The organism is Streptococcus infantis, assembly GCF_047464415.1.
Lineage (GTDB): Bacteria > Bacillota > Bacilli > Lactobacillales > Streptococcaceae > Streptococcus > Streptococcus infantis_AE.
In genome coordinates this window covers 1-114,911 of record NZ_JASHBX010000002.1, presented here as the reverse complement: position 1 = coordinate 114,911, position 114,911 = coordinate 1, and the positions used below count along the sequence as shown (strand labels likewise).

Below are 114,911 nucleotides of genomic sequence, written 5' to 3'. Positions count from 1 at the left end.
GACACCCCTAATAGCCAAACTCCAAAAGCTTGGCCGCCAATCGCAGAGATGTAGTTAATAAACTGAGAAAAGGAATAGGCCTCCATCAGATCTGACTCTGCTACCTTTTCTTTAACGAGAGGCATTCGCAAGCCACCAGCAAAATCACTGGCTACATCACTAAGGACATTGATGAGGCAAAGGGTCGAAAAGGCAAAAAAACTAGCTTGCTGAACAACTAGGGCTGCTAGAAAAAATAAAACCGCCTGAAATAAACCGACATAGGTCATCCATTTGACCTTGTCCTTGGTATAATCTGCCCGAATTCCCACAAAAACTGTAAAAAGAGTTGGAAGCATCATCACAACATTCGCCATGGCAACGGCAACAGAAGCCTCTGGCAAAGTCGAGGCATATACCACAAATGCTAAATTAAAAATGGAAGCACCAAAAGCATTGAAAAATCGTGATAAGCTCAAAACTCTGTATGCTTGATTTCTTAGTAATAGTTTCATATAGATTCCTCTCTTTCTCACATACTACTTTTATTGTAGCTCTAGTATAGCATCAAGAATCTTACGAGAAGACATTTTTGAATATATGCAACAGACTAAACTGATAACGAAAACGATAGAATTTGTCTAATGCTAATAAGGATCTTCATAGTCCTATCGTTTCAAGTTATTTTATCTAGTTGCAGATATTCAACACTCCATGGCACTTCTATAATAGTCAGCAGATCTGCTACAACCAATCATCTCAAAAATACGAATAGCGTCCTCCATCTTTCTCTGCCCTTCCTCTGCTCTTCCTTGCTTACTATCAAGCAAACCTTCTGCCCATAGGTAGACTATTCGAAAATAGGTTTCATTTTCTTCAAAGAAGTTCTTTTCAATTTGTTTTTTAAAATAGAGGGCATTGGTAAAATCATCAATTTCAATACAGGCCATAAAAGCATTGAGGAGCAAGGTATGCATCATATTTCGATTTTTCCCAACTCCTTGCAAGAAATCTGACTTCCGCAACATTTCTCGAGTGTACTTTGTAAAAAGCTGGATCGACAAAAGAGGAGAGCAAGAAGAAAAAAACAACAGTTCATAGTGCCCCCAAATTTCAACAGAAAATAGATAATCATGTAGGGCTCTTTCTTCCTCAGAGGTCAATGTAACCGTCTCATCAATAGCTTTCATATAGGATTTTATCAAAATAGCATTGAGAATGTATTGCTGTTTATCCTTTGAAAAAGGAAGTTGTTGGTATTCTCTCTGGTAGAGAGTGCGCAAGGATGTTAAATCTTGAGGGTCGATAGCCTCGACTATTCTGTTTCTAAATTCAGAATAGGCATCCTGATGAAAACCTCTCGCCAAAAATAACAATTCTTCCATACTCGCATGAATATTTTCCAAAGCTGTGATTAACTTTGGAGCAGATATTTCACTTTGACCATTTTCAAAACGTGATAATAAGGATACTGAAAAGCGTCCCCCTGTTGCTTTTCTCAAGGAAATTTTTCTGGACTCTCTTAACTCTTTAAAAACTTTTCCTAAATTCTTCATACTCTTACCACTCGTCTTTTATTTTTTCCTATTTTACCACATTTCCTAATAAATACTAGTTCCAAGCTAGCATTTACAATCTGAGCTAGGCATGATACAATGAATAGCATCAGATATACGAAGGAGAACTCATGAAAAAGAATATCTTGACAACCCTTGTAGCTGCTCTTGTCTACTTTCTCTGTATCGGAGCGGGGGTTCTACTAGGGAACCTTGTCGACCACACTGGAAATATGTTTTACGCCCCTGCCTTTTCTGCTCTTGTGGGTGGTAGCGTCTATATGATCCTTTTAGCAAAGGTGCCTCGTTTTGGAGCGATTACAACGATTGGGCTTGTGATTTCTCTCTTTTTCCTCGGGAGCAAGCATGGTGCTGGTGCCTTTCTTCCAGGAATCATCTGCGGTCTTGCAGCAGATGGCATTGCTCATCTTGGCCACTACAAAGATAAGATCAAAAACCTTCTTTCCTTCCTAGTTTTTGCTTTTGGTACTACTGGTCCCATCCTACTCATGTGGATAACTCCTCAAGCCTATATCGCAACTCTCGTAGCTCGCGGAAAATCCCAGGACTATATCGATCGCATCATGGTTGCACCAAATCTCACTACCATCCTTCTCTTTGTAGCAAGCGTCCTTATCGGTGCTCTACTTGGTGCCCTTATTGGACAAGCGCTGAGTAAGAAGTTTGCAAATAAAATATGATAGAAAAAAGCCAGCCATCTCTCAGAACGCAGACAAACTCTATCTGTAATTAAAAAATTGCCCCTATAAAGGTTTGGCTATCATATAATGAAAACTCTTAGAAATGCTGAAACATGCCATTTTTAAGAGTTTTTTATTTTCTCTAGTAAAAGAAAAAGATTGAAGAAAATTGTCCAAAATTGACTTTTTCTTCAATCTGAGAGCTGGCTCTTTTTTTATTTATGACTTAATTTCTTGGTCAAGAAGTCTCCCAAGAATTGAATTGTAAAGATAATCAGGATAATGATGAGAGTCGCAAGGACTGTCACATCATGATTGAAACGGTTAAATCCATAAGCGATAGCTACGTTACCGATACCACCTGCTCCGACCGCTCCCGCCATAGCTGTTTCACCGACAAGGGAAATCAAGGTTACAGTTGTCACACGGATCAAGTCTGGTAGACCTTCTGATAGGTAAACACCCACGATGTCCCAGAAAGTAGCTCCACTGGCTTGAGCTGCCTCGATGACACCACCATCTAGCTCAGCCAATACCACCTGTACTTGACGAGCAAAGAAGGCAAAGACTGCAAAAGATAGGGGTACAATAGCCGCATTTGGTCCGATACTTGTCCCTACGATTAGATGAGAGAAGGGTGACAAGACAGCCAAGAGAATGATAAATGGCACCGCACGGAAGATAGAGGTAATCTTGTCTAAAATCCAGAAAACAACTTTATTTTCCAAGACACCACCTGGAGCTGTCAAGACAAGGAAAAGCCCTGCAACCAGCCCTAGGAAACCTCCGATGATGAAGGAAAGAACCGTCATATAAAGTGTCAAGTAGATTGCTGTTCCCCAGCCAGCTTGACCAGACCAACCCATCTTATAGACGTTTGGTAAGTATGCTTTAATCAATTCTGCCATCTTACTGTCCTCCCTTCAATACTTTTAGTTGCACACCAGCCTGACGGATAGCATCTTGAGCACTTGCCAAGGCTTCTTTTTCCCCTGACAAGACAACCACAAGTTCACCCACAGGAGTACCATCCAAAATTTCAATGTTCCCATAGAGAATATTGGCTGTTACTTGGTAGTGCTTGTACAATTCATTCAGAAGTGGTTCATCTGTAGAAGCGCCTGCATACTTGAGTTGTACCAAAATGCTATTTTCAGATAAGTGCTCTACGATTTCTTGTTTCTCAATCTTGACCATTGCTTCATCAATACCTGTCGCAGTTGAGATAAAGTCCTGAGTCAATGGTTGCTTAGGATCAGAGAAGATTTCAAGAACGCTACCTTCTTCAATCAAGCGGCCATCCTGCATCACTGCCACACGGTTAGCAATGTCTTTGACAATCTGCATCTCGTGTGTAATCAAGACAATGGTCAAACCTAGTTTACGGTTCAATTCTTGCAAGAGTGACAAGATTTGTTTCGTTGTCTTTGGATCAAGAGCTGAAGTTGACTCGTCTGAAATCAAGATTTTTGGATCATTGGCCAAGGCACGCGCAATAGCCACACGTTGTTTTTGACCACCAGATAATTGTGAAGGATAGTTTTCGGCACGATCTGCAAGACCAACTAAGTCCAACAACTTAGCTACTTTAGCCTTCTTTTCTTCCTTGCTGAGCCCAGAGTGTTTGAGAGCAAAGGCTACATTTTCCTCTGCTGTTTTCTGGCTCATCAGGTTAAAGTGTTGGAAAATCATCCCAATATCTTGACGTTTATGACGTAATTGCTCCGCAGTTAAGGTAACCTTGCCATCAAAAATTACATCATTATCTACAGTAATTCGACCTGCAGATGGTTTTTGCAAGAGGTTAATCACACGAACTAGGGTTGATTTCCCTGCTCCAGAATATCCAACGATTCCGTAGATATCCCCTTCTTGGATATGAATAGTCACATCCTTGACCGCTGTGATGGTTCTTTTCTTTTGGTGAAAAGTCACATCGATCTGATCTAACTTGATAATATCTCTACTCATAGCTTCTAATCAGCTCCTCTACTAATTCAATATGGGTGTAATAATCGGCGATTCGTACATTCTCGTCTCCACCATGGTCTCGGCTATTAGCATTTCCTAGACCAAAGGCAACCATAGGTACTTCTAAGGCATCAAAGACCGTATGCATAGGACCTGTCCCTGCAGTTGTTGGTAAGACTGAAACGCCCTGTGGATAGAATTTCTTGGCCAACTCAATAACATTGAGAATAGATGGTGCACTCATATCGCTTCGATAACTCATCTCACCCAAGGTATAGTATAATTCTACCTTATCAAAGCCGTTTTTGTCTAGTTGTTTCCGGATTTTATCCAAAACATCATGTGGGTCCAAGCCAGGAACCAAACGAACTTCTAGCTTGGCACTAGCCTCTGCTGGTAGAATCGTTTTAACTCCTTGCCCCTGATAACCAGACTGAATCCCTTCGATATTGAGTGCTGGTTCAAAGAAGAAACGTTTGAGAAAGGCTGTACGTTCCTCTTGTAAAAGTGGCAATTCCAAGCCATAAATCTGGCTGATTTCCTCTGGATTGCGTTGAGCATAGGTTTCAACCAAGGCTAACTCTCGTTCATTAGGCTCTTGAACCTCATCGTACAAGCCCTCAACTAAAATACGTCCATCTGCAGCTCGCAAACTAGTCAAGGCTTGAATCAGATACCAAGGCGCTGACTCTACAATACCGCCATAGCTAGAGTGGATATCCACATCGGCACTCTTGACCTTGGCATCAAAAGTCACAATTCCTTTGTTCCCACCAGAGATTTCTAGCTGTTCCAAGGCATTTTTGGTTCCTTGTTCCCAGACCAATAAATCTGCACCACGAAGCTTGTCCGCATGTTTTTCTAGATATTTGTCCAAGTCCATAGAGGCAGACTCTTCAGCTCCTTCCATGATGAAACTGATATTGACTGGTAGATCATCGTGATGCTGCATGTATTTTCTAAGAGCACTCAAGCGGGCAGTGATATGTCCCTTGTCATCATCAACCCCGCGTCCATACATAATGCCATCACGCACAGAAAGCGTAAATGGATCCTCTGTCCAGACTTGGTCGCCATCCGCAGGTACTGTGTCATAGTGGTTGTAGAAAATGATAGTCTTGGCATTTGGTCGTGAACTTTTAAAATGCGCCATGACAAAGGGTGCCGTATAACTCTCATCAATCTCGACTTCTGCACCTACACGCTTGAAGATCTCGCCTAGATAACGAGCCACCTCTTTAAGGCCGACTTGTTGGGCAAAGACTGATTTTTTAGAAATCAAGGTCCGCAAAACTTCAAAGTAATGTTGCGCTACATGATCCTTTTCAAACTTTTCAATTTGTTCTTCTTGGCTAGGGAAAACCATTTTCTCTCTACCTTTCTACTAGGACTTGTACCTTTGGAATCAATACAAGTGGATGTTCCTTTTCTTTAGTCTCTATATAAAAGCAAGAGGTGGAAAAAATCTCTCCCACCTCCCTGTGTTTATTACCAAACTGGTTGATCCAAGCCGTCTGAAGTTTCTTCGATGACTTTTTTCACTTCGTCAGTGTGGTAAGCTGCGATAATTTTCTTGATTGCATCAGCTTTAGGTGATGATTCCCAATCTTTTTTCGCAACGATGATGTTGTACCATTGTTTTGAGTTTTCGTCAGCTTGCTCTTTAAAGAGTGCTTTCTTGTAGTCCAATTTTGCTTCTGTAACAAAAGTGTTGTTTACAACTGCTGCATCAACTGAAGTCAATGAACGAGCTGTTTGGCTAGCATCCAACTCAGTGATTTTCAAGTTCTTTGGATTTTCTTTGATGTTTGCGATTGTAGCAAGTTCAGTTCCTGAAACATCCAATTTAATCAAACCTGCTGATTGAAGAAGGTAAAGGGCACGGCTTTCGTTAGTAGCATCGTTTGGAATTGCGATTTCACCGTTATTTGGGATTTCTTCCACTTTAGTGTACTTGTTTTCTTCCCCGTTTTTACCTGAGTAAAGGCGGATTGGTGAGATATAAGTATCTGCAATCGCTACAAGGTCTTTACCGTTTTCTTTGTTCCAGTTGTTCAAGAAGTTGTAGTGTTGGAAAGCGTTCAAGTCTACTTCACCATCAGCAGTTGCTTTGTTTGGTTGTGAGTAGTCTGTAAACTCTGTGAATTCCAATTTAATTCCGTCTTTTTCAACCAATTCTTGGACTTTATCCCAGCGTGCTTCTTCTGAACCGCTACGGTTAACAGTTGCGATTTTAACTGTAGTTGTGTTGTCTGCTTTCTTGTCTGAATTTCCGCAAGCTGCAAGTGCAAGGCCTGCTACTGTAGCGATAGCTGCTACGCCTAACCATTTTTTAATTTTCATGATTCGTTCTCCTTTAAAAATAATACTGTAATAGTATCTCACACTTTATTTGATTTCGCAAATTGTTATTAGATAGGCAGACATATAGTTTGAAACTATATGCCTAAAAGTTACAAAATCATCCACCTACGAGAGAATGGATGATTTACAAACTTATTTGATGTCAGCTTCTGCTGGGAGGTAAGAACCACCAAAGAACTGTTGAGATAATTTTTCAAGAGTTCCGTCTTTGTATAGTTCTTGGATGCGTTTGTCAACAAATGATTTCAATTCATCTTGACCTTTTGCAAGAAGTGGGTAAACGTAAGGTTGTTGGTCACTTGGAAGTTCGATGACTTTCAAGTTATCCAAACCTTGGTTTTTGATAACTGTTTCTACACCGATTTTATCAAAAATCTTGTAGTCAAATTGTCCATCGCTCAAACGTCCCATGATTTGTTGGAAGTCAGCTTTTGTGTAGTTAAGAACAGTTGGGTTATCTGCGTGTTGTTTGTTGTATTCTTCCAATTGTTTAGCTGATGTTGTTCCTTGAACGACTTCAGTAGATTTTCCACCGATATCATCAAGCGATTTGATGCTGTTATCATCTTTCTTAACTACGAGAACGTTAGGGTTTTTAGCAGTTGGTGCTGCGTAAAGATATTTTTCTGCACGTTCTTTAGTGTAGCTGATGTTGTTAACCGCCATTTGGTAACGATCTGCGTCAAGGCCTGCAAAGATTCCTGACCATTCTGTCTTTTCAAACTTGACATCATACTTGTCAGAGTCTTTAAAGATAGCGCGAACAACCTCAATCTCAAAACCAGTCAACTCACCGTTTTCTTCATAGTTAAATGGTTTTGGTGACGCGTTGGTTGCTACAACGATTTCTTTTTTACCAGATGTTACTTCACCAGATGCAGCATCTTTCTTTTCACCACCTGAGCAAGCTGCCAATACACCTGCGGCTACAAGCCCTAGGGCAGCAAGTGATGAATATTTAACGATTTTTTTCATGATATTTCCTCCAAAATAGAATACAATCTTATCTTAACAGAAAAAAAGGAATTACGCTATTATATGATTTCTATATTTGTGATAGGTTTTCTTTATGACTGATTAAAAGACCAAACGTAGGACTGCTATCAAGACTACTCCAAAGAGAACAGTCCCAACCAGATTACGGTAACGAAAGGCTACAAAAGCCGTTGGAAAGACTGCTAAAAAGTCTAACCACTTTATCTGCGGAAGGCTTCCAACTTTTCCTGTCACCACACTTGAAAGAATCAAGGCAAAGATAATAGAAACTGGTAGAAATTTCAAAAAGCGCTCTACGATAGGCGGCAAACCCTTGTACTTGGCTAGGATAAAAGGAATCATTCTTGGAATCCAAGTCACCAAGCCAGAAAAAACAATTGCTAATAAAATATACTTACTGACCATCCAAGACCACCCCCATGGTACAACCTAGCAAGGTCGCAAACAGAACAGCTAATGACTGAGACACCACCGTCAAGAGCAAAAAGAAAGATACAGCTACAACTGCTAAAATTATGAAGAGATTGCGCAAAGGAATCCGTTTTTGCATAATCTGAAATTGGGAAGTAAAAATCCCAATAAACATCCCCACTAGGGCAAAATCTAAGCCAAAAATTTCTGGATTTGGTAGAAGTCCACCTAGAGCAGTTCCGACAACAGTTCCGACAAACCAAGCTACATAGCTGTTAAGGTTGTTCCCGTGCATCCACATAGGATTGACCTTATCCGTATGCACCAACTCGCCCATCAAAACGCCATAGGTCTCATCGGTCAAGAGGCTAGACATACCGATGTTTTGCCAAAGACTGGTATGGCGAAAATAGGTCGATGCATGCAAACTGAGCAAGAAGAGACGCAGATTAATCAAAAAGACCGTCATGGCAATGGCTGCCACAGGCGCTTGAACTGCTATCAAGGCTATCATGGCAAACTGAGCACTCCCAGCATAGACAAAGAGACTCATCAAACCCATTTCTACTGGTGTCACATAGGGCGAACCGATAATGCCACAGGCAAGACCGATGCTAACATAGCCCAGAGCCGTCGGTACCGCAGCCTGCACACCCTCCCAAAATCCTTTTTCTTTCATAGACTTCCTCACTAATCATTCCTTCAGTAACTACTTTCCAAACAGTCACAGCAAACATTATTATAACATATTCGTAAAATAGAAAAAAGTCTGCTGATTGACAAGAACAGAAAAAGACTGGGAGGCCAGTCTCATGATGCAACTTATAAACTATTTTAGATTTAATACCCAAATACCAATAAACTAACAACGATTAAAAATGTATTCCACACGATATGAAGAGCCATTGGCCAATAAACTGAACGAGTATAACGAAATAGCATACCGAACAAGAGACCTGCTCCTGCATAAACTATGAAATCTGTTAACACCCAGCCATACTGTAAAACATGGATAAGACTAAAGAGTGTGGAGGAAACGACGACATCAACATAATACTTTTTAAATTTGGACAATGCCGTCATCAGAAGCCCACGAAAAACCAACTCTTCAACGATAGGAGCAATGAGACTGCCATAGAGAATGCGCATAATAAAGTAACTAATTCCTGTCAAATTAGCAGCTTCTTTCATCATTTCGCTCCCATTTTGCGTGCTAGGAAAAATCAGAGTCGTTAAATTTACCCACACAAACATCAGTATAAAGAAAAGAAAGAAGACACCCAGATAAGCCCAACGGAACTGGAAGCGACCGCATTCTTTCCAACCTTGACTCTTTACAAGAACCACTGTAGCAGCAATCCCCTCAAGAGCTATCAATAAAATTTGTAAGCCATAAAATCCAAAATCTGATAATTGGTCAACAAATTCTAACCTTGCTACACAATTAAAAATTAAGTAATAGGTGACTATTATCAAAACAGTTGACAAGTAGAATTTCTTATCTTTCTTTTTCATCGTTGATCCTTTTAAGTTTTAGTTACACCATCTTCCAGCTAAACTTACCTAAATCCCTTTTATCCAATCAGAAGCACCACGATGAGGACTCATCCCTTGATTTAAGATTCTTAAAATCCACTAAAATAACAAGGGTAGAATTTGAGCAATGGCATTATTAACTATATGCAGTCCAATAGGCCAATAAATAGACTTTGTCACTCTAAAAAAGACTGCCATTATTAGACCACTACCCATATATACGAAAAAGTCTGTCAAGACCCAACCATGACTACTGATATGCAGAATTCCAAATAAAGTAGCCGAACCGAGCACATCCAGTCCCCATTTCTTCCCTTTTTCCAAAGTGGTCATCACCAATCCACGATAGATCATCTCTTCAAAAATGGGACCTGCAATCACTGGATAGAAAAAATACATCAAAAATGCAGTAGGACCTGTAAAAGTAGGAAGATCCAGTTGATAAGAAATTGCATTTTGGGTAGGTGGGAAAAGAATAGCTTTAACGAAATTCCAAACAAAAAAAGCTAGAAGAGCTAAAAAAGAATAGAAAAGATAGGACCCTTTAAATTTTCTGCTATTGATTTGTTGCCATTTCCCTGACCAAATTATGGCAAGAAGCGCAAGCAAAACTACAAGAAAATTCAACATCATATCCGAAAAGTAATAGCTAAAATCAGATAGACCAACAGCAAAGTCGTTGTGTAAAACCAGACCACTGAAGTACTGGTAAGCAATGACAAGTAGAATAGCCACAAAAAAGTAGTAGCGTGAGATTATCTTTTTCATATATCACCCTTCTAAAATCCAAACACTAATAAACTAACAATTAATAAGAAGGTGTTCCATGAAGCATGTAAAGCTATGGTCCAATAAATAGAACGTGTATAGCGAAACATCATGCAAAATATCAAGCCCATTCCAAAGTAGAGTATGAAATCTGTCGTTATCCAACCATGCTGTAAAACATGCATAGCACCAAATATGGCAGCTGAAACCAAAACATCAATATAGTAGTTTTTAAATTTAGACAAGCTTGTCATCAAAAAGCCACGACACATGATTTCTTCTGTTATAGGTGCGATAAGGCTACCGTAAAGTACACGCGTAATAAAATAGCTAATTCCTGTCAAACTAGTGGCTACTTCCACTACCGTACTTCCATTTTGCGTACGAGGAAAGATACGAGTTGCTAGATTTGCCCACACAAATAATAAGAAAAAAGAAAGAAAGAAAGAAAACACCTAGGTAAGACCAACGAAACTGGAATCGACCACATTCTTTCCAATGTTTACTTTTGACAAGAATAATAGTTGCTACAGTTCCCAGAATAAATACCAATAAAACCTGGAATATATAGTAGATCTCATCAGACAAAGTACCAGTAAAATCTAAGTCTGGTATGACATTAAAAATGAGGTAATTAGTCAAAATCAACAACCCGGTTACTAGATGAAATTTCATTTCTTTCATTTTCTTCATTAAATTACTTCCTATACTATTTTATCGACGACGTCTTAACCACTCACCTGTTGGATCTACAGCCCAATCAAAAGCACCACGATGAGGACTCATAACTTGATTTATGATTCTCAAAATCCTCTAAAATAACAAAGGAAGTATATGCACGATACCGTTATAGACTATATGCAGTCCAATAGGCCAATAAATAGACTTTGTCACTCTAAACAAGACCGCAAATATAATACCGCCGCCCATATATACGAAAAAGTCTGTCAAGACCCAACCATAATTACTAATGTGCAAGATTCCAAACAAAGCAGCAGAACCAAGCACATCCAGTCCCCATTTCTTCCCTTTTTCCAAAGCGGTCATCACCAATCCACGATAGATCATCTCTTCAAAAATAGGGCCTGCAATCACAGGATAGAAAAAATACATCAAAAACGCCGTAGCGCCTGTAAAAGTCGGAGCAGCGAGTTGGTAAGCAAGTCCATTTTGGGTAGGTGGGAATAGGAAAAATTTGATAAAATTCCAAATAAATAAAGCAAGAAAAGCTAAAAAAGAATAGAAAAGATAGGATCCTTTAAATTTTCTACTGTTGATTTGTTGCCATTTTCCTGACCAAATCATGGCAACAAGAGCAAGCAAAACCACAAAAAAGTTCAACATCATATCCGAAAAGTAATAGCTAAAATCAGATAGAGAAACAGCAAAGTCGCTGTGTAAAACTAGACCACTAAAATACTGGTAAACAATGACAAGTAGAATGGCTACAAAAAAGTAGTAGCGTGAGATGATCTTTTTCATTCTATTTTCTCCTATACTATGGAATGAAGACAGTATAACACGAAAAATTCCATATTTTAAAAAATCGCATATTTGACATTTTTTCTGGTAGGAATTTCACATTTGTGATTTCTAACTAATCGATAAGTGCTTTGTATTGCTGTAAGCGTAGTTCAAAAAGAGCTGTTAATTGTGGGTTTTCTAATATTTGTAGAGATTGGATAAAGTGTTCAATCTCTTTTTGATTGCTTCCCTTGGTCTGAAGGAAAATACTCATTTTCTTTAAAAACTGCCACAGTAATTTCTCAAAAACATCGTACGGGCGAAGTATGCTCTCCAACTCGGCTTCAAAGATTGGGATGTAAGAGAAAAGTTTGCGCTCCATGAACTCTGAGATGATATTGAGATACCCACTCTTCATATACAGTCGATTGTGTACTAACTCTTTAAATTCCTTGGATTTTTCAAGTAAGGAGGTTGATAAAAAGATCAGATCTTGATTGCTCAAAAAAGGCATGGTATTGCAAAAGATATAGAGTTCAAACCAGGTCCAAGACTCAATAGCGTAGAGATAGGTGGTCAAAAACTCGCTATCCTCCTCTGCTAGTGGGTAGCTTTTATCTAGTGAATGGATAGCATCTTTAATCACAATAGAGTTCAAACGACGATAGGTCTGCGCCATCTGTTCTTGCTCGACTTCCTCCAAGAGTTGCTCTAAACCAGCTATATCTTGATGGGCAAAGCGATCCACAATCCTTCTACCAATTCGCATATGTGGAGATTCTTGGTAGTTGTTGAGTTTGTGTCCAAACTCATCAAAGGTCATATTGATTCCTTGGATAGCTAGAATTAACTTATCCGCAGACAGCATAGACTGCCCTAGTTCAAACTTGGATAGCTGAGATGCCGTTAGTCCAGCACAAGCCACATCTGACTGCTTGAGCTTTCTTGCCAGGCGCAATTCCTTATAAAATTCTCCTAATTCCTGTTTTTCAATCATGGTCAAACTCCCTTTTAAATATTCCCTTTACTATTCTATTCGTAAAAACTTTTACTTTTTTAATATATTATAAAATATTTAAGCAAAAAAGCCAGCTTAAAGCTGACTTTCTATTCCATAGTATCAAAAGCGAGACTTGGTTTTGCATTTAGCTCCAAGCTTGCAAAGTTTTCTTTGTTCCACTCGCTAACGCTGGCATAGGCAATCATACCTGCATTATCTCCGCAGAGGCGCAGAGGTGGGATGATGACCTTGACATCTGTGATTTCGGCTGCTAGGCGTTCTCTGAGAGCTTTATTAGCTGCTACACCACCAGCCACAACTAGGGTTTTAACAGGATATTTCTCCAAGGCCTTCTTGGTTTTAGCCATGAGAATATCCAGGACAGCTGCTTGGAAGGACGCACACAAGTCCTCTGTAGACAGGCTTTCTCCCTTTTGCTCGGCATTGTGATGAAGATTGATAAAGGCAGATTTCAAACCTGAGAATGAAAACTCCAGATTATCTTCCTTAATCATGGCACGAGGAAAATCATAAATATCCTGCCCCTGATGAGCTAGCTCGTCAATCTCGCGACCGGCTGGATAGGTCAAGCCCATGACACGGCCGACCTTATCATAGGCCTCGCCAACCGCATCATCTCGCGTTTCCCCAACAATCTTGTAATCACCAGCCTCAGAAACATAGACCAACTCTGTGTGCCCACCACTTACTAAAAGTGCTAGCAAGGGGAACTCCAAAGATTCGACACTTTGAGCCGCCATGAGGTGACCAGCCATGTGGTTAACAGGAATTAGTGGAAGTCCATGCGCCCAAGCAAAGGCCTTGGCAGCTGACAGACCAACTAGCAAGGCTCCGACTAAGCCAGGCCCATAGGTAACCGCAACTGCTGTCACATCTTCTTCACTAATTCCTGCCTCTGCCAGCGCCTCCTCGATACAGGCTGTAATAACCTCGACATGGTGACGGCTAGCTACTTCAGGCACTACGCCACCAAAACGTTTATGACTCTCGATTTGACTAGCAATGACATTGGACAAGAGCTGGTCGTCGTTTTTTAAGACGGCGACACTAGTCTCATCACAGGATGTCTCAAATGCTAAAATATATCTATCCTTCATCTATTTCTCTCTTCATGATGATGGCGTCCTCAACTGGATCATGGTAGTAGGCCTTTCGCTCAGCGATGACCGCCATTTTTTCTTTCTTGTAAAATGCTTGCGCTCGGTGGTTTGACTTTCTAACTTCGAGGAAAATCTCCTTGTCTGTCGGCAATTGAGCAAACAAGGCTGACGCAATTCCCTGACCTTGATAGGCTCCTTTGACAGCGATTTGCAGGACTTCTGCTTCAAAGATATTTTCCTGAACGGCTAAAAACCCAATCACCTCTATCCCTTCGTAAGCCAATGCATACCAAGTCTGGTCTTGAGACATATCTGCTTGGATTTGTTCCAACGTCCAAGGACTGACTGGATAAACATCTGTCATGACAGCGTAGATTGCTTGAGCCAGATCAGGTTGCTGTTGGATTCGTTTGATTTCTATCATAGGCGTTTGATGTAAGATTCGCCAGACTCGGTGTGGTTCTTGAGCCAATTTTCCTCAGCTTCGACACGTTTGAGGTAATTCGGCACAAAATCGTGCAAGGAGTCTGCTTCCTTGTCCCAGGCCAAAAGAGCAAGATTAGCTGCATTTGGCAAGGTTTCTCGGTAGTTGGCTTGTGGCAAGTGTTCTTGGATTTGTTCAACAAAGGCTCCAACTTCACCGACAAAGGTCACCTGTTCAGCATCTTTGACTTGCTCCAAAACTTCTGCAAAGGATAGATGCGCTTCTGGAAAGACAGGTTGAGCATTGTCATAAAACCCTGCATAAACATTGTTACGACGCGCATCCATCAAAGGGACAAACAAGCCTTCTTGTTGGTATGGCACCAGAGCCAAGAGGCTAGACATGCCCACTAACTCGATATTTAGAGTGTGAGCCAAGGTCTTGGCAGTTGCTACCGCGATTCGCAAACCTGTGTAGCTACCTGGCCCCTCTGCTACAACGATTCGATCCAAATCTTTAGGCGTCAAATCTAGACTAGCCATCAAAAAATCGATGGCAGGCATAAGGGTAATACTGTGATTTTTCTTGATATTGATTGTCGTCTCGGCAAGAAGCTGCTTGTCCTCTAAAATAGCTAGAGAAAGAGTCTTGCTGGACGTATCAAAAGCTAATACTTTCATAACACATTCCTATCTTTTTGTCTGTTTACTATTATACTACAAAAGAAGGCGCATGGGAATTTTCTTTGTTTTGAAACAAAAATCATGGTGAAAAGAAATTATCAAAAACATTGCAACTTTTTACCTTCATTTCCGAATATAAAAGTGAACAAGAAAAAAGGAGGAAAGTTCAATGACAAATTTCGAAAATATTGACAATCAATTTGTATCGCTATCTGAAAATGAATTATCAGATATTGATGGTGGTCTCGCTCCCTTGGTTGTCTTTGGAGTAGCAGTATCTTGGAAAGCTATTGCTGGCGGAACAGCACTTGTAGGCTCTGGCTTGGCAGCTGGTTATTTTTTAGGAGGTTAGTATGATTAAAGGTTTAGACAAATATCGTGAAATTTCTAATAAAGAATTGCAAGAAATCAAGGGTGGTTTTGGTGCCGGTGTTGGTATAGCTTTATTTATGGCAGCTTACACCATTGGAAAAGATCTCCGTAAAAAGTTTGGATAAGTCATGCTAGATAAAAGACACATTTTTAGAAAGATAAATTTTATTTTCTTCATCTCTTACAGTTTGATCAGTATTCTCAATGATTTAAACATTACGACTATACCATTGCCAATTGATTTATCTGTTTGTATTGTTTTATTTTTATGCTTTAACTCTATTTTTGAACAGAACAAGCACTACTGTAAAAATAAGGATAAGGCCTGAAAATATGACCTTCGTTTGAGGGAAAATTGGACACCGAATTTGAAAAATCCACCCTATCTTAATAGTTGGGGTGGATTTTTTGTGTAGCTGAGTTCGCTATTTTTTTAAACCTATTTTAAAGATAGGCATTCGTTCAATCAGCAGATATAAATAAACAACTGAAGCTAAGCATTCAAACCAAAGTAAAATACAAGCCAGACCACATAGGTCACAAGAAGGAGGAAAATAGAATACAGTATTACAAAGAGAATTTTCCAGTGTATAGCTGTTTTTCTATGTTCCAACCGAACAAATAGTAGATTGCCACCGTAAACACAGGCAACAAAAACAGCAAATATCAAGAGACGAATCGCGATAGCTAGTTGAAACATAGAGAGCCTCCTTTCTCCAATTCTAAAGGCAAATATTTCAAAATCATCATCTAACGAAAAGGAGCAAATAGCCTCGAAAGGAGTCCAAGCAGTTGTAGCAATATGTAGAATTTCCATCCAAATAGGTGAAACACAAAATCAAACATAGCTAGTCCTCCTTAATCAAGAAAAACCTCTTTTCTAACTTTATTATAGCACTTGCATCGGATGTCTTCAAATACTTATACAAGGTAAAATGAAACCCATTTCAAGCTCCTTACTTTCATGTTTCCTGCTTTTACTAATTCCCCTTTTTATGTTATAATTGAGATAATTGTAACGAATCAAGGTCAATAAAGACAAAAGATGAACTGGAATCAAACCAGCTTCAAACTGAGCATTTTTGAATATAGCTGACCTGAAAGCAGAAAGGAAACATATGATTTACAAAGTTTTTTATCAAGAAACAAAAGACCGTAGCCCACGTCGTGAAACAACACGCTCACTATACTTAGACATCGATGCTAGTTCAGAACTTGAAGGACGTATCGCTGCCCGCCAACTTGTCGAAGAAAATCGTCCAGAATATAATATCGAGTATATCGAACTCTTGTCTGACAAATTGCTAGACTACGAAAAAGAAACTGGCGCATTCGAAATTACGGAGTTCTAATATGGCCTACACTCTTAAACCAGAAGAAGTCGGCGTTTTTGCCATTGGTGGTCTAGGAGAAATCGGAAAAAACACATATGGTATCGAATACCAAGACGAAATTATCATCGTTGATGCAGGGATTAAATTCCCTGAGGATGACCTACTTGGTATCGACTACGTTATCCCTGATTACTCTTATATTGTAGAAAATATCGACCGCGTCAAGGCTCTCTTGATTACACACGGACACGAGGACCATATCGGAGGGATTCCTTTCTTGCTCAAGCAAGCAAACATCCCTATCTATGCTGGTCCACTGGCCCTTGCCTTAATCCGTGGAAAACTCGAAGAGCATGGACTTTTGCGCAATGCTACACTTCACGAAATCAACCACAACACGGAGTTGACCTTTAAAAACCTTAAAGCAACTTTCTTTAAAACAACCCACTCGATTCCAGAGCCTTTGGGAATCGTCATCCATACACCTCAAGGGAAAATCGTTTGTACGGGAGACTTCAAGTTTGACTTTACACCAGTTGGTGAACCTGCAGACTTACACCGTATGGCAGCCCTAGGTGAAGACGGAGTGCTTTGCTTACTCTCTGACTCGACCAATGCTGAAGTGCCAACCTTTACAAACTCTGAAAAGGTTGTCGGCCAGTCGATCATGAAGATTATCCAAGGTATCGAAGGACGTATCATCTTTGCATCCTTTGCCTCAAATATCTTCCGTCTCCAGCAAGCAACGGAAGCTGCTGTTAAGACCGGGCGTAAGATCGCAGTCTTTGGGCGCTCTATGGAGAAAGCCATTGTCAACGGGATTGAACTTGGCTACATCAAGGCGCCTAAGGGAACCTTCATCGAGCCAAATGAAATCAAAGACTACCCTGCGGGTGAGATTCTTATCCTCTGTACAGGTAGTCAGGGCGAACCTATGGCAGCCCTCTCTCGTATCGCTAACGGAACCCACCGTCAAGTGCAACTCCAACCTGGTGATACCGTTATCTTCTCATCTAGCCCAATTCCAGGAAACACCACTAGCGTCAACAAATTGATTAACATCATTTCTGAAGCTGGTGTTGAAGTCATCCATGGTAAGATTAATAACATCCATACATCTGGACACGGTGGCCAGCAAGAGCAAAAACTCATGCTCCGCCTCATTAAACCAAAATACTTCATGCCTGTTCACGGTGAATATCGTATGCAAAAAGTCCACGCTGGACTAGCGGTGGATACTGGAGTTGAGAAGGACAATATCTTTATCATGAGCAATGGTGATGTGCTTGCCCTCACTGCAGATTCTGCTCGTATCGCAGGTCATTTCAACGCTCAGGATATCTACGTCGATGGAAATCGTATCGGCGAAATCGGTGCAGCTGTGCTTAAAGATCGTCGCGATCTATCTGAAGATGGTGTTGTCCTTGCTGTCGCAACCGTTGACTTCAAGTCTCAGATGATCCTATCTGGGCCAGATATTCTCAGCCGTGGATTCGTCTACATGAGAGAGTCTGGCGACTTGATTCGCCAAAGCCAACGTATCCTTTTCAATGCTATTCGTATCGCATTGAAAAACAAGGATGCCAGCGTCCAATCTGTCAATGGCGCTATCGTAAATGCCATTCGACCATTCCTTTACGAAAATACTGAACGTGAACCAATTATCATCCCGATGATTCTCACACCAGATGAAGAATAAGAAAAAATTCTCTGAAATCCTATGACTTCAGAGAATTTTTGTTATTTTACAACAAGTTCGTAACGAGTTTTGCTGGTGAAAGTTTCACCTGCTTTAAGAATGACTTGGTCTTTAAGGTCACTATGAATAGCATCTGGTAAAGCTTGTGCTTCAAGAGCAATTCCATTGTGCTGAATCATTGGCTGACCAGCGATGATGACACTCTCATCCACAAAGTTTGCTGTGTAGACCACAAAGCAAGGAGCCTCTGTCTTGAAGAGCAAGAAGCGACCTGAACCTTGGTCATAGAGGAAGCCAGCATTGTCATGTCCTGCAGGAAGAGCAAATGGATGGTCCAAACCAGATACGAGTTGGATTTGCTCATCTTCTTCTGCAAAGATATCTTTCAACAAAGCACCATTGTAGATATGTTTGACCACATCACGGTTAGCATCTGGAGTTTTAGCTGGAACACCGTCAGGAGCGATTGGATAGATACCCTCTGTGTTCAGTTGGAAAACATGGCGGTCAACTGTCTGAGTGAAATCACCTGACAAGTTAAAGTAGCTATGATTAGTTGGATTGACCAAGGTATCCTGGTCTGTCGTTACCTTGTAACTAACTTCGTAGGCACCACTTTCTTCCAAGTTGTAGCTAATCCAGATCTTAAGATTTCCAGGGAAACCTCCAGTCCCGTCTGCTCTTTCTGTGTAAAGAGTCAAACCATGATCATTCACTTCGACTAGCTCAAACAAGCTAGAATCCCAACCAGTTGAGCCACTGTGGTTACAGTTGCTAGCGTTGTTGACTTCTAGTTCATAGGTCTTCCCATTGAGTTCAAATGTTGCACCTGCAATACGACCTGCAACTGGACCTACACTTGCTCCATGTTTAGGGCTATTTCCCACATAGCTTTCGAAATCGTCAAAACCTAGAATAACATTGGCAAAATTGCCAGTCTTATCTGGAGTTACATAGCGTAAAATTGTTGCTCCATAGGTCATAATTTCCAGTTGGTAGCCTACCTCCGTTTCAAAACGGTAAGCGAGGACATCCTTGCCATCAACTTTCCCAAATACACGTTCTGTGTATGCTTTCATCCTTCTCTCCTTTTTCTATTTCAATTAAGTAAACAAACCATAGAAAGCGCATTCACGTTCTATGGTTTTATTGTATGATTTACAGATACCTTTGTCAAGAAACCATAGATATTTTATTAACAAAAGTCGTTTCTTCTATTTCTGATCTATGCTTCTACACGTTCAGTCCATGAAGTAGCTGTTGTTTGAAGTACTTTATTGAGTTCATCAATGTTTTCAAATCCAGTTGTACGAAGCCATTCGCGAGCTGCTGCTTCTCCATCTTTGATGTAAGCTTCAACAGATCCAGCCCATGTTGCACGTCCACAAAGAACACCATTGAAGTTTGCACCTGATTCGTGGGCAAAGACAAGTGTCTCTTGGAAGAGTTTAGCGGATACACCTGCACTCAAGTAGATGTATGGAAGGTTAGTCGCTTCATCTTGTGCTTTGAAGAAAGCAGCTGCTTCTTCACGTGTATGAACGATTTCGCCATCACCAAAACCTTCAACATATTTAACGTTAACTGGAACTTCAACTTTCAAGACATCGATGTTGAAACGTGGATCTGAGAAGACTTTCATAGCGCCGATAACCTTGTGTGGTTTTACTTTAGCGTATTCAGCAGAACCTGCGTCAGCAATTTTTTCATCATAGGCAAGAATTTCAAGGAAGAATGGAATATCTTCAGCTACACACTCAGAACCAATACGTTCAATGTAGGCTTGTTTTTGTTGGTTAAGTTCGTCAGAGCTATCTACGTCATAGTAAAGCAAGAACTTAACAGCATCTGCACCTTGTTCTTTGATACGTTTTGCAGACCAAACATCCAAGCAGTCTGGCAAACGTTTTGTACTTGTTGTGTCGTAACCTGTTTTTTCATAAGCAAGGAGAAGACCTGCTTTTTCATCAAGAGCTTTAGTCGCTGGAAGTCCATACTCAGGGTCAAGAAGCATAGATGAAGCGTATTTTGTCAATTCATCCGCTACCAAGACTTTAAGTTCTTCCATTTGAGCTACTGTTGGCTCTTCTGTTTGGTATTGAGCCATGAGGCGTTTCAAAGCACCACGTTGGTCAAAAGCAAGAGCTGAGATGATACCATTCTCATCAGAGAGTTTTTGCATGCAAGCAAGTTTATTTGGGCTTAATGTTAATTTACTCATAGATTCTTCCTTATTTTTCAAATTCGTGAATGATGACACCTTGAACGACACGGTTAACTGTACCTGTAGGTGATGGTGTATCTGGTCTGTTACCAACTTTAAGTGAAGTCAAGAGAGCAAATAACTGACCATAAACGATGTAAGGGAAGACACGGTAAACATCATTCAGAACCCCACCGCATCCAAGTGCTACTTCCTTAACATTTTCAAGGCCAAAAGTTTGATCACTCAAAAGCACTACGCGTCGAGCAATTTGGTCGCCTGCAACTTCACGAACCAAGTCCAAATCATACTTGCGAGTGTAGTCTGTGGTTGAACCAAATACCAAAACAACTGTATCTTCATTGATCAAAGATTTTGGACCATGACGGAAGCCAACTGGGCTTTCATACATAGTCGCTACTTGACCAGCAGTCAATTCCAAAATTTTAAGCTGTGCTTCATGAGACAGACCAAAGAATGGACCTGCACCTAGATAAATCACTCGGTTAAAGTCTAGGTCAACCAACTCTTTGACATCTGCCACATTGTCAAGAACTTTGCGAGCTAAACTAGATAGCACGTCGAAACGTTCAGCTTTAACAGCAAATTCTGTTGGATCAAATACCAAAAGTGCAGTCAACATCATTGAAGTGAAGCTTGAAGTCATGGCAAAGCCAGCATCGTTAGAAGCAGCTGGTTGCAAGAGCAAGAGGTTGCGGTCATCACCATGTGCTTGGAGAGCTAATTTCCCTTCAGCAGCACAAGTGATAGTCACTTGATAAAGCTCATCAACCAAAGCTTTAGCCAGGTCAACTGTTGCTACACTCTCAGGTGAGTTTCCACTACGTGCGAATGATACCAAAACAGTTGCAACATCTTTTTTCAAATAAGTTTGTGGGTTTGCTACGATATCAGTTGTCGCAATAGCGTTGAAATTCCATTTACGCTCGTCATAGACTTCCTTGAAGTAAGGAACCAAGGTATCACCTACATAAGCTGAAGTACCAGCACCAGTTAAGATAACTTTAATGTAGTCATGTTTATCTGCAATGCCTTGCAAGAAGGCTGCAATTTCATCACGTCGTTCTTGATAAGCTTCAAAAGCTTCTTTCCAAACATCTGGTTGTTGGTAGATTTCGCGTGTTGTGATTTCTGCTCCCAACTCAAGCAATTCTTCTTTTGTATAATCTAGCATTGAGTCCCTCTAATCTATTATTATATTGTTTTTTATTTAAAATATGGGAATGGGAGTAAGCCCCATTCCCATTTATATTCTATGAAATGTGTTCTAACAGTATTTCAGTTATTACACCTTATTCGTCTTCATCGTCGTCGAAGCTTGCCAATAAATCATTAACTTTCACAATGCTTTCTGAAGCACGACTCTTATAATCTGCATCAGCGCCAGTTAGACTCGCATTGATAAATTCAATCACCATTGGAAGATTCATTCCTGCATAAAGTTCGATGTCACGACCTTCCATAATCAAACGGCTCACCACGTTACATGGAGTTCCGCCAAGGAGGTCAGCAAAGACTAGGAAATCATCCAAACCTTCGACAACAGCTTCAAATTTCGCAGTGAAATCTTCTGGTCCATCTTCTGGAAGAAGAGCTACCGCATGAATGTTGTCTTGTGGACCCATAATCATTTCTGTGCTACCTTTAAGTTCTTCACAGAAACGACCGTGACTCACTAAAATCAATGATCTAGTCATAAATTATGCGCCCATTCCAAGTACAAATTTACCGATGAATGAAAGTCCAACTGCAAGAGCAATGATGATACCGATTGCTTTAGTTGAGTTCATACCTTTCTTACCAAGCAACCAGAAGATGAATGCTGTGAAGATTGCTGGAAGCAAGCGTGGGAAGATTGAGTTCAAGATATCTTGGAAGTCAATCATTTTCTCACCGATTGGCAATTTGTATGAAATTTCAAAGTTGATCATTGTTGCTACAAGAGCACCCATCATGAACACACCAAGTACAGATGCAGCTTCAATCAAAGCTGTCAAAGTGCTTTGCATGTTGTTGATAAGGTTAACCCCTTCTTTGTATGCAAATTCCAATTGTTTCCAACGGAAGATGTCATACGCTACTGCAACTGCGATCCAAAGGAAGATACCCCAAGGTTGACCAGCGATAGCCATTGTTGCAGCGATAGATCCCATGATAGCAGGTACAAGTGAACCAAAGATAGTATCTCCAAGAGGAGCGAATGGTCCCATCAAACCTGTCTTGATACCGTTAACCGCATCTTTTGAGTCAACGCCATCTTTTTCTTCCATGGCAAGGTCAAAACCAGCGATGATTGTGTGGAAGAATGGTGAAGTGTTGAAGAATTGAGTATGAACTTTCATCATTTCTTTCAACTCAGGAGTTCCATCTCCATACATTTTACGCAATTGTGGCAAGATCATGTAAAGGTAACCTGATGCTTGCATACGTTCGTAGTTCCATCCCAATTGGAAAGTGAACAAGCTACGTTTGTTAATTTGATTAAAATCTTCTTTTGTTAATTTGTAATTAGAATTCGTCATCTTCAATTTCCCCACTTTCTGATGGTGTAGAAGGTGCTGCTACAGCAACTTTTTGGCTGTTCTTGAAGTGAACAACTGCAAGGAAGATACCTACGATAGAGACACCAATCATAGACAAACCTTTGAAGTTGTTGGCAAAGCCAATTTTTTCAGCAACGTCAGCAGGAAGAGTGCCAATGAGACCAGCAACTGCTCCACCAAGACCTGTTACGTATGAGTAAAGTACAGTCAACATAGCTGTCAAACCGAATCCCATAGCAAGGTAGTGAAGGTTACGTTTAACTGGAAGGTAACGAAGCAAGATAGCGAATCCAAGACCTGGAAGCATACGACCTGCAAGAGTCAAACCGTCTGCAACCCATTGGAATTCTTTAACAAAGTTTACAACTGCTTGTACGAATTCTCCACCGAAAGCAAGGGCGAAGAATACTGGAAGGGCACGAGAAGCAGCCCAAGGAAGCGCACCAAGAAGGTAGTTACGTTCGATTCCTTTGTAGTCAAAGCGTTCGATCGCAGCATCAATACGGTGTGCGAAGAATGTAGTAGTCATACGACCAAGTACGTCGAAGTAAGTCAAAAGTGCCGCTACTGGTACAGCGATTGTAGTGATCGCAAGATCTGTTTCGATACCTTGTGAAACTGAGAAAGCTGTCGCAAGAACCGCACCAGAAGTTGCGTCGATACGAGAAGCACCACCGAAGGTACCTACCCCAAGGACAAACAACTGCAAGCTACCACCGATAAACAAACCAGTTGTCAAATCTCCCATGATCAAACCAGTAATGAAACCAGCGAATACAGGGGAACCTGCAGAAGAAACGATCGTCAACTCATCACAGATTTGATAAGCTGAGTACAGAGTGAGAAGTAAAATTTGCCACCATTGTATCATAACAATGACCTCCTAAAAATTTTTTCCTATTTTAATAAGCTCAAAAAGTCTGAAACTGGATCATTTGGAACCATTTGAGCAGTAAGTTTAACACCTTTTTCCGCCAATTTGTGGAAATCTTCTACGTCTTTATCTACAACGTTGATTGAACGTGTGATCGCACGTGTTTCTGGTGTTTGAGACATGTTGCCGACATTGACAGTTTCAAGTGGCACACCTGCTTCTACCAAACCGAGGAAACGGTCAGGTTTGCGTGCTACAATCAAAAGACGTTGGCTATCGTATTTTCCAGCAAGGATATTGGCTGCAGCTTTTTCAACTGGCAAAATGCTAAGTTTTACACCTGGTGGTGTTGCAAGTTTCAATCCGCTCTTTTCAACATCGTTGTTAACAACTTCATTGTCAACGACCATGATACGTGAAACATTAAGTTTAGCAGACCAAAGGTTTGCTACTTGTCCGTGGATCAAACGTCCATCGATACGGCATCCTACAATTGTCATAAATTTTCCCCCTTTATATGTTTTAGTGTAGGTTTACGAGTTAAATGTATGTGATCTTTATACTCCCCTTCAGTTTCAAAGATAATGATGCGGTTAGCACCTTCCTTGAGATAGCTGTGCGGAATATAAAGCGATAAGGTTGGACCAACATTCCAGAAACGACCTAGATGATGTCCATTGACATAGGCAATCCCTTTACCAAACTCAGATAAGTCTAAGTAGGTATCCTTTGGCACCTCAACTTCAAAGTCGTAGGCGTAAAAAGCAGGTTGTCCTTCTGTCCATCCTTTTGAGAAATCAATCTTTTCAGGATTATCTAGTGGAAGCGGATAGTGTTCCCAGTTCAGCATAAAGTGTAGGTCTTTGCAGACACCTGTACGAATCCCTTTTCGTTGTGTATCTGCTAGGAACTTATGCCCGTAATTGACACGCCCCATATTTTCAATAAGGATGTCAAATCTAGAGAGCGCTTTCTTTTTTCCTTGATAGAAGATATCTTCTCCAATTTCAGTCTGGTACTGAGTTGCGACCCATTTCCCATCTACGAATAGCTGAGCTCTATCTCGACCGTCAATGATACGGATGCGTTCTTCTTCTGCATCCCAACTAGCTTCTGTACGATAGAGTAGGTAGCCATAGCTTTGTCCCAACTCTTCCATTTTCTTAGGATAGAGACTCTCGATTGGACTTGTCAGGCTATCCAAGGTTTCAAAGAGAGAAACTTTCTCAACCAGTGGAATGTTTTCGACTTCCATGCTCTCTTTGTAAAGCGGCTCTAATTGTGGATAATCAGGATAGTAAGTCGCCATCATTTCTTTAACTGCCATGTATTTAGCAGTTGGATTGCCAGCTTCATTAAGGAGAGCGTCATAATCATAAGATGTTACTTGTGGTAAATCGATGGTTCCTCGAGCTGAACAACCATTCATAAAACCAAAGTTGGTTCCACCGTGGAACATGTAAAGGTTGATAGAGCCTTGCTCTAGTACCTCATGTACGGCTTCTGCTAACTCCTCTGGCTCACGCGTGATGACTGGTTCTTTCCATCGGTTAAACCATCCATCCCAGAATTCCATACACATGAGTGGCCATTTCTTGTCATGCTCATCAAAGAACTCTTGCATTTGCGAGAAGTTAAAGTTTGCTTTTGAACCAAAGTTCCCTGTCACAAAGAGATCATCTTTAATCAAGGTACCAGCTTTCAGAGTTGCTCGCCATGGACCATCAGATGTAAAGAGCGGACAAGTCACTGAACGTTCTTCCATCAATCGGCGAATCTCACGCAAGTAGGTCTTGTCCTCACCGTATGAACCGTACTCATTTTCAACCTGCATCATGAGGATGTTACCACCATTGTCCAACAATCTTGAAACAAGACGCGGAAGTAAATGATCGTAGTAACGTCCTACCATTTCAACAAAGGCTGGATCAGAGGAGCGGATTCGCATGTCTTTAGTTAAAAGCCATGCTGGTAAACCACCAAATTCCCACTCTGCACAGATAAAGGGAGATGGTCGAACAATAGCATACAAGCCTAAGTCCTGAGCTGTCTGAAGAAATTTTTCAATATTAAGATTGCCTTCAAAATTGAAGTTTCCTTCAGTTGGCTCATGCAAATTCCAAGCGACGTAAGTTTCAACAGTGTTGAAGCCTAAAGCCTTGAGATTGTACAATGAATGATACCAGTCTTCTTCAGGAATTCTAAAATAATGAATGGCACCAGATAAAATTTTGAATGGTTTCCCATCTAGGTAAAAATCATCCTCAATTTTAAACCTTGTCATTTTACCACCCCATACTTTTTTCGTTTGCGCTTTCATTTGTTGTTATATTAAATGATAAACTAATGAATCCATCTTGTCAATAGATTTTTCGAAAATTATTTAAAATTTTTCTTTTTTTTACTGAATTGTTTTCTAAAATTCTTGTAAAAAATTTTTTTCTTAAATATTTTCGATCTAGATAGCATAAATGTATGAGTTTTTAACCGTAAATAATATGTAAGTCAATCGCTTAGAATATTATTTTATTTTTTTACATTATTTACTATCATTTTCAAACTATTTATGGTAAAATCGAAGATGGAGAAGGAAAATATGAGGTGAAAATATGGCAATTCCAAAATATCAATATATCAAAGATGAATTGAAAAACAAAATCATTTCAGGTCAATTTGCAAGTGGCGACAAATTCTACACTGAAGCAGAATTGATTTCAATGTATGACGTAAGTTCAATCACTGTTGTTCGCGCCTTAAACGACCTTGCTAAAGACGGTTATATTGTCCGCCAACAAGGAAAAGGAACCTTTGTGGCTCGCGCTCGCAAGCACAAACTCGTAGAATTTTCTGATGTAGAAATTTTTGAAACCAAGGACGATAAAGTCACTGTTCTTTCTATTGAACGCGGTAACGATCTTAACTACTTAGAAAAATTGGGATTGCGTGGCGATCAATTTTATTACAAAATCGAACGTATCCGTGAATCTAACGGTGTTACTTATATCTACCACACATCTTATATCCCTGAACAATACATCAATGCAAACTATCCAAATCTTGAATACTATAGTTCTATCTATAATCGTTTCAAATTGGACTACCACATTCACATGAATGACGAGCATTTTGAAGAAATCAATGAAATTGTATTTCCAACTCCAGAACATGCTGCTTCTATCCTAGGAATCGACTCTCAGTTCCCAACTGTTCTCCAAACCAAGACAACTAAACTTGAGTCAACTGGCCAAGTATTGGAATACATTGAAACTTACAAACGTTCTGATTTCTATAAGATTAAATTTATCTCATGTGGTCGCGATCACTAAACATTAAAAAGTCTGAGACAATCGTTTCAGGCTTTTCTGTTTTTCATTATAGCACGCTAGCTTTTAGTAGGAAATATCAAATGACTTTAAACTATAATTTGGAGAAATTTTACTAAAAACAGAGTAAAAATTGAAAATTAGTTCAAATTAAATAACTTCTTATATTTTTTATAGGTATTTTATTAAAATACTTGACTTTACTAGTTTCAGATAATACAATGGAATCAGTTTGTGAAAACGCTACCAAAACAATAAATTAGGAGGTTATTTAATGAAACCAGAAAATAAACAGCGTTTCTCTATTCGTAAATACGCAATCGGAGCAGCTTCTGTCTTGATCGGCTTTGCCTTTCATGCGCAAGCTGTTGCCGCTGATGGAGTCGTACCTACTACAACAGAGAATCAACCTACTATCCAAGCTACAGGTGAATCGTCTCCACAGGCCAGCGAAGAAAAACTTGAAACTAGTCCTACACCAGAAGCCGTAGCTCCTGCAGCTCCAGCGACACCTGTAACAAACACTGAAGCACCAAAAGTTGAAGCTACTCCTGCACCTGTCGTAGAAGAACCTGTTACAAATCAAGTCGCTCCAGCTGAACCAGAAGTAGTTAAAGAAGTCGAGAAGGCTGAAAAAGAAGATAATAAAGAAATTGCTAAAGTTGAAGCTCCTACAGTCACCACAGAGAGAGCAGCTCAAGTCAATGAAAAACTGGCTAAAAAGAAAATCGTTTCTATTGATGCTGGACGTAAATACTTCTCTCCAGATCAACTAAAAGAAATTATCGACAAGGCAAAACACTATGGCTATACTGATCTTCATCTCCTAGTCGGAAATGATGGCTTGCGTTTTATGCTTGATGACATGTCTCTAACTGTAGGGGACAAAACTTATGCAAGCGATGATGTCAAACGTGCTGTTGAAAATGGAACCAATGCTTACTACAACGATCCAAACGGCAATCATCTAACTGAAAGCCAAATGACCGATTTGATTAACTATGCTAAGGATAAAGGTATTGGACTTATCCCATCTGTTAACAGTCCTGGCCACATGGACGCTATCCTTAATGCTATGAAAGAATTGGGTATTGAAAAGCCTAACTTTAACTATTTTGGTAAAGAATCAGCACGTACTGTTGACCTTGACAATGAAAAAGCTGTTGCCTTCACAAAAGCTTTGATTGATAAGTATGCAGGCTACTTTGCTGGTAAGTCTGAAATCTTCAACATCGGTTTGGATGAGTACGCTAATGATGCTACTGATGCCAAAGGATGGAGCGTTCTTCAAGCCTATAAATGGTATCCAGAAGATGGATTCCCAGACAAAGGCTACGACAAATTCATCGCCTATGCAAATGACCTAGCTCGTATCGTCAAATCTCACGGTCTAAAACCTATGGCCTTCAACGACGGTATCTACTATAATAGCGATACAAGTTTTGGTACCTTTGACAAGGACATCATCGTCTCTATGTGGACTGGTGGCTGGGGTGGTTACGATGTCGCTTCTTCTAAGTTACTAGCTGAAAAAGGACACGAAATCCTCAATACTAACGATGCTTGGTACTATGTTCTCGGCCGTAATGCTGACGGACAAGGTTGGTACAACCTTGATCAAGGATTGAACGGCATTAAGAGCACACCGATCACTTCTGTACCAAAAACAGAAGGAGCTGACGTTCCTATTATTGGTGGTATGGTAGCAGCTTGGGCTGATACTCCATCTGCTCGCTACTCTCCATCTCGTCTCTTCAAACTCATGCGTCAATTCGCAAACTCAAATGCTGAATATTTCGCTGCTGATTACGAGTCTGCTGAACAAGCTCTGAAAGAAGTTCCAACAGACCTTACTCGCTACACAGAAGAAAGTATTGCAGCCGTTAAAGAAGCTGAAAAAGCCATCCGCTCTCTTGATAGCAACCTCAGCCGTGCTGAACAAGATAGCATTGACCAAGCTATCGCAAAACTCCAAGAAGCTGTTGCTAACTTGACCTTCACTCCAGAAGCTCAAAAAGAAGAGGACGCTAAACGCGAAGTTGAAAAACTAGCTAAAAATAAGGTTATCTCTATTGATGCTGGTCGTAAATACTTCACGCTAGACCAACTTAAACGAATCGTTGACAAAGCCAGCGAACTTGGATACTCTGACCTTCATCTCCTCCTTGGAAATGATGGACTTCGCTTCTTACTTGATGATATGAGTATCTCAGCAAACGGCAAGACTTATGCAAGCGACGATGTAAAAAATGCCATCATAGAAGGAACAAAATCTTACTACGATGATCCTAATGGAACTACTTTGAACCAAGCCGAAATCACTGAGCTTATCCAGTATGCTAAAAACAAAGGTATTGGATTAATCCCAGCTATCAATAGCCCAGGTCACATGGATGCTATGCTTGTTGCTATGGAAAAATTAGGCATCGCAAACCCTCAAGCTAATTTTGACAAGGTTTCAAAAACAACTATGGACCTTGAGAACGAAGAAGCAATGAACTTTACAAAAGCCCTTATTAGCAAGTACATGGACTTCTTTGCAGGCAAGACTAAGATCTTTAACTATGGTACAGATGAGTATGCCAATGACGCTACCAACGCTCAAGGTTGGTACTACCTCAAATGGTATGGACTCTACGGTAAATTTGCTGAATACGCTAATAGCTTAGCTGCCATGGCTAAAGAAAAAGGTCTTCAACCAATGGCCTTTAACGACGGCTTCTACTATGAAGATAAAGATGATGTTGAGTTTGATAAAGACGTTATCATCTCTTACTGGTCTAAAGGATGGTGGGGTTACAACCTTGCATCTCCTCAATACCTAGCAAGTAAGGGGTACAAATTCCTTAACACGAATGGAGATTGGTACTACATTCTCGGTCAAAAACCAGAAGATGGTGGCGGCTTCCTCAAGAAAGCTATTGAAAATACTGAAAAAACTCCATTTAACCAACTAGCATCAACTAAATATCCTGAAGTTGACCTACCTACTGTTGGTAGTATGTTAGCTATCTGGGCTGATCGACCAAGCGCAGAATACAAGGAAGAAGAAATCTTTGAACTCATGACTGCCTTTGCAGACCACAACAAGGACTACTTCCGTGCTGACTACAAAGCGCTACGCGAAGAACTTGCTCAAATCCCTGAAAACTTAGAAGGATATAGCACAGAAAGTCTCGACGCTCTCAAGGTTGCTAAAGACGCTCTTAACTACAACCTCAATCGTAATAAACAAGCTGAGTTGGACACACTTGTAGCTAATCTTAAAGCTGCTAGACTTGGTCTTAAACCAGCTGCCACTCACTCAGGAAGCCTCGATGAGAGTGAAACTGCTGTTACAGTTGAAAACCGACCAGAGCTTCTTGTTAAGACAGAAGAAATTCCGTTTGAGATCGTTAAGAAAGAAAATCCTAACCTTCCAGCAGGACAAGAGAAAGTCATCACTGTTGGTGTCAAAGGAGAACGTACTAAGTATCTTTCAGTTGTGACTGAAAATGGCAAGCAGACAGAAACAGTTCTTGAAAATCAAGTAACGAAAGAAGCTGTCAATCAAGTTGTCGAAGTTGGAACATTAACAACACATGTAGGAGACGAAAAAGGTCAAGCTCCTGTTGCAGATACAAAACCACGTGTTGTGATCGAGGACGAAGAAATTCCATTTACAACGATCACTCGCGAGACTCCTTCGCTACCTAAGGGACAAACTCGTATAGTAACTGCAGGTGTCAACGGTCGTCGTAGCCATTTCTACTCTGTGACTACTGCTGCTGATGGATCTGAAGTTAAAACATTGGTTACTAGCGTTGTCGCTCAAGAACCAGTCGCTCAAGTGATTGAAGTTGGCAACCCTGTCACTCACCTTGGCGATGAACATGGTCAAGCTGCTATCGCTGAAGAAAAACCAGCACTAGAGATTCCAAATGAACCAGCTCCAGCAACTGCTTCTGCTGAGGAAAACAAAGCCCTTCCTCAAGGCCCAGCTCCTGTAGCAAAAGAAAATAAACTTCCTGAAACAGGAAGCCAAGGTTCAGAATGGTTAATTGCTACTGGTCTTATGACTGCTCTCACAGCTTACGGACTTAGCAAGAAAAAAGATTAAGCACAAATAAAAAGCGAGACAAAAATCTCGCTTTTTATTGTGACCATTAATCACCCAAACCGATGCGTTCGAAGATCTCATCCACACGTTTAGTATAGTAAGTTGGGTTAAAGATTTCGTCAATTTCTTCTTGAGTGAGGCGTGAAGTCACTTCTGGATCTGCTTCAAGAAGTGGTTTGAAGTCGACTTGGTTATCCCATGATTGGGCTGTCTTCGGTTGAACAAGGTCGTAAGCTTGTTCACGCGTCATACCTTTTTCAATCAAAGCCAACATAGCACGTTGACTGAATATCAAACCAAATGTAGAGTTCATGTTGCGAACCATGTTTTCAGGGAAAACTGTCAAGTTTTTAACGATATTTCCAAAACGGTTGAGCATGTAGTCGATCAGAATAGTCGTATCTGGTGTGATGATGCGCTCAGCTGATGAGTGAGAGATATCACGTTCGTGCCAGAGAGCAACATTCTCATAGGCCGTAATCATGTGACCACGGATAACACGCGCAAGACCTGTCATATTTTCAGAACCGATAGGGTTACGTTTGTGAGGCATCGCTGAAGAACCTTTTTGACCTTTAGCAAAGAACTCTTCCACTTCACGTTGTTCAGATTTTTGAAGACCACGGATCTCTGTTGCCATACGCTCGATCGAAGTTGCGATGCTAGCAAGAACTGCAAAGTACTCAGCGTGAAGGTCACGAGGAAGCACCTGTGTAGAGATTTCTTGAGCACGGATACCCAATTTGTCGCAGACGTATTTTTCAACGAATGGTGGGATGTTGGCAAAGTTACCCACCGCACCAGAAATCTTACCAGCTTCCACACCAGCAGCCGCATGCTCGAAACGCTCGATGTTGCGTTTCATTTCGCTATACCAAGTCGCCAATTTAAGACCAAAGGTTGTCGGCTCAGCGTGCACACCGTGGGTACGCCCCATCATAATGGTGAACTTGTGCTCCTTAGCCTTTTCAGCGATGATGTTGGTGAAATTTTCAAGGTCACGACGGATGATGTCGTTGGCTTGCTTGTAGAGGTAACCGTAGGCAGTATCGACTACGTCAGTAGAAGTCAAACCATAGTGGACCCACTTGCGCTCTTCACCAAGAGTCTCAGAAACCGCACGTGTGAAGGCAACCACATCGTGACGCGTTTGCTGCTCGATTTCCAAAATACGGTCGATGTCAAAGTCCGCTTTTTCACGAATCAAAGCTACATCTTCCTTAGGGATTTCCCCTAACTCAGCCCATGCTTCGTCAGCTAAGATTTCCACCTCAAGCCAAGCACGGTATTTATTTTCTTCAGTCCAAATGTTCGCCATCTCAGGGCGAGAGTAACGGTTGATCATGATGTTTCTCCTTAATTTTATCTACCTAATAGTAATGATGAAATAACTCCACCTAAAGTTCCTGATATTATATCTTTAATAAACTGTTGATTGAAAAATGATGCATTTTCTTTAACAATTACAGTAAATTCAGATTCACTATTTTTTTCAGTTGCAGCAAGTAAGTCCTTTAAAATTTCGACAGATTGCTCAGACAGAACAGAAGCATTGTTAACAATCTGTTGAAGCTGTTTAGAAAGTTCCGACCACGGAAACTCAACATTCATATTAGATTTTTCTAAAATGGAATCTGTAACAATATTTGAGTTAACATTGTTATCCCCATTAAGCGTGACATTATTACCTAAACCAAAATTATTTCCAACTACATTATCATTACCTGATACAGTTGTTTGAGACACTTCCTTTTCATAGATATTTTTACTATCATAATTCTCTATATTTTGATTTTTTATATCAATGTATATATTTTTGCTTTGTTACCAAAAGATTCCGTAATAACATTAAAAACAGCATCTCTAAATTTAGCATCTTCAAAATACAATAAATAGTTTTGACTTGACCCCAAATTAAATACTATATAATATTTTGACTTCAAATGATTTTGGTGTTTATTATAAACGTACCATGCATATAAACCAAATAATATAAATCCTAAAAATGGTGGGACTAATCCAATCATAAATAGAATTATCAGAATAAGTACATCTAGTAGTGTAACTGGTGATTTAAACTCATTTTTGCTTAACATAGATAAATTTGTTATTTGGATGCTATTATTTCTAGTGATAATTACATTATTTTTTATAGTTAAGCCATCAGTTTTAATCGTATATCCATTATCAAAGTTCTTTAATAACTCAGGTATCATTATATTCTCCTTTAAATTGAATCTAAATTTAGTGATTGTTCATTCTAACATTTTTCTCTACAGCACATTCCGCTACTTTCTCGCAAATCAAAGCCACATCTTCCTTAGGGATTTCTCCCAATTCAGCTCATGCTTCGTCAGCCAAGATTTCCACCTTAAGCCAAGCACGGTATTTATTTTCTTCAGTCCAAATGTTCGCCATCTCAGGGCGAGAATAACGGTTGATCATTATTTTCTTCTATATTAAATCATTTTTTTTAATATCAAACTACAAATGTCAATAAATTTAGTACTACATATCTCCCACCATTCACTATCTAGATTTTTATCACATTTTTCTTCTTCCCTGATAATTTTAGACCTAAAAATTTCATTATCCATTATCCTATTCTCGTATTCTTCACCACCGTAAAAAATACAGTCTCTTAGCTCTAAATATTGGACTTCCGGTGATGATTTAATCTTATTATATAAGTCTTTAGCTTTTGACTTCCCTAATTTAATTTTTGAAGTGATTATAATCGTTCCAAGAGAGTAAGCTGTAAGTAAAAGAAATCTTATAACTGAAAGCACGGAAGTTATGGAATGAATTTCAAAAGAAATAGACATCTCCCTAAATCTTTTTATTAATTCAATAGCATCAGGATTCTCTTTAAAAAATAAGATAACCTCTGTAGATAAATTTAACTTCATTAGCGTTTCAAGGGTAATTGGTTCATTTGAAATTTGTCCATTAATTTCATTTACTATATAATATTGGAAAAAATATTCAAGAAGGAGGGGAACAAGTAAAGTAGTCAACACTCCAAATAACCATGTCATATTTGTTATTTTTCTTAAAGAATGCAATGGCAATAATATTGCAAAAACACTATATGCTATAAAAACCAAAATTATGTAAACTACAATAGATTTTATATCTGAAAATGATTTTACATAATCTAAAGTGAATAAAAGCATTACTAAAGGAATAAGATAATAATATAATCCCGTTAAATAATTTTTAGCTGCAATAATTATGCCAAATAATGCTATAATCATTGCTCCGATTGCTACTTTAGCAAGTAATTCTTTAAATACTGCTAGATTAAGTAAATTCAATACAGAAATAACTACAAGAACTACCATAAAACCTATATTTGTTAAATAATAAACTGCAGTACCTAATTCCCGTCTTTTCTTTAAATCAGTTTTATATCCTTTTTCAGTAATAAAAAAATATTTTCTTCTACGAATTTCCTTTAATAAACTCCATTTTAATTGCACCCAGTTGACCATTTTCTTTTTCCAAAAAAATAGTAAGCCAATAAAAATACATATCGCTACTAATTTAACTAAGTACCCAGGATGTATAAATAGCGCAATCCCAAAATATCCCAACATGATAGATATGAGTTTTTGCAATTCTAGCTTTATTTTCATAATTCCTTCACAAATTCTTCTTTCCCGATCCACACAGATGGATAGTGATCGAGTGTATTCAAATCCGTATCTAACGGTAGATCATAGATAGCTAAGTAGTTTTCAGGATATTGAGCAAGCAACTCTTCATACTTAGCTTTCACTTTTTCGTGATTGCTACTAGCATACAAGACTTCGACGACTGCTCCAGTCTTCTCTTTTTCAACAAATGCGTTGACAATGAGTTGAATCATAGCAATCTCCCGAGCCCGTATTCAGTTTTAGTGAATACGGATGCCCTTTCTCCCCTTCTTTTATACATTACATAAGTTATATGGCATCTAGATTTAACTAAGATGAACAAAAAGCCCTATTCTTTCTAGTCTCAAAGTGTTTATTTAAGCTTGTATTGTAATAAAAATTTAAAATTCTTAAATTTTCATCAGGATTAAATTCAACAAATAATATTTTTAGAACTAATTTACACATAGTAATGAACTTACATTCTATATTTTTCTACAAAATCAACACAATCATGTGCTTCACTTAGTCGCAAATCCCAATATTTTTGCAGAAGTTGAATTATTAGTTCTTTATCTACATTTGCTTCTAGTAGCGCAATAGTAGCCTTTTCAATTCCAATAATGCGCTCTTGGAACGCTGCATCATCTAATCTACTTTGAACATCATCCCTAACACGACTTAAAATCTCTCTTCCAATGTTTTCAAACATTATTTTGTAACTCCTTTTATTATTCATTGCTTGTTTATTATCATGAGGGTAGAAATTTTCTTCATCCTAAATTCAGACGCTGAGACGTACGTCATCTTTTTATTTTTACACCTTTAGTTCAGTAAACCGAACATTTATTTTATTTGTTCAGCACGTATTTTTAAATAGCTATCCCACATTTTCATCAAAACAAAAGCAACTCCCCACACCTCATAACCAAATTTAAGATTAAAATCAACGTATTTTCCAACTAAGAGAAAGAATACTAGCCAACCATTTTCCGAAATAAAGTACCAATTCGATGAAATAACTTTATTTTTAAATGTTAAATAAACATAAGGTATGGCTAATAACACTGATATAACTATAGCTGATACAATATCCTCATTTGAAACCCTTAGATAATTAAGTAAACAAGAAGTAATACTAATGACTATAACAGGGTAGAAAATATTAAATACAATATATAAGAATGTTTTTATAGATTTCATAATTTCTCCTATCGTAACTCCTCAACCTTATCTGGTTCATCACTAAACAAAGTCACGTGTCCCATCTTGCGGTTGTGCTTCGCTTCTATTTTACCATACATGTGGAGGTGGGCGCTTGGATTTTCTGTCACATATGTTTCAGCGGCCTCGACATGTTGGCCGAGTACATTGAGCATGACAGCTGGTGCATGAAGGTGAATTGCTGGGAGTGGGACTCCGAGAACGCCCAATATATGGGTGTCAAACTGGGAGAAGTCACAGGCTTCAATTGAGTAGTGACCTGAATTGTGTGGGCGTGGCGCAATTTCGTTGACGATGATATCATCAGCTGTCGCAAACATTTCCACGCAGAGAGTTCCGGAAAGGTTCAGTTGTTCTGCGATTCGCACTGCCATCGCTTTGGCTTTTTCAGCTAGACTTTCTGAAATGCGAGCAGGCACAATGGTTTTTGAAAGAATGTTGTTACGATGGATATTCTCCTGAATAGGGAAGACTGTCACATCCTTGCCATTTCCTGACACGATGACAGAAATCTCAAGGTCAAAGTTGACAAATTCTTCCAAGACACAGTCTGCTGAATCAACTAGTGCATAGGCTTCTTCCAAGTCTGCTTCCGAACGAATGACCTTCTGACCATGGCCATCGTAACCACCGGTCGCCGTCTTAAGGACATAGTTTTTCGATAGGTCGATATCTGCCAAGTCTTTGCTAGAAGTTACGACCTTATATGGTGCCACAGTGACTTGTGCCTTGTTGGAAAGAAAGTCCTTCTCAAAAATTCGATTTTGAGAGATGCGGAGTAGGTCTGTCCCTTGTGGAAGCTGACCATCCTTAATAACAGCATCCAAACCGTCAGCATCGACATTTTCAAACTCATAGGTGAGGACATCGCAACGCTCCGCCAACTGACGAAGGGCGTCCACATCGTTATAAGGCGCCACGATAATTTCCGCCACGCGAGAGGCCGGACAATCCGCTGCAGGATCTAGCGCGATAACCTTGTGACCCGTATAGATAGCAGAAATGGCCATCATCTGACCAAGCTGACCGCCACCGATAATTCCGATTGTTTTAGATGAGCTCATTTGTAGACTCCTCTGCGATTTTTCCTTGCTCTTCTGCGAAATCTGCCAAAGCTGATGCGATAGCCTGATCCTCTACTGAGAGGAGACGGAGGGCAAAGAGAGCAGCGTTGGTTGCACCTGCTTCACCGATTGCCATAGTTGCAACAGGTACCCCACCTGGCATCTGGACGATGGAATAAAGTGAATCCACACCGCTAAGGGCACGTGATTTGACTGGTACGCCGATAACCGGAAGGGTTGTTTTGGCAGCTACCATTCCTGGCAAGTGAGCTGCGCCACCCGCACCTGCGATGATAACCTTGATGCCACGGCTACGTGCTTCCTCGGCATGTTTGAACATGAGGTCAGGCGTCCGGTGTGCGGAAACAACTTTCTTTTCGTAAGCGACGCCGAAGTTGTCGAGGACTTCAGCAGCTTTTTGCATGGTTGCCCAGTCGGATTTTGAGCCCATGATGATGGAAATTACTGGTTTCATTTATTCTCCTTTTTTGATAATCATCTATTGTAGTGCGGACGTAAGCGACCGCCTGTTGCGTTCCATTACTAAAACTGGAGCCTGAGTCTCCAGTTTTCCGCTCCTAGTAGCAAAGCTACTAGGAGTTCCACTACTGCAATGATTACCCTAAACTAGCTCGCTTTCGCTCGCCATTGTCAAATATAGTATCTGTTAATCTTTTAACGCTTTGCTTCCAATGTCGTTTCGGTAAAACAAGCCTTCTGTGTTTTGTGTGTCGAGTTGGTTGTAAATGATGTTTTGGCCGTCTTTGACGGTGTCTGCTGTTGTGACGAGCATGTAGACACGTCCGCCGTTTGAGAGGAGGTCTTGCCCATTTTCAGCGAATTTTGCACCGGCATAGTAAGTGATGATGTCATCCTCTGTCTTGGCTGGAAGCTTGACACCCTTCTCATAAGCGAGTGGGTAGCCGTTTGATGCGACAACCACGCCAAGTGTCACACCCTTGTCCGTCCAAGTAATGGCTGGCTCTTTGCCGTCCAAAATATCAGTAATATTTTGCGCAAAATCAGATGTCAAACGAGGCAAGATGATTTGCGTTTCAGGATCTCCAAAACGAGCGTTAAACTCGATCACCTTAGGTCCATCAGCTGTCAAGATAAGCCCCGCGTAAAGGACACCTGTGTAAGGACGTCCTTCTTTTATCATCCCTTCAAGGACTGGCTTGACAATAGTGTCAACCGCTGTGTCAACCACGCTCTGTGGCAAATGAGGAACTGGCGCATAGGCACCCATCCCACCAGTGTTAGGGCCCTTGTCGCCATCGTAGGCACGTTTGTGGTCCTGAGCTGTTGGCATGATGTAGAACTTGTCACCATTGACAAAGGCAAAGAGAGAAAACTCTTCCCCATCCAGGAATTCCTCGATGACCACACGCGCACCTGAGTCACCAAATTTATTGTCCAAAAGCATCTCGTGAGCAGCTTCGACTGCTTGCTCAACTGTTTCAGCAACGACGACACCTTTACCAAGAGCCAAGCCGTCTGCCTTGACAACGATTGGAGCGCCTTTTTCTTCGATGTAAGCCTTAGCTTCCTCGAAATCTGCAAAGGTCCCATAAGCTGCTGTCGGAACATTGTATTTGACCATAATTTCCTTAGCGAAATCCTTAGACCACTCCAGCTCCGCTGCAGCCTTGGTAGGACCAAATGCCCTGAGACCTGCCGCATTGAAATCATCTACGATCCCAGCCGCAAGGGCATCATCTGGACCGATAAAAGCCCAAGCAATGTCATTTGCTTTTGCGAAGTCAATCAGCTTAGAATGTTCGGAAATAGAGATATTTACCAAATCCAAACCATCTAAGGTCATCCCGTCATTCCCAGGAGCCACGAAAACTTTCTCAACGTCTTTAGACTCTAATAACTTCTTAGCAATCGCATGCTCACGACCACCTGAGCCAACAACTAACAGTTTCATCTCTCAACCTCTTTTGCGAATTATTTACTAATATTATATCACAAACGTTCGTTTTAATCTTGTTTCACTTAGCATTTTAAACCAAAAAAGGAAAGAAACTGTTTTCTTCCCTTTCGTTTTTTAATGTCTAAAATGTCTTACTCCTGTGAAGATCATTGTCAAGCCGTATTTATCAGCAGCCTCGATGGACTCTTGGTCACGGACTGATCCACCCGGTTGGATGATGGCCTTAATACCTGCTTTGGCGATTTCTTCCACGTTATCCGCAAATGGGAAGAAGGCATCTGAAGCAAGAACAGCACCGTCAAGACGGTCTTTAGCTTGGTCAATGGCGATACGGACTGAAGCAACACGGTTAGTTTGACCTGGGCCAACACCAAGTGTCATGTGGTCGTTGGTGATGATGATACCGTTGGATTTCACATACTTGATAGCCTTCCAAGCAAACTCAAGGGCAGTCGCTTCTGTCTCAGTTGGTTGGCGTTTCGTAACCACTTGCCAGTCAGCTGGACTTTCTTTGACCACGTCTTGGTTTTGAACGAGGAGTCCACCGACAACACCAGTGTATTCCGCTTCTGCTTCGCTAGCATCTTGAGCGTCAAATGGCAAGGCTAGGATACGCAAGTTTTTCTTCTTAGTTGTCAAGATTTCAAGCGCTTCGTCAGAATAGCTTGGTGCAATGATGATTTCAAGGAAGACACCATGCATTTTTTGAGCTGTCGCCTCGTCAACTTCACGGTTAAGAACGACGATACCACCAAAAATAGACACTGGGTCAGACTCATAAGCGTAGTCCCAAGCAGTTTCGATATCGTCAGCTTGACCAATCCCACATGGGTTCATGTGTTTGAGAGCCACAACGGTAGGACGGTCTTTGAAATCACGGATAATACGGATAGCGGCATCAGCATCACGGATATTGTTGAAGGACAATTCTTTACCATTTAGCTGTTTAGCGGATGCAATGGAGTATTCCGTAGGAAGAGCTTTTTGGTAGAAGTCTGCATCTTGTTGAGGGTTTTCACCGTAACGCATTGGTTGCTTAAGGTCGTAAGTCAAAGTAAGTTTTTCAGGTTTTGTTTCACCCACTTGAGCTGTGAAGTATTCTGCGATTAAAGCATCATAGGCTGCTGTGTGGCGGAATACTTTTGCTGCCAAACGTTGGCGAGTTTCGTAAGAGGTTTCACCGTTTGCTGCCAATTCGTCCAAAACTACAGCGTAGTCAGCAGGATCTACCACAACTGTGACGCTAGCGTGGTTCTTCGCTGCAGAACGAAGCATAGATGGACCACCGATATCGATGTTTTCAACGGCATCTGCGTATGTCACATCTGGCTTAAGAATGGTTTCCTTAAATGGGTAAAGATTTACCACCACAAGGTCAATGAGCTCAATCTTGTTGTCCTTAGCCGCTTCCAAGTGACTATCCAAGTCACGACGAGCAAGAAGTCCTCCGTGGATATTTGGGTGGAGAGTCTTCACACGACCGTCCATCATTTCTGGGAAGCCAGTCACATCGTCGATGGCAATGGTGTCCACCCCAGCATTATCAAGGGCAACTTTGGTACCACCTGTTGAGATGATGTCCCAACCAAGTTTTTTAAGTTCTTGGGCAAATTCAACGATGCCCGCTTTGTCTGAGACTGAAATAAGTGCTCGTTTAGTCATTTTTCTTCCTTTTCTAAAAGTGTATATTTTACAACAGATAGAACATCTGATAGGTAAACTTCTTTTGAAGCCTTTCCAAACGGAGGGTATTTAATAATATTTTTAATCGAATGATCTATGAATCTAATAAATAGTACTACTACAACTACAAAAATGATCAGCCATAAAAACGTATCGACCGAAATACCCGTTGTATCTGTTACAAATAATTTATTTAAAGATAAAGTAATAAATGCTGTTACTAAAATCATACCAATAGCCCCAATCGACTTTACTACATTTTCATATTTTTGTATTTGTTCATTGCGCTTATTATTCAAATCACTAACTAGCATTTCAGCTACCTTCTCTGCATCAACTCCATAAAGACGATTCAAGGTAGACTTTACTTCATTGCATAATTCAGTGAATTTACTAGGCGCTCCAACTGAGACACTGTCAAATTTTCGAGCATAAATAGCGAACAATACTAAAATAATCAGAGTAATTATAAGGCTAACCTTCCAACAAGATGAATCTGGGAAAAATCGAAGGAGAATTAAGTCTCCAAACATAAAAACAATCAACAAACAAAGGTAAAACAATAACGTTTTTCTCGCTTTTCTGATTTCAGGATAAAATTGTTTTTCGTATTCATTAAAGAATGTTTCAAATTCCTCTACATTTTTTAATAAATTATCAACTACTTTATTCATAATAATCCTCTTTTATTTCCTCTCCACTCCCAAACTATCCAAGACTTCTGGATAAAGTTTGTACTCTGTTTCGTGGATGCGAGTTTCGAAAATATCCAGGGTATCCCCTTCAAGGCGTGGCACACGGACTTGTTTGATGACCTTACCGGTATCAACACCAGAGTCCACCCAGTGAATAGTCACGCCAGACTGGTCAACGCCTGCATTCCAAGCATCCTCAATACCATGAGCGCCTGGAAATTCAGGGAGATAAGCTGGATGAATATTGATGATACGGCCTTCATAAGCTGCTAGCAAGGTTGGGCCGACGATTTTCATGTAGCCTGCAAGACAAACCAAGTCAATCTGGTGTTCATCCAAGAGTTCGACAATGGCTCCTTCATAGTCTACCTTGTTCTCAAACTCTTTAAGTTCAAAGGCATAAGATAAAACACCAAGCTTTTCGGCACGCTCTAAGACATGGGCATCCCTGTGATCTGAAAAAACAAATTCTACTGGAAATTGTTCCGCAATCACCTGAAAGTTTGAGCCGTTACCAGAGGCAAAAACAGCAATTTTCATATTCGATACAAAGGGACGTTTCGGCTAGCCGAACAGTTTCGTAGAAAAATAGGAAATCATTGCTGGGTGCTTGCACACAAAATGATTTCTCTTTTTTCCTAGAAAATGAGTCCCGTGTTCAGTTAGGCTTGCTAACTTAAACACTCCTTTCTACAATTTCTCCATACAAAATGGTGATATCACCATTATTTAATCACCACACTTGCATCTGTCTTCTTCACAATACGACCGATTTCATAAACTGGTTCGTCAAGAAGCTCTTTGACACGTTCCACATTCTCTGGTTTAACCGCAAGCATAAGACCGACACCCATGTTGAAGATTTCAAACATTTCTTCGTGTTTAATTTCACCATATTTTTCAAGGGCTTTGAAAATTGGAAGAACTGGAACCTTGCTTTCGTCAATTTCAGCAGCCAAGTCATCCGCGAACATACGTGGCACATTTTCGATAAAACCACCACCTGTGATGTGGGCAATACCGTTAACCAATTCTTCTTTGATGAGTGGCAAAGCTGCTTTGACGTAGATACGTGTTGGTTCCAAAAGAACGTCTTTAAGTTTCTTCCCTTCCAATTCTGGGAGAACTTCTTCACCTGTGTAATCAGCAAAGACACGACGCACGAGTGAATAACCATTTGAGTGGATACCGCTTGAAGCAAGTCCAAGAATCACATCACCCTCAGCTACTTTTGAACCGTCGATGATTTGAGATTTTTCTGCAACACCAACAGCAAAACCAGCCAAGTCATAGTCATCTTCACCGTACATACCAGGCATTTCAGCCGTTTCACCACCGATAAGGGCTGCACCAGCTTGCACACAACCTTCAGCCACACCAGCAACAACTTGTTCTAGTTTAGCTGGTTCATTTTTACCAGTTGCGATATAGTCAAGGAAGTAGAGAGGCTCTGCACCTGCAGCAATGATATCATTGACACACATAGCCACACAGTCTTGTCCAATGGTATCGTGCTTGTCGTACTTGATAGCCAGCATAAGCTTTGTTCCAACACCATCTGTTCCTGAGATCAAAACCGGTTCTTTAACACCTGTTTTTGAAAGGTCAAACATGCCACCAAAACCACCAAGAGCTCCCATGACACCTGCACGCTCCGTACGTGCCACGTGTTTTTTGATCCGTTCAACAACTTCATAACCCGCTTCAACGTCCACACCAGACTGCGCATAAGCATTTTTATTCGTCATTTTATTTATTCCTTTTCTTTTTTTGAGAAAGACTGCGACGTATTTTTAGATAAACAATTATTTTATCTAAAAATACTAGTCAGGTCTCTAGCTTTGGTCCCATAGGAGAAAGCGTCTACTGACAAATGCTTTAGCTTTTAGTCAGTAGTGAGACGTGGAGCGTATGCATTCTTATTTGTCATTTGTTTTTTCCTTTTCCTTTCCTTCAATGGGGAATTTTATTTGTAAAAACTCGTTTTTTCTTCTAAACTTCTACGATATTCTTCTTCATAATCATAGAGAGGAGTTGGATATTTCCCATCAAAGTAAGCCACACAGAGACCGCCATTTGGTGCATCTGTTTCAATCCCAATAGAGTCAATCAAGCCATCAATCGAAAGATAAGTCAAACTATCCGCACCAATGATTTGGCAAGTTTCCTCAACCGTATGATTGGCCGCAATCAGCTCCTGACGTGTCTGGATATCAATCCCGTAAAAACATGGATAGGCAAGAGCAGGACTCCCGATGGCAACGTGTACTTCTGACGCTCCCGCTTCTTTCAAGAGTTGAACAATCCGACGAGATGTTGTTCCTCGCACAATCGAGTCATCAATCATGACCACACGTTTTCCTTTAACAACACCAGATACGGCAGACAATTTCATTCGAACTCCTTGCTCGCGCAATTCTTGAGTCGGCTGGATAAAGGTTCGTTGTGTATATTGGTTCTTGATAAGACCCATTTCATTTGGTAGCCCAGACTCTTCAGCAAATCCCATAGCTGCACTGAGTGAGGAGTTTGGCACACCGACCACAATGTCGGCTTCATGCTTGAACTCTCGTGCCAACTGAGCTCCCATTCTCTTACGAGCTGTATGAACATTGACACCGTGGATGTTAGAGTCAGGACGGGCAAAGTAGATATACTCCATGGAACAGATTGCCAACTGAGTATCGTTTGTATAGCTGTCATACTGGATGCCATTGTCATCAATAATGACAATCTCGCCTGGTTTCACGTCGCTAATCCACTCAGCACCGATGACTTCAAAGGCACATGTTTCAGAGGAAACGACTACTGCTCCATTAGTCATTTTCCCGATTGACAGAGGACGAAAGCCGTTTGGATCAAGCGCTGCAATCAATTTATCTTCAAACATCAAGAGATAAGCAAAACCACCTTTAACCAGACTGAGGGCTTCCTTGATTTTCCCCATCAGGTTTGGATTGTGGCTACGACGAATAAGGTGAGCCAAGATTTCTGAATCAGAGGTTGAACTGAAGATTGCTCCTCTTTGTTCCAATTCTTTCTTGAGCGATTCTGCATTGGTCAGATTCCCATTGTGAGCCAAACCAAACTGCATATCGTGAAAGCGAAAGAGGAAAGGTTGGATATTGTCTACAGAAGCTTCTCCCGCAGTCGCATAACGCACGTGTCCAATCGCTCCAGTTCCTGTCAATTTATCCAAATTAGCAGGATTTTTGAAAACTTCTGATAAAAGCCCCATATCACGATGACGCTTCAATTGTCCATGGTCATTGGAGAGGATTCCTGCCCCCTCCTGACCACGGTGCTGAAGACTATGGAGTCCAAAATAGGTCATTTTGGCAGCATCTGGGTGGCCCCAGATGCCGAAAACACCACATTCTTCATTAAGAGATTTTACTTCGTATGTCATTTTATATACCTAATTTTTATTTCTGTATCATTCCTTAGCGATACTACAGCGGAATGATACGGTAGAAGCTCATTTCACTCGCAACAACAAATCATTTACAATTATCGCAAGTTACATCTACTTGATTTTACATTCACTGATGGTTATCTATTAGAAAATCTGCAAAGCCTATTTCCCAGTAAAGTATTTAACTGCTGACGCAAAGAGGTGTTGGTCTTTATTTCCTGGAATATTTTGGAAGAGACCGTCTTCGAAACGTTCTGAGTGACCCATCTTACCAATAATTTGACCGTTCTTACTTGTAATTCCTTCAATCGCATTGACAGAACCATTTGGATTGTATTTAGAATCCATGCTTGGCTTACCTTCGAAGTCAACATATTGGGTAAAGATTTGACCATTGTCACGAAGCTCTGCAAATTCTTCAGCTGTCACGACAAATTTACCTTCACCATGTGATACTGGGATGGCATGGATATCACCAACCTCAACTCCGGCAAGCCATGGTGAGTTCGTGTTGGCAATACGTGTTTCAACCATCTTCGCCACGTGCTGGTTGGCATCATTGTAGAAGAGGGTTGGACTCGTACTGCTTGCATCTTCAAAGTTACCATATGGAAGAAGACCTGATTTAACAAGGGCTTGGAATCCGTTACAGATACCAATGATTAAACCACCACGTTCGATGAAACTATCAATGGCTACACGTACTTTTTCATTGAGCAAGATGTTAACGATAAATTTAGCTGATCCATCTGGCTCATCCGCCGCTGAGAAGCCACCTGCAAAGAAGATAATGTTAGCTTTTTCGATATTGTCAACCATGGTGTCAACAGACTTGACAATCGCCTCTTCGTTCAATGTTACAAATGGTACCAAGTTGACTTTTGCACCTTCTTTTTCAAAGGCCTTAGCTGAATCGTACTCAGAGTTCGTACCTGGGAATACTGGGATGTAAACCACTGGTGTCTCAACTGTTTCTTTAGCTTTGATCACAGCATCTGATGCCACAGCAGGTACTTCTTCCAACTCAGTTGCTTGTGCAAATTCCGTTGGGTAAACCTCTTCCAATTTACCTTGGAAGGCACTGTCAAGTTTGTGTCCATCAAGCGTTACACCATTGACAGTAAGTGTAAAGTCAGCTGCTGTTTGTCCGATCTTAGCAACACCTGAAATTTCTTCCGGAGATGTGAAGACGAATCCACCTAATTGAGCTGTCAAGCTAGTGTCAAGGTCAGCTAATTCGACGTTGGCACCGATATGGTTACCAAATGTTGCAAGGGCAAGAGCTTCAAGGACACCACCATATTTGACAGCTGATGCTGCTGTCACTTTATGGTCAGCTTGAATGGCTTCAAATTGAGTAAATTTAGATTTAATAAGATCGAAGTCAATTTCTTGTGCCAAAGCTTGACCAGGAATGTAGTAAATGTTTTCACCAGCAGCTTTGAATTCTGGAGAAAGGACCTTACGGCTATCTGCGGTTGTCACACCAAAAGCAACCAAGGTTGGTGGCACTGTCAACTCTTCAAAGGTACCAGACATAGAGTCTTTACCACCGATAGATGGCAAACCAAGTTGAATCTGAGCTTCGATTGATCCAAGGAGAGCAGCTACTGGTTGACCAAAACGCTCTGCTTGTTTATCCATACGCTCGAAGTATTCTTGATAAGAGAAACGAGCCTTAGACCAGTTGGCACCAGCAGCAACCAAACGAGCGCTTGCTTCGATAACCGCATAAGCAGCACCATGGTATGGAGACCATTCTGCTACATAAGGATTGAATCCTTGCGCCATAACAGAAGCAGTTGTAGTCACGCCATGTTGAACTGGCAATTTCTGTACAGAAGCTTCAGTTGGTGTGATTTGATAGCGACCACCGAGTGGATGATTAACTGTTGAACGACCAACTGAGCTATCAAAGATGGTTTGTAAACCTTTTTGACTGGCATGGTTAAGGTCAGCCAAGACTTCAAGAGTATCAGCTTCAAGGGTTTCAGCAGATGTTTGACGTTCTTCTGGAAGCTTGACATCCTTGTCAACCACCTTAGCATCTACAACCACACGTACACCGTTTGTATCAAGGAAACGACGTTCCAAATCAACGATTGTTTCACCATTCCAGTGCATGACAAGATTTGGTTTTTCAGTCACTGTCGCAACGACAACAGCATTAATATTTTCTTTGTTACATGCAGCAATGAAGGCATCTACATCTTCTGGACGAACCACTACAGCCATCCGTTCTTGAGATTCAGAGATGGCAATTTCTGTGCCGTTCAAACCTTGGTATTTCAATGGCACTTTGTCTAGATCAATTTCAAGACCATCTGCCAATTCACCGATAGCCACACAGACACCACCAGCACCAAAGTCATTTGATTTCTTGATCAGACGTGTTACTTCCCCATTACGGAAAAGACGTTGAATCTTGCGTTCTTCGATGGCATTCCCTTTTTGAACTTCAGCACCAGCTGTTTCAACAGATTCAACCGTTTGAACTTTAGAAGAACCTGTCGCACCACCGACACCGTCACGTCCAGTCTTACCACCGAGCAAGATAATCACATCGCCAGCTTCAGGCTTTTCACGGACAACATTTTCCTTAGGAGCTGCACCGACAACGGCACCTAGCTCCATACGCTTAGCAACGAAACCTGGGTGGAAGTATTCACGAACATAGGTTGTTGCCAAACCAATCTGGTTACCGTATGAAGAATAACCGTGAGCCGCTGTTTTAGAAATCACCTGTTGTGGCAATTTACCAGCGCGAGTTTCTGAAATTGGAGTTGTAATATCACCAGCACCTGAAATACGCATGGCTTGGTAAACGTATGAACGACCTGACAATGGGTCACGAATAGCACCACCGATACAAGTAGCCGCTCCACCAAATGGTTCAATTTCAGTTGGGTGGTTATGAGTTTCGTTTTTGAACATGAGGAGCCATGGTTCTTTGACACCATTAACATCCACTTCAATTTCAACTGAGCAGGCATTGATTTCATCAGACACTTCCATGTCATCCAAACGACCATTGGCACGCTCATAACGACCAAAGATAGTCGCCATATCCATCAAGGTTTGAGGTTTTTCTGTACGTCCCAACTCATCACGCATGGCAATATACTTGTCATAAGTCGCTTGCAATTGTTTTTCAAATTTAGAAGCTGAGAAGTCGATGTTTTTCAACTCAGTCTCGAAAGTTGTGTGACGGCAGTGGTCAGACCAATAAGTATCCAAAACCTTCAACTCAGTCTCAGTTGGCACACGTCCAATGGATTTGAAGTAATCTTGAATGAAGAGAAGGTCATCCACTTCCATGGCCAAGCCTTGCTCAGCCTTATACTGTGCAAAATCTTCTGCCGTATAAGTTTCAAAGAAATCCAAGTTTGGAATGGTCTTGTCAGACTCAGAGAAATCCTGTTTAGCAATGCCAACAGTGATATCTTTGAAACGAGAATCCACTGGGTTCAAGAGGTAGTTTTTGACAGCTTCCAACTCATTTGTATCAATATCCTTGTTAACCAAGTACAGTTGTGCTGTGTTCACTATTACATCATTTGAACTACCAAGCAAAAGCAAAGCTTCTTGCGAAGATGCTGCACGTTGGTCAAATTGACCAGGCAAACTTTCGATAGCAAAGAAAGCATAATTTTCAAGATCAGCCTGAACCGCAGCCTCGTCCAAAACAGTATCAGTCACTTGCTCAGAGAAGATATGTTTTTCCGCACGCGCAAACAAGTCCTCTGCCAAACCAAAAACATCGTAAACTTGAACAATCCGAAGATCCTTCAAAGTTTTCAACTGAAGATTATGCTGTAATTCTTTTACTAAAGAGTGAGATTTCACACGAAAATCAGCTTTTTTCTCAACGAAAATACGTTTATCCATTTTATTTCCTTTATTTCTATTCAAATAGGTTATCGAAGACGAAGGTTTTCCGTTTCAATCGAGTTACTTCAAGCCCTGCAATTTCTCCAACACAACCTGATATACATCCGTTAAACTGCCCAAATCTCTACGGAAAACATCCTTGTCCATATGGTGCCCTTCCGCATCCCAAAGACGGCAGTTATCTGGTGAAAATTCGTCTGCCAAGATAATCTTGCCATCCTTATCAAAACCAAATTCCAATTTGAAGTCAATCAAGCGAAGACCAATTTGTGCAAACCAATCTTTCAGCAATTCATTGATACGACGCGTTTCTTCCTTGATATAAGCAATTTGCTCATCATTGGCAATATCCAAGAACTTGACATGCTCATCATTGATGAATGGATCATCCAACTCATCGTTCTTGTAGTAAAATTCAACGATTGGAGTCTCCAAGTCCAAACCTTCTTCAACGCCAAAACGTTTAGAAAAAGAACCTGCAGTCACGTTACGAAGGACAACCTCCAAAGGAATGATTTTTACTTTTTTATTCAATTGTTCTGTGTCAGAAATACGTTCGATAAAGTGTGTCGCCACACCAGCCGCATTCAATTTTTCAAAAATAAGAGACGAAATCTGATTATTCAGCACACCTTTACCCTCAATGGTCTCTTTACGAGCTCCATTCAGCATAGTGGCCTGGTCCTTGTAGACCGACTTAATCACATTTGCGTCTTCTGTAGTATAGATATCTTTAGCTTTTCCCGTATAAATAAGTTCACTGGACATTTTCTTGTTCGCCTTTCGTATTACTTTACATCATTCTAACACAACAGACACTAAAAATCAAATATTTCACGAACTATATTTGATATCATATCTGAAAAAGTACAGAAAAATCGCAAACGAATTTTCATTTGCGATTTTCTAAGATTGATTTGAGTTAAAATGAGAACTTTATTCTTGTTTCAAAAAACGATCAAGATAGTAGCGTAAAAAACTCTTCCTACCTGTAATCATAGTCAAACGACCTTCAAGTCCATAACGAAGTTTTTCTGCTTGTTCAGCATTCAAATCCGTCTCTGCCTCTAATTTAAAGAAATTGCCCTTTTCTGTCTGAGTCGCACTGGTATCGATATTCGTAATCTTGGAGGTCAACACTAGCTGCTTATTCGCATCCGTTACCGTTGTAAATCGTACCTCATTTCCATGCTTGAGACCAGCCACTTCCTTAGAACTAATATAGGCTGTTAGTTTTGCCTTCCTCTCTCTAGCCAACTGCGGAAAAAGATGAGCGAGAATAGTTCCTTCTGGAATGATGGTAGATCGACTATGCTCAGGATTCAAATGTAGAACACCATCTTCTGTTGCTGTAATTTTCCCCTTGTCTAAAAGATTTCCTTGAATCTTTTTACCTGACTCCGCTTCAAGAATTTTCTGTTCCAAGAGTGTTAATTCCTGACCTACCTTGGCTAGTTGCTGAGATTTTAATGACTCTAACTGACTTCCTAATCCAGATGCATAAGCTTGCTGGACTCCTGAACCTGCATACTGTACTCGATAACCTGCAAGAGTTGACTCCAACTGAGTGATTTGAGCATCTAGCTGAGATAAGGCCTGCTGTTTGGCTTCCGATCCTTGCTCTTTTGTTGACTGATAAATAGCATAAGCTGGATGATCACTCTCTAAGTGTCCATCACCCTGAATAGCAGACTTGGCTTGCTGATATTCTTTAATTTTGGACTGGGTTTCTCCGATGAGATTGCCTAATTCTGCCTGACTACCACTGGCTGCTGCATTTTGAGATGATATACTAGCATTTTGTTGCTCAACCTGACTTCGCAGACTAGCAGCTTGATTTAGATAATCTAAAAAACTATGCTGATAGCCAAATTTATCTGCTTCAGGAAATTGATCACTTCCTGCTTGAAGGCTTGCTTTTAAATACTCCAGTTGAACCTTCTGATCCTTGAGCATTTCCAACTGACTAGCATAATTCTCAGCCTGAACTGCTTCTGCTCCCTCTTGGTATTGAACGAGAAGATCCCCTTGCTTGACAAACTTATTTTCAGCCAAATGATTCGCCACAATCTTACTATTACTACTAGACTGAATGGTAGCAATAATACGAGCAGGTTCTACCGTAGCTCCAGCTGTCAAGCTTATCTCCTTTTGGGCAAAGATTGAAAAGACTAGCAGGAACAAAAACAAGATAAAGCTTGGAAAAATCACATAACTAGAAAAATTATGGTAACGACGATTGTAAAACTCAGCACTTTCTAAAAATTCTGATTGCATCTTTTCTCCTCTCTAACTATTCACCAGATGGGCGTAAAAGCCACCCTGAGCCAACAAATCTGCATGTGTTCCCTCTTCGACAACCTTGCCCTGATCCAAAACGACAACCTTCTCTGTCCGCTCAGCAATAGTCAAGCGGTGGGCGATGAAAATCAAGGTCTTATCCAAAGCCATCAGATTATCGACAATTCGCTTCTCGGTCAAAATATCCAGACTGCTGGTCGCCTCATCCAAGATCAAGACAGGTGCATCGGTCAAGAGAGCACGCGCCAGTGCGATCCTCTGACGTTGCCCACCTGAAATCCCTGCCCCATCCGAAGTCAATTCTGTCTGGTAATTCAGTGGCATCCGCTCAATATCCTCCCGAATCTCTGCCAACTCCACTGCTCTCAAGATATCCTCCTGGGTCGTCCCCTCCTTAGCTCCGAGGAGAAGATTCTCCAAAATCGTTCCATTAAAAACGTAGGGTTGCTGAGGCAGGTAGTTGATATACTGGCGTAGAGCCTTTTTATCTATCTGATTGAGATTGACGCCACCCAGACTAATCTCCCCCTGACTTGGATCGTAAAAATTAACCATCATCTTAGCCAAGGTCGTCTTACCCGATCCTGAAATTCCCACAAAAGCCACTTTAGAGCCTTGTGGAATAGTCAGATTGATGTCCGACAAGACATCTCGACCATAACCATATTTGTAGTGAACCTGCTTGAAAGTCATATCTCCTCCTAGCAAGCTCAAATCTGAGACTGTTTTCTTTTCCTCAAACTCAGATGCAACCAGATAAACTTCATTCAGACGGTTATTGGCTACCTGCGCTGTCTGAAGTTTGGTTTGCAGATTGATGATATTCTCCAAAGGATTTGTAAAGTAAACAAGCAAGGTATTATAGGTAATCAACTGCCCCAAACTCATCTTATTGTCCATAACTAGGAGAGCCCCCATCCAGAGAATGCCAACATTGAGCAAGAGCTGGGCAAGCTTTTTCAGAGCCTTTTGCTGACTTTCTGCCCGACTATAGGTAAAAGATTTTTTCAGATAATCCACAAATTCCTTGTCAATCTTTTGATAACGGGAGCTTTCACTAGTCAAGGATTTAATCGTCTCAATGCCATTAATGTCCTCAATGATCGAAGAAGACAGAATCGCATTGGCTTCCATGGTATCCCGATTCATCTTTTCAAAGGGCTTCATAAAAGCAAAGATAATCACTGTGTAGATAGGAAGAGCTAGTAAACTCATGAAAAAAAGATTGCTATTCTGCGAAAATAGAACTACTGAAATAATCAAGACAGTAGATACATCCAAAAAGATTGACAGAATAGTCGAGGCCAGCGCATCAATGATACTATTTGCATCCGTGAAACGAGACACGATTTCTCCTGTCCGTCGTGTCGCAAAAAAGGACATGGGCAAATGAAAAACATGCTTGATATAAGACAAAATCACATCAATAGACAAGCGTTGCCCCAAAACAAGTAAAAGATATTCCTGAGCATAAGATAAGATTTGCTGAAGGACATAAACGATGACTAGCCCTATTGAGATAATGCCCAAGGTTGAACGCATCTGATCTGGTACATATGTGTCGATGATAGACTGAATGTAATAAGAACCCACAATGTTAATCAAGGTCACCAATAGGGTCGCCAAAACAATATTAACAATCAAACCTCGCTGTCTCACCAGTATAGGGATAAAGGAGAGCAGACCATTTTTTTGTTCCTTATGAGGCTTATAAGTCGGAGATGGTGCCATAAAAATAGTGATTCCTGTCCACTCCTTAGCAAAACGCTCACGAGAAATCTTGGTCAGCTTAACACTAGGATCTGGATCTGCAATATGAATGTTGTTCTTGTCTTGCCCAGTCACCACATAATAATGGAGCAATTTCCCTTCCTTAAGCACATGAGCCACAAAAGGAAAGGTTACATCCGGCAAATCAAACAAGCTCATGTCCGCCTTTATTGCTCGCGTCTCAAAACCAATTTCCTCTGCAACCTTGACTAAGCCTAAAGCCGTAGTCCCATCCATGGTCGTCTTGGCCAACTCGCGCAAGTGAGCCAGAGAATAATAACTACCGTAATAACCAAAGACCATGGCTAATGAAGCCACACCGCAGTCCATCTGATCTACCTGAGGACGATAATGCCGTTTACTAAATTTCATATTCTACTCCTTTTCCTAACAATCTCCAAAGAAAACTTTGTAAGATTATTTTATCCAAACAAAGAAGCAAAAAGAAAATTATTTCTAAAAAAACAATAACTGCACCTGAACAGCACTTTTTCCTAAATAAAAATAGGTAGAACAAACGTCCTACCTAGAAAATATAATGATTAATATTTCTTACCTTTTTCAATTTTTTTACGATTTGCCACAAATTTTTAAATTAACGTCTACTTCCCAGATAACGTCCAAACATATAAGAAGTTCCTCCTAAAACTCCCCAAGCTACTGCTGTAGAAGTAGTAACAATGAAACCTCCCTTAGTTACAGCCAAGTCTTCCTCTGTCATAATAGCAAATTTTTTATTCAGTTTTTTCATATTCCATCTACTCCTTTTTAAATAATACTAGCTAATCCAATAGCTACTCCAACCAAAAGTCCTACTATTCCTGAGGCTGATATAATGATAGTCGCAAATTCTTCTGAGATATTCATTTATTTCTCCATTCTTTTTAGTTCTTATTTTATTGATAACAACTAAATGATGATTATTCAATAGCATTTGCCATATACTAATAATAGTTCTCTTTAAACTTTGTCTTTACCTGAATCTAAATAACGCATCATCAAAATAAACATCAGAACAAATAACTCTGTTTGGAAATATTTTTCAACATTAAAGGTAATTACATTTAAATCTCCTAATATGCAAAGCACTCCAAAAATAATTAAAAAGGCTCCCATTACATTTTTTAGATTTTTCATACAAGTTCACTTTTATTCCTTTTTAGTTCAACTTAATGATTAGTTTATAATTGATCATTTTTTATTTTCTGAACTACACTTATACCCTACATAAAACAGACCAAGCAGAATTGGATAGGTTTCTAGATAAAACAAGGTATTGATCGGTTTTTTCAAAATCAAATACGTTACAATATAGATAATGACTGACACGATAAAATATCCCTCAGCAAATCCCAATAAAAATTTTTTCATAGCAGACTCCTATTTATCTGACAAGAATGGCAGAGTTTTTTCGCCATTCACACGCACAAAATCCTTTTCATTCAGATTCATCATTTATAGTTTGGATTATCTTTTGACAAATCCTTGCAAAAAATCCCAAAATATCCTGAGGCAATCAATCCAACTAAATACCATTTCCAATCAAAGGATAATAAAGAACCTGTACGAATTACATGAAGCACGAGATTGAGACCTATTGCCACCAAAGGAACTATGGTAACAATGTATTGAGATCAGTGTTGCGATTGTTCATTATCTAACGCCCACGACGAGCAAAATCTGAACCAAATTTGTAACCAGCATTAAAAATTTGTACAGCAGCATTCAGTACTCCTGCAATCCCAACTGCTTCCGCAAGACCAAAACCACCTTTTGTTCCCACTAATTCATCGTCAGATAATTGATAAAATTGTTCTAAGTTCATGTTCATCATTACTCCTTTGTATTATATTTTATTGCTATATAAATGATTAAAATGAGTATTGGATAGGTAAATACTTCTGAAATATCCATAAAATTTACACTATACTGTCCAGGTAATATTTTATAGTCAATTAAAATTTGAACAATAGTAAAAATAATACGTAGCGATAACAATACCCCTAATAATATCACTTCTTTTTTTAAAAACATAGAAATGCCTCTCTGACTACAATCAGATTATGGTCTATTTGCATAATACCCCAAAGCTGCTCCTCCAGCAAAAAGCGCTGTTGCTCCACCTGCTACTGCCGCACCTACCTTCCAAATAGATACTCCAGCGAGTACAAGAGGCAGTGCTCCCCCATCCACTTCCATCAGCTCTTCTTCCGTAAGAGCTACAAAGTTCTGTTCCATTTTATCAAAGTTTGTCATTTGTTTTCTCCTTTTTTATAGTTTTTTGTTTGTGATTTTTAACCTTTAAACCATTTTAAAAACCAAATTGGATAAATAACTGAAATAATCATTTCTAATCTCCTTCCCTTTCTTCTCACTTATCTATTCGAAAAATCATTTTAAAATGAATGAATAAATTTAATTTATTTAAAATACAATTTGATAAACCATGGAAGTAAAATTGGTAAATACATTAATCAAACTCCTTTCCTTTTCTTCTTACTTATCTATTCGATAAAATAATTTTAAAATAAACAGCTAAGTCAAATTTATTTTAAAAACCACTTGATCAACCACGGATAAAGACCTGTCACATACATCAGTAATCCTCCTTTTTTGTTCTCATCTTTTTATTCGTAAACTCGACTATAAAACTTCAAAATCTTATCTTTTTTCGAGAAATAAAAAAACAACATGACTTGCATGTTGCTTTATGTTAGATTTTATCTTTAATGGCTTTTAATACATCTGCCACACTTTGAAGATGGTCGATTTCTTCATCACTGATTTCGATTCCAAATTCATCCTCAACGGTTAGAACAAATTCCATCAAATCTACCGAATCAGCATCCAAATCATCCTTCAAACTCAAGGCCTCTGTGACTACAAAGTCATCCCCTTGACGTTCTTGGATAATGGTCACGACACGGTCAAAAATTTCTTTTTCTGTCATATATATTATTCTCCTGAAAATTCACGCGCAGTTTGAGCAACTACGTCTGTTTCTAGCATGGTACGAATCTGACGAATCGTACTGTACACAGCCTTGGCATCACTTGATCCATGAGTCTTTACAACCGGCGCCTTGACACCAAACAAGACTGCACCTCCAACGTCAGAATAGTTGAGCTGCTTTTTCAAACCTCTAAGACTATCCTTAAGAAGAAGAGCACCTAATTTAGCTCGCAAACCGCCACCTGTAATAGCATTTTTTAGCAAGCCCATGATCCCCATGGCTGTACCTTCGATGGATTTTAGCACAGCGTTTCCCGTGAAACCGTCTGCCACGACAACATCTGCAACACCCTCCATCAAATCACGCGCTTCCACATTACCGACAAAGTTCAAACTCTCATCAGCTGCTAGCATGTCATAAGTTTCCTTGCGGAGTGGATCTCCCTTACTACTCTCTGTCCCGTTATTAAGCAAACCAACTCGTGGTTTTGCAATTCCACGAACATTTTTAGCATAGAAAGAACCTAAGATGGCGTATTGATGCAGGTGATGGGCTGTGTTTTCTGCATTGGCACCGAGGTCTAGCATGTCAAAACCTTTCCCATCAACTGTTGGTAAGGTTGACATAAGCCCTGGACGATCGATATTCTTGATGCGACCTACGATGAAAAATCCTGCCGCAAGCAAAGCACCTGTATTCCCTGCTGATAGCACGGCATCAGCCTCACCATCTTTGACAGCCTTAGCTGCCAAAACCATACTGGCATTTTTCTTTTTACGGATGGCTTTTGTTGGTTCATCATCCGAATCAATTTTTTCATCTGTATGGATAATGCTGACGCGTTCTGTAGCTGTTAGATATTGCTTGATTTTGCTTTCATCTCCGTAAAGTTGAATTTCAATATCTGAAAAGTCAGCAAGGGCTTGATTGACACCCTCAACGATGGCTTGGGGTGCGTAATCGCCACCCATTGCATCTACTGCGATTTTTTTCATTTGTCTTCCTCTTTTAGTAATTGTCCCCAATCGGCTAGGGAATCAATAAATTTCTTTGATTTTAGGTGAATTCCGACGTACTCTTCATAAATTTGATCCATGAACTGACGCAATTCTTGCTTGATTTCAGACTTGAGAGAAATAGTCTCTAAAGTCTCAAAGTTGATAGCTTGAAATTGATTGAGCAGATAGGGAATGTTTGGATTCAGATGACAACGTTTCTCGTCCTCATGGTAATGATCAGGACATAAGCAAGCACCATATTTGAAAGAAAAATCAAAGGCCTGACCCACCCGATGGCAAAAAACACACTCATTAAAATTAAGACTAATTCCAAAACGGGTCAAGATCTGAATTTCAAAAATATTGGTCAAAACTTGATAATCTAGCCCCTCTTCCATCAACTCTAAAGTCTTTTGTAAAAAAGCAAACAAGGGAGCATCTTGGTGATTGTCCTGCAAACTAGCATCTGCCAAAGCTGCCACATAGGTCGCATAGGCCATGACAAAGAGATCACTATTGATTTTTGGAAAGGTCATCACCTCATGATAGTCTTCAATATAACTAAGTCCATCATCATTGATTCGCAAAAGAAAACGAGCCAGCACCAAAGGTTGAATAACTGGAGCCAGTTTTGACTGACCGGCATGTTTGACAAAAAACATCCGCTTGCCGACCTGCTCTGTAAAAATCTTGACTAGCTTGTCATCCTCACGAAAATTACGATTGTAGAGCACCAACCCCTGACTCGTAATAGACTGAATCATGCTTCTCTCATGTACTCCTCAAGACGTTTCATAGCTTCTCTGATGGTTTCCATGCTAGCTGCATAAGACAAGCGCACATAACCTTCTCCATATTGACCAAAAGCTGCACCAGGGATAAAGGCAACAGCCTTCTTGTGAGCAAAATCCTTCAGAAAAGCAAACGAATCTTGATTGTAGCCTGCTGGAATCTTAGCAAAGATATAAAAGGCACCGTCAGGTTTGATAATCTCAAAACCAAGATTAGTCATTTTCTCGATAATGTAGTCCCGACGTTGGATATACTCTTTCTTCATCGGCTCTGCATCATCTTTACCAGCTGTTAAGGCTTCTACTGCAGCATGTTGCGCCATAGTATTCGCAGCAGTTACCAAGTACTGGTGACTCTTGATGAGTTGGGCTGTGAAATTTGCTGGTGCGAAGATAAAGCCTAAACGCCAACCTGTCATAGCATGTGATTTGGATAGACCGTTAATGATAATGGCCTGATCTCTCAGCATTGTTCCCAAAGAGACATGATTTTCCCCTGTATAAGTCAACTCTGAGTAAACCTCATCACAGACTACGAAAATCTCATACTTGCGTAAAACGTCAGCCAAGGCTTCCAACTGTTCGCGACTATAAGTAATTCCAGTAGGGTTGGCTGGATAGTTGAGAATGACTGCCTTGAGCTTGTCACCCTGCTCCAGAATTGCCTTCTCCAGCATTTCAGGAGTCAAGACAAAACCATTTTCAGTCGTATCAATCTCGACAATCTCTGCGCCAACTAGATTAACAATTGGTTCATAACCAGGATAGGCAGGAGCTGGCAAGAGAACCTTGTCTCCCTCTTCTAAAATAGCTGTCAAAGTAGCTGATAGAGCCTCTGTCGCACCAATTGTGACCAAGATTTCATTCTCTGGATTATAGTCGAGCTGGTATTTTTCTCTTACAAAATCACTAGCTGCCTGACGCAATGTCAACAAACCACTCATCCCTGTATAGTAGGATTGATTTTGGTCAATGGCGCGCTTAGCTACCTCCTTGATATGGTCTGGAGTTGTGAAGTCAGGCTCTCCCAATGTCAGACGTAGAACCCCAGGAATCTCTGAAATAGCCTGGTCAAACTGACGAATCAAGGAAACTTGAATCTTATCTAATTGTTTATTAAATCGCTTGGTTAAGTCCATAGATACCCTCCTTGCTTAAAGAACATATGTCTATTATACTACAAAAGCTCTCTGACCGCAAAATCACACTAGCATAAGCAACTGATGTATGTTCATTTAAATTCATTACAACACTATGTTTTTAGAATACTCAATGAAAATCTCATGAAACTAGGAATCGAGGTGAAAGCATAACTAAAGTTAGGTAAGCCGAAGATAACAAGGTATTAGGAGATTTTCGACGAGTATTGAGAAGTTACGTAAGGAAATAAATCGGATAGGGGTCAATATAAATCAGATCACAAAAAAGTAAACGAAGATAATCAGGCTAGTTTAAATGAATTTAGTCAGATTCTTGAATTGCAGAAACATTTGAAAGATACAGTCAGACAATTTATTCAAAAACAAGAAAATCAAACAAAGGTAGAGGACAGATGGTTGTAATAAGAATTATTGTTGACATTCTCTCTTATTTGTCCTAAACGATAACTAAGGATAGGATGATGTCGGATGACTGGTAACAGTTTTCTCAAAGGTTGCTGATGATTCAGCTTCAGGTTTGGCACTACCTTCAGCTTTAGGCTGTAAAGAACCCGCTCCACCACTGGTTCTATTCGTTTCACTCTTGGATTATATTCAAGAGTTTTTTTCTTGCAAAAAAAGTTCAAAAAACATATACTGGATATACACGATATAGAACGGAGATATACCATGACTACATCACTTGTTAAGCAATATAATTTTAAAATCAATGAGTTAGCAATGGAACAAGCTAGAGCCATTATCAAGGAAAAAGGAATGACCATGACGGATGCTATCACTCTTTTTATAGAGCAGATTGTCCTCGAACAGGACTTGCCAATCAAGACTGCAGAAGATTTACACCGTGAACAATTGATTGAGGAATTACAAGCTCAATCCGAACGAGCCTTAAGAGAATATGAAGCAGGAAAAGGGACTTCCCTAGACAGTATGAGGGCACGCTATGGCTTATAAAGTAATTATTTCTGATGAAGTGAGCCAAGCTATTGACAGTATTCATGATTACATCACTACTGTTCTTTTATCACCTCAGTCTGCTAAAAATACTGTGAGTAAAATTTTAGATGGCTTAAAAAGTTTAGAAGTCTTTCCTGAGGCTGGTTTTGACGCCGATGAAAAAATTGGTATAAAGATTAATAGTAAGTACCCTACACGAGGAAAAATTATCGGTCAGTATGTCTTACTCTACTTCATCGACCAAAAACGAAACACTGTTTTTTTATCTCACCTATTCCACACAAAAAGCGACTATGTCACTTTGCTACAAAATGGTACTTAAAAAAGCTCAACTGATTGAGACATCTTTCTTTATTTTATAAGCTCCAAAACCTTAATTTTTGGTACCGTCTTGGTTTAACAGTACGCTGTATATAATATTTTACAGCTACTTTTCCTTTAGAAACGTTGATTTAATAAGGATTTAAATATTACAGAGTATACCTTTGTAAAATACGGTTTTGCTAATCTTCGTTACAACTATTCTAGCACCATTATTGATTACTAGATCGGTAATGTCATTTCTGAGTGGGTAGTCAGAAAGTGGCTAGACAAGCGCGACAAAAAAATATAACCTGAGTTTAGTTTTAATATGACTAGACAAACAGAAATACCAGAGCTTCACCTCTGGTATTTCTGTTTTTGCCAAGACTTCGTTACAGTTCTAATCACATAATGAGAGAAACTTGTCAAATAATTATTAAACTTTACTTTTCTTCGAGATAAGATTATAATAAGGAGTATTTATTTTCGGAGGTTTTTATGTCATTTCTATCAAAAAATTGGGCAGGACTGTTAGCCTGTCTGATCATTTCTATCATCTCTTGGGTTCTAGGAGGCTTTCTGCCTGTTGTGGGAGCACCTGTTTTTGCCATCTTTATTGGCATGATTCTCCACCCATTTCTCACTTCCTATAAACAACTAGATGCTGGTTTGACATATAGCTCTAAAAAATTGCTTCAGTATGCTGTTATCTTGCTCGGGTTTGGACTCAATATCTCTCAAGTCTTCGCAGTAGGAAAATCTTCGCTCCCTGTCATTCTATCTACCATTTCTATAGCCTTGATTATAGCCTACCTTTTCCAGCGCTTTTTTGACCTAGATACAAAGCTAGCTACCTTGATCGGTGTTGGTTCCTCTATCTGTGGCGGTTCTGCCATTGCAGCGACTGCTCCTGTCATCCATGCCAAGGAAAAAGAAGTCGCACAAGCCATTTCTGTTATCTTTTTCTTCAATGTCTTGGCAGCTCTTATCTTCCCAACTCTAGGTTCTTGGCTCCATCTTTCCAACGAAGGTTTTGCTCTCTTTGCAGGAACTGCGGTCAATGATACTTCCTCTGTAACAGCCACTGCCAGCGCCTGGGATAGTCTTTACCAGTCCAATACTCTCGAAGCTGCCACCATTGTCAAATTGACCCGTACCCTAGCTATTATCCCTATCACTCTCTTCCTCTCTTACTGGCAAAGTCGTCAACAAGGCAACAACCAAGGAGTAAAACTAAAAAAAATCTTCCCTGTTTTCATTCTCTACTTCATCCTAGCTTCTCTGCTAACCACCGTCCTTACTTCCTTCGGTGTCAGCAATAGCTTCTTTTCACCTCTCAAACAACTCTCCAAATTCCTCATCATCATGGCTATGAGTGCTATTGGTCTCAAAACCAACCTCATTGCTATGATTAAGTCCAGCGGTAAATCCATTCTTCTTGGTGCCCTCTGCTGGATTGCCATCATCCTGACTAGTCTCGGTATGCAAACGCTCATCGGTATTTTCTAAGACAAAAGGTAGCCCACAAGCTACCTTTTTATTGTTCAAGAATTAAGCGTGTATGTTCTCTCTTAATACAACGATTCATCACGATATCATCGCAACCTCCAGCACGCAAGATTTCTTCCGCTTCTAGACTCTCAAGTCCTAGTTGCGCCCAGAAAATCTTAGCATCTGCCTTGAGAAAATCACGCGCCACATCAGGCAGAAACTCACTACGACGATAGACATTGACGATATCTACAGGGAAAGGAATCTCAGCTAGACTGGCATAAGCCTTTTCTCCCAAGATTTCCCCACCTGCAGCCTTAGGGTTTACTGGTATGATTTTATAGCCACGAGCCTGCATTTCCTTGGTCACTCGATTGCTCGTTGTTTCTTCACGATCAGACAAGCCTACTACTGCTAGAGTCTTACTGTTTGCCAGATACTGACGAATCACGCCATCACTTGGATTGATAAATTCTTGAGTCATAAAAATCCTCCTTTTTCATCAGTATAGCATATTTTGAAAGGGTTTGCAGAATTTTACTATAAAAACAAAAATCAAAAAATCCTCCCAAAATTAAACTATTTCATTTAATTTGAGGAGGATTCATAAAAATTTTATTTAAAGATTATTCTCTTGTTGGTTTATACTTAAGGCTTTCTCCATGTTGTTTGACAAAGTCACTCATCTCTGAGTCAGGAATTTGTCGAAGGTAGAGATTGGCACGAATCGTATCATCTTCTTCACGACAAGTAGAAAGAACAAGATATTTATCTTTAGCTGATACCTTAACATTTGGTTTCTTAACCTCTGCAGTATCATAAATAATATTTAGCTGTTTCTCAAAGTCCGCATCATCATCAAAAGAAGTACGGTAAAAAGCTGTTTCTTCTGGAACAATAATCATAGCAACAGCTTCATAATAATACTTTCTCTCTGGAGTTTCAATGACAACATAAGGATGTTCATCAAAATATTCTTGGCGACTGAAATAATTCACATCTTTAAACATACGGTGGTCAGGCACTTTACTACCACGAGCGTGACCAAATAACCAAGTCAATCGATCGCTAAAGTCCTTCTTGTTATCGGCGTCCATAAAGACTGCCCCCATTAAAGGCTCGTTAACGCCATCAAAGCGCTTATCTAAATAAGTCGCATTATCCGTTGTTTGAACGACTGGTTCATCCAACTGTGTACCAGGAATATATACATAACCAACCGTTTCAGAGTTGGTTGCAAGCAAACCTTTAAACTTATTAGCCAGATATTCCTTTTCTTCTGCGCTAGCAGTATAGGCTTGTTTTGGAGCTTCCTGAGTAACCTTCGCATCATTTAGCTTATCTCCACTTGGAGCTAGGAAGCTTTTATAGATAAAGAAGCCTCCCAAAGCAACGATAGCTACTGCAACGATAGAAGCAATTATTTTAGTAATTGGTGATTTCTTTGTCGTAGAACGTCTACTCATCTTTTCCTCCCTCATTTTTTACCAAAAAAATCACTGAAACCAAGTTTCAGTGATTGGCTACTTTTTAAATAAAATTATTTAGCAGCGTGTGTTTTTGGAAGGGCTTTTTGACCTGCTTTAGCATTTGCGCCTGCTTTTTTAGCAGCTGCATCTGCTTTTTTAGCTTGGTCTGTAGCACCTGGTTTACCATCTTCTGGTTTAGTTGCAGCTTGGTCAGCTGTTGCTTGTTCTTCTGTTACTACAGGACGACCAGTTTGGTTAGCTTGATCTTCAGCAATACGATCTGGATTACGTTCGTTGTCTGTAACACCAGTTGGGTCATTCCAGTAGTTACCTTGAGCTTTAGCTGCTTCACGGTATGTTTCTTGCAAGTATTGGATTGCACGGTTACGTTGTGAATTTGTTGCATCAGCCAAAACTTCATCAAGGTTAGCTTTAGCAGCTGCTACAGCTTTTTCATGAGTGTGACCAACGATTGCTTCAGCTTTAGCAAGTTCTGCACGAGCTGCAATCACTGAAGGTTCTTTTTCAACAGCTGCTGCAATATCTTCTGGGTGAGCTTCTACGTATGCATAAGCTTGATCTGCAATATCACGTTCAGAAACATATTTCTTTTGGATCAATTGGTTAGAAGAAGCTGGGTTTTCTCCTTGTGCAAAAACTGGAGCTGCTGCTGAGAATACTGCAAGAGCTGCTACTGATGCCAATAAAACTTTTTTCATTGTTTTATCTCCTCTTTAAGTTTAATTTTAATTATAAGGATAATCCTTATTACCTCAAATTATATCACATATATCTAGGTTGTCAAGCTTTTTCTTAAATTATTTTTAAAATTTCTGGTAAAAAACGAGTAAAATTTATTATATTCTTAAAAAACAAGCAATATTCTCGAAGAATTAAGGAAAAAAATGGACTAAAAAACGAACAATTAGTGAAATTTTCACATTTTCCTGATCTAATTAAGAAAACTCCCAACAAGGCCTATCACTTTGTTAGGAGTTTTGTCTGATCCAACGAATTCGTTAGATTTTTTTCTCAATACTAAATAATGGAGATAGAGGACGTTTTTCGTGGATACGGATGATAGCATCCGCCAAGAGATGTGCAATAGAGATTTGCTCGATCTTATCAATCAAACGCTCTTCTGGTAGGTAGATAGTGTCCAAAACAACCAATTTTTTAATAGCTGATTTTTGGATATTATCCATAGCAGGCCCTGAAAGAACTGGGTGCGTACAGCTTGCGTAAACTTCGACAGCTCCAGCTTCAGCAAGTGCATCTGCCGCATGACAAATAGTTCCAGCTGTATCAATCATATCATCAATCAAGATACAAGTCTTACCTTCCACCTTACCAATGATATTCATCACTTCACTGGTATTCATCTTGTCCACGCTACGACGTTTGTCAATAATAGCAATTGGAGTTTTCAAAAACTCTGCCAATTTACGTGCACGAGTCACCCCACCATGGTCTGGGCTGACAACCACATAGTCAGAACCAACCATGCCACGACGCTCAAAGTAGTCTGCAATCAAAGGAGCACCCATCAAGTGATCGACAGGAATATCAAAAAATCCCTGAATCTGTGCAGCATGCAAGTCAATCGTCAACAAACGATCCACTCCAGCCACTTCTAGCATATTTGCCACAAGTTTTGAAGTGATTGGCTCACGCGCTCTCGCCTTTCTATCCTGACGTGCATAGCCATAGTAAGGCATAACAACGTTGACAGATTCTGCACTGGCACGTTTCAAAGCATCTACCATAATCAAAATTTCTAGCAGATTGTCATTTACAGGTGAGCTAGTTGATTGTAAGATAAAGACGTGTTTTCCACGGATTGATTCTTCGATATTAACTTGAATTTCTCCATCTGAAAATTGACGTACGGTCGATTTTCCCAACTCTATTCCAATCTCTTGCGCCACACGCTCTGCCAATTCTCTATTTGAAGAAAGGGCAAACAGCTTTAAATCAGAAAAAGACATGATTTCCTCCAGTATTTATGTATCACTTGTGTTTTTTCACAACATTTTTCCAACTACCATTGTAGCGCTTTTTTCTTGATTTTTCAATAAAAAATAAGACAAGAATGGACATTTATCCCCTTGTCTTGTGCTCATTTATATTCCTTATATTCAAGCTGAAATGTGACAACTTAGACATTCTATCTCATAGGAAGATAGGAACTCACAAAGGAAAAGTTAGTATACCTCTCTCATACTGCCTGTATCTACATCATAAACAGCCCCTGAAATAACCACATCATCTGGAATCAATGGGCATTCTCGAAGTAACTGCATATCCTCACGAACACTCTCCTCAGCGTCTTGAAAAGGGAGAAAATCTTGACCCGAGACATCAACCCCTAATTCAGTTTTTAAATGTTCTTGAAACTCTTCGTTTTGAAATGTCTGAGCACCACAGTCTGTATGATGAAGAACCACAATCTCTCTTGTTCCCATTTGTTGCTGAGAAATCACGAGTGAGCGAATCATATCGTCTGTCACTCGACCGCCCGCATTCCGTAAAATGTGAGCATCTCCAAGTGCTAACCCCAAAGCTTGTGCAACGTGCAGACGTGAGTCCATACAAGTCACAATGGCTACTCTGGTTTTAGGCTTGATTGGCAGATTTAACTGCCCATGTAGGGCAACATAAGCCTGGTTGGCTTGCATAAACTGTTCAAAATACGACATGACAACACACTTTCTTACTTTTAAGATAATTTGAAAACCAAATTATTTATCTTCTATCTTACCATCTTTTCTTTGTCTTGTCAGTTTTCAACTTCCATATAAAAAAACTAGAACAGAGACTTCTAGCATCTAGCTTGGGTCCCTATCCTAGTTTTTATTGTTATGATTCTTTTTGGATATACTTGTTGAGAGAGCCTGCAAAGCTTTGAAGATTGAGACTTTGTACATAAACCTCACCAGTACCTCGGAAAGTATTCACCACTCCTTCGCCTGTACCAATAGATTGCCAGAAACCATTTTCTAAGTGGATATGATAGTCCAAAGATTGACTCCAAGCCACCACATGGGCATTGTCAATTGTCACTTCTTGGTTTTGAAGCTCAATTTTCTTAATAGATCCAAAAGCATTAGCCAAAAGAGTTCCCTGACCTTGGGTTGTCATCACAAAGAGACCGCCTTGCCCTCCGAACAGAGCCTTCCCAATAGACTGACGCTCCATTGTATAGAAAGCTGTACCATCAAGAGCTAGAAAGGCTCCATCATTCAATCGATATTGCTTTTCTCCTAGCTCGAGAGCAATCACTTGACCAGGAGTATCTGGTGCTAAAGCAAGGTTGCCGTTGTCAGACTCAGCAACAGCTTGCGTGATAAAGGTACTTTCGCCAGAAACCATAGAGCGTCCCACAGCTTTGACAAAACGTCCCAAACCAGAACCGCTGGCATTGAGCTGGGTATTGAGGCTTACGTTAGGCGTGTGGTAGACCATGCTACCGCGCTGGATATAGACGGTTTCTCCTTGATTGAGTGACAACTCTACCAAAGGAAATTGCATATGACTGTCCATAGAAAATTTCATCAGAAATTCCTCCTTGTTTTAATAAATGTTAGCAATAAAATAATTAGTAATCTAAACCTGAGTACAACTATTAGGAAAATACTTTCTTCAAGACTTCTCCGATAGTCGTCACTCCGATCACCTGAATTTCCTTGGGTGGCTTGATACCAGTTAAGGAATTTTTCGGTACATATATCTTTGTAAATCCAAGCTTAGCAGCTTCATTGATCCGTTGCTCGATTCGATTCACACGTCTGATCTCTCCCGTCAAACCAAGTTCTCCTACAAAACATTCCTGAGGATTGGTTGGCTTGTCCTTATAGCTCGAAGCTATAGCAATCGCAACTGCCAAGTCAATAGCAGGCTCATCCAATTTGACACCACCAGCTGATTTGAGATAAGCATCCTGATTTTGGAGAAGTAAACCTGCCCGTTTCTCCAAAACAGCCATAATCAGACTTGCACGATTGAAATCAAGGCCTGTTGTAGTCCGCTTGGCATTACCAAACATAGTCGGTGTTACCAAGGCCTGAACCTCCGCAAGAATAGGACGGGTTCCTTCCATAGTCACCACGATGTACGAACCAGTTGCTCCATCTAAACGTTCTTCTAGGAAAACTTGACTCGGATTGAGCACCTCAACCAATCCACCTGATTGCATCTCAAAAATCCCAATTTCGTTTGTCGAACCAAAACGGTTTTTGACCGCCCTCAAGATACGGAAGGTATGGTGGCGTTCCCCTTCAAAGTAAAGTACCGTATCCACCATATGCTCCAACATCCGAGGCCCAGCCAAGGTTCCTTCCTTGGTCACATGCCCGACAATAAAGATGGCAATGTTATTAGTCTTAGCCAACTGCATGAGTTCAGCCGTCACCTCACGCACCTGGGAAACAGATCCTTGCACTCCTGAAATCTCAGGAGACATGATGGTCTGGATAGAGTCGATGATGAGGAAGTCTGGTTGAATGCGCTCCACTTCTGCCCGCACGCTCTGCATATTGGTCTCAGCATAGAGATAAAACTCACTATCAATATCACCCAAGCGCTCTGCTCGTAGCTTGATTTGCTGAGCAGACTCCTCCCCACTGACATAGAGGACTGTCCCCACTTGAGACAGCTGGGTTGAGACTTGTAAGAGCAGAGTTGATTTCCCAATCCCAGGATCCCCACCGATAAGGACAAGACTTCCTGGTACGACTCCGCCTCCAAGTACACGGTTGAATTCCTCCATCTCCGTCTTGGTTCGATTGACATTGATGGAAGTTACTTCAGCCAGTTTCATGGGCTTGGTTTTCTCACCTGTCAAGGACACACGTGCATTCTTGACTTCTGCAACCTCGACCTCTTCTACAAAAGAAGACCAAGACCCACAGTTTGGACAACGTCCTAGATATTTAGGGGAATTATACCCACAATTTTGACATATAAATGTCGCTTTTTTCTTTGCGATGATAAACCTCTTTCTATTAAAAATAATCTATAAAAAATATTTCTTTCAACGATGTCCAAAATCTTTTTTGTTTTATCTCTCCTGTTTGGAAAGCATTATACTGAAAATTTATTAAAATATTATAAACAAATCTTCTATTATAAGTGAATAAATCTAATATGATATATATAACCAACAAGAATACAACAACTATAATCAAAATTGAAAATAGAACTTTTATCCATTCTATTATTATAGTTTCAATTGATAATTCTTTGAAATATTTTAATAGTTCTGTTTCTGAAATATTTTTCGTTAATAAATCAATTATTTTTGAAAATAATGTTGAAGCAATGGATAAAAAAGCAATTGTAATTGTTGCAAAAATTCCCATTCCCCATTTTATTAAATCTCTAGTAGAATTGACTGATTTTTTAATTTCTTTTAAAAGCTCATCAATATCTTCTAGAGTTAAAATGTTATTTTGCTTATATTGTATTGCAATGTTTATTACTTTATTTTTTCTAAATATTACGAAACTACGATAATTAAAAAATATATTAATATTTTTGAAAGATCTGTAATTGTAACATATGAATTAGAAGATACTAAATCCATAATAAAACTTATTAGTAATAAAAGTAGAACAACTTCAAAAAATTTGAACCCTATGTCTTCCCACCAGTTAAACTCTCGCCTTAACCTTGATCTCACTTCAAAATATAATCCAGACATACTTCTCCAACATTTTCTTTTCTATCAAAAGTCTCTCGACTCCCAAAGACTTCATCTTAGTGCCCAGTTGATCCAAATCCACCAGTCCGAACACCATCTGCCGCATCGCCATCAGCAATCAAAAATGGAGCAAAGACAGCCTGAACCACGCGTTCCCCAACTTCAAGAATCACTTCTTGATCAGTAATGTTCTTCATCTGTGCAAAGATATGTCCTTCATTTCCTGGGTTACCATAATAATCTCCATCAATGACACCTACAGAGTTAATCAAAACCAAGCCCTTCTTACGAGGGTTTGAAGAACGATCATAGAGATAAAGCACTTCCGTCGGTTGCATGTAAGCCTTAACCCCTGTTGGAACAAGGACAATCTCTCCTGGAGCAATGACCGTACGCACAGCAACCTTTAAGTCGTAACCAGCTGCATGTGCTGTCTCACGCTTCGGTAGCAAACTCTCATCTGTAAAACTAGAAACTAATTCAAAACCACGAATTTTCATATTTTCCCTCTTTTTAAATCTTATATTCTAGGCTATTTTATCTTATTTATTCGAAAAAAGCACGAAAAATCTTCTATATAAAATAAAGAAAAGTGTCCTATCAAAAAGCAAACAATAAAATCATACAAAAAATTTAAAGATATTTAAAATGTCACTTATTTTCCCTTTTATTAACAAACTCATTCCTTTTTAGCCATACTTAAACTATTTTCTTTAAAGCACAAAAAAAGAGCACACAACAGTTATAGGCGATACTATAATTTACACTGTTTCACAATACGTTGAAATTTAGAGCGTTAAAGCGAGGGTAAAGTTGATTTTCTACATCGTTTTACAGAGGTTTACGACATTTTTGCCCCTTTTTTGCCCCTTTTCAAAACAAAAAACACTAGTTGCCGCTAGTGTTTTCAGAAAGTGGTAAATATTAGATTATCTAACTATATTATACCACATTTTATTTCAGAGCAAACAAAAAAACCGCAAGCGTGAGCCTGCGGTTAGTGTACTATATTTTTGATTTTATACAGGTTTTTTAGTGAGTTCGTTAAGAAAGCAATTCATTAACTCGATTTTGAACAGCTTGTGCATCGTAACCAGCGTTTGTTAGATTGTCGAAACGTTCTTGCCCATTGCCCCAAAGGCCTTGAATGACCTCATTCGCTACGCTATCAAGATCTGAATTAGCGCTGTCACTTGTTGTTTCGCCGTTTAAAATGTTGTTGACTGTATCTTGAACTGCTTGCGCATTATATCCGGCATTTGTTAGATTATCGAAACGTTCTTGTCCGTTGCCCCAAAGGCCTTGAATGACTTCGTTTGCTACGGTATCAATGTCTGTACTAGTGTTTTTGCTGATCAAAATATCTTCTTCATCGTCATCTAGTAACACTATATTCTTGTCAAACGGATTGCTTGAGTATTGCCACCAGCGAATACCATCCATGGATGGGAAATATTCAAAGTCAGCGTTCCCATCGTTCAAGCCATAGCCGGCAATCCAAAGACTGTTTGGGAATTTCTCAAGAATCTGATCATAATAAATATTATTGAGTGTGAATGGCTTATAGCTGTAATAGATTGGCTCATAGCCATTTTCTTTGAGGATTTCCATAAAGCGAATACATGCATCTGTATTTGCCTGTTTATCTCCGCTAGCGTGATCTTCGTAATCAAGACACAAGTATTTTACTTTTTGAGGTACATTATCAAGGAAGTAGCGTGCCTCTCGTTCAGCTTCTTCGATGTCACCTCCAAACCATGCGAAATGATAAAATCCAACAGGGGTTGATTGCTCAACTTGAGCGGACAGGCAAGGGTTGATATAGCTTGTACTTTCAGAAATTTTGATAATGGTATTCTGTGTACCCATATCCTCCAAAATACCTGTAATATCGTATCCATTGTGGCTAGATACGTCGATGAATAAGTCGTTTTTCTTCATTGTTTTCTCCTAGTCTTCGCTTGGTTCATAGTATTCGAGTGCACGTTTGCTATCCGAAATCCCTGCTGTGGTTGGGTCATTCACGACACCAATCAATACCAGGATGTAAACGAATGTGTTCACACCGTCTTGGATATTTTTGGGAATTTCAAGGCCGAATTGTTGAACCATCAAGAAGATTGCCCCCAAAAGAGCAATAAGTGTTGCTTTATTTTGCAAACGCAATTTCCAGTTAATCATGTGTTATTCTCCTTTTACTGTTGTTTGTTTTGAATCAAATTTTTAAGCTCTCTCACATCCTCACCAAGTGATTTCACTTGTTCAGCTAGTACTAAGATAGCTTTGTTCTGTTCATCGTGGTTATCGAGCCGCTTGTTGGCTGATGTCTTGAATTCGTTCAGATTTTCGATATCTTTCTCTAAAATCGTAAGACGATTCTCTTGTTTGGTTGCTTTATCTTTCATCGAAAAATAAAGGCCAATCACAGGGATAAGGGTGATGAAGATCTGTACGAGAAATCGTTCATATCCTGGCATATACACCTCTACTCTTTCCCTTCAAATTTCCAAGCAACACCAGTTCCGTTTTGCTCCAGGGAGCCATTTGTCACAAATGCGCTGACAGGCTCGCCGTTGTAAGTAAATTCCTTATTAAGCTGAACCAAAATGCGTTTCCCTTCTCCATTCACTTCAACGTGCTCAGGGTCTTCAATGGTAATTAGGTCGTGTGGTAAGTAGGTCTTACCAACTTCAGCTAGTGGAATCAACTCAACCAATTCTTTATAAGTCGTGCCGTACTCGATATTCTTGCTCATGACAGAGTTCAAGACAAGAACATGAATGACCTTCTGGTTTACCTTGCCATTCTCTTCAGTTTGCTTGATAAGCGCAGAAAGTCTATCCTGCTCGCTCTTGTTTTGAGCGATTTCCTGCTCAGCTTGTTCAAGCTGCGCTTGTGTCTTGACGATAGCACTGCCCGGATCTAGTTCGGCTTTTAGGATATCAAGCACTGCTTGAATCAAGATATCTTCTGATTCATTTGTACGGTCTCCTAAAAGTTCACGCATGTTCGTACTGTATCGATTGCCTTCAGATAGACGAATTTCTACCACAGTCTTAATGTTGTCTCCGAAGCCTCGTGTATAAGGCTTGCTCGCTAGTTCATAATTGTTAATTGCCATTTGTCATTTTTCCTTTCACTTCTTCAAAGAGCTCTTTTAGAGCTGGATCATATTCAAGAACCTCTTTCATCGTATGTAGCTCACTTGCTACATACAGATAAAGGGCCTCGAACTTCGCTGAGTCTTGTGCGCTTGCTCCTAACTTTTTGGTTAGTGAATCAAGCATCAGTTGATTTACTACGTCGTTCGTGTTGTCATTCATGCTACTGTTTTCTCCATTTCTTCTATTTTTTCGTTTAACTCTTGAATCGCCTTAATTAAATAAGGTACGAACTTTGAGTAATTGATTGTTAAGTGATTATCCTCGCCCTCGTATTTCTCGACAGAACCAGGGATAATATTTAACACTTCCTGCGCTATCAAACCGATTTCTTCATGAGTCTTATCCTTAATGTAGTCAAATGCTACTAAATTCAAGGCATTTATTTTATCCAAAGCTTTGACCGGTGTAGGTTCGATATTTTCTTTCAATCTTCTATCTGAACCAGTTGTGATTCCAGCGTGTTGTCTAAATTTTCCGGTAACAATTTGGCTCCACCAAACAACTCGATTGTATCCACCAACAGGATTCTCCCCTTCACCAAAAACATCATCAGAAGCTAACCATAGACCTTTTTCTGCATTTACTCTTGAGTAGAAATTAACCTTTGATGTGCTTGCGAAATCTACCGTTGAGTAAAAAGATACTTCATTTCTACAGTACATCGTACCGTCTGTATTTACGTACCAAGATTTTGGACCAGGGGTATCAAGACTTTCGCCCCAATTTGCCCAAAATGCGTTTCTGTTCGCACCAGCGTTCGTTCCGTTACCCATCCCAACACTAACAGAGTTAATTCCTGTTATGAAATATCCATTTCTGTTTGTGTATTGACCAAATCTGAAACCTCCAATTTTACCTTGAAAACCTTCTAGAAAAGTGGCAGTAACGACGACTGACCGAAGCTTATTGATAAAGGCTTCCTTAGCAGCAAGCGTATCTGTGAAGAGGTCACTTGATACAAATCTTCTAGCCATAGCCATATCCATGACCAGCTTATCTGCCGTGATAGAGTTCGATCGTATAACATCTGCATTCAGAGTCGCGAACGTACCTTCACCAACGAACAAGCGCTTGAAGTAACCGTCAATTGCAGTTAATTTATCAGCCAGAGTATTCCCCTCAAGTCTGATAGTCTCTGCTTTAATTCCTGCATTTCGACCTGCTAGATTAAAACCAGCTATGATTTCGTTGACACTGTTCTTATTATGAACTCCCCACGACCCAGCTAGTTGACTCTGAACCGTGCGAATAGCTTCATCGGTATCTTCGGGAGTTGCTGAATAATTAGACGGAGCTGAACCGCGTTCTATTTTTATCAAACCATCATTATACATACGAGCCGATACTCTGATGAAATAGGCATTGGCTGGTACAATAATTTGATTGATATTGTGTTGCTTACCTGTTGTTGTTTTATAGGCATTCAAGCCTGTTCTGCGGACATCAATAGAATTTTTGTTCTTATCGAAAAATTGCCAAGCCGTCCAAGCCATTCCATTCTCAGGAAGAGTTACCCAATGCTGAAAAATAATTTTTTCGTTTGGTTCTACTGAAATGAAATCAGATGTGATCTCTTTTTGTGTGCTATTCGCAACATTAATAACCCCAGCGTTACCTAAGAATCCTTTCGTTGCAGTCGAACTCAAAAATAGATTTCGATGATTTTCAAAGACCTTACTCACCTCAACTTGAAATAGCTGATTGGTCATAGCCATTCGGGCTATCTTGTCAGCGATACCGTTCTCAGAATTTCCAAGAATCCGTTCATAGAGTTGGCTAGTTTCCTTCACACGCTGGAAGTCCGTCTGATTAGCCTTGCCAGCAATCAATGAAGTGATATCTGAAAATCTGCCATCTACTGCTGTTTTGTAGTTAGCAATCTGAGTGGCAATCGAACCATTTTGTGGGTTGGTAATAGCTTCGAACCTACGCTCAAGACCTCTCACATCTTCCTGATAGGTTGATTTACCAACATAGTCTCTTGCGACCAACTCACGTACAGCTGTTGCTTGTTTTGCGCTTTCCTCACGAGCGTAGCGTTGCAATGCATCCTGTCGCTGACCGTCTTTATTGACATATTCCTGAATAGCTGATAAGTCGGTTCGCAACCCCTGAGCTGTCCGCTCAAAGATAGCCTTAGCTTCAGTGATGAGACCATCAGTGTCCTCAGGCGCAGGACTCCAGTCGGTGGCGACATTGCCTTTTTCAATCTTCACATCCCAGACGCTCTTGGTCGCTTCTTTGTGATAAGTGTTAACGCGCAGATGATAAATCCCTGTAGGCTTATTCCAAATGATTTTCGTTCCTGTGGTACCTGTCTTGAGGTCCGATACAATTTGATAATTTCTGACATCCTTGTCCATAATCCAAAGAACTACGTTATCGGATTCCTTATTCCCGTCGTGATGAGCTGTAAAGGTCCCGTCTGTTTTAGCAGAAATAATGTATTCCTGTCCTTGCTCCATGTAGATAGACGTCTGTCCTACATACAGAATGGCGTTATCAAAATTAGCTGGCTTCCGATCTGGAAGAAAAGGCCCTTTTGAGCCTTTCAACAAGTTAGTTCCACCAACCCGTAAGTTTGAAAATTCTTCTCGCAATTTCCCAGCTTCAGCCACGACCAGAGTCTTATCTGCCTTATCCTTGGTTGCGTTCAGGATTTCCTGATGGATAGAACCAGCCCGCACCTCAAATTCAGTCATGCTCAATTTCTGATCCAGCTTGTTCTGCGTGCTTGTTTCCAAACTCTTCACGGACTGCCTGATATTCTCAGCAGTCACGTTGAGTGAGCTGATATCCGCTTTGGTTCTGATACCTTCAGTGAGACGGATCACCCCAGCGTCTAGTGCATCAGCGCGCTGTTTAAAGTTGGATTCAACTGCTGAAATCTGACCTTCTATATCTTCGGGAGCTTCTGAATAAGAAGTGTCTACATCGCTTATTTCAAACTTCGGCATCCAAATCCAAACTGTTCCTTCTTGGTTGAAATTGAACAACCATTCATTTGTTGAGAATTTAGACTCGTTCGTCCAACCTTTTGGAATATGGACAACATATCGTTTAATTTCTGTCGACAATATCACATTTCCGGTTTTATAGTTAATATTACCTAATCGTGATCTTAGAAGTATTCCGTTTTTACTTGCCTTGGCGTAAAAACTAATGGTCACATCTTGATTGGTCGTACTTCCAGAAATTACTTTTCCAAACTGACCAAAAGCTGGGTAAGTAATCTTAGGATTACCGTTATCTCGGCCAGATGGATTCTGACCAACGATTTTTAAGGCATTATGACCTAAATACTTATCAGTGCTATCAATAGTAGCCTCGTAAGTACTCGTCGTCCAAATTCCTGTTTTTGAAATGTCCTTTTTAAAAAGCGAATTCAAGAATAGATTTCGGCCAGATGCCTGAACACTAGCTATTTTACTAGCCAGTTCCTCAGCTGTCTGCACAAGCTCTGACTTGCTTGCCTTACCATCGGCCAAGCTGGTCAGCTCTGCCAGTCTACGAGTCGTTGTCTCTTCATACGTCGATTGCGCTGACTTCACACCGGCCAATTCATTCTTAGTTCGGTTAAGTGCTTCAACTTGCTTGACAATCTCAGCTGTAACCTGTTCTTGCTTCGGTCGAATATCATTCGCGATGGTCCGTTTCAGAGCATCCAAATCACCAGACAGAGCCGTTTGAGCGCCCATAGCTTGTGACTTAAATGCTTCAAGTCTAGCGATGGAGTCCAACCCAATCCGCTTGGCTTCCTGAGCGAGTAAGTTGCTTGCGCCAGCGTTTCGCAAGGCTTCTTCAGCCTTTTGCCTATTTTCTTGGATAGTTTTTTTAATTTCTTGAGAATTTCGATTGAACTCCATATCGAATTTCTCGTGGTCGAATTCTGTTGGTTCAAGCTCCCATTCTGCACCATTCCAAAAGTATAGTTGTTTTTTGTCACCGACGGTCAAAAATAAGCGATCGCCTTTTCTCAATGTCCCTTTTGGCACATCTAACGGCTTCACATCTCCAAAGTAGTTCGTGTTTTTTCCATCTGCTGACACTAAAGCTTTTGTTGCCGTTTTTAAAGCGCGTTCGCTTCCTTCGATTGAATCAGTTAGCGTACGTGATAAATGACTAATTTCACTTGTTACACGCTGGACCGTTCCAATATCGTTGCAGACAACCTTTCGACTAATTAGATTGCCACCTACATCATATTCGCTGGTAAACGACACGATGCGGACTTTTTGACGAAATCCCAAGGTTTCGTTAATGGCCATGATGTAATCACCCGGATTCGGACGACTGATTCGATAGCCGGCTTGTGATAAGTCTTCCATATCAATTTCGACAGAAACCTTGTACGACTTATCCACATTTTCTTTCAGCCTCTCTAACAGCTTCCCTGTATCTTTGTAGCGCTCATCTACAATAGGATCTGCCTCAATTCGTCCATAAATAGCAGATAGTGGGCTCTCGTATGATGTTTCATAACGACCTTTTGAATGATCCTCATCGTCTTTCCAAGCACCGAGGCCACGTTGGTAGGTTACAAAGCTATTGATATTTTTTTCTATTTTCAGCTCGTTCATATTAAAATCTTTACGAACGATTGTAGATAGGTCTGTTCCGATTCGTTTTAAGATTCGAATGACATGACCACGGACAGAAAATTCAAGACCAGCGGCCTTGATAATGTCGTTGAAAAGTGACAGTCGAGACTTATTCCCAAAATTTTCTTTTCGAATAGACCCGACTGTCGTTTCCAAATTGTAAGTATAGCCACTACCTGAAAAGATCGCTTGTAGGTAAGTTTCAAATGGTTTTGAGCCATTCAAAGTAGTGTAAACCATAGATTTTGACATGTCGTAGAAGAATTGATGAACCGCATCAAATTCAACCTCAATATGTCGTCCTGTATCGTTAGGTTTTGCGTAAGTAATACGAAAATACTCATCATCTAAACGAAAACGCCAGCCCCGACCTATACCGTGCAAGACTTTATCGTTGGTATAGATTGTGCCCTTCACAGACAATTCACCATTGACCGCATTAGTTACAGAATAAGCAACTAGAGCACTATGTTCCGTACCTTTTTCATCAATAAATGTAATCAACCCATCACCTCCTTACTTATATAGCTCTTTAAAACCTAGAATTTTGATCGTCCCTCTAAAATCAGTTGAATAACGAACTTGCTTCTGCGGATTTGGTCGAATGACAAAATATTCATAATTTGTTCGAATGTTAATGTTCAAATCTGGCAATGCCATGCCTTTGTAAATTACATTTTCGACACCGGATAAGCGCAATTTATCGCCTTCTTTAATCGGTGTTGAAGTATGATTATAGACCCAACGTCTGCCATCAATTTCCAAAAAGAAGTTTGTTTGGCTAGCGCTTGCAGTCAATTCGACTACATAAGGCACTTCTAGCTGGTTGAGAGTTGCTGTGCCCTTATATGGAATAACTCCTCCAGTCAAAACAATGTCTCGAGGTGCAGTTTCGCCAAATGGCATCTCAGCAGTCACCAGCTCAAAAGAAATGTTATATTTCATACCTGCTGCTGATTTACCGATAAAGTTATAATCAATTTCATTGCTGATATGCACCTTATATCGATACTTCCAAGCAGTGTGAGGAATATCTAAAAGGTTTAAATCCCCTGTTTTAGCTCCAGGTAGCTCAAATCCATACAATTCATCTTGTACTGGGTGCATTTTAGTGATGAAATAAGGTTCATCACCATAAAGCCAACCTGCAAGCTCATCTTGTTTTTCCATAAATGCAGAAAGGCTGGCAACTGCCAACCTTCCAGAAACTTTAATTGTTTTTTGGCGCAAGGTGATCCCGTCATGGATATATCCGCTGCGCCCCTTAACCGTCCGCCTGTCTACCTCAATAGAAGGCGTACTATCAACAATTTTAATGTTATAAATGCCGAGCTGAGATAATTTAATCTCAGCATTAGCATGTGTAATCAGTAAATCCATTTCGTAGCCTTCCTATTCATAAACAAAGTAATCGTCTTTGATACGATCACGAGCTTCTCGCTCTTTAACAGACGTGTAAATCTTGTCGCCCACAATTTCGTTATGGATTTCAAATGTAGCATTTGATAATTGAGAATTCTTCACATCATCACTTAGATTTTCCAAGCTTGATTTCAGACCAGTATTATTCACGCTGGCTGAAGTCGTAATCAAGCTATCAACGCCATAACTTTGGTCTGTGATCGCCATCGCATACTGTTTCGCAACACCGTTGATTCTGCGCACCCAATCAGACATACCGATATACATTCCCTCGCCTGTGAATCCACCAATAGATTTCATCACTCGAGATGGAGAATGAATATCCAGAGCAGAACGCATCACGCTTGCAATATTTGAAGCGATTGAATATGCGAGTGAGTAAAGACTACCAGCCATGCTTGCTAATCCATTATAGAGACCTGAACCTGCATGGACACCGACAGAGTACAGATGGCTAGCTAGTGCATTGAAGATACTCACAATTTGACTATTTGCAGAAGATGAAACACTGACAGCTTGATTCATTCCGCTATTAAAAGCAGAAGAGACGGCAGACATCCCTTGTTGGACATAACTCTTGACCTTGTTCAGAGCACTATCGAATGTCTGAGTCATCTTGTTCCCGCCCGAAGTTGCAGCTTGGTCAACTTTATTCATGCCGTCTGTAACAGCCTTAGAAACACCATTCATGGCATTTGTCGCAGCAGTTTCAGCATTCTTGAAGTTACTTGTGACAGCGTTCGCAACTGCTTGAGAACTGCTTTCAGCATTAGACTGCATAGTAGAAAATGCCGAGGTAGTAGATCCCTGCATACTATTCGCAGAGCCTGTCGCGTTTCCACTCATGGTACTATAGTTACCCGAAACAGCAGCTGCTGTACTGCTAGAGATAGCACTTGCGTTGCTTTGAACAGTCTGGAACGCGGTATTTGAATCTGTTTGAAGTGCTTGTAAATATGAACTAGCACTTGTATTCAATCCACTTAAATTGCTAGTGACATTTGCATTCATAGTAGCTGATTCAGTCGTTGCAGTTGTTTGGGCTTGTTGCATATTTGTGGATACATTACTACTTAATGTCTGCATGTTGGTACCGGCAGCTGCCGCAAGTCCTTGCATGCTTGTATCGACATTTGTACTCATAGTATTTACCTTGGTTTGAGTATCAAGGTTCATTGCATCCATAGAAAGACCGACATTCGTTTGCATAGATTGCGCCTGTAAGGTTGCATTCGTCGACATTTCTGATGTTTTAGCAGAAACATGATCCGACATTTCTGTCGTCTTAGCCTTAACAACTTCGCTTCCTTCGGTTGTTTTTCCGGTGACAAAATCCCACATACCACCGAAGAAATCTCCTACTGCTGAAACAACTCCACTAATTGCTTCAGGAACAGCTGTTAACATCGCCTTACCTAATTCAAAGATAATTTTAGTACCAGCTTCAAGAATTTTCGGCAAACCTGCAATCAAACTGATAACTAATTGAGCAATCAGTTGCAGACCACCCTGAATCAACTGAGGTGCTGCTTGTCTCAAACCGGAAGTAAGAGAAGATACAATTTGAGCTGCTGAAGCTATGATTTGTGGCAAGTTTTGAATCAAACCTGTCACGAGAGACACGATTAGCTGGATACCGCCCTGAATTATTGAAGGCAAATTAGATACCAATCCTTGGATAAAGGATGTGATAACCTGTACTGCAATTTGCAAAATGGTTGGTAATGATTGGACGATACCAGTTACTAGATTTTGTAGGATATGGATTCCATTTTGGATAATCTGTGGCATTTGTTGGCCAAGACCAGTCAAGAATGTCGTCACTGCCTGTTGAGCTGACTGTAAAATCTGTGGAAGATTATTAAGAACGCCCTGAACTAGATTTGCTAGTAATTCAACACCCATACCAAGCAACTGCGGAAGTGCGCTAGCAATAGACTGCACAAATGTTCCAATCACAGTCACTGCTGAACTGATTAGAGATGTAGCATTTTGTCCTACTCCTTGAACCAAACTACCAATCAAATCAACACCAGCCTGTACCAAGACAGGGAACATAGTTGCAAAAGCGCTAGCAAATTTAGCAATTAAATCCGCTCCTGATGCTATCAAAGCAGGAATTTGACTTGTTATACCTGAGACAAGATTTTGAATGATTTGAGGGCCTTTTGTGGTTACTGTGTTTAACAATTGATCTATCTGGGTACCAAACTGATTGTTAATGATTCCTAATCCAGCAACTACGAGCCCAAGGATTGCAGCAGGACCAATAGCAGCCAAAGCTACACTCATGACAGATCCAATTCCTTGCGACATCATGCTAAGAATGCTAATACCTCTGGATGCAGCGTCTCCTAAAACACCAGGAATACCACCTATTTTAGAAGAGAAAACACCGACATCTACCGCAGCATTGAGGAATACTTCACCTATAACACCACCGAAACTACTTATTTTTCCGCCAAGACCACCTAAAATACCTGTCAATTTTGTCAAGCCCTTAGTTGCCGGACTAAACGCTAAAAGCCCACCTAACAAACTAAGGATAGGTGCTGCAGAAGACATCGTTCCTTTGAATTTCTCCATGGCTCCATCTGCCAACTTAGTTCCATTCAAAAAATGGTCTAAAACAGGATTGATAGTAGCCATTGCATCAGTGAAATTTTGAATACCTTGTGATTGACTAAATTTATCTACCAGTTTATCCACATATTTGACGATTGTAGTAAATAATGGCAGTACAGATTCACCAAGCTTTATCTGTAAAGTTTCAAAAGACCCGCTTAAACCTTCAACAGCACCTTTTAAGTTATTTAACTTTTCGGCAGCAACCTGCGCAGCAGTAACCTTACTGATTTCTGCTTGCATTTTGTTTGCGCCATCTGCTCCCTCGTTCATTGCGATAGTTGCAGCACGAACCGCATCCGTACCGAACAATGTCTTCAAAGCTTGTTGTTGCTGTTGTTCTGTTAAACCACTTAAACTATCTTTAAGCACTTGGGAAATCTCAGCAAATGATTTTACTTTACCTTCGGCAGTAAAGAATTTATTAGCACCATCTTCTGTAATGATACCCAACTGCCTCATTGCGTTGTATTGCCCTTTAGTTTGAGGTTGCAAATTCATCAGCATCGTTTTAAGCGATGTACCCGCGTCCGAACCTTTAAGACCATTTTGAGCAAATACTGCCAAGGCGTTAGTTGTATCTCTGAAAGAAAGACCTAAACCACTAGCCACAGGGGCGACTGCAGAAAGACCGTATTTTAATTCGTGCACATCTGTAGCAGATGCGTTTGCTGCTCCTGCTAGTTGGTTTGCTGCATCAACTACCGAAAGATTATCTTTTTTAAATGCATTCAATGCCGTAGATGCTATTTCTGCGGCTTCTTTCAGGTCAAGTTCACCAGCAGTAGCCAAGTTCAAAGCACCTGTCAAACCACCATCTAAAATATCTTTTGTAGATACCCCAGCTTTTGCCAATTCTTCAATGGCATCCGCTGCTTCAGTTGCAGAAAATGCTGTATCAGCACCAGCTTTAATTGCTGCATCGTGAAATTGTTTCATGACGTCAGCACTAGAACCAGTAACAGCCTTGATGCTACTCATGCGTGCTTCAAAGTCTGCTGATTTGGTAATCGCACCACCGATTGCATTCTTAATAAAGTTAAATCCGGCATAAGCTGCTGAAATACCAAGGGCTGTCTTGATAAGATTGCTTGTAGCAGATGCCGCTTGATTTGTATGATTCACAATTCCCATCAGGGCGTTAGTAGCTTTACTACCTGCTTGTTGAAAAGCGTTCCCAAGCCCACTTGAAATTTTGCTCGATAAGGCACTGATTTTACTAATCAGTTTACCACCTAACGAATTTCCGACTTGGGTTGTAAAATTATTTACTTTTCCTAAAGCAGAACTAAAGGTATTTCCTATTGTGCTACCTAATTGTGAAAATTTGTTCGAAATTGGAGATAAAGCACTTGAAATTTTAGAATTTAAACTAGTGAATGCTTGTGTTATTTTTGCTAAACCTGCTTGTATGGGTTCGGGCAATCGTTGACCAATGTTGGATGCGATACGTTGGATTTCACCAAGAGCGATATTCAGACCACCTTTGAATCCTTGGCCTATTTTTTGACCTATTGAAGCATTTGAAGTCGCGAGCTCATTCATCAATTGACCTATTTTTTGAATCATTTGATTCGAACTATTGACCGCAGCTTTCTGTGCATCATCGAACGCTTTCTTTGTATTCGATACAATTTCATTCATTGACTTTTCATAATCTTTAGTATCTGCCCCAATATAAGCGTAAATAGAACCATCAAAACTCATACATCCACCTCCTTCTGTATCTAATTTCTATTTGCAAACATCTGGCTCGCTTTTTCAAGCAATGCCACAAAATCGTTTTTGTTTTTGATTTCTTTCTTTTTATCAGGATGGAAAACCCTTCGGACTTTGTCCTTGTCTCTCTTTTTACTGAGTTTCTTCGCATCGACTTTTTTCGCGTTCAATGTATATCTCAGTTCAAGAGCTAGACCCGAAAGAGCTTCGCGCTCTTCAATTTGTCTATAGTAAAGCCCCTCCAAAATTGCATCAAGCTCCCACTTGTTGCAATTTAAAATTGTTTCTTGGTCTGTAAGACCGAGCTTAGCGCATTCTGTTAAGATACCGCGTTTTCCATCTTGCCAATAATTTCTGAAATTGCTTTGACTTGAGCCTCTGCTGTTTGATCCCCAGCTTCCGCTTGAGCTTGTGCCAATTCTTGCCCAAGTTTCATGTTTTCGATATATTTCAAAATCTTCTTCTTGAAAAAACCTGACTGCACCATTTCTTCTTCAATTTCCTGGAATAGTTCTTCCTGAGGATCATCACTTTCCGATTTTTCAAATCGTGCTTCAATAGCTGCCAAAGCTTCATCTTCAGATACTGCTTTACCTTTTTTACTTGCACAATATTGAATCAAATCAACAATCCCTTGGTCGTCACGATTGACAATTTTGAAGAATAACGCACCAACACCATTTCCAGCCGACTGGCCGTTTGCATCTTTAGTCGCCATATCTTTGTCAATTTTGAACATTAAGCGATAATCAAATTTGATTTCAACGATTTTTTTTGCAACATTAAATTCCATGTGTATATACTCCTTTTACAAACAAAATAAAAAGGTGACCTTTGACAGTCACCCCTCCTTAGATAGATTAGCGCTGGATGTTATCGTAGTCGCCTGTTGTTTCGCCTGGATTTTGGTAAGCGTAGATATTGTTCAACACAGCCAATTCCTCAGCAGACAGTGGGAATTTACCGTCTTGTAAACGGCCAACGATACCAGCAGTGTATGAAAGTTCAACGAATTCTTCCACTCCATCATTGAATTCCACATCATCAGTGATTTTAGCATAGCCAAACTTGGCAGGGTAAGCATCTTTTTTGTTTGGATCTTCCCCAATTTTTTCCTTAACACTTTCATCCACGATTACGCGCCAAATCTTGATTGACTCACCCTTAGCTTGCGCGTCTAAGACAACGTTGATTGATGGATCCATCGGAGCGAAGTATTGAGTCAATTCGATTGAGTGCTCATCACTTGATTTTTCAAGCAAGCGACCTTGTTGTGTTTGCTCATCCTGGTATTCACCACCAAGAGTGGTTGTTCCATCTGTACGGTAAGCAGGAAGTAATGCTCCTTCACCTTTTTCAGCGTGGATTGATTGGATGAAGTAGAATACTTTCTTACCAACGATTGGTTTTGCGGTTGTAATTTTTACTTGTCCTTTTTCAGTCATTTAGCTAGGACCTCCTTATTTATAATATCGTTTCGGTCGTCTTGATAACGATATGATAGACCTCACGACCGATTGAGTTATCCATCAATATAGTTGAAGTAGTTCTTGTGTTGCGCCCTAATAATCGAATAGCCTGCGATTTTACATCTTCAGCGTATGCCCGATTTTTATTACCAGGCAAGTAAATATCAATCTGAACCGTGCTGTCTTCGATTATCAGCCCCGTCTGCGCCGTTTTTGATGTGTCAGATGCAATTCCTCCAATCACCAAAAAAGGCTCGGTTACGGACGAGTTAGGTAGCTTAAAATGGATTGGAACATTCAAGGGTTTCAATTTATTTCTTAAGCTGTTTAATAGTTCAGTTGTTGGAGAATTCATCGTCACCTACTTCCTAAACATTTTGTTAAGGTTATTCATCAATTTTGGATATTCCTCTCTCATCGCTGGTTCCATGAAAGGTTGTGCGGCCATTTTCCGTGTCCCTAACTCGACATATATCGAATAAAAAATAGGCGAAATGACTTTATAACCAAGCATTTTTTCTTGCATCGAGTATATGCTTTCACTCAACCAACCTGTATCCCAAGGAGCATATAGCTTAGCCAAACGTTCGACTCGTAGACTGGAGCGATTCAATTCTCTATCGACAGCAATAGGGGCTTGTCGTCCTTTTCTCTGTGTCTCGCGCAGAAATCTATCCAATCCCTTCACACGATATGTTATGCTCATAGATAAATCACCGTACTATTTTTGTGATGTTTCTTACCTTGGATACTTCGACGTTTACCTTTGTAAATGACCTCTGAGAAACCCGTGTGAATCCCTTGAAGATGTAGTTTAAAGCTATCAAGGTTGTACTTCCCAAAAATACCCATTTGTTCTGCATTCGTCAGAGAGCTTTCCTGACACGGCAGAGGACCAGTTTCATTTTGAATTGTGTCTCCAAAAAGCTCGTCCTTAGGCTCTACTTCTTTGATTAAAATGACTCTTTGGCTATAAATCATAGAATCACCTCCTAAATGAAGCGTGCAACTCCTCGAGCTCGCTTTTTGGTAGCGAGAGAAATAAGAACTTGCTTATCATCTTCGGACAAATAATTGTCTTCCCAAGTGAAAGTACGTCCTTCCTCGCTATCAGCTTTAGCTCCTTCAGAGTTCAGTTTATTAAATCGTTTCACTGCCACATCACGGACGATGTAGGCCACATTGTTTGGAATTTCTGAAATTGATGATTCGGAATAGCGATTGACAAAGGCAAGGATGCGCTCAATACTTTCTTTGATAGTCAAATCCAGCAACTCATCCTGCGCATTATCGCTTACCCCTTTTAGTAATTTGATCTCTTTCAAAACCTCATCCGTATCAATCGCTGTCATTGATTACCCTCCAGGTACTGCTGCAGGAGCCACTTTTTCGATAGTCGTTTCTACGACACCCTGAGGAATTTCTGCAAAGAGTACGTTAGCACCGAAGAATACAGATTCGTAAGTGAGGTTTTTCAGTGCACGGTCGCGAGCAACTGCAATCAAACCAGTTTCATCTGTGAAGTCAGCAAACAATCCACCAAGATCACCGTTTGCAACGTTCAAGTTAGCAAATACAAGGTTTTCAATTGCTGTTGTATAAACCTTACCTTCTGGCACACCGTTCATTACGATGACGTTCTGCATCCCGAGGAAGTTTTTGAGAAGCGTCATACCAAATACATTAGATGCATCAGCTCCAACACTTGCACCGCCTAAGTATGTCGCTACATCCGCAGGAGAAACAAAAGAAACAATTGGAGAGCCTTCAAATTCGTTGAAAGCTGCGATTTTAGCCCATGCTTGAGACAAAGCCCCTTGCAATCCAGCTCCTTTGTTCTTTGTTGGGTTAGCTTTTAGGAATGTGAAGAACTGTTCTTTGATTCCGTTTTGGATTTCGCGCATCAAACGTGTATCAGCTTCTGTGATAGCAACAGATGCACCATGACGTGCAATTGCTTCAGCAGATACAGAACGACGTTTCTTGAACCACGCCACTTCATAAGCATCTTCTTTAGTGCGCACCATTTGAGAAAGCGGGATATCTTCCCCTTCGCCCGGGTTTGTCGCGTTTACATCGGCAGTCCATTTGTAAGTCTGGATTTTAAGATCGTTTGTAAGTTCTTGACGACGGCTAACTCCCAAAAGAGTCAGTAAATCGTTGATGTTTTTAGAAAACTTGTTGACAAAATCAATAGACTTGATTTCACCCAAGTTAGCCATTGTAGTTAGTTTTTGTTCAGCCATGTTCTAGCCCTTTCTAAATAAATCAATATTTTCAGCAATTGCAGCCTGACGTTTGTCAGTGTCTTCAATTGCCATAATTTGTTCTTTCGTGATTCCTGTTGTAGTACCACGACGAGGCGCGCTCTGAACCAGTCGTTCGTTCACACGCTTTTCAACTTCGCTATCAAATACAGTTCGCAAAGCTGTGATTTTAGCTTTCACTTCTTCAGCCGTCGGAGCTAGCACATGATCCAAAAAATCTTGTGGCAATCCTTCATCTGCCAAGAGCGATTGTGTCGCTAGTTTCATCTCACGTTCAGCTATATCCTGCTCGCGCTTTTCCAATTCAGCGATTCGTTTCGCTTCTTCTTCTCTAGCGCGTTCGTCCTTAGTCAGCTTAGCCAGGCGTTCGCCTTCGCTTTTAGCCTGTTCAAGTGCTGTAGCTTGCTCAGCTTCCCATTTAGAGCGTTCAGCAGCTAACATTTTTCCGATTTCAGCGCGGGTAAAAGTGCGTTCGTGCTTCTCGTTACCTGCATTTGATTCTGTTTCTACTTTCTCGTTCTGAGCGTCGACAGTCTCAGTTGATTCAGTAGATACAGTTCCGTTGATTTCTTCTGACATGATTGTCCTCCAGCGATTACGTCGCCACTCGATAATCTCGCTTTACGTCCGGCGACGGAACAATGCAGCTTTTAAAGTCTTCAGCAAAGTTTGGACAATAGAAAAACCGTATCGAAATCGACACGGTTTATAGCAATTTACAGTAATTTATAGCAGTCTATTCCTGCAAGTCAAGACTCTGGATCACCTTCTTTCATTGATTTTTTGATTCCATCAATCATCCCACTGATAATTGAATAGCCTACAACTAATAAAACGAGCAGGACGATTACGCCTGCTGTGATAGATACCAAATTCCAAATAAACATTTTATCTCCTTTCTGAGTATAAGAAAAGCACCTAGATTATTCTAAGTGCTTAAGTAGTGAATTGCATTTTTATATTTTTGAACACGCTCGTAGTCTGTATTGGTAACAGATTTCAAACGTGATAAATCTGAGTTGTGTTTCAAATCTGCAAGTTTTACAACTCTTGCTAAATTATTTGATTTCACTTTTTCGAGATATTCTTGATAACTTTGACCTTTTTTCTTTGTCAAAATTTGTACTGCTGTAACAACTTCATTTGACAAACCCGACGCCAATAAATCATCAGCAGTTACATCACTATCCTCAATCACATCATGCAAAAGAGCGACAGCTTTTTCTTGTTCAGTTTTGACTTGGCTGGCTACATAGAGAGGATGCTGTATGTAATCAACACCCGCTTTATCTACCTGCCCTGCATGTGCTTTTTTAGCAATAGCTAAGGCAATATCAATCATGCCGCTACCATCCTACCAATATAAGCAAATGCATCCTTTTCTGGAATTTCTTCGAAATCCGTGAAGTCATTGAAAAAGATTTTATTAAACCAATCAATGCTATCAACCCACTTTTTTTCGATGTCAAAAACTTGCATGACACCATCGATTAAACGAAGTACTTGAGGATTATTCGTCGTTGTGTGGTAGTATTTAATATTTTTCATATCACTTCACCCTCTCTATATTTTTAGGAATCTCAAGTCCATTACTTAAATCAAGCATTTCTTTAAATAATTTCATGCGCTCTCGATCAGATGTACTCGTATCACGATACTTCTCATAAAGCTCATGTAATGAACCATTCTTTAAATCAAAACTTTCCTGAGTATGATACTGCATTTCAAAGTTGATACCATCTTTTTCAACAACTGTATTCACACCTTTATATGGTCCATCTATTAGCCAAGTATTTTTTACTTTAACAACTTTATACCCCTCTGCAATAAGCTCCTGTTTCATCTTTAAATACTCTTTTGCAAAAGTATCGGGATCGAAAATAGTTGTATACCGCAAAGCATCGTTAATTTTACTTGCAGCCTTTGATAAACTTATATTTTCAGCTTGGCTATCTGTTGTAATTTTACGAGCTAACGACTCAGCTGTTTTCTTTCGAAATTCAAGACCAGCGAGTTTATTTTCACCAGCAATACGTTGCATATCGCTTGTGATTTTTGGCTCTATCTTTGAAATTCGATCCAAAAGTTGTTTACTGTGGTATTCAGCTGTTCCGTCTCTCATACTTAGATTATACACTTCGTTTGAATTATTTTCAAGGCTTCCATCCAATTCCTCCTCATCCGGTATTACACCAGATCGACAGTTAAAATGAAAAGGCGGGGCATTCACTCCAGCTTGCATTTCATCAATCAGATACCGCTTATCCTCTGCACGGATTCTTTTACAAATTTCAGTTGTTCGGTTATCTAGGTGAACCAAAATACGATAGTATTTCAATCCCGCATCCTTGTAGCGCTGGATAGCAGCACGATTGACAATCATCGTCCCATCTGTTCTGATGAGTGTTTCAGCTCGACTATTGGCTACTTTATACTTCTGTGCCAAATCACGCGCCATTGTTCGAGGGTGATCTCCACGAACAAAACCAGTCTTTAAGACTTTTTTCAAATCCTTTACCAGATTATCTGTATTTCCCCACAGCTGTTGGCTATAATTGTAACCGTTAAAAGGCGTTTTAACTAATTCTTTTAAAGCTGGCTCATTGATTGCACCAGTCCGACCACCCATAGCCTTTTTATAGCCCATGAGAGCCATTTTCTGCAAATAGCTTTCAAACTTATCAGCAATAAGACCTCTTGCGACCCCTGCGCGAAATAGCATATCTAACTGCAAAGCATCTAACCTCGTCGCCCTAGAAGATGCATATTGTTCATTCAATCTTTTAAGCAATTCTGGGTCTTTCTCAGCTTGCTCACGATACTTTCTGGCATTCTCTCGGTAATCTGACAGGTCGGTACCTTTCAAGCGTTGTAGCGCCTCCTGATAACTCATTGAGCCATTTTCAGAATACTTGCTGACAAAATCATAAAATGCCTTTTGCATTTCGTTAGCTTGCTCTTGATAGACATTGTTTAATTCTGCAAAAAAATCAATATCTTTTCGATCTAAGTATCGGAAAATTTCATCTGAACGACCTGACCAGTAATCAAGATGGTTTTTGTTCAGCTTCTTGCTCATCATCGACCACCTCATTTACTGGATCTAGCCGTAGTTCAGGCTGTTCTAGGGCTTCTTGCTCTTTCAAACGTTCCAGCTCATCTGCAGCATCTACCCCAGTCACTTGATTCAACAATTCGAAAATAGTCTGGTCGCTGACAATTCCGTACAACGACTTAATCATCTCGACGATTTCTTTTTCATTTTGTGGAACGTTCGGACTAAAAACTACAGATGTTTCATTGATGAGTTCGTATGCTGTATTTTCGTTACCTTGAATCTTCCAAATATTAACCGCTAAACGCAAACGACGCATGAGACCTGCTTCAAACAGGTCTTCTTGTTGCTCCCTGTAGTTATCGCTAGCCATAAGCTTGTATTTCATTGACTCGCCTGACTGCGTACCAGCAAAGCTGTTATCTAGCGTGTCAGGTGTAAATGTAAAGCGTAAAATATCATTTACAAGACGCTGCTTGTATGATTCTGCACCTTGGCTATCATACGACTTGATTAAATAGCTAGCGTCCGGATTAGCTCCGCCCGGGTTTGGATTATCGTCCAAGATAAGGACTTGCGCTTTTTTATACGCCTGCGACACATACAAACGACCATTTGGGTTGATTCGTCCATCTTCCAAGAAGTCATTCTCTTCTGCGCCTGTGTACGGATTCCCCTTAATCATCAAGATAGCATCGTTGCTATTTTGCTGGAAATTAGCGAGTTCAGACTGTGACAAGTCGTATGCATCGATGTTATCCAAAACCGACTCGTAAGAACCTAAACGATCCTCGTTATTGCTATACTCGTTAACTGGTACGGCTTTAAAGTAATGTTCTTGTTCATCCTTAAGCGCCATTTTATCGCTATCCGTGGACTTCCACTCGTAGCTGTAGATACGATCTGCAGTATAGACTTTTATAATCGTCTTACGCTTACTACCTCCATAATCAATATCGTAGTAGTTAACAGCCATGAGTGAGTTTTGCTCGTATGTATCATCATAGATAACAAAAGTCTCTTCTGGTTTTAACTTGTATAGCTTGACCCAAGCCTTGCCATCTCGATTCGTTACAGTCAAAAGTTCATAAGCGCGACCGTACACACACAAGTCTTTCTTGATTGATGAATTGTGTTTTTTCTCGTTATTTTTAGCAGAAAAGTCTTTGATGTTGCCGAGGATTGCTTTGTTCTCATTCTTGTACTCGACTGGATTTCCCAGCATGTAACCTTGTTCAAAAATAGTAATATACTTAGCAAAATCACTAGAAATGCGATTATCTGCCGCAGTTTCATCCGTTTTAGCAGGTCGATACTTGATATTGTTATCGCCTTTGTAGTAACGCTTCAGCTCTTTTAATCGTGGTTGTTGTTCTGTTTTGTGACGATTCACATAGCGTTTTAACTGTTCAATCCAATTATCAGAACCGTATTCGATAGCTTCAAAGTCTTCGAGCATCATCATAAAGTGCTCGTTTGATCTACTGTCAAAGCGAGTGCCATTTAAAAATTTAACTTCCAATTTTACCTCCTAAAATAATAAGACGCATTCTTCATACGGTCTTGTGTTGATTTGCTTTGTAAAATCCTATCTTGCAAAGCATACCTGATCGCATCGATGCAGTGATTGTAACTATCAACCGGCTCGTTGATGTATTCATTTGTCTTCTTGTCCTTCTTCCAAGTGTAATTTTCAAGCTCTTCAATCAGCTTCACGCATCGTTCATCAACTATCCAGTCGTACTGTAAGAGATACTGGATCCCTTGCATAACCGATCCAGGACCTTTCTGCACATCGATAACCCGAGGAATTCCAAGATTTCGCAATTCCTGATTGGATTTCTTTTCTGCGCTATCTGCTCTGATTTGCTCTTTAGCATATCCAAGAGCCTTGATACTCTCCGCAATCTTGTCATTTGTCAATCCTTTTCTTACAAACTCCTCAACAACATATAAGCGCTTGTTAGCATCGTCTATCTTTACATGAAGCAAAGCTGACGGGTCGTTGATAAAGCCATAGTCAAGACCAAAATAAGCCGGCAGATGCGCCAGCTCGTCTTTATTTAACAACCTTTTTTCATACTTTGGAAAGACTAGCTTGTCCAGAGTTGCGAACTCGCCCAGAGCGTAGATCTTATAGTACGCTTCGTTACGATTGGCCAACTCTTCGATATTCTCGATGGTTACTTGGTCTAAAAAGCGATTATCCTTGTATGACGTATGATAAACAACCGTGTTTTTTGGCTTCTTAACAAAAAAAGCGTTGTAGGTCCAGTTGACTTTTGAAACTGGGTTAAACATCAAGAAGATTTGTTTCTGCTTGTGCTTTCTGTCACGCAAGCGCAAAGTCAGCTGCGTATAATCATCAAGCGTAAATTCTGATGCTTCTTCCATGACGATATCTGACACTCCTTTGATAGATTTGATTTTTTCCGGATTGTCTAATCCCTTAAAAATAAACTGTGCACCGTTTGGCAACTCTATGCGGTATGCTGAATTGTTGACCTTGCACTTGTCAAGTAAGCACCAAGAATCTAAGCACTGTTTCACGTCTTCAAAGATTGAGTCGTAAACCGTTGACCCAACCTTTCTCAAAAAGAGAATTTTACGAGGGTATTTCCAATCCTGGCAAGCCTTGTATACTACCTTCTGAATAACTCCGTGACTCTTTCCGCTTGAAGCACCACCGTAGTGAACTTCGGTAAAGGTTGAATAATCCGTCAGCTTGTCATAGATATGCTTGTTAAAAACTCTGCTAGGATATTGAATAACAATATTGATTTTCGGCCTAGTCTTCGTCAGCATCCCAATCACCTACCTTAATTTCGATAGTTCGTTGAGTTATTTCTTGTTTATCTGTCCAAAGCCTGTGACGTTTACCAAGTAGTTCAGCCGCCTTAATTCTATCTTTCGCTCCGACATCTATATCCGTAATCGTTTGACCTAGTTCTCCAATGCTTATCAAGGTCTGCTCTTGCGTCTCTCCTCGCATCACTGAAGTTAGGTAAGTAAGCACCTCTTCCTGTGTTGCAATCTTCTCAGACGCAAGCTGAGCCAGTCTCTCGTCTATATAGGATTTTATTGCAGTATTTTGTAGTAGCTTAGAAGCGTTCGTGTTCGCATACTTAGAGCTATATCCCGCTTTGACAGCCGCCCCTGTTGCATTCCCGCTGATGATGTACTCATCAGCAAATCTTTGTTGTTTTAAAGTTAGTTTAGCGATTTTCCATCACCTCCATTTTTTTACAAAACAAAAAGCCACACAATGTGTGACTTGATGCAAGACCTCTCACAGACTTTGTAGGAATCGAACCCACGATAACAGTTTTGGAGACTGTTGTGTTACCACTACACTAAAAATCTAAATAACGATACCAGGGATTGAACTAAATAATACAAAGAGGAAATCACCAGCCTACTACCCTGATACCGTTAAACATTACAGGAGTCATCAATCCGTTTTATCGTACTTGCTGACAATACCATAATATCACATTAAAAGTTCACTTTAGTTCACTTCGTTCACAATTTTTAGATAAATTTTCAAAGGCAGACTTTCTAATTTTTTGAATAGCACCTCTACTGTATTTTAACTTAGCGCCGACTTCATTCCATGTCATACCATTGATGTAAAATAACCGCATCACGATATTTTCTACCGGATCGTCTAGCGACTCGATTGCTTGCACCAGCTCATCACGTTCTTTATACAAGTCCTGAATTTCTTGATATAGCTGTTCTGATTTATCAATAATCAGAACATTTAATTCTTCTGATTGGTTTTTGTTATTCTTCGACTTTGGCATATTATTAAACTGCTGTCCTTGTAAGATACTCGATTTCAGACTAATAATTTCCTGATGTTTTGACTTTGCTTTAATATCAATATACTGTAACGCTTTTAATCGTTGTTTAATATTTATCGTCAATCGTCCACCTCCTTAATCTCAATGCCAGGGCAATCAAATACCCAGCCGAAGCCAGCTGCTTCAAGTTGTTGTTGGGTAAAGTTTGTAGCTAGGCCGCCCATAGAGAAGAATAGTTTCTTATCCACAGGATTATAATATAGCGGTTGTTTTGTCTCTTTCATCACTACTGTATACCGCTTCTCTTTCTCGACCTCGTAGCCGTCAAGCCAAGCTCGAGCGAAGAGTTCTTGGTTGCTCGTCTTTTTCATCCATAATATAAAATCGAAACTTTGGTTGTTTTCTTTCATAAAGTCTGGATTCATAGCAGTATATAGACTAGTTGTTAAATGTTCTTTACAAACCTCAATCCAATCCGCCACAAACTGCGGAATAGTAACTTTTTCTAGTTCGTCTAGTTGTTCCAAATCTTGTAGAAAAATTTGACGAGCTAGTTCTGCTCCTTCGGCATCCCATACACCCTCAAGTTTTTTATACTTCTCAATTAATCGCTGTACATTCATCTTCTAACTCCTCATTATATTTTTCTACCAATTCATGCAACCACGACCAAGGTTCGGTTTCTTCAACGATTGGGTCAACTTCCCTTTCTTGCAACCAAGCTGAGAAATTAACCACATTATCAATGTAGATTGTGTCGTAATCGCCCCAATCCCAAACAGTTAAATAAATTTCTGTTTCAGTTCCATTTTCATCTTCAACAGTTATTGAACCATTTTCAACCCACGCTGTACCAAAACACAATTCGCAAGTGCCAGTCTGTTCTTCTTGAAAATCTGAATGGTATTCTGTCACTTTATATTTCATCTTCCAACTCCTTAACTTTCCGTCTTAATTCTTTATTCTTTTTCTTCAACAAATCGCGCTCAAGCGCCCTAATCCGTCTCTTTCGTGCATCACACGTCTTCGAATACTCGGCTATCTTCTCTTCGTTTCTCTTGATCGATTGTTTGTACCCTTCAATCATCACTCGCTTGTTGTATTTTATGGTTTATCCTGCCTGTTTCTCGAGCCAGCTAAATAGCAATCCGAACTGCTCTGTCACTAGCTCGTCATCGTTGTATTGTTTGCAAATTTCGCCAATCGTCGTTACTGCCCATAACCAATAAGTGTCCGAACCGAAACCGACCTCTTGGCTCTTCTGATTGCTGCTTGCCATCCATTCAGGAATGACCCTGCTAAAGAAATCGATGTAGTCAATCTTCATGGCAATTCCTCGACCTTGATATAGATTCCGACTGTGTCTGCCCAAAACTTCTCGACAATCTCGCTGGCCACTTGTGCATCGTCTTGCCAGTATCCAAGTTTCGTCATGCAATCCTTGAGCAACTTCTGCAGATTGTCTGTATCTGGCTTTGTGGTCTTGTACTGGCCATCGTAACTTTTTTTGATACGAGGGAAGCACCACTTGACTGTCAGTCGAATCGCTCCTTTAAATTTATCAGGAGGCACATGCTGGGCAAGCAAGCTTTCAAATTTCATCCTGGCATTTTTTAAATCAGTCGGCTCGTAAAAGATTGGCTTTCCAAATTGGACGTTTACCTTTTTTTGTTGGTGTGTTGTAGTCGGAATTTTTTGCATCGGTAAAAAGAATTCAATAGACATTTTTAAAAATGCACTTCCTTTCTTTTTTTAATTTCGCGCTTAGTCCATGATCCTTGTATATGACAGGGTGCGTTTTAAGCAACCCTGTCTATACAGGTATGGACATGATGGACGACAGGACATTATCTATATATATAATATATAGTTGCTTGTCGTTCGACACGACCACGTTTTTATGGTCTTGTCTGTACTTTTTGAGACAAAGACACAACCATAATTTTATGGTGTTGTCGTTTTTTTGACACAAACGGTATTTTACGGTTCTGTCGCATTTTCTTTATTTAAAATAGTGAGCGTATTTTTATCGAGCCAATATTTTTTTGATGTTTTTAACCGTCTTTCGACAGTTTTTATAGACACTCCTAAATATTCAGCTACCTCTTCTTTTGATGGCGGCTCGCCAAAATTCGCATTTTCGATTGCTTCGTCAAACTCTTTCAGCTTTTGCTTTTTGTCTTCCTTTGCGTTCTTTTTGCGAGTTTCTTTAGCTTTCATCCACCCTGGCTTATCATCGTCCAGCTTAATATCAGCCAGCACGCCTGATTCATCAAGCGCGTGTACTGGATAACTGAACCACATGTTGACTGGCTTGAACTTAGCAAACTCTCGAAGCGTGCCCTCGACGCGCCACGCAGTCGCAATTTGGATTTGCTTGCGTACTTCTTCGAGCTTATCTACATAAGGCGCCCGAGCCATTACATCGTCGATACCTTTTTCAAAGTGTGTCCGCATCTGCGCAGGACTCAATAGATCGTCTAAGCCTACATTTTGTTGGTAATAGGCATTGTTTCGCTCTTGCAAGGCTTGTTTGTACACTTCGCACGCTGCTTGATTCAGCCTTTGAGTAAGCAATTCTTCTGACACTTCCAACTCTACTAAGTCGATAAGCGCGTCAGGATCCCGAGCGAATACACCGGAACCACTGGCGCGGTCCATAGACTTCTTGCCACCTTGTGAGCCTTTCGAGTGGTGGTGACAATAGATAACGCTAGAACCTAACTCTGTGGCCACTTTATCGAATTGATTGGTAAAGTGCGCCATCTGGTCCGCACTATTCTCGTCACCAGTCAGGACCTTGTAAATCGGGTCGATGATGACTGCGATATAATTCTTCTTCAAGGCTCGACGAATGAGTTTAGGCGCTAGCTTGTCCATCGGCACGGTTTTTCCACGAAGATTCCAAATATCAATATTCTGGATATTCTGTGGTGGCAATCCCATGGCTTGATAGACATCACGGAAGCGATGGAGGGCAGACGGACGATCTAACTCCAGGTTGACGTACAATACTCGTCCCTGTGTGCAATCCCAACCAAGCCACTTCTTGCCTTCAGCAATAGCGATTGACATTTCAATCAACGCAAATGACTTACCCGCTTTTGAAGGTCCAGCAATCAGCATCTTATGACCTTGACGAAGGACGCCTTTTATCAATTCAGGCGCCAATTCTGGCAAGTTATCCCAGCTGTCGGCCAATCCTTCTGGATCTGGCAAATCATCGTTCAAGTCTTCGATGTACTGGTACCATTCGTCCCAGTCAGCCTTACCGATGTTTGTATCTACTAAGAATTGTTTCTGGCCATTTCGGATAAAACCTGGCATGCGTGATAGCCTACTTGGATTTCGGTTCTGCGTATCGACGATAATTCCATTCTTCTGACAAATCTTATAAAGATAATCAACACGATTACGATATTCTTCGTAGTTCTTAGCGTCTACTTTGACGATGGCATGGAGTGATTTATTCCCGCTATGGACCAAAGCGACGATAGGTAGCTCAAGTTCTTTGTAGATAGCGTTTTGCTTATCGATTGGCATGCTGTCGGATTCGACCAGGGCATATCTGAAATCTGTTACGTTTTCATTTTTTGCGCCTTTTCCATCCATAGGATTGAATCGAACCCATGCACCAGCTTCTTCATGATAGTCTCCCAGAACCGCGCCGATATCGCCATTGCACTGACTCAACTCTTTAATAAGCTGGCCAGCCGTCCGGTCGTAGGCTCCCTTGGTTGGTAGCCATTTGACAATCTCGCCTGTTTCATCGTCAGTCTTTGGATAGCATTCGGTCACATAACCGACGTTTTCGCTGGCTTCAAAGAGTGTTTCAAGGTATTTGATAATTTCCTGAACAGGATTCCAAATCGTCGGCTCATGGATTTCTTTTCCTTCAATCCAGTCTTTGTCGATTACACGATAATCACGGTCAATTGTATCTGTCCAACCTAATTCATGAGCGTTCTCGCTATCGTATCCGGATTGCGACACCCAACCATTTTCTTTTGCTAACTGGGTAATCGTGGCACCGGTCACGATCGTTCCTGCTTCTTCATTGAAGGTATCCCATTTTTTGAAGCATTCAAATTTCTTATACCGGCTGTCGTTTTGTGACCAGTTGTCCCAGTCAGATGCCGTGTATCCTTCGTGCTTCAAGGCCATGCCCACCGACAACCACCCCTCATATGAGAGGGTGGCTGGGTCAATATAATTTAATAATGGTAATAAATCAAATTTTTCTTCTGACATTTTTTTCCTTTGCTTTGTTTGCTATTTTTTCAGCGCTCCAACCAAGCCTTAATTGATTATTAACAGTCCAATACGTAACGTTCAATAAATCTGCAAATTCTGACATTGTATATCTGTTACCTTTATATTCAATCATATGGTTATTAGTCTTATTGTTGGCCTGTTCTTTTGAATCTGCCCATCGACAATTATCTGGAGTATAATTTCTTTTAGGGTCTATCCTATCAATAGACAAGTTATCAGCATATCCATTAGACAGCGCCCAATCTCTAAACTTAATAAAGGTATGCCAATCAGAACATATTTTAATACCTCGACCGCCGTAGTAAGAATAATTGTCGTTATCCTTTTTATAACAACGGTTGTGCATACCACGCCAAATACGATAAAGCCTTGTTTTAGCATAACCTTGCGCAACTTCGCTCTTTCTAGCACATCCACATGATTTAGTGTAACCGTTACGGAGCTTACTTCCAATCACTGTTGCCTTATTGCCACAATCGCATTCACAATCCCATCTAGCATTACCGCTTTTTGAATTTTGAGAATTGCGAGATATAACGACTAAATTACCAAATCGTTGACCTATCATAGTTTTTAGTTGATTATCTTTTCCCATTCTTGCACGCTCCTGTTCTGACTTCTTCTCTCACGATTGCACCATGCTCATCAATCAAGCAATTTAAACGGTGTCTAATTAGATTAAGCAATGCCCAATGCGAGCTATGTTGTGTGATTAAATCTAAATACGTCTCCGGTTTGTCGATGTCAGGAGCAACCGATAACCATTCATGTAGAATATCTAATGAATCTTGTACTTCACTAACATAAGCAACTAATTCTTCGTAACTGTTTAAAATATTTCTTTGAGCCATAATAAAAACACTCCTTGTGTACCTTGAAAAGAAGTGTCTCGCATGATATAATATTTCATGCGGAAACACTTTCTGCAGCGATAGGGTAAAGCTGATGTTTGGCGACAGGGGCTTTATCCTATTTTTTATGTTCAGACTGTAAAAGTTTTATACCTCTAATAATAACATCTGTCTTGTTAGTGTTGAGTTTATCAGCTAACGCCTGTAACTCCTCTGCTTCAGATTTAGTTAATCTAATTTCAAGACGAACATTTTTAGGATTGGAACTTTTAGGCCTTCCTGTTCGTGGGCTCATTCAATCACCTCTTTTCTGCCCGTACGATAAATTATATAACTGTACGGGCAATTAGTCAAGTGTTTTTATTAAATTTTCAAAGAACTTTTTTAATTTGGCACATATTCAGCTGGTCGCACGCCTGCTGGCATTCGCCAGCCGTTCGCTGCGATACGATCAATCATATTTCTAGCGTGGTCAAATTGCCACATACCGACATCTTTGAAACCACGACCTTCTAAGAACCGAATCTGTTTTGGTGTCGTCAACCCTTCTGATTGTCGTTTGTGCAATCTATCTAGTAATAGATTAGCTTTTCCAGCGTTGCCTATTTCGTCAGTAAAGATACCATACTTCTCAAGCGCTTTGATTTGTTTACCACTAGCAGGTGCCATCTCCCATCCAAAGTTAGGTACATAGTTTGACAAATCTTCAGCATGAATAGACATTTCGAATTGTAATGGATCTACTAACTTGCGCTTGCGTTTGCGCATTTCTGCAAGTTGTTTGGCTAAAGCCTCTTCACGCTGAGCGACTACATCTTCTGCTGCCTTCACTTCCATATCTTCAAGGTCAAGCATGACTCCGGTTTGCTCTTCCATATTCTCAACCATTTTTTGAGCGACTTCTGGAGTCTCACAAATCAAGTGAGCTGGACGGCATAGCTCGTGGCGTTCTGTATGCCAGAGAAAATCCAGTAAGAGTAGTTCTTCCTTGCCCGGGTGCAAGCGAGTCCCACGCCCTACCATCTGTGAGTAAAGGGCACGCACCTTAGTAGGTCGTAGCACGACTACGCAGTCTACTGACGGACAATCCCATCCTTCTGTTAGAAGCATGGAATTACAAAGAACGTTGTAGCGATCTTTCTCGAAGTCTTCCAGGATCTCTGCACGATCCTTGGACTCTCCATTTACTTCAGCAGCACGAAAACCTTTTGCGTTTAAGATGTCACGGAACTTTTGCGATGTCTTGACCAATGGTAAGAATACAACTGTTTTACGGTCTGCACATTGCTTGGCCATTTCATCTGCTATCTGCTCCAGATATGGATCTAGTGCCGTTCCGACATCGCTTGCCTTGAAATCACCCGCTGACATACTGACATTTGACAAATCCAAGCTAAGCGGGATTGTCAAAGCCTTGATTTTTGATAGATACCCTTCTTGGATAGCCTGGACTAACGAATATTCATAGGCTAAACTATCGAAGTAAGAGCCAAGGTTCTTCATGTCTCCACGATCTGGCGTGGCAGTCACTCCCAGTACATTCGATTGTTCAAAATAACCAAGCACACGTTGGTAGCCATCTGAAATAGCGTGATGGGCTTCATCGACTACAATCGTATCAAACCAATCCGGAGGGAATTGACTAAGTCGTTTCTCTCTCTGCATAGTCTGAACAGAACCGACGACTACTCGATACCATGAGCCGATAGAGGTGTTTTCAGCTTTTTCTAATGCTGTCCCTAATCCCGTTGCAGTCTTAAGCTTATCGCTAGCCTGCTCTAACAATTCAGACCTATGAGCAAGGACAAGCACACGCTTGCCCTCTTTCACTTGGTCTTCAATGATTTTGGAGAAGACGATTGTCTTCCCACATCCTGTCGGTAATACTAAGAGCGTGCGCTTGCGACCTTTAGCCCATTCGGCTTGAACAGCTTCCCGTGCTTCCTGTTGATAAGGTCTTAATTGCATCCCTTACCTCCTAGAATTGCCCAGCTTGGTATCCAGCTTGTGGTTGTTGCGCAAAGTTTTGCTGTTGTGGCTGCTGCTGTTGTTGGTAGCTTGTTTGTGTAGCTTGCCCAGGTTGCTGATTCAACACTTTTGTATAATCAACGTCTTCAGGGTAGAGCATAGATTTGACTTCGTTGTAATTGTTGTTATTGTATTGTCGAGTTCCGACTTTACATACACCGGTTGCGCCAATGATTGTATTCCAGTTCATGCGAAGTGGTTCGCCTTTTTTCTTTTGACCAATTGCGGCAAAGAAAGCAGATAACATTCCTTCAGTTGTGCTATGTAAGAATAGATTGTGGCGCAGTTCAGTTTCACCTTCGTTAGCTACAATCTTGATACTGACGATAGCCTTGTTACAAGCTGGCAATTTGCCGGGATTTTGTGGATTTGGCGTGTGACGTGTACGCTCCATGCCAACGACTGTGAAAAAGTACAATCCGTCAGGCAAAAGGATAAAATCCGAGTCTTTTTCAATTGTGTCTTCCCATCCAATTTCGTGTTCAAAGTTGTTGTATTGTTGTTGTGTCATGTTGTTTTCTCCTTTAAGCTAAAATAGTAATTTTTTTGTTGCTAGCAAGTTCATTTTTTAAATAATTTGCGATGCTTTCGACAGCTTCTAATTTCCATTTCCCACCATCTGCTTCAAAGAGCGCAAGGTTCGCCAATTTGTTGATGCGGAAGACGAATTGACTAGCAGGCTGCTCTACTTCATTGAAAGTACGATATGGTCGCAAGGTTACTGGATTTGGAGTTTTAGCTTGTGCTAGACTTGCTACACCATCGCGAACCGTAGCCATTTGGCTGATGCCATTGTCCTGTACTTCTGCACCTTTTTCGATTTTTAAATGGCTAGCAAAATCTAAAACCAAATTACGGTCTGCATCATCGATGAACATAGACTGCAGCATAATATTAAATTCTTCTTGGTCGCGCCAATTACTGAACGGAATAACTGGTACAGATGCTCTCACAGATACAAGCTGAGGACGTTTACCATTTTCAAAATCAACTTGATCATATACAGATACTTTTTGACAACTGTCCACGACAACTACAAGCTTACGATCACTGATGAGATCGTTATCTGATTTGAGGTAATCAACAAGACTTTTGAGCGTCTGGAGCTCAAGGATAGGTGCGTACTTACGAGGGTTAAGTTCCTGTAAGTCATATTCATCGCTGTCAAAATATTCCTTCCCAGTTTCTGAACGAATGATTTTGTTTTCTTTACCCGCTAATTCGACTGCGTAAGTTAATGCTTCTTTGAGATTTTCTGTCATGATTAGTTACCTGCTTTCTTTTTGTTGTAATCAATGATATTTGTGCTTTGTTGCTCTACTTCTTCGACGAGTTCGCCAGTGTCGGTTCTCATGTCTCCGTTGTCATCAAAGTAAGTCTGACCTGGGATGCCACTTTTGAGCTCATTCGCATGAATTTTACCAGTGTCATCACGACCAACAATGACAGTTGTTGCCACACCTTTCTGCGGTGCCAAAGTGGATTTGACTTCCATACCTGTCTTAACAACAGTACGCTCATCGTCCGTTGACATCGTTAGTGTGATCGTAACCTTACGAGTTGCTTTAGCTTCTGTATTGAGGTCCAGAATATTCTCAAGAACTTTCTCAAGTTCTTTGTCAACCTTTTCTTGTAAGGCTGTATTTGCGATTTTCGACAAATCGATTTTAATAGTTTTATCTTTCATAGATACTCCTTGTTATATTTTGCTATGATTTCTAATTCCCAAAACTTACACATTGAAGGGCAGTTCAGGATCTGCTCGCACTTGATTTTGAATAACTTCCATAGTAGCCTGCCAGTGTGCCACGATCATATCCCAGTAATCAGGAGGGAAGTTTTCGATTGGCGTTCCTAGCGGGAAATGACCACGGATATATGCAACTTTTTGAAGCTCTTCTTCTGTCACGTTGCCTTGCGCCATGAGGTCCGTCAAACTCTTAGGCAGACTTACATGATATTGCGCAGGTGGTGTCTGTGACTCGCTAGAGGCTTCATTTTGAGGTTTTTCAGCGACCTGTGACATATCGAGAGGCAATTCCTCTTGGACTTGCTCAGGGGCTTGCTGTGTGGTTTGCTGAGGTGCTGGAGTGACCGCTTGAGGTTGTGGCGGAATAGGTTGTACTTGCTGGCTGGCAAAGATATGAGCAATACTGACATAATTGAACGGCAATTCATCTGGCAAGCCGTGTCGGTTCTTCGCATCCCACGCTGGTCGATGATTGGTATACATCACACGTTCACCGCCTTGAGCTTTCTTCTTGCCATTATCAGTCGTCATGACCAAGGTCTTGTAGTTGGCAAACAGGACCATATCTGCCCACTCTTTCACTAGTGGCGCCGTCTTAGAGCCTGTCTTTTGACCAAGTTTTAACTCGTAGCGATCATAAGAACCCATCTCGTCTGGCTGTTCAAATTTTTTAATCTGAGCGTGCGCAGTCAACACCACGTTGATACCCATATCAACCAAATCAGACAAGCTATTCAAGAAACGTCCCATTTCTTCCTGGACATAAGTGTACCCCTTGCCCCAACCAAAATCTTCAATCCCTTGTTTACCGTGTTGTGAACAGATGTAATTAACTGCCAAAGCTTCTGCCCAGTCGATTGTGTCAATAACGAGTGTTCCGCATTCTGTCGGATTTGCTTTGATAAAAGCAATCTCATTGATCAGCATAGTCCAGCTGGTCGGTTTGTCTAACCGCGCCACATCCATGTTATCGGTCGACCCTTCTGTATCGATGAAGACAGCATTTGGAAATTCAGCAGCAAACGTGGACTTGCCGATTCCTTCAGGACCATAGATAACTACCTTTTGAGCTCGTGCCCGTTTTCCTCTAGTAATCTGCATTTTTTAGTCCTCCTCGTTGTTGCTTAGTAAACCTTTTAGAAGTCCTTCGATATATTTACGTTTCGCGTCTTCAATATCTTCGGTTAACTCTTCCGGTTCGTTGCCGTCTAGCGTTTTTAATGTGTACTCTGCTTCGACGATTAAAATTTCACAATCGAGCGCGTTTGCTAATTTTTCAAAGTCTTCTTTTTGGTCTTCGATTGCCTTGAGTTCATTTTTTGCAGCGCGTTTAAGATCATTTGTATATTCAACAGAATAAGCAAACGTTCCTTTGTTGCTTTTATATTTGTTTAAAAAAGTTCCTGATTTTTTATTTCTTAATACTGCGAATTTGTCTGTGTGTTTCATGATATTTCCTTCTTTCTGTTTTTAGAATCCGCCTTGCCACCCTTGCGGTGTTTGAATTGTTTCGGGTGTGACGCTGTAACCGTCTTCGATAATAACCGAGCACTCTCCGCCAGTTGAAACTCTTGTAGCGATAGCTTGCAAGCCTTCTTGCTCAAGCCATGCACCAAACTCTTGCAAAGTCAGTTGATCCATTTGTTCCAGCTTGTCAATCAGCACGAATCCACATTCTGGCTTCAATTTTCGCACGATTGCAGTCGCCACTTGTAATTGCTGACTACCAGACATGTTATCCCAACGTTGGCCAAGATAGAGCAATTCGCCATCGTCCACGGACAAACCAGGTAGTGGCAAATCTGCGTTAGTGAGCAAGTCTGTCTTTTGTTTGCGAATGTCTGCAATCACATTGTCCAGTTCCTTGTACTGTTCACGATAGCCTTTCGCGTCTTCTTCCGCCTTGTCTTTGTCAAAATTCGCTCGAACTTTGAGGTTGATTTGCTCGATATTCGCGATACTGTCTTCAATCTCTTGCGTTGATTCATCTATCAACTCTTGCGTGTCTTTACGTGCAATATCAAGGTCTTGCGCTAGCCCTTGCTCTTTCTCTCGAGCTTCTTCTAGCATTTTGCTAAGTCGTTCGACGTCTGCAAGCGCCCCTTGATATTCGTTTTCGATTCTTGTTAAATTTTGACGTTTACGAGCATTCTCGCCATTCCGCCCTAAAATTTCTTGTTGTTGTTGAATGAGTTCAGCGATAGAGACTAGCTCTTTCGGTGCATCTGGGTAGTATGGTTGCTCTTTCGCAAACTTTTCTTTCTGGTCCGCGATCACACCAATCGCATGGCGCTCGTCGTACTTGGCCTTTTCCTGCAGTTCTAGCTCAGCCAACTGCGGACCGACTCCGATGATTTGTAATAGAGTTTTAGCTTTCTCTTTGCTAGTCTGCTCCATGAATTTTGGCAAATTGATAGCCAGCTCTTCCACGAAGCTATCAAGCAAGTTTTGTCCAGCCTTGTTACCACTTGGATCAATGACCTTGAGAGTGCTGTTCTTCCCGCTACGCTCTACAATCAGGCCGTTTGATAGCGTGATTTTTAAACTTGGTGGGATTGTGCTGCCTTCACGTTGCGCTTGGCTCGGTTTATACTTGTTGCCACCCAGCGCCCAAGCTATCGCGTCTAATACGCTTGTTTTCCCTTGATTGTTATTTCCGCCAACAATCGTCAAACCAGTCGCCGACGGCTCTAGTTTGACCGCCTTCACGCGCTTGACATTTTCGATTTCTAGTTTATTGATCGTTACCATTTGTTACTCCTGTTGTTTTATTTTTCTACTTAATTTTGTGATACCTGCTCCTAACTTAGTCAATTCCGGATCTGAGCTAAAGTAATTATTCTGATTCATTCGAGCAAGTTCTTCATTCGATAAAAGAATAAGGTTAGAGATATCATAATTGGTCTTATCTCTGTCTAGGAAGCAAACAGAATACCCTTTTGGTATTGGTCCGTGATGTTCCTCCCAAACCTTACGGTGCTTCAACACCCATTTGTTAGGTTCCCCGATTTTTTCTTTCGGGTATCCGTCTGTTGTGTAGTTGATTGTGCCGACTGGTACATAATTAGGAGGCTTGTTCCCTTTTTTGAACTGCCCGCTATTGGGGGACATATTGGGTAGTTTTTTCCCTTTATTGTAAGGAACTCGACCTTTCTCGAATCTTCCTGTCAAGCCACTATTCAGATTATTATTTCTTCGATAACTCTTAATCTGTTTCTCAGTTAGTGATAATCCAAATTTTTGATTCATTTCATTCGCGACATCGCGAGAAGTCTTATTTTTTTGGATTGATACAAGATAATCATGTTGTTCTTTTGTCAACAATTTACCTTGATAGATTTTCCCAACCGGTAATCCAAGACGTTTGCGTATCCCACCGATTTGACTCTTGTTGTAATTCGTACCAAATTTCTCATTCAGTAATTTGGTTACTTCAGGAGTTAATCGACCAGGGCAAATCTCATGCATATATTCGGTATATTCATCCTTCCAGCAAAGCGATCGGGGCATTGGCTTCACCTACCTTATCTTTGAACTTCTCAGCATCCAAGGCCAATTGACCTGCTTGTAAGATTTGTCCTGATATGGCAACCATTTGTTTCGAGCGCTGCAATTCCACTTTTAATTCATCTGCTGTAAGATCCCTGTCATCCAGAGTTTCTAGTTGGGCAAAGAGCGTATTTGTTAAATCTGTCAATTTATTTCTAACCATTTTAAGCTCCTTCTTCTACACCTTTCGCAAGTCCCACAGGCGGCTCTACATCATAAGTAAATTGCTTGTCTGAGTTTCTCAGATTCATGCGTGCGACATTACTTGCCATCAGCTGACGTTCTTTCTGCTTCATTTCAGCGTGATCATCTAGTTTATTTACTAGTGACCACAGGAGGATTCCTACGATTGTTACCAGGTAAATATACTCCATCATCTCGCTTTCTCCTTTTCTTCATAAATCGCCACAATATTTTTAAGATCTGCTATACGCTGATTTGCTTGTTGGTATTTTTCTTGAAGGTCAATCAATGCTCTGTTTAAATCCAAAGCTACGATTCTCCAATCAGTATTTATTTCTTTTTCCAACCAGTTTTTTATTTTTGTTAAAAAGTTCATCCGGCCGACCTCATTTTCTTGCTTTTCACCATTTCTTTTTTCCAAGCTTGAGTCCCACGATATTGCAGATATTCGTCAAAACCTTTGATTGTGACAAGCTGGCCATCATTTCTAAGATGCTTCTGTTGGCTAGGTAGTTTCTTCATCTCTCGTCTCATGTCTCCTGCTTGTCGTTTTGAGCATCCGAAGATGTGTTCTAATTCTTCATCATTAGCCGAAACCTTTTCGATGATCACATCTTTAATTCTTACAATTTCAACTGCTTCCATTTTTGCTCCTTTCGTGATATAATTTAGATGAATATTTTGTTGAGCGCCTGACTTTTGTTAGGTGCTTTTTGTATTAGCGAATTTTAAAATCTTCAATAACCCGAGCAATGAACTGATTTGCTTGTGGACTTTTCAGCTTACCATTCAGGATATTAGTTACATCTTGACGAGCCATACTATACTGTACTGCTAGCGTTGCCATCGTCAGATTATGCTCTTTCAGATAATCTCTGATTTTTTGACGTCCACCATCCATATTTGGCATATTTCTCTCCTTTCTTTTCTTTTTCTCTCCTCGCTTTCTGCTATAATAAAACTAGAAAGGAGGATCATATGCATAGAATAAAAGTTACTTTTTCAGATGGTACCGAAGCTATTTTCCATGAAGAACAAACTTTTCAAACTTGGAAAACTTCAAACAACTCAGTTTCATTAAGTGAGCTTAGCGGACTTTGGTATCATCATCACGATGGTTTGGTTCCAAGTTTTTTAGAAATAGTAGCAAACGCTCCGTTTTTCTTCGATATTGAAAAACCATCAACCATCTACGCTTCTGCTTCAATTGTGAAAATCGAAGCGATATAATTTTTACACACGGCTATTCAAGGCGCGCTTCGTGATTTCGTCTTGGATAGCTTTTGTTATTGCTAAGCCATGCTCTGAAAAACTAGTGTTTTTCGAAACTAGCAAAATTGCTTGCGAATATGTCTCAGATTGTTGAATAGCTTCATCAGCGACCTTCTCAACAAAACTTTGAATATCGTTTTTTAGATTCTCTAAAGATATTAGAGGAGCTTCATTTTTCAACATCCATGTCCCTCCTTTCTTCAAAAAGTAAGAAAATGAGTTAGTAAATTATTTGTAAAATGCTTGACAAATTTAATGTATAGTATTAAAATGAAAGCATAATTAAAAACCTTGATAAAACATTATATCTATCAATTTCCTTGCTCGCCAAAGCTATTTATTTTTAGATAAGTTTTAACTTCGTTTTTTGCTAACTCATTAACTTACAAAAACTATTTTAATACTTCACATTAACTTTGTCAAGTGTTTTAATGAGAAATATTAAATATTTTTTGTCATGTTCTTAGAAAGGTTGATAAATCAATGTTTCAGACATTTGACAGAATAAAAGAACTTGCCAAAAAGCAAGGTCTTTCAATAAATTTATTGGAAGAAAAACTTGGTTATAGTAGAAATACTATTTACAATCTAAAAAATTCAAAACCATCCACGGAACGAATTTCAGAAATCGCTGACTATTTCCATGTGTCAACTGACTACCTGCTCGGACGGACGGATAATCCTATTATTGCAAAGGATACCGTCACTACTCCAGACGGCCGTGTGGTCGACCTGTCAAATCTTCGCGAACGTGTTGTCCTGTTCGATGGCAAGCCATTATCAGACGACGATGTAGATAAAATCGCTCAAATCATTAAACTCTCTTTGGGGGTATCGGATATTGAAAACAAATGAACTACTGGATGAATACCAGGTCACGCTCTATCTCTTCCCAGAGACCATGTGGGAGCGTAGAGGCTTCTATTTCCCTGATGAGCGCATCATTTACGTTAACGGTAATCTTACCCAGGAAGAGCGCGAAGAGGTCATTCTGCACGAATTAGGGCATATAAACCACAATCCAGCACATTACAAGCGACTGCTATATAAATACGAAAACGAAGCAGACCGTTTCATGGTACGACATTTGATCTCGGAAGAACTAACCCAATACGAAGCATCCGAATTTAACTGGCTTCAATTTGCTGAAAGACACAAAATTTCAACAACCTGGGGGGAAGATATGATTCAGGAAGAATTTAAAAAAATAGTAGGAGTGTAAAATGGAGATATTAAAGAATATTTTGTCGTTAATCGTTTTAGTCTCAGTAGCTGGGATTTGGTATTTTATTAAAAAGCAGCCAAATCCAAAATATCGAAACATTTCAGCTTTAGTAGCTCTAGTCGCTTTTATTATTTTTGGCGTTTTATTCCGTGCGGAGGAATCTAAACAGGTTACCACGACCTCTGTCGCTAGTTCTTCCGCTCTTTCTTCGAGTTCATCATCAATAGAACAAAGTTCTTCTTCGGAGCCTAACGAGACCTCGTCCGGTGTTACATCTTCATCATCAAAACATTTTAATGATAAAGATATACAAAATTATGCTGTGCAATTCCAAGAAAAATTGAACGAATTAGTCCAAGAGACAGGCCAAGCGTATACTGTTACAGGGCGGGGCCGCATAATTTATCTGACTGTACCTCAAAAATTCAAATATAATTCGAAAGATTCTTTGCGAGAGTTTGCCGATAAAGTGCTTGAAATAAAAAACGAAACCTTTCCAATGTGGCTTGTCGAAAATGGATATGCACCACAAGAAGCGAGTATCCATTTACATATAAAAGCTGAGGATGGGACAACGCTTGCAAAAGAAAAATTTTCAGGCACTATGAAAATAACAGAGTAAAATATCTGTAAAACCAAAAAAATCCCCACACTCAAATTTTGGTCAAGGAGAGTGCGAGGTGTTCAGTATAGTAAAAGGCATTCAAAAGCCCTCTTTACTGTACTCATTTTATCAAAAAGTGAGGTAAAAATCAATGTGGATAGAAGAATTGCCAAACGGCAAGTATAAATATTTTGAAAGATACAAAGATCCATATACTGAGAAATTAAAAAAGGTATCAGTTACGATGGAGAAGAAAACTCCCCAGGCAAGAAATCAAGCAGCTATCTTGTTACAAGAGAAGATAAATCAAAAATTAGGAGAAAAACAACATTTTGTTTCTGATATAACTTTTGAAAAATTATATGAGGAATTCGAGGAGAATTGGAAACACGGTGTTAAAAATTCAACCGTCTACGCTTCAAAAAATGTAAAAAAAGAGATTTTAAAGCAGATCGAGGGCGACTATTTAGTTAGAAATATCGATAGACGATTATTACAAAAAGTGATAGATCAGCTATTACAAGATGGAAGGTCTCATAACTATGTTTCTAAAATAAAGTTCAAGCTTAATCAGATAATGAAATTCGCGGTCAGAATGAATTACATCGATACAAATGAAATGCTATTTGTTGAAATGCCTAGAAAGGTAATTACAACTGACGATCTCAGAAAGAAAAATACAAAATACTTAGATCAGAAAGAATTTAAGTTATTCATCCAAAACTTAAAAGAAGAAGCTCTTTGTGATTATCGAATCACAAAGTATATCCGAATAGCTAAAGTTCTTTTTCTTACCGGCATGCGGTATGGAGAGCTTGCTGCCTTAAATTACAAGGAGGATATAGATTTTTCTAAAAAGACTATTCACATCAAGCATACATACGATTTTAGACAAAAAGAGAGAACTACACCAAAGACAGTCAAATCTGATAGGGTTATAACAGCGCCTCAAAAAGTGTTAGACATTATCAAAGAGCAGATAATAGAGAATGCGACAAATGGATTTGATACAGATTTTATTTTCATCAACACTCTAGGAGAGCCGATAACAAACGTCCGGGTGATTGCAGCCTTGAAAAGACACGGACAGAAAATCGGCATAGATAAGAACATCACTACACATATGTTCAGACACTCCCATATATCCCTACTTGCTGAATTAGGTATCCCCTTGACTGCTATCATGGATAGAGTAGGACATAGCGACTCAAAGACCACACTAGAGATTTATTCCCATGTCACTCAAAAAATGGTATCAGACATATCTAGCAAGTTAGACAAGATAAAATTTTAAATTCTGCCCCTCGACTGCCCCTTTTCCTTACACAAGACAAACAAAAGCCCCTTAAAGTGTTGATATTAAAGGGCTTTTTGAATGTACGAAAAAAGAGCACACAATTCACTTCGCTTAGGGCTGCTGGATTCCTCCCCTGACCCGCTTCACGCAGAACTGTTGCTCCATTAGTTATTATACCACATTCCCAAAGATTTTAAAAGAGAAATTATTTTTTCCGTCGATTTCTAAAAAATTCCTGCATAATGCTAGCACAGTCACTCTCTAAAATCCCCGTCTCAACATCCACACGATGATTAAGACGCTCGTCTGTCAAAATATCATACAGACTTCCAGCTGCACCAAATTTCTGATTTTTAGCCCCATAGACTACCTTTGGGATACGGGCAAGCCCAATCGCCCCGCTGCACATCACACAAGGCTCAATGGTCACAAAAAGTGTGCAGTCCAACAAACGCCAGCTCTCTTCCCTCAGATTCGCATTCTCGATGGCCATAATTTCCGCATGCATGACCGCACGTTGCAACTCCTCACGTGCATTGTGACCCCGACCAATGATTTCTCCATCCTTTACAATTACGCAACCTATTGGGATTTCATCATTCTCTAAAGCAATCTCCGCCTCCTTTAAGGCCTCTCTCATAAATGCTTCTTTCTCTTCAACTGTATAATCCATAGCTTCTCTCTTTCCACGCCTATCAATTCTATCATTATAGCATGTTTTCCTAGACAAAAAAAGAGCTCTATAATATTTGCAGTAACTAACTTCAGATATTATTCAATCTCTGGTTTGTAGAAATAATGTTATAAAAAGAGTATAATAGTAGCAAAATTGAGAGAAACATTAGAAATCATGAACTGAAAGTAATGGAGACAACTGATACTGAATGTCCAAATCTGTTGAAACATTTTTAACTATAAGTCTCCAAGAGATGATTATCCTGAGATTTAAATTACAAACAAGATGAAAGGGTAACTAATGCAATTAGAGTTTTTACAGGATGAACCAAAACTTATCTTGATATCCCCTTACAAAGATACATTTAATAGAGTAGGAGGGCCATCCATAATATTTTTATCTGTTATGTTTCTCTGGATTCTAAAGTACCTGATGGCTTATAATACTGATTTTTCAGATAAGATTGTTATGGCGATAGTGCTAATTTATGCTCCCCTCCTTATATGGTTTATGAGCTATTCTCTCTTCATAAATGGAGTAAAATTAGAAGTTTATAAAAACAATATTGTTCAGTATTATACCTATAGCAATAGAGGCCACAGCGTATTACATTATCAATTTAAACTTCAAGATATTGAACAACTAACCATTAAAAGGCGTCCCTTTAACTGTGTAAAGTTAACCATAAAAATTAAAAATCCTATTTGTGTGGCATTACATGAGAAAAAAATAAATAAGCTAAAAAGTGTCAGTATCATCACAGATAAACTAAAGGCAGATGCTTTTATGCATGAAATGAAGCTATTTCAAAGTGATAAATCAGGCAATCAATTTATCAAGTAAGCTGATTCAGAAAAAATTCAAGTTTGTCTAACTTACAAATTCTCAAGAAAATAGTTCACTGATGAGGCTGGGATCAGAAATCCCAACCTCATTTTTGCTTAAGTTATGAGCCTTTGATGTGTTAGCAAACTGAACGATTTGTTGGTATTTTCCAATTCAAAAAGCTCCTTTTACCGAAACTTCTTTTCTGCATTCACAACCTTAACTAATTTACCAAAATGTTGAAAACTCGTAGATCTGGGGCTACCAAATCAAGACTTAATCTAGAGACTTAATGCCCAATGTTTTTTCTTCATATGCTACTTTCAAGAAGACACTCAGATAGGACTTAAAAACTGAAAAAAAAGCCACCGAATGCGGTGACTTTATAGGGAGATTATTATGAAAAAGAAAAGTTTAGGATATTTGTTACAACAAGTTAGGAGGTCTTCTTGTAACTGTCTATAGTATAGCTAAACTATCTTAAACAAATCTTAAAAAATCTCTTATGACCAAACACTTTCTAAAATATTTGTTTGTTCACGACCAGGACCTACTGAAAAAGTAGAGATACGAACACCAACCAATTCGCTAACACGGCGAACATAGTTACGTGCATTTTCAGGAAGATCTTCCAAAGTACGTACTCCAGTGATATCTTCTGACCAACCTGGTAATTCTTCATAAATAGGTTTACAACGTTTCAATTGTTCAAGACTAGCTGGATAGTAGTCAATGCGTTGACCGTCAAGATCATAAGCAACACAGATTTTAACTGTATCCAAACCACTCAAAACATCGATAGAGTTCAAAGATAAATTTGTAATGCCAGAAACACGGCGACTATGACGCATCACAACTGAGTCAAACCAACCTACACGACGTGGACGACCTGTTGTAGTACCATACTCATGACCTACTTCACGAATGCGTTCTCCCACTTCATCAAACAATTCAGTTGGGAATGGACCATCACCAACACGACTTGTATAAGCTTTACATACACCTACAACCTTGTCAATCTTGCTTGGACCAACACCAGAACCAATTGTCACACCACCAGCAACAGGGTTTGAAGAAGTAACAAACGGATAAGTTCCTTGGTCAATATCTAACATGACCCCTTGTGCACCTTCAAAAAGAACGCGTTTGCCATTATCAAGTGCATCATTCAAGATAACAGAAGTATCTGTTACATATTGCTTGATTTGTTGGCCATACTCATAATATTCTTCAAAAATATCATCAAATGAAATAGGTTCGCTATCATACAATTTTACAAATTGACGATTTTTCTCAGCAAGATTGCGTTCTAAACGTTCACGGAAAATCTCTTTATCCAAAAGATCCGCAATACGGATTCCAACACGAGCAGCCTTATCCATATAAGCTGGTCCGATACCCTTGATAGTAGTACCAATCTTATTTTCACCCTTAGCTTCTTCTTGCAGACGGTCTAACTCGATGTGGTACGGCAAAATAACATGCGCACGATCAGAAATACGTAGATTATCTGTTGTAACACCTTCATCATGAAGATAGCTCAACTCTTTCACAAGTGACTTAGGATTTACAACCATCCCATTCCCAATGACAGAAATTTTTTCAGGGAAGAAAATTCCAGAAGGAATCAAGTGCAACTTAAATTTCTTTCCATCGATCACAATTGTGTGACCAGCATTATCGCCACCTTGGTAACGTGCAATCACTTCTGCATTAGCTGAAAGGAAGTCTGTAATCTTCCCTTTACCTTCATCACCCCACTGGGTACCTACAACAACAACTGAAGTCATAATCTTGTCTGAGCCCTTAGGCTCTTCCTTTCTCACATACATGGCAGGAATCTCACCTGCAATTATATCTTACAATTTATTATAATAAAGATTCTCAATTTTTTCAAGACCAAAGACCAGAAACATTAGGGAATTAAAGAAAATTAGAAAATTAATATTAAAAAAATATTGTAAATTTATATTATGAAAAGAAAAAACTATAAAATCGTTCGGAAATATGAAAATTATAAATTATCCCCCAACCCAGTCATTTGAAATCAATAACTGTTCAATGTACAAACGGTAGCAAGCTCTATAGTGGTAAGAAAATAAAGGATGCATAATATCAAGCTTGTACCGAACTAAATAATATAGTAAAAATCGAAGATGAAAAACTTCCCATTCTAAATCATTATCTACTAAATAACTATATTCCTTTTCAATAACATCATAAAAATCAAGATATTGTTCATAAATCTGTTCAATCATTTTATTTGACTCCATTTCTATTGATAAAATGAGTATAACAAAAAAATAGAAGAAGCTGGGAGAATACTTCTATCATGTCCTATTGTGAATAGTAAAATTAATAACAGTTACAGAAAATTGACAGAACAGATATATAAAAATACATTTCAAAATAAAAAAGAGCTATACGAAAAATCATTGTAGAAAATATGGGAGCTAACTTAATTGAAAAAGAATCATAAGAACAAAAAAACAACCCCTCACAATCCATTAAAGATTTACTTCTGATACTCAATTAAAATCACAGAGCACTTTTTATTAATAACCTGCTTAAGAAATATCATGTTCAAAGTATAAACTTGAAAACTTATCATCCGATTGATGGACTTACCGTATTCTAATAAGTCAACGAAAAAGTTTTTAATAAAAACTAAGACATATATGTTTAAACATTGAAATTTCTACACTATTTGATTTTAAATGAGTGTGAAATCTATTAAATATACTACAAAATTACTTAAAATAAAAGAATCAAATATAACAAACTTATAAAAGATATTAAATATTAATAAAGAGCTAAATAAAAAAAGGATCAAGATGACCTCTGAAAGATAAATAAAAAAACGTTCCTTAGAACGTTTACATACTCCGCCAGTAGGACTCGAACCTACGACATCATGATTAACAGTCATGCGCTACTACCAACTGAGCTATGGCGGATTAAAGCTAAGCGACTTCCTTATCTCACAGGGGGCAACCCCCAACTACTTCCGGCGTTCTAGGGCTTAACTTCTGTGTTCGGCATGGGTACAGGTGTATCTCCTAGGCTATCGTCACTTAACTTTGAGTAATACCTACTCAAAATTGAATATCTATCAAATTCCAAGAAAAACCTTCACACTTCGTATTCTCAGTTACTTTGGATAAGTCCTCGAGCTATTAGTATTAGTCCGCTACATGTGTCGCCACACTTCCACTTCTAACCTATCTACCTGATCATCTCTCAGGGCTCTTACTGATATAAAATCATGGGAAATCTCATCTTGAGGTGGGTTTCACACTTAGATGCTTTCAGCGTTTATCCCTTCCCTACATAGCTACCCAGCGATGCCTTTGGCAAGACAAC

Annotated in this window: 129 protein-coding genes, 2 tRNA genes, 2 rRNA genes, 1 other RNA gene and 2 pseudogenes (1 of these 136 running past the window's edge); 16 read left to right on the top strand and 120 right to left on the bottom strand. The window is 40.0% G+C overall.

Annotation, left to right across the window (positions count from 1 at the left end; all coding sequences use genetic code 11):
- On the bottom strand, positions 1–494 hold the beginning of the coding sequence (locus QM460_RS02055) for a transporter (protein ID WP_414289085.1). It extends 754 nt beyond the left edge of the window; the window shows 494 of its 1,248 coding nt (coding positions 1–494); it begins with the start codon at positions 492–494; the stop codon falls past the left edge of the window.
- Positions 495–683: 189 nt separating this feature from the next.
- Positions 684–1,535, bottom strand: coding sequence for an Rgg/GadR/MutR family transcriptional regulator (locus QM460_RS02050; protein ID WP_414289083.1), 852 nt, complete (start codon positions 1,533–1,535; stop codon positions 684–686).
- A 131-nt stretch (positions 1,536–1,666) separates the two neighbouring features.
- On the opposite strand from QM460_RS02050, the gene QM460_RS02045 reads away from it, so the two are divergent.
- Positions 1,667–2,236: an MptD family putative ECF transporter S component gene (locus QM460_RS02045; RefSeq protein WP_414289082.1), complete on the top strand. Its 570-nt coding sequence runs from the start codon at positions 1,667–1,669 to the stop codon at positions 2,234–2,236.
- A 215-nt stretch (positions 2,237–2,451) separates the two neighbouring features.
- Here the strand turns inward: QM460_RS02045 and QM460_RS02040 are convergent, their stop codons facing one another.
- The 15 genes and pseudogenes from QM460_RS02040 to tsaB all read right to left on the bottom strand — a co-directional run bounded on the left by QM460_RS02040 (position 2,452) and on the right by tsaB (position 14,971).
- Positions 2,452–3,144: a methionine ABC transporter permease gene (locus QM460_RS02040; RefSeq protein ID WP_004250431.1), complete on the bottom strand. Its 693-nt coding sequence runs from the start codon at positions 3,142–3,144 to the stop codon at positions 2,452–2,454.
- 1 nt (position 3,145) lies between these two features.
- The gene (locus QM460_RS02035) at positions 3,146–4,207 is read right to left on the bottom strand and encodes a methionine ABC transporter ATP-binding protein (protein WP_223339651.1); all 1,062 of its coding nucleotides are present in this window, start codon (positions 4,205–4,207) and stop codon (positions 3,146–3,148) included.
- Positions 4,200–5,573 (bottom strand): M20 family metallopeptidase, encoded by a 1,374-nt coding sequence (locus QM460_RS02030; RefSeq protein WP_000231835.1) that lies wholly within the window; start codon positions 5,571–5,573, stop codon positions 4,200–4,202. Before QM460_RS02030 ends, QM460_RS02035 begins: the two co-directional genes overlap by 8 nt.
- A gap of 122 nt (positions 5,574–5,695) precedes the next feature.
- Positions 5,696–6,550, bottom strand: coding sequence for a MetQ/NlpA family ABC transporter substrate-binding protein (locus QM460_RS02025; RefSeq protein WP_000694516.1), 855 nt, complete (start codon positions 6,548–6,550; stop codon positions 5,696–5,698).
- 153 nt (positions 6,551–6,703) lie between these two features.
- A complete protein-coding gene (locus QM460_RS02020; RefSeq protein ID WP_414289080.1) occupies positions 6,704–7,546 on the bottom strand; it encodes a transporter substrate-binding domain-containing protein in 843 nt (280 codons plus the stop codon).
- A gap of 102 nt (positions 7,547–7,648) precedes the next feature.
- Positions 7,649–7,972, bottom strand: coding sequence for an AzlD domain-containing protein (locus QM460_RS02015; RefSeq protein WP_045762538.1), 324 nt, complete (start codon positions 7,970–7,972; stop codon positions 7,649–7,651).
- A complete protein-coding gene (locus tag QM460_RS02010) occupies positions 7,962–8,657 on the bottom strand; it encodes an AzlC family ABC transporter permease (RefSeq protein ID WP_414289078.1) in 696 nt (231 codons plus the stop codon). Before QM460_RS02010 ends, QM460_RS02015 begins: the two co-directional genes overlap by 11 nt.
- Before the next feature lie 161 nt (positions 8,658–8,818).
- Positions 8,819–9,493, bottom strand: coding sequence for a CPBP family intramembrane glutamic endopeptidase (locus QM460_RS02005; protein ID WP_375555424.1), 675 nt, complete (start codon positions 9,491–9,493; stop codon positions 8,819–8,821).
- 120 nt (positions 9,494–9,613) lie between these two features.
- The gene (locus QM460_RS02000) at positions 9,614–10,282 is read right to left on the bottom strand and encodes a lysostaphin resistance A-like protein (protein ID WP_414289076.1); all 669 of its coding nucleotides are present in this window, start codon (positions 10,280–10,282) and stop codon (positions 9,614–9,616) included.
- A gap of 11 nt (positions 10,283–10,293) precedes the next feature.
- A pseudogene (locus QM460_RS01995) lies at positions 10,294–10,975 on the bottom strand (lysostaphin resistance A-like protein).
- Positions 10,976–11,095: 120 nt separating this feature from the next.
- Complete coding sequence (locus QM460_RS01990) at positions 11,096–11,764, bottom strand: lysostaphin resistance A-like protein (RefSeq protein ID WP_414289074.1); 669 nt, start codon at positions 11,762–11,764, stop codon at positions 11,096–11,098.
- Between the two features lie 115 nt (positions 11,765–11,879).
- Complete coding sequence (locus QM460_RS01985; RefSeq protein ID WP_414289072.1) at positions 11,880–12,743, bottom strand: XRE/MutR family transcriptional regulator; 864 nt, start codon at positions 12,741–12,743, stop codon at positions 11,880–11,882.
- A 110-nt stretch (positions 12,744–12,853) separates the two neighbouring features.
- Positions 12,854–13,864, bottom strand: coding sequence for a tRNA (adenosine(37)-N6)-threonylcarbamoyltransferase complex transferase subunit TsaD (gene tsaD, locus QM460_RS01980; RefSeq protein ID WP_414289070.1), 1,011 nt, complete (start codon positions 13,862–13,864; stop codon positions 12,854–12,856).
- Positions 13,854–14,291, bottom strand: coding sequence for a ribosomal protein S18-alanine N-acetyltransferase (gene rimI, locus QM460_RS01975; protein WP_414289068.1), 438 nt, complete (start codon positions 14,289–14,291; stop codon positions 13,854–13,856). Before rimI ends, tsaD begins: the two co-directional genes overlap by 11 nt.
- Positions 14,288–14,971 carry a tRNA (adenosine(37)-N6)-threonylcarbamoyltransferase complex dimerization subunit type 1 TsaB gene (gene tsaB, locus QM460_RS01970; RefSeq protein ID WP_414289067.1) on the bottom strand — a complete coding sequence of 228 codons (684 nt, stop codon included), beginning with the start codon at positions 14,969–14,971 and terminating at the stop codon, positions 14,288–14,290. Before tsaB ends, rimI begins: the two co-directional genes overlap by 4 nt.
- 172 nt (positions 14,972–15,143) lie before the next feature.
- On the opposite strand from tsaB, the gene cibA reads away from it, so the two are divergent.
- Both cibA and QM460_RS01960 read left to right on the top strand, forming a co-directional pair.
- A complete protein-coding gene (gene cibA, locus QM460_RS01965; RefSeq protein ID WP_045762528.1) occupies positions 15,144–15,326 on the top strand; it encodes a fratricide two-peptide bacteriocin subunit CibA in 183 nt (60 codons plus the stop codon).
- Between the two features lies 1 nt (position 15,327).
- Positions 15,328–15,471: a bacteriocin gene (locus QM460_RS01960; protein WP_045762527.1), complete on the top strand. Its 144-nt coding sequence runs from the start codon at positions 15,328–15,330 to the stop codon at positions 15,469–15,471.
- Between the two features lie 368 nt (positions 15,472–15,839).
- Here the strand turns inward: QM460_RS01960 and QM460_RS01955 are convergent, their stop codons facing one another.
- Positions 15,840–16,046, bottom strand: a complete 207-nt coding sequence (locus QM460_RS01955; RefSeq protein WP_045762526.1) for a hypothetical protein — start codon at positions 16,044–16,046, stop codon at positions 15,840–15,842.
- 418 nt (positions 16,047–16,464) lie between these two features.
- On the opposite strand from QM460_RS01955, the gene QM460_RS01950 reads away from it, so the two are divergent.
- Both QM460_RS01950 and rnjA read left to right on the top strand, forming a co-directional pair.
- Positions 16,465–16,698 (top strand): DNA-dependent RNA polymerase subunit epsilon, encoded by a 234-nt coding sequence (locus tag QM460_RS01950; RefSeq protein WP_000639568.1) that lies wholly within the window; start codon positions 16,465–16,467, stop codon positions 16,696–16,698.
- 1 nt (position 16,699) lies between these two features.
- Entirely contained in the window at positions 16,700–18,379 is a 1,680-nt protein-coding gene (gene rnjA / locus QM460_RS01945; protein WP_223140325.1) for a ribonuclease J1, read from the top strand.
- A 41-nt stretch (positions 18,380–18,420) separates the two neighbouring features.
- Here rnjA and QM460_RS01940 read toward each other — a convergent pair whose 3' ends face one another.
- The 8 genes from QM460_RS01940 to QM460_RS01905 all read right to left on the bottom strand — a co-directional run bounded on the left by QM460_RS01940 (position 18,421) and on the right by QM460_RS01905 (position 26,304).
- On the bottom strand, positions 18,421–19,458 hold the full coding sequence (locus QM460_RS01940; RefSeq protein ID WP_414289064.1) for an aldose epimerase family protein: 1,038 nt from the start codon (positions 19,456–19,458) through the stop codon (positions 18,421–18,423).
- A gap of 146 nt (positions 19,459–19,604) precedes the next feature.
- The gene (gene lacD, locus QM460_RS01935; protein WP_049531144.1) at positions 19,605–20,600 is read right to left on the bottom strand and encodes a tagatose-bisphosphate aldolase; all 996 of its coding nucleotides are present in this window, start codon (positions 20,598–20,600) and stop codon (positions 19,605–19,607) included.
- A 10-nt stretch (positions 20,601–20,610) separates the two neighbouring features.
- Positions 20,611–21,777, bottom strand: a complete 1,167-nt coding sequence (locus tag QM460_RS01930) for an SIS domain-containing protein (protein WP_414289062.1) — start codon at positions 21,775–21,777, stop codon at positions 20,611–20,613.
- A gap of 118 nt (positions 21,778–21,895) precedes the next feature.
- Positions 21,896–22,300, bottom strand: a complete 405-nt coding sequence (locus tag QM460_RS01925) for a PTS sugar transporter subunit IIA (RefSeq protein WP_414289060.1) — start codon at positions 22,298–22,300, stop codon at positions 21,896–21,898.
- Between the two features lie 3 nt (positions 22,301–22,303).
- A complete protein-coding gene (locus QM460_RS01920; RefSeq protein ID WP_045762521.1) occupies positions 22,304–23,125 on the bottom strand; it encodes a PTS system mannose/fructose/sorbose family transporter subunit IID in 822 nt (273 codons plus the stop codon).
- Positions 23,112–24,017 carry a PTS mannose/fructose/sorbose/N-acetylgalactosamine transporter subunit IIC gene (locus QM460_RS01915; protein WP_373094634.1) on the bottom strand — a complete coding sequence of 302 codons (906 nt, stop codon included), beginning with the start codon at positions 24,015–24,017 and terminating at the stop codon, positions 23,112–23,114. Before QM460_RS01915 ends, QM460_RS01920 begins: the two co-directional genes overlap by 14 nt.
- 26 nt (positions 24,018–24,043) lie before the next feature.
- Positions 24,044–24,520 (bottom strand): PTS system mannose/fructose/N-acetylgalactosamine-transporter subunit IIB, encoded by a 477-nt coding sequence (locus tag QM460_RS01910; RefSeq protein WP_070458000.1) that lies wholly within the window; start codon positions 24,518–24,520, stop codon positions 24,044–24,046.
- Complete coding sequence (locus tag QM460_RS01905; protein ID WP_414289058.1) at positions 24,517–26,304, bottom strand: glycoside hydrolase family 35 protein; 1,788 nt, start codon at positions 26,302–26,304, stop codon at positions 24,517–24,519. Before QM460_RS01905 ends, QM460_RS01910 begins: the two co-directional genes overlap by 4 nt.
- A 325-nt stretch (positions 26,305–26,629) precedes the next feature.
- Between QM460_RS01905 and QM460_RS01900 the strand changes: the two genes are divergently transcribed.
- Positions 26,630–27,346 carry a GntR family transcriptional regulator gene (locus QM460_RS01900; RefSeq protein WP_301559247.1) on the top strand — a complete coding sequence of 239 codons (717 nt, stop codon included), beginning with the start codon at positions 26,630–26,632 and terminating at the stop codon, positions 27,344–27,346.
- A 271-nt stretch (positions 27,347–27,617) separates the two neighbouring features.
- Positions 27,618–31,442 (top strand): LPXTG-anchored beta-N-acetylhexosaminidase StrH, encoded by a 3,825-nt coding sequence (gene strH, locus QM460_RS01895; RefSeq protein ID WP_414289056.1) that lies wholly within the window; start codon positions 27,618–27,620, stop codon positions 31,440–31,442.
- A gap of 46 nt (positions 31,443–31,488) precedes the next feature.
- On the opposite strand, the gene purB is transcribed toward strH, so the two are convergent.
- The 30 genes and pseudogenes from purB to QM460_RS01745 all read right to left on the bottom strand — a co-directional run bounded on the left by purB (position 31,489) and on the right by QM460_RS01745 (position 58,943).
- Positions 31,489–32,787, bottom strand: a complete 1,299-nt coding sequence (purB, locus tag QM460_RS01890; RefSeq protein WP_414289054.1) for an adenylosuccinate lyase — start codon at positions 32,785–32,787, stop codon at positions 31,489–31,491.
- A 17-nt stretch (positions 32,788–32,804) separates the two neighbouring features.
- Positions 32,805–33,188, bottom strand: coding sequence for a hypothetical protein (locus tag QM460_RS01885; RefSeq protein WP_414289053.1), 384 nt, complete (start codon positions 33,186–33,188; stop codon positions 32,805–32,807).
- 50 nt (positions 33,189–33,238) lie between these two features.
- On the bottom strand, positions 33,239–33,658 hold the full coding sequence (locus QM460_RS01880) for a hypothetical protein (protein ID WP_414289052.1): 420 nt from the start codon (positions 33,656–33,658) through the stop codon (positions 33,239–33,241).
- Positions 33,659–33,788: 130 nt separating this feature from the next.
- Positions 33,789–33,887, bottom strand: a pseudogene (locus QM460_RS01875) (adenylosuccinate lyase); the annotation flags it as partial.
- A gap of 14 nt (positions 33,888–33,901) precedes the next feature.
- Positions 33,902–35,080 (bottom strand): hypothetical protein, encoded by a 1,179-nt coding sequence (locus tag QM460_RS01870; RefSeq protein WP_414289051.1) that lies wholly within the window; start codon positions 35,078–35,080, stop codon positions 33,902–33,904.
- Entirely contained in the window at positions 35,077–35,313 is a 237-nt protein-coding gene (locus tag QM460_RS01865; RefSeq protein ID WP_414289050.1) for a phosphoribosylaminoimidazole carboxylase, read from the bottom strand. Before QM460_RS01865 ends, QM460_RS01870 begins: the two co-directional genes overlap by 4 nt.
- Before the next feature lie 245 nt (positions 35,314–35,558).
- Positions 35,559–35,792, bottom strand: coding sequence for a cell division protein MraZ (locus tag QM460_RS01860; RefSeq protein WP_414289048.1), 234 nt, complete (start codon positions 35,790–35,792; stop codon positions 35,559–35,561).
- Positions 35,793–35,926: 134 nt separating this feature from the next.
- Positions 35,927–36,283, bottom strand: a complete 357-nt coding sequence (locus QM460_RS01855; protein WP_414289046.1) for a hypothetical protein — start codon at positions 36,281–36,283, stop codon at positions 35,927–35,929.
- Between the two features lie 8 nt (positions 36,284–36,291).
- A complete protein-coding gene (purK, locus tag QM460_RS01850) occupies positions 36,292–37,368 on the bottom strand; it encodes a 5-(carboxyamino)imidazole ribonucleotide synthase (protein ID WP_414289044.1) in 1,077 nt (358 codons plus the stop codon).
- Complete coding sequence (gene purE, locus QM460_RS01845; protein WP_414289043.1) at positions 37,355–37,843, bottom strand: 5-(carboxyamino)imidazole ribonucleotide mutase; 489 nt, start codon at positions 37,841–37,843, stop codon at positions 37,355–37,357. The genes purK and purE overlap by 14 nt, the downstream gene beginning before the upstream one ends.
- Positions 37,844–38,035: 192 nt before the next feature.
- The gene (purD, locus tag QM460_RS01840) at positions 38,036–39,301 is read right to left on the bottom strand and encodes a phosphoribosylamine--glycine ligase (protein WP_414289041.1); all 1,266 of its coding nucleotides are present in this window, start codon (positions 39,299–39,301) and stop codon (positions 38,036–38,038) included.
- A 120-nt stretch (positions 39,302–39,421) separates the two neighbouring features.
- Entirely contained in the window at positions 39,422–40,969 is a 1,548-nt protein-coding gene (purH, locus tag QM460_RS01835) for a bifunctional phosphoribosylaminoimidazolecarboxamide formyltransferase/IMP cyclohydrolase (RefSeq protein ID WP_414289039.1), read from the bottom strand.
- Positions 40,966–41,664: a hypothetical protein gene (locus tag QM460_RS01830; protein WP_414289038.1), complete on the bottom strand. Its 699-nt coding sequence runs from the start codon at positions 41,662–41,664 to the stop codon at positions 40,966–40,968. Before QM460_RS01830 ends, purH begins: the two co-directional genes overlap by 4 nt.
- Before the next feature lie 12 nt (positions 41,665–41,676).
- Complete coding sequence (purN, locus tag QM460_RS01825) at positions 41,677–42,225, bottom strand: phosphoribosylglycinamide formyltransferase (protein ID WP_414289037.1); 549 nt, start codon at positions 42,223–42,225, stop codon at positions 41,677–41,679.
- A 185-nt stretch (positions 42,226–42,410) separates the two neighbouring features.
- Entirely contained in the window at positions 42,411–43,433 is a 1,023-nt protein-coding gene (gene purM, locus QM460_RS01820; RefSeq protein ID WP_414289036.1) for a phosphoribosylformylglycinamidine cyclo-ligase, read from the bottom strand.
- Positions 43,434–43,651: 218 nt separating this feature from the next.
- Positions 43,652–45,094: an amidophosphoribosyltransferase gene (purF, locus tag QM460_RS01815; RefSeq protein ID WP_414289035.1), complete on the bottom strand. Its 1,443-nt coding sequence runs from the start codon at positions 45,092–45,094 to the stop codon at positions 43,652–43,654.
- A 168-nt stretch (positions 45,095–45,262) separates the two neighbouring features.
- Positions 45,263–48,988, bottom strand: a complete 3,726-nt coding sequence (locus QM460_RS01810) for a phosphoribosylformylglycinamidine synthase (RefSeq protein ID WP_414289033.1) — start codon at positions 48,986–48,988, stop codon at positions 45,263–45,265.
- Between the two features lie 63 nt (positions 48,989–49,051).
- Positions 49,052–49,759 (bottom strand): phosphoribosylaminoimidazolesuccinocarboxamide synthase, encoded by a 708-nt coding sequence (gene purC / locus QM460_RS01805; RefSeq protein WP_414289031.1) that lies wholly within the window; start codon positions 49,757–49,759, stop codon positions 49,052–49,054.
- A 168-nt stretch (positions 49,760–49,927) separates the two neighbouring features.
- A complete protein-coding gene (locus tag QM460_RS01800) occupies positions 49,928–51,268 on the bottom strand; it encodes a bacteriocin secretion accessory protein (protein WP_414289029.1) in 1,341 nt (446 codons plus the stop codon).
- Between the two features lie 12 nt (positions 51,269–51,280).
- Entirely contained in the window at positions 51,281–53,434 is a 2,154-nt protein-coding gene (gene comA / locus QM460_RS01795) for a peptide cleavage/export ABC transporter ComA (protein ID WP_414289027.1), read from the bottom strand.
- Positions 53,435–53,657: 223 nt separating this feature from the next.
- Positions 53,658–53,813: a hypothetical protein gene (locus QM460_RS01790; RefSeq protein WP_000735877.1), complete on the bottom strand. Its 156-nt coding sequence runs from the start codon at positions 53,811–53,813 to the stop codon at positions 53,658–53,660.
- A 209-nt stretch (positions 53,814–54,022) separates the two neighbouring features.
- A complete protein-coding gene (locus tag QM460_RS01785) occupies positions 54,023–54,199 on the bottom strand; it encodes a hypothetical protein (protein WP_414289025.1) in 177 nt (58 codons plus the stop codon).
- Between the two features lie 54 nt (positions 54,200–54,253).
- Positions 54,254–54,433, bottom strand: a complete 180-nt coding sequence (locus QM460_RS01780) for a hypothetical protein (RefSeq protein WP_045762500.1) — start codon at positions 54,431–54,433, stop codon at positions 54,254–54,256.
- Positions 54,434–54,719: 286 nt separating this feature from the next.
- A complete protein-coding gene (locus QM460_RS01775) occupies positions 54,720–54,887 on the bottom strand; it encodes a class IIb bacteriocin, lactobin A/cerein 7B family (RefSeq protein WP_001047582.1) in 168 nt (55 codons plus the stop codon).
- Between the two features lie 8 nt (positions 54,888–54,895).
- On the bottom strand, positions 54,896–55,096 hold the full coding sequence (locus tag QM460_RS01770; RefSeq protein WP_045762498.1) for a hypothetical protein: 201 nt from the start codon (positions 55,094–55,096) through the stop codon (positions 54,896–54,898).
- Between the two features lie 27 nt (positions 55,097–55,123).
- Positions 55,124–55,318: a class IIb bacteriocin, lactobin A/cerein 7B family gene (locus QM460_RS01765; RefSeq protein ID WP_049509326.1), complete on the bottom strand. Its 195-nt coding sequence runs from the start codon at positions 55,316–55,318 to the stop codon at positions 55,124–55,126.
- 457 nt (positions 55,319–55,775) lie between these two features.
- Positions 55,776–56,012 (bottom strand): acyl carrier protein, encoded by a 237-nt coding sequence (locus QM460_RS01760; protein ID WP_075226985.1) that lies wholly within the window; start codon positions 56,010–56,012, stop codon positions 55,776–55,778.
- Positions 56,013–56,017: 5 nt separating this feature from the next.
- On the bottom strand, positions 56,018–57,010 hold the full coding sequence (gene plsX, locus QM460_RS01755; protein ID WP_075226984.1) for a phosphate acyltransferase PlsX: 993 nt from the start codon (positions 57,008–57,010) through the stop codon (positions 56,018–56,020).
- A complete protein-coding gene (gene recO / locus QM460_RS01750; RefSeq protein WP_075226983.1) occupies positions 57,007–57,777 on the bottom strand; it encodes a DNA repair protein RecO in 771 nt (256 codons plus the stop codon). The genes plsX and recO overlap by 4 nt, the downstream gene beginning before the upstream one ends.
- Positions 57,774–58,943, bottom strand: coding sequence for a pyridoxal phosphate-dependent aminotransferase (locus QM460_RS01745; protein ID WP_414289023.1), 1,170 nt, complete (start codon positions 58,941–58,943; stop codon positions 57,774–57,776). Before QM460_RS01745 ends, recO begins: the two co-directional genes overlap by 4 nt.
- A gap of 690 nt (positions 58,944–59,633) precedes the next feature.
- Here QM460_RS01745 and QM460_RS01740 point away from each other — a divergent pair.
- From QM460_RS01740 to QM460_RS01730, 3 genes are all read left to right on the top strand, one after another.
- Complete coding sequence (locus tag QM460_RS01740) at positions 59,634–59,918, top strand: type II toxin-antitoxin system RelB/DinJ family antitoxin (RefSeq protein ID WP_000213598.1); 285 nt, start codon at positions 59,634–59,636, stop codon at positions 59,916–59,918.
- A complete protein-coding gene (locus QM460_RS01735; protein WP_414289021.1) occupies positions 59,908–60,243 on the top strand; it encodes a type II toxin-antitoxin system RelE/ParE family toxin in 336 nt (111 codons plus the stop codon). Before QM460_RS01740 ends, QM460_RS01735 begins: the two co-directional genes overlap by 11 nt.
- 479 nt (positions 60,244–60,722) lie before the next feature.
- On the top strand, positions 60,723–61,733 hold the full coding sequence (locus tag QM460_RS01730) for a YeiH family protein (RefSeq protein WP_414289020.1): 1,011 nt from the start codon (positions 60,723–60,725) through the stop codon (positions 61,731–61,733).
- 28 nt (positions 61,734–61,761) lie between these two features.
- Here the strand turns inward: QM460_RS01730 and QM460_RS01725 are convergent, their stop codons facing one another.
- From QM460_RS01725 to QM460_RS01450, 56 genes are all read right to left on the bottom strand, one after another.
- On the bottom strand, positions 61,762–62,199 hold the full coding sequence (locus QM460_RS01725; protein ID WP_061863752.1) for a CoA-binding protein: 438 nt from the start codon (positions 62,197–62,199) through the stop codon (positions 61,762–61,764).
- 142 nt (positions 62,200–62,341) lie between these two features.
- Positions 62,342–63,181: a class B sortase, LPKTxAVK-specific gene (gene srtB, locus QM460_RS01720; protein ID WP_414267697.1), complete on the bottom strand. Its 840-nt coding sequence runs from the start codon at positions 63,179–63,181 to the stop codon at positions 62,342–62,344.
- Positions 63,182–63,255: 74 nt separating this feature from the next.
- The gene (gene abpA, locus QM460_RS01715; RefSeq protein ID WP_414267698.1) at positions 63,256–63,903 is read right to left on the bottom strand and encodes an amylase-binding adhesin AbpA; all 648 of its coding nucleotides are present in this window, start codon (positions 63,901–63,903) and stop codon (positions 63,256–63,258) included.
- A 300-nt stretch (positions 63,904–64,203) separates the two neighbouring features.
- Positions 64,204–65,172, bottom strand: coding sequence for a ribose-phosphate diphosphokinase (locus QM460_RS01710; RefSeq protein ID WP_000010179.1), 969 nt, complete (start codon positions 65,170–65,172; stop codon positions 64,204–64,206).
- A 216-nt stretch (positions 65,173–65,388) separates the two neighbouring features.
- On the bottom strand, positions 65,389–65,883 hold the full coding sequence (locus tag QM460_RS01705; RefSeq protein ID WP_049509169.1) for a beta-class carbonic anhydrase: 495 nt from the start codon (positions 65,881–65,883) through the stop codon (positions 65,389–65,391).
- Between the two features lie 160 nt (positions 65,884–66,043).
- Positions 66,044–66,739, bottom strand: coding sequence for a TIGR00266 family protein (locus tag QM460_RS01700; protein ID WP_153225591.1), 696 nt, complete (start codon positions 66,737–66,739; stop codon positions 66,044–66,046).
- A 70-nt stretch (positions 66,740–66,809) separates the two neighbouring features.
- The gene (gene radA / locus QM460_RS01695) at positions 66,810–68,195 is read right to left on the bottom strand and encodes a DNA repair protein RadA (RefSeq protein WP_414289130.1); all 1,386 of its coding nucleotides are present in this window, start codon (positions 68,193–68,195) and stop codon (positions 66,810–66,812) included.
- Positions 68,188–68,544 carry a hypothetical protein gene (locus tag QM460_RS01690; RefSeq protein WP_414289018.1) on the bottom strand — a complete coding sequence of 119 codons (357 nt, stop codon included), beginning with the start codon at positions 68,542–68,544 and terminating at the stop codon, positions 68,188–68,190. Before QM460_RS01690 ends, radA begins: the two co-directional genes overlap by 8 nt.
- A 397-nt stretch (positions 68,545–68,941) precedes the next feature.
- Positions 68,942–69,385: a dUTP diphosphatase gene (locus QM460_RS01685; RefSeq protein ID WP_000701995.1), complete on the bottom strand. Its 444-nt coding sequence runs from the start codon at positions 69,383–69,385 to the stop codon at positions 68,942–68,944.
- A 544-nt stretch (positions 69,386–69,929) separates the two neighbouring features.
- Positions 69,930–70,826, bottom strand: coding sequence for a GH25 family lysozyme (locus tag QM460_RS01680; RefSeq protein ID WP_414289016.1), 897 nt, complete (start codon positions 70,824–70,826; stop codon positions 69,930–69,932).
- Positions 70,827–70,835: 9 nt separating this feature from the next.
- A complete protein-coding gene (locus tag QM460_RS01675) occupies positions 70,836–71,066 on the bottom strand; it encodes a phage holin (RefSeq protein ID WP_414289014.1) in 231 nt (76 codons plus the stop codon).
- Positions 71,067–71,080: 14 nt separating this feature from the next.
- Positions 71,081–71,362 (bottom strand): hypothetical protein, encoded by a 282-nt coding sequence (locus QM460_RS01670; RefSeq protein ID WP_015997071.1) that lies wholly within the window; start codon positions 71,360–71,362, stop codon positions 71,081–71,083.
- 8 nt (positions 71,363–71,370) lie between these two features.
- On the bottom strand, positions 71,371–72,006 hold the full coding sequence (locus tag QM460_RS01665) for a hypothetical protein (protein ID WP_414289012.1): 636 nt from the start codon (positions 72,004–72,006) through the stop codon (positions 71,371–71,373).
- Complete coding sequence (locus QM460_RS01660) at positions 71,996–72,208, bottom strand: hypothetical protein (protein ID WP_414289011.1); 213 nt, start codon at positions 72,206–72,208, stop codon at positions 71,996–71,998. Before QM460_RS01660 ends, QM460_RS01665 begins: the two co-directional genes overlap by 11 nt.
- Positions 72,205–77,154, bottom strand: coding sequence for a phage tail protein (locus QM460_RS01655; protein ID WP_414289009.1), 4,950 nt, complete (start codon positions 77,152–77,154; stop codon positions 72,205–72,207). The genes QM460_RS01660 and QM460_RS01655 overlap by 4 nt, the downstream gene beginning before the upstream one ends.
- 12 nt (positions 77,155–77,166) lie before the next feature.
- Positions 77,167–78,030, bottom strand: coding sequence for a phage tail domain-containing protein (locus QM460_RS01650; RefSeq protein ID WP_414289007.1), 864 nt, complete (start codon positions 78,028–78,030; stop codon positions 77,167–77,169).
- 12 nt (positions 78,031–78,042) lie between these two features.
- Positions 78,043–82,404 carry a phage tail tape measure protein gene (locus QM460_RS01645; RefSeq protein ID WP_414289005.1) on the bottom strand — a complete coding sequence of 1,454 codons (4,362 nt, stop codon included), beginning with the start codon at positions 82,402–82,404 and terminating at the stop codon, positions 78,043–78,045.
- 20 nt (positions 82,405–82,424) lie between these two features.
- Positions 82,425–82,661 (bottom strand): hypothetical protein, encoded by a 237-nt coding sequence (locus QM460_RS01640; protein ID WP_414289003.1) that lies wholly within the window; start codon positions 82,659–82,661, stop codon positions 82,425–82,427.
- A 74-nt stretch (positions 82,662–82,735) separates the two neighbouring features.
- Positions 82,736–83,209 (bottom strand): tail assembly chaperone, encoded by a 474-nt coding sequence (locus QM460_RS01635; protein WP_414289001.1) that lies wholly within the window; start codon positions 83,207–83,209, stop codon positions 82,736–82,738.
- A gap of 67 nt (positions 83,210–83,276) precedes the next feature.
- A complete protein-coding gene (locus QM460_RS01630) occupies positions 83,277–83,861 on the bottom strand; it encodes a phage major tail protein, TP901-1 family (RefSeq protein ID WP_414288999.1) in 585 nt (194 codons plus the stop codon).
- Positions 83,862–83,880: 19 nt separating this feature from the next.
- The gene (locus tag QM460_RS01625) at positions 83,881–84,240 is read right to left on the bottom strand and encodes a hypothetical protein (protein WP_414288997.1); all 360 of its coding nucleotides are present in this window, start codon (positions 84,238–84,240) and stop codon (positions 83,881–83,883) included.
- Between the two features lie 6 nt (positions 84,241–84,246).
- Positions 84,247–84,591, bottom strand: a complete 345-nt coding sequence (locus tag QM460_RS01620; protein ID WP_414288995.1) for an HK97-gp10 family putative phage morphogenesis protein — start codon at positions 84,589–84,591, stop codon at positions 84,247–84,249.
- Complete coding sequence (locus QM460_RS01615; protein ID WP_414288994.1) at positions 84,588–84,866, bottom strand: hypothetical protein; 279 nt, start codon at positions 84,864–84,866, stop codon at positions 84,588–84,590. Before QM460_RS01615 ends, QM460_RS01620 begins: the two co-directional genes overlap by 4 nt.
- 11 nt (positions 84,867–84,877) lie before the next feature.
- Complete coding sequence (locus QM460_RS01610) at positions 84,878–85,228, bottom strand: phage head-tail connector protein (RefSeq protein ID WP_414289129.1); 351 nt, start codon at positions 85,226–85,228, stop codon at positions 84,878–84,880.
- 12 nt (positions 85,229–85,240) lie between these two features.
- On the bottom strand, positions 85,241–86,131 hold the full coding sequence (locus QM460_RS01605) for a phage capsid protein (RefSeq protein WP_414288992.1): 891 nt from the start codon (positions 86,129–86,131) through the stop codon (positions 85,241–85,243).
- A gap of 3 nt (positions 86,132–86,134) precedes the next feature.
- Positions 86,135–86,731 (bottom strand): DUF4355 domain-containing protein, encoded by a 597-nt coding sequence (locus tag QM460_RS01600; RefSeq protein ID WP_414288990.1) that lies wholly within the window; start codon positions 86,729–86,731, stop codon positions 86,135–86,137.
- A gap of 170 nt (positions 86,732–86,901) precedes the next feature.
- The gene (locus QM460_RS01595; RefSeq protein ID WP_247931629.1) at positions 86,902–87,039 is read right to left on the bottom strand and encodes a hypothetical protein; all 138 of its coding nucleotides are present in this window, start codon (positions 87,037–87,039) and stop codon (positions 86,902–86,904) included.
- Positions 87,040–87,080: 41 nt separating this feature from the next.
- Complete coding sequence (locus tag QM460_RS01590) at positions 87,081–87,494, bottom strand: HD domain-containing protein (RefSeq protein WP_414288988.1); 414 nt, start codon at positions 87,492–87,494, stop codon at positions 87,081–87,083.
- The gene (locus QM460_RS01585) at positions 87,491–87,700 is read right to left on the bottom strand and encodes a hypothetical protein (RefSeq protein ID WP_414288987.1); all 210 of its coding nucleotides are present in this window, start codon (positions 87,698–87,700) and stop codon (positions 87,491–87,493) included. Before QM460_RS01585 ends, QM460_RS01590 begins: the two co-directional genes overlap by 4 nt.
- Position 87,701: 1 nt before the next feature.
- On the bottom strand, positions 87,702–89,234 hold the full coding sequence (locus tag QM460_RS01580; protein ID WP_414288986.1) for a minor capsid protein: 1,533 nt from the start codon (positions 89,232–89,234) through the stop codon (positions 87,702–87,704).
- Positions 89,200–90,672 (bottom strand): phage portal protein, encoded by a 1,473-nt coding sequence (locus tag QM460_RS01575; RefSeq protein ID WP_414289128.1) that lies wholly within the window; start codon positions 90,670–90,672, stop codon positions 89,200–89,202. Before QM460_RS01575 ends, QM460_RS01580 begins: the two co-directional genes overlap by 35 nt.
- A 59-nt stretch (positions 90,673–90,731) precedes the next feature.
- Positions 90,732–92,012 carry a PBSX family phage terminase large subunit gene (locus QM460_RS01570; protein WP_414288984.1) on the bottom strand — a complete coding sequence of 427 codons (1,281 nt, stop codon included), beginning with the start codon at positions 92,010–92,012 and terminating at the stop codon, positions 90,732–90,734.
- Positions 91,996–92,430, bottom strand: a complete 435-nt coding sequence (locus QM460_RS01565; RefSeq protein ID WP_414289127.1) for a terminase small subunit — start codon at positions 92,428–92,430, stop codon at positions 91,996–91,998. Before QM460_RS01565 ends, QM460_RS01570 begins: the two co-directional genes overlap by 17 nt.
- A 69-nt stretch (positions 92,431–92,499) precedes the next feature.
- A tRNA-Trp gene (locus QM460_RS01560) sits at positions 92,500–92,570 on the bottom strand.
- Between the two features lie 140 nt (positions 92,571–92,710).
- Entirely contained in the window at positions 92,711–93,136 is a 426-nt protein-coding gene (locus QM460_RS01555; RefSeq protein ID WP_414288982.1) for a DUF1492 domain-containing protein, read from the bottom strand.
- Positions 93,133–93,636, bottom strand: a complete 504-nt coding sequence (locus tag QM460_RS01550; protein WP_414288981.1) for a DUF1642 domain-containing protein — start codon at positions 93,634–93,636, stop codon at positions 93,133–93,135. The genes QM460_RS01555 and QM460_RS01550 overlap by 4 nt, the downstream gene beginning before the upstream one ends.
- Positions 93,614–93,940 (bottom strand): hypothetical protein, encoded by a 327-nt coding sequence (locus QM460_RS01545; protein ID WP_414288979.1) that lies wholly within the window; start codon positions 93,938–93,940, stop codon positions 93,614–93,616. Before QM460_RS01545 ends, QM460_RS01550 begins: the two co-directional genes overlap by 23 nt.
- A 184-nt stretch (positions 93,941–94,124) precedes the next feature.
- Positions 94,125–94,340, bottom strand: a complete 216-nt coding sequence (locus QM460_RS01540; RefSeq protein ID WP_414288977.1) for a hypothetical protein — start codon at positions 94,338–94,340, stop codon at positions 94,125–94,127.
- The gene (locus QM460_RS01535) at positions 94,337–94,738 is read right to left on the bottom strand and encodes a RusA family crossover junction endodeoxyribonuclease (protein WP_414288975.1); all 402 of its coding nucleotides are present in this window, start codon (positions 94,736–94,738) and stop codon (positions 94,337–94,339) included. Before QM460_RS01535 ends, QM460_RS01540 begins: the two co-directional genes overlap by 4 nt.
- 255 nt (positions 94,739–94,993) lie before the next feature.
- Positions 94,994–97,264, bottom strand: a complete 2,271-nt coding sequence (locus tag QM460_RS01530; RefSeq protein ID WP_414288974.1) for an AAA family ATPase — start codon at positions 97,262–97,264, stop codon at positions 94,994–94,996.
- A complete protein-coding gene (locus QM460_RS01525; protein ID WP_261098273.1) occupies positions 97,245–97,883 on the bottom strand; it encodes a hypothetical protein in 639 nt (212 codons plus the stop codon). Before QM460_RS01525 ends, QM460_RS01530 begins: the two co-directional genes overlap by 20 nt.
- Positions 97,870–98,139: a hypothetical protein gene (locus tag QM460_RS01520; protein WP_414288972.1), complete on the bottom strand. Its 270-nt coding sequence runs from the start codon at positions 98,137–98,139 to the stop codon at positions 97,870–97,872. Before QM460_RS01520 ends, QM460_RS01525 begins: the two co-directional genes overlap by 14 nt.
- Positions 98,140–98,257: 118 nt before the next feature.
- Entirely contained in the window at positions 98,258–98,434 is a 177-nt protein-coding gene (locus QM460_RS01515; RefSeq protein ID WP_191619980.1) for a hypothetical protein, read from the bottom strand.
- A gap of 89 nt (positions 98,435–98,523) precedes the next feature.
- Entirely contained in the window at positions 98,524–100,107 is a 1,584-nt protein-coding gene (locus QM460_RS01510) for a DEAD/DEAH box helicase (protein ID WP_414288970.1), read from the bottom strand.
- Between the two features lie 10 nt (positions 100,108–100,117).
- Entirely contained in the window at positions 100,118–100,678 is a 561-nt protein-coding gene (locus tag QM460_RS01505; protein WP_414288968.1) for a hypothetical protein, read from the bottom strand.
- Between the two features lie 13 nt (positions 100,679–100,691).
- Entirely contained in the window at positions 100,692–101,429 is a 738-nt protein-coding gene (locus QM460_RS01500) for a hypothetical protein (protein ID WP_414288967.1), read from the bottom strand.
- A 2-nt stretch (positions 101,430–101,431) separates the two neighbouring features.
- A complete protein-coding gene (locus QM460_RS01495; protein WP_033606201.1) occupies positions 101,432–101,854 on the bottom strand; it encodes a hypothetical protein in 423 nt (140 codons plus the stop codon).
- 45 nt (positions 101,855–101,899) lie between these two features.
- On the bottom strand, positions 101,900–103,018 hold the full coding sequence (locus QM460_RS01490; RefSeq protein ID WP_414288965.1) for an ATP-binding protein: 1,119 nt from the start codon (positions 103,016–103,018) through the stop codon (positions 101,900–101,902).
- A 3-nt stretch (positions 103,019–103,021) separates the two neighbouring features.
- The gene (locus QM460_RS01485; RefSeq protein WP_414288963.1) at positions 103,022–103,366 is read right to left on the bottom strand and encodes a hypothetical protein; all 345 of its coding nucleotides are present in this window, start codon (positions 103,364–103,366) and stop codon (positions 103,022–103,024) included.
- Positions 103,367–103,387: 21 nt separating this feature from the next.
- Positions 103,388–104,668: an AAA family ATPase gene (locus QM460_RS01480; RefSeq protein ID WP_414288962.1), complete on the bottom strand. Its 1,281-nt coding sequence runs from the start codon at positions 104,666–104,668 to the stop codon at positions 103,388–103,390.
- Positions 104,669–104,671: 3 nt separating this feature from the next.
- Positions 104,672–105,385, bottom strand: a complete 714-nt coding sequence (locus tag QM460_RS01475; RefSeq protein ID WP_414288961.1) for an HNH endonuclease signature motif containing protein — start codon at positions 105,383–105,385, stop codon at positions 104,672–104,674.
- Between the two features lie 13 nt (positions 105,386–105,398).
- Entirely contained in the window at positions 105,399–105,629 is a 231-nt protein-coding gene (locus QM460_RS01470) for a hypothetical protein (protein WP_414288960.1), read from the bottom strand.
- 1 nt (position 105,630) lies between these two features.
- Entirely contained in the window at positions 105,631–105,843 is a 213-nt protein-coding gene (locus QM460_RS01465; protein WP_414288959.1) for a hypothetical protein, read from the bottom strand.
- The gene (locus QM460_RS01460; RefSeq protein WP_414288958.1) at positions 105,840–106,025 is read right to left on the bottom strand and encodes a hypothetical protein; all 186 of its coding nucleotides are present in this window, start codon (positions 106,023–106,025) and stop codon (positions 105,840–105,842) included. Before QM460_RS01460 ends, QM460_RS01465 begins: the two co-directional genes overlap by 4 nt.
- Entirely contained in the window at positions 106,022–106,294 is a 273-nt protein-coding gene (locus tag QM460_RS01455; RefSeq protein WP_125409056.1) for a hypothetical protein, read from the bottom strand. The genes QM460_RS01460 and QM460_RS01455 overlap by 4 nt, the downstream gene beginning before the upstream one ends.
- A 73-nt stretch (positions 106,295–106,367) precedes the next feature.
- Positions 106,368–106,559 (bottom strand): hypothetical protein, encoded by a 192-nt coding sequence (locus QM460_RS01450; protein WP_414288957.1) that lies wholly within the window; start codon positions 106,557–106,559, stop codon positions 106,368–106,370.
- 68 nt (positions 106,560–106,627) lie between these two features.
- On the opposite strand from QM460_RS01450, the gene QM460_RS01445 reads away from it, so the two are divergent.
- The gene (locus QM460_RS01445) at positions 106,628–106,879 is read left to right on the top strand and encodes a hypothetical protein (protein WP_414288956.1); all 252 of its coding nucleotides are present in this window, start codon (positions 106,628–106,630) and stop codon (positions 106,877–106,879) included.
- 3 nt (positions 106,880–106,882) lie between these two features.
- Here the strand turns inward: QM460_RS01445 and QM460_RS01440 are convergent, their stop codons facing one another.
- Positions 106,883–107,104: a hypothetical protein gene (locus QM460_RS01440; protein WP_414288955.1), complete on the bottom strand. Its 222-nt coding sequence runs from the start codon at positions 107,102–107,104 to the stop codon at positions 106,883–106,885.
- Positions 107,105–107,404: 300 nt separating this feature from the next.
- Here QM460_RS01440 and QM460_RS01435 point away from each other — a divergent pair, with 300 nt between their 5' ends.
- The 4 genes from QM460_RS01435 to QM460_RS01420 all read left to right on the top strand — a co-directional run bounded on the left by QM460_RS01435 (position 107,405) and on the right by QM460_RS01420 (position 110,044).
- Positions 107,405–107,776, top strand: a complete 372-nt coding sequence (locus QM460_RS01435) for a helix-turn-helix domain-containing protein (RefSeq protein ID WP_414288954.1) — start codon at positions 107,405–107,407, stop codon at positions 107,774–107,776.
- Entirely contained in the window at positions 107,760–108,143 is a 384-nt protein-coding gene (locus QM460_RS01430; protein ID WP_414289126.1) for an ImmA/IrrE family metallo-endopeptidase, read from the top strand. Before QM460_RS01435 ends, QM460_RS01430 begins: the two co-directional genes overlap by 17 nt.
- A 1-nt stretch (position 108,144) precedes the next feature.
- A complete protein-coding gene (locus QM460_RS01425; protein WP_414288952.1) occupies positions 108,145–108,768 on the top strand; it encodes a hypothetical protein in 624 nt (207 codons plus the stop codon).
- A 133-nt stretch (positions 108,769–108,901) separates the two neighbouring features.
- A complete protein-coding gene (locus QM460_RS01420) occupies positions 108,902–110,044 on the top strand; it encodes a tyrosine-type recombinase/integrase (protein WP_414288951.1) in 1,143 nt (380 codons plus the stop codon).
- A 78-nt stretch (positions 110,045–110,122) separates the two neighbouring features.
- Here the strand turns inward: QM460_RS01420 and ffs are convergent.
- Together ffs and tadA are read right to left on the bottom strand one after the other, a co-directional pair.
- Positions 110,123–110,220: signal recognition particle sRNA small type (ffs, locus tag QM460_RS01415), an RNA gene on the bottom strand.
- 32 nt (positions 110,221–110,252) lie between these two features.
- Entirely contained in the window at positions 110,253–110,720 is a 468-nt protein-coding gene (gene tadA, locus QM460_RS01410; protein ID WP_000386760.1) for a tRNA adenosine(34) deaminase TadA, read from the bottom strand.
- 435 nt (positions 110,721–111,155) lie between these two features.
- On the opposite strand from tadA, the gene QM460_RS01405 reads away from it, so the two are divergent.
- Positions 111,156–111,566 carry a hypothetical protein gene (locus tag QM460_RS01405; RefSeq protein ID WP_414288949.1) on the top strand — a complete coding sequence of 137 codons (411 nt, stop codon included), beginning with the start codon at positions 111,156–111,158 and terminating at the stop codon, positions 111,564–111,566.
- 485 nt (positions 111,567–112,051) lie between these two features.
- Here the strand turns inward: QM460_RS01405 and QM460_RS01400 are convergent, their stop codons facing one another.
- From QM460_RS01400 to QM460_RS01380, 5 genes are all read right to left on the bottom strand, one after another.
- Positions 112,052–113,338 carry an adenylosuccinate synthase gene (locus QM460_RS01400; protein ID WP_025171244.1) on the bottom strand — a complete coding sequence of 429 codons (1,287 nt, stop codon included), beginning with the start codon at positions 113,336–113,338 and terminating at the stop codon, positions 112,052–112,054.
- A 231-nt stretch (positions 113,339–113,569) separates the two neighbouring features.
- The gene (comW, locus tag QM460_RS01395; RefSeq protein WP_049503840.1) at positions 113,570–113,806 is read right to left on the bottom strand and encodes a sigma(X)-activator ComW; all 237 of its coding nucleotides are present in this window, start codon (positions 113,804–113,806) and stop codon (positions 113,570–113,572) included.
- Between the two features lie 625 nt (positions 113,807–114,431).
- Positions 114,432–114,505 (bottom strand) — tRNA-Asn (locus QM460_RS01390).
- Positions 114,506–114,510: 5 nt separating this feature from the next.
- Positions 114,511–114,626 (bottom strand): 5S ribosomal RNA (gene rrf / locus QM460_RS01385).
- Positions 114,627–114,704: 78 nt separating this feature from the next.
- Positions 114,705–114,911: ribosomal RNA gene (locus tag QM460_RS01380) — 23S ribosomal RNA — on the bottom strand; the annotation flags it as partial.

Coding starts and splice junctions, on each gene's coding strand:
- QM460_RS02050 (WP_414289083.1), bottom strand. CDS start 1,535: ATGAAGAATTTAGGAAAAGTTTTTAAAGAGTTAAGAGAGTCCAGAAAA.
- QM460_RS02045 (WP_414289082.1), top strand. CDS start 1,667: ATGAAAAAGAATATCTTGACAACCCTTGTAGCTGCTCTTGTCTACTTT.
- QM460_RS02040 (WP_004250431.1), bottom strand. CDS start 3,144: ATGGCAGAATTGATTAAAGCATACTTACCAAACGTCTATAAGATGGGT.
- QM460_RS02035 (WP_223339651.1), bottom strand. CDS start 4,207: ATGAGTAGAGATATTATCAAGTTAGATCAGATCGATGTGACTTTTCAC.
- QM460_RS02030 (WP_000231835.1), bottom strand. CDS start 5,573: ATGGTTTTCCCTAGCCAAGAAGAACAAATTGAAAAGTTTGAAAAGGAT.
- QM460_RS02025 (WP_000694516.1), bottom strand. CDS start 6,550: ATGAAAATTAAAAAATGGTTAGGCGTAGCAGCTATCGCTACAGTAGCA.
- QM460_RS02020 (WP_414289080.1), bottom strand. CDS start 7,546: ATGAAAAAAATCGTTAAATATTCATCACTTGCTGCCCTAGGGCTTGTA.
- QM460_RS02015 (WP_045762538.1), bottom strand. CDS start 7,972: ATGGTCAGTAAGTATATTTTATTAGCAATTGTTTTTTCTGGCTTGGTG.
- QM460_RS02010 (WP_414289078.1), bottom strand. CDS start 8,657: ATGAAAGAAAAAGGATTTTGGGAGGGTGTGCAGGCTGCGGTACCGACG.
- QM460_RS02005 (WP_375555424.1), bottom strand. CDS start 9,493: ATGAAAAAGAAAGATAAGAAATTCTACTTGTCAACTGTTTTGATAATA.
- QM460_RS02000 (WP_414289076.1), bottom strand. CDS start 10,282: ATGAAAAAGATAATCTCACGCTACTACTTTTTTGTGGCTATTCTACTT.
- QM460_RS01990 (WP_414289074.1), bottom strand. CDS start 11,764: ATGAAAAAGATCATCTCACGCTACTACTTTTTTGTAGCCATTCTACTT.
- QM460_RS01985 (WP_414289072.1), bottom strand. CDS start 12,743: ATGATTGAAAAACAGGAATTAGGAGAATTTTATAAGGAATTGCGCCTG.
- tsaD (WP_414289070.1), bottom strand. CDS start 13,864: ATGAAGGATAGATATATTTTAGCATTTGAGACATCCTGTGATGAGACT.
- rimI (WP_414289068.1), bottom strand. CDS start 14,291: ATGATAGAAATCAAACGAATCCAACAGCAACCTGATCTGGCTCAAGCA.
- tsaB (WP_414289067.1), bottom strand. CDS start 14,971: ATGAAAGTATTAGCTTTTGATACGTCCAGCAAGACTCTTTCTCTAGCT.
- cibA (WP_045762528.1), top strand. CDS start 15,144: ATGACAAATTTCGAAAATATTGACAATCAATTTGTATCGCTATCTGAA.
- QM460_RS01960 (WP_045762527.1), top strand. CDS start 15,328: ATGATTAAAGGTTTAGACAAATATCGTGAAATTTCTAATAAAGAATTG.
- QM460_RS01955 (WP_045762526.1), bottom strand. CDS start 16,046: ATGTTTCAACTAGCTATCGCGATTCGTCTCTTGATATTTGCTGTTTTT.
- QM460_RS01950 (WP_000639568.1), top strand. CDS start 16,465: ATGATTTACAAAGTTTTTTATCAAGAAACAAAAGACCGTAGCCCACGT.
- rnjA (WP_223140325.1), top strand. CDS start 16,700: ATGGCCTACACTCTTAAACCAGAAGAAGTCGGCGTTTTTGCCATTGGT.
- QM460_RS01940 (WP_414289064.1), bottom strand. CDS start 19,458: ATGAAAGCATACACAGAACGTGTATTTGGGAAAGTTGATGGCAAGGAT.
- lacD (WP_049531144.1), bottom strand. CDS start 20,600: ATGAGTAAATTAACATTAAGCCCAAATAAACTTGCTTGCATGCAAAAA.
- QM460_RS01930 (WP_414289062.1), bottom strand. CDS start 21,777: ATGCTAGATTATACAAAAGAAGAATTGCTTGAGTTGGGAGCAGAAATC.
- QM460_RS01925 (WP_414289060.1), bottom strand. CDS start 22,300: ATGACTAGATCATTGATTTTAGTGAGTCACGGTCGTTTCTGTGAAGAA.
- QM460_RS01920 (WP_045762521.1), bottom strand. CDS start 23,125: ATGACGAATTCTAATTACAAATTAACAAAAGAAGATTTTAATCAAATT.
- QM460_RS01915 (WP_373094634.1), bottom strand. CDS start 24,017: ATGATACAATGGTGGCAAATTTTACTTCTCACTCTGTACTCAGCTTAT.
- QM460_RS01910 (WP_070458000.1), bottom strand. CDS start 24,520: ATGACAATTGTAGGATGCCGTATCGATGGACGTTTGATCCACGGACAA.
- QM460_RS01905 (WP_414289058.1), bottom strand. CDS start 26,304: ATGACAAGGTTTAAAATTGAGGATGATTTTTACCTAGATGGGAAACCA.
- QM460_RS01900 (WP_301559247.1), top strand. CDS start 26,630: ATGGCAATTCCAAAATATCAATATATCAAAGATGAATTGAAAAACAAA.
- strH (WP_414289056.1), top strand. CDS start 27,618: ATGAAACCAGAAAATAAACAGCGTTTCTCTATTCGTAAATACGCAATC.
- purB (WP_414289054.1), bottom strand. CDS start 32,787: ATGATCAACCGTTACTCTCGCCCTGAGATGGCGAACATTTGGACTGAA.
- QM460_RS01880 (WP_414289052.1), bottom strand. CDS start 33,658: ATGATACCTGAGTTATTAAAGAACTTTGATAATGGATATACGATTAAA.
- QM460_RS01870 (WP_414289051.1), bottom strand. CDS start 35,080: ATGAAAATAAAGCTAGAATTGCAAAAACTCATATCTATCATGTTGGGA.
- QM460_RS01865 (WP_414289050.1), bottom strand. CDS start 35,313: ATGATTCAACTCATTGTCAACGCATTTGTTGAAAAAGAGAAGACTGGA.
- QM460_RS01860 (WP_414289048.1), bottom strand. CDS start 35,792: ATGTTTGAAAACATTGGAAGAGAGATTTTAAGTCGTGTTAGGGATGAT.
- QM460_RS01855 (WP_414289046.1), bottom strand. CDS start 36,283: ATGAAATCTATAAAAACATTCTTATATATTGTATTTAATATTTTCTAC.
- purK (WP_414289044.1), bottom strand. CDS start 37,368: ATGAGCTCATCTAAAACAATCGGAATTATCGGTGGCGGTCAGCTTGGT.
- purE (WP_414289043.1), bottom strand. CDS start 37,843: ATGAAACCAGTAATTTCCATCATCATGGGCTCAAAATCCGACTGGGCA.
- purD (WP_414289041.1), bottom strand. CDS start 39,301: ATGAAACTGTTAGTTGTTGGCTCAGGTGGTCGTGAGCATGCGATTGCT.
- purH (WP_414289039.1), bottom strand. CDS start 40,969: ATGACTAAACGAGCACTTATTTCAGTCTCAGACAAAGCGGGCATCGTT.
- QM460_RS01830 (WP_414289038.1), bottom strand. CDS start 41,664: ATGAATAAAGTAGTTGATAATTTATTAAAAAATGTAGAGGAATTTGAA.
- purN (WP_414289037.1), bottom strand. CDS start 42,225: ATGAAAATTGCTGTTTTTGCCTCTGGTAACGGCTCAAACTTTCAGGTG.
- purM (WP_414289036.1), bottom strand. CDS start 43,433: ATGACGAATAAAAATGCTTATGCGCAGTCTGGTGTGGACGTTGAAGCG.
- purF (WP_414289035.1), bottom strand. CDS start 45,094: ATGACATACGAAGTAAAATCTCTTAATGAAGAATGTGGTGTTTTCGGC.
- QM460_RS01810 (WP_414289033.1), bottom strand. CDS start 48,988: ATGGATAAACGTATTTTCGTTGAGAAAAAAGCTGATTTTCGTGTGAAA.
- purC (WP_414289031.1), bottom strand. CDS start 49,759: ATGTCCAGTGAACTTATTTATACGGGAAAAGCTAAAGATATCTATACT.
- QM460_RS01800 (WP_414289029.1), bottom strand. CDS start 51,268: ATGCAATCAGAATTTTTAGAAAGTGCTGAGTTTTACAATCGTCGTTAC.
- comA (WP_414289027.1), bottom strand. CDS start 53,434: ATGAAATTTAGTAAACGGCATTATCGTCCTCAGGTAGATCAGATGGAC.
- QM460_RS01790 (WP_000735877.1), bottom strand. CDS start 53,813: ATGAAAAAACTGAATAAAAAATTTGCTATTATGACAGAGGAAGACTTG.
- QM460_RS01785 (WP_414289025.1), bottom strand. CDS start 54,199: ATGAAAAATCTAAAAAATGTAATGGGAGCCTTTTTAATTATTTTTGGA.
- QM460_RS01780 (WP_045762500.1), bottom strand. CDS start 54,433: ATGAAAAAATTTTTATTGGGATTTGCTGAGGGATATTTTATCGTGTCA.
- QM460_RS01775 (WP_001047582.1), bottom strand. CDS start 54,887: ATGAACTTAGAACAATTTTATCAATTATCTGACGATGAATTAGTGGGA.
- QM460_RS01770 (WP_045762498.1), bottom strand. CDS start 55,096: ATGTTTTTAAAAAAAGAAGTGATATTATTAGGGGTATTGTTATCGCTA.
- QM460_RS01765 (WP_049509326.1), bottom strand. CDS start 55,318: ATGACAAACTTTGATAAAATGGAACAGAACTTTGTAGCTCTTACGGAA.
- QM460_RS01760 (WP_075226985.1), bottom strand. CDS start 56,012: ATGACAGAAAAAGAAATTTTTGACCGTGTCGTGACCATTATCCAAGAA.
- plsX (WP_075226984.1), bottom strand. CDS start 57,010: ATGAAAAAAATCGCAGTAGATGCAATGGGTGGCGATTACGCACCCCAA.
- recO (WP_075226983.1), bottom strand. CDS start 57,777: ATGATTCAGTCTATTACGAGTCAGGGGTTGGTGCTCTACAATCGTAAT.
- QM460_RS01745 (WP_414289023.1), bottom strand. CDS start 58,943: ATGGACTTAACCAAGCGATTTAATAAACAATTAGATAAGATTCAAGTT.
- QM460_RS01740 (WP_000213598.1), top strand. CDS start 59,634: ATGACTACATCACTTGTTAAGCAATATAATTTTAAAATCAATGAGTTA.
- QM460_RS01735 (WP_414289021.1), top strand. CDS start 59,908: ATGGCTTATAAAGTAATTATTTCTGATGAAGTGAGCCAAGCTATTGAC.
- QM460_RS01730 (WP_414289020.1), top strand. CDS start 60,723: ATGTCATTTCTATCAAAAAATTGGGCAGGACTGTTAGCCTGTCTGATC.
- QM460_RS01725 (WP_061863752.1), bottom strand. CDS start 62,199: ATGACTCAAGAATTTATCAATCCAAGTGATGGCGTGATTCGTCAGTAT.
- srtB (WP_414267697.1), bottom strand. CDS start 63,181: ATGAGTAGACGTTCTACGACAAAGAAATCACCAATTACTAAAATAATT.
- abpA (WP_414267698.1), bottom strand. CDS start 63,903: ATGAAAAAAGTTTTATTGGCATCAGTAGCAGCTCTTGCAGTATTCTCA.
- QM460_RS01710 (WP_000010179.1), bottom strand. CDS start 65,172: ATGTCTTTTTCTGATTTAAAGCTGTTTGCCCTTTCTTCAAATAGAGAA.
- QM460_RS01705 (WP_049509169.1), bottom strand. CDS start 65,883: ATGTCGTATTTTGAACAGTTTATGCAAGCCAACCAGGCTTATGTTGCC.
- QM460_RS01700 (WP_153225591.1), bottom strand. CDS start 66,739: ATGAAATTTTCTATGGACAGTCATATGCAATTTCCTTTGGTAGAGTTG.
- QM460_RS01690 (WP_414289018.1), bottom strand. CDS start 68,544: ATGGGAATTTTTGCAACAATTACAATTGCTTTTTTATCCATTGCTTCA.
- QM460_RS01685 (WP_000701995.1), bottom strand. CDS start 69,385: ATGAAAATTCGTGGTTTTGAATTAGTTTCTAGTTTTACAGATGAGAGT.
- QM460_RS01680 (WP_414289016.1), bottom strand. CDS start 70,826: ATGAAGAAAAACGACTTATTCATCGACGTATCTAGCCACAATGGATAC.
- QM460_RS01675 (WP_414289014.1), bottom strand. CDS start 71,066: ATGATTAACTGGAAATTGCGTTTGCAAAATAAAGCAACACTTATTGCT.
- QM460_RS01670 (WP_015997071.1), bottom strand. CDS start 71,362: ATGCCAGGATATGAACGATTTCTCGTACAGATCTTCATCACCCTTATC.
- QM460_RS01665 (WP_414289012.1), bottom strand. CDS start 72,006: ATGGCAATTAACAATTATGAACTAGCGAGCAAGCCTTATACACGAGGC.
- QM460_RS01660 (WP_414289011.1), bottom strand. CDS start 72,208: ATGAATGACAACACGAACGACGTAGTAAATCAACTGATGCTTGATTCA.
- QM460_RS01650 (WP_414289007.1), bottom strand. CDS start 78,030: ATGGATTTACTGATTACACATGCTAATGCTGAGATTAAATTATCTCAG.
- QM460_RS01645 (WP_414289005.1), bottom strand. CDS start 82,404: ATGAGTTTTGATGGTTCTATTTACGCTTATATTGGGGCAGATACTAAA.
- QM460_RS01635 (WP_414289001.1), bottom strand. CDS start 83,209: ATGGAATTTAATGTTGCAAAAAAAATCGTTGAAATCAAATTTGATTAT.
- QM460_RS01630 (WP_414288999.1), bottom strand. CDS start 83,861: ATGACTGAAAAAGGACAAGTAAAAATTACAACCGCAAAACCAATCGTT.
- QM460_RS01625 (WP_414288997.1), bottom strand. CDS start 84,240: ATGAATTCTCCAACAACTGAACTATTAAACAGCTTAAGAAATAAATTG.
- QM460_RS01620 (WP_414288995.1), bottom strand. CDS start 84,591: ATGAGCATAACATATCGTGTGAAGGGATTGGATAGATTTCTGCGCGAG.
- QM460_RS01615 (WP_414288994.1), bottom strand. CDS start 84,866: ATGATTTATAGCCAAAGAGTCATTTTAATCAAAGAAGTAGAGCCTAAG.
- QM460_RS01605 (WP_414288992.1), bottom strand. CDS start 86,131: ATGGCTGAACAAAAACTAACTACAATGGCTAACTTGGGTGAAATCAAG.
- QM460_RS01600 (WP_414288990.1), bottom strand. CDS start 86,731: ATGTCAGAAGAAATCAACGGAACTGTATCTACTGAATCAACTGAGACT.
- QM460_RS01595 (WP_247931629.1), bottom strand. CDS start 87,039: ATGTTTATTTGGAATTTGGTATCTATCACAGCAGGCGTAATCGTCCTG.
- QM460_RS01590 (WP_414288988.1), bottom strand. CDS start 87,494: ATGATTGATATTGCCTTAGCTATTGCTAAAAAAGCACATGCAGGGCAG.
- QM460_RS01585 (WP_414288987.1), bottom strand. CDS start 87,700: ATGAAAAATATTAAATACTACCACACAACGACGAATAATCCTCAAGTA.
- QM460_RS01580 (WP_414288986.1), bottom strand. CDS start 89,234: ATGATGAGCAAGAAGCTGAACAAAAACCATCTTGATTACTGGTCAGGT.
- QM460_RS01575 (WP_414289128.1), bottom strand. CDS start 90,672: ATGATGATGCTCGAAGACTTTGAAGCTATCGAATACGGTTCTGATAAT.
- QM460_RS01570 (WP_414288984.1), bottom strand. CDS start 92,012: ATGCTGACGAAGACTAGGCCGAAAATCAATATTGTTATTCAATATCCT.
- QM460_RS01550 (WP_414288981.1), bottom strand. CDS start 93,636: ATGAATGTACAGCGATTAATTGAGAAGTATAAAAAACTTGAGGGTGTA.
- QM460_RS01545 (WP_414288979.1), bottom strand. CDS start 93,940: ATGAAATATAAAGTGACAGAATACCATTCAGATTTTCAAGAAGAACAG.
- QM460_RS01540 (WP_414288977.1), bottom strand. CDS start 94,340: ATGAAGATTGACTACATCGATTTCTTTAGCAGGGTCATTCCTGAATGG.
- QM460_RS01535 (WP_414288975.1), bottom strand. CDS start 94,738: ATGTCTATTGAATTCTTTTTACCGATGCAAAAAATTCCGACTACAACA.
- QM460_RS01530 (WP_414288974.1), bottom strand. CDS start 97,264: ATGTCAGAAGAAAAATTTGATTTATTACCATTATTAAATTATATTGAC.
- QM460_RS01525 (WP_261098273.1), bottom strand. CDS start 97,883: ATGGGAAAAGATAATCAACTAAAAACTATGATAGGTCAACGATTTGGT.
- QM460_RS01520 (WP_414288972.1), bottom strand. CDS start 98,139: ATGGCTCAAAGAAATATTTTAAACAGTTACGAAGAATTAGTTGCTTAT.
- QM460_RS01515 (WP_191619980.1), bottom strand. CDS start 98,434: ATGAGCCCACGAACAGGAAGGCCTAAAAGTTCCAATCCTAAAAATGTT.
- QM460_RS01510 (WP_414288970.1), bottom strand. CDS start 100,107: ATGCAATTAAGACCTTATCAACAGGAAGCACGGGAAGCTGTTCAAGCC.
- QM460_RS01505 (WP_414288968.1), bottom strand. CDS start 100,678: ATGACACAACAACAATACAACAACTTTGAACACGAAATTGGATGGGAA.
- QM460_RS01500 (WP_414288967.1), bottom strand. CDS start 101,429: ATGACAGAAAATCTCAAAGAAGCATTAACTTACGCAGTCGAATTAGCG.
- QM460_RS01495 (WP_033606201.1), bottom strand. CDS start 101,854: ATGAAAGATAAAACTATTAAAATCGATTTGTCGAAAATCGCAAATACA.
- QM460_RS01490 (WP_414288965.1), bottom strand. CDS start 103,018: ATGCAGATTACTAGAGGAAAACGGGCACGAGCTCAAAAGGTAGTTATC.
- QM460_RS01485 (WP_414288963.1), bottom strand. CDS start 103,366: ATGAAACACACAGACAAATTCGCAGTATTAAGAAATAAAAAATCAGGA.
- QM460_RS01480 (WP_414288962.1), bottom strand. CDS start 104,668: ATGGTAACGATCAATAAACTAGAAATCGAAAATGTCAAGCGCGTGAAG.
- QM460_RS01475 (WP_414288961.1), bottom strand. CDS start 105,385: ATGCATGAGATTTGCCCTGGTCGATTAACTCCTGAAGTAACCAAATTA.
- QM460_RS01470 (WP_414288960.1), bottom strand. CDS start 105,629: ATGGTTAGAAATAAATTGACAGATTTAACAAATACGCTCTTTGCCCAA.
- QM460_RS01465 (WP_414288959.1), bottom strand. CDS start 105,843: ATGATGGAGTATATTTACCTGGTAACAATCGTAGGAATCCTCCTGTGG.
- QM460_RS01460 (WP_414288958.1), bottom strand. CDS start 106,025: ATGAACTTTTTAACAAAAATAAAAAACTGGTTGGAAAAAGAAATAAAT.
- QM460_RS01455 (WP_125409056.1), bottom strand. CDS start 106,294: ATGGAAGCAGTTGAAATTGTAAGAATTAAAGATGTGATCATCGAAAAG.
- QM460_RS01450 (WP_414288957.1), bottom strand. CDS start 106,559: ATGCCAAATATGGATGGTGGACGTCAAAAAATCAGAGATTATCTGAAA.
- QM460_RS01445 (WP_414288956.1), top strand. CDS start 106,628: ATGCATAGAATAAAAGTTACTTTTTCAGATGGTACCGAAGCTATTTTC.
- QM460_RS01440 (WP_414288955.1), bottom strand. CDS start 107,104: ATGTTGAAAAATGAAGCTCCTCTAATATCTTTAGAGAATCTAAAAAAC.
- QM460_RS01435 (WP_414288954.1), top strand. CDS start 107,405: ATGTTTCAGACATTTGACAGAATAAAAGAACTTGCCAAAAAGCAAGGT.
- QM460_RS01425 (WP_414288952.1), top strand. CDS start 108,145: ATGGAGATATTAAAGAATATTTTGTCGTTAATCGTTTTAGTCTCAGTA.
- QM460_RS01420 (WP_414288951.1), top strand. CDS start 108,902: ATGTGGATAGAAGAATTGCCAAACGGCAAGTATAAATATTTTGAAAGA.
- tadA (WP_000386760.1), bottom strand. CDS start 110,720: ATGGATTATACAGTTGAAGAGAAAGAAGCATTTATGAGAGAGGCCTTA.
- QM460_RS01405 (WP_414288949.1), top strand. CDS start 111,156: ATGGCTTATAATACTGATTTTTCAGATAAGATTGTTATGGCGATAGTG.
- QM460_RS01400 (WP_025171244.1), bottom strand. CDS start 113,338: ATGACTTCAGTTGTTGTTGTAGGTACCCAGTGGGGTGATGAAGGTAAA.
- comW (WP_049503840.1), bottom strand. CDS start 113,806: ATGATTGAACAGATTTATGAACAATATCTTGATTTTTATGATGTTATT.